Origin of the sequence: Micromonospora sp. A3M-1-15 (assembly GCF_024213425.1) — a bacterium.
GTDB classification, from domain to species: Bacteria; Actinomycetota; Actinomycetes; order Mycobacteriales; family Micromonosporaceae; genus Micromonospora; species Micromonospora chersina.
Map to the genome: position 1 here is coordinate 433,929 of NZ_JANAVK010000005.1, position 83,867 is coordinate 517,795.

Annotated in this window: 65 protein-coding genes; 29 read left to right on the forward strand and 36 right to left on the reverse strand. The window is 73.0% G+C overall.

The window, feature by feature from the left end:
• The first annotated feature begins 631 nt into the window (after positions 1-631).
• From NLX85_RS25950 to NLX85_RS25975, 6 genes are all read left to right on the forward strand, one after another.
• Positions 632-1,414, forward strand: a complete 783-nt coding sequence (locus tag NLX85_RS25950; RefSeq protein WP_254339345.1) for a fibronectin type III domain-containing protein — start codon at positions 632-634, stop codon at positions 1,412-1,414.
• 205 nt (positions 1,415-1,619) lie between these two features.
• Complete coding sequence (locus NLX85_RS25955; RefSeq protein ID WP_254339466.1) at positions 1,620-4,190, forward strand: fibronectin type III domain-containing protein; 2,571 nt, start codon at positions 1,620-1,622, stop codon at positions 4,188-4,190.
• 28 nt (positions 4,191-4,218) lie between these two features.
• Positions 4,219-5,214, forward strand: coding sequence for a MoxR family ATPase (locus tag NLX85_RS25960; RefSeq protein WP_254339346.1), 996 nt, complete (start codon positions 4,219-4,221; stop codon positions 5,212-5,214).
• Positions 5,215-5,217: 3 nt separating this feature from the next.
• Positions 5,218-6,477, forward strand: coding sequence for a DUF58 domain-containing protein (locus tag NLX85_RS25965; protein ID WP_254339347.1), 1,260 nt, complete (start codon positions 5,218-5,220; stop codon positions 6,475-6,477).
• The gene (locus tag NLX85_RS25970) at positions 6,471-8,831 is read left to right on the forward strand and encodes a transglutaminaseTgpA domain-containing protein (protein ID WP_374628426.1); all 2,361 of its coding nucleotides are present in this window, start codon (positions 6,471-6,473) and stop codon (positions 8,829-8,831) included. The genes NLX85_RS25965 and NLX85_RS25970 overlap by 7 nt, the downstream gene beginning before the upstream one ends.
• Positions 8,832-8,898: 67 nt before the next feature.
• Positions 8,899-9,189 (forward strand): hypothetical protein, encoded by a 291-nt coding sequence (locus tag NLX85_RS25975; protein ID WP_254339348.1) that lies wholly within the window; start codon positions 8,899-8,901, stop codon positions 9,187-9,189.
• On the opposite strand, the gene NLX85_RS25980 is transcribed toward NLX85_RS25975, so the two are convergent.
• Both NLX85_RS25980 and NLX85_RS25985 read right to left on the reverse strand, forming a co-directional pair.
• The gene (locus NLX85_RS25980) at positions 9,183-9,983 is read right to left on the reverse strand and encodes an SDR family oxidoreductase (RefSeq protein WP_254339349.1); all 801 of its coding nucleotides are present in this window, start codon (positions 9,981-9,983) and stop codon (positions 9,183-9,185) included. The two genes, NLX85_RS25975 and NLX85_RS25980, sit on opposite strands and share 7 nt — an antisense overlap.
• A gap of 1 nt (position 9,984) precedes the next feature.
• Entirely contained in the window at positions 9,985-10,965 is a 981-nt protein-coding gene (locus NLX85_RS25985; RefSeq protein ID WP_254339474.1) for an LLM class F420-dependent oxidoreductase, read from the reverse strand.
• Positions 10,966-11,112: 147 nt separating this feature from the next.
• Between NLX85_RS25985 and NLX85_RS25990 the strand changes: the two genes are divergently transcribed.
• The gene (locus NLX85_RS25990) at positions 11,113-12,348 is read left to right on the forward strand and encodes a low temperature requirement protein A (RefSeq protein WP_254339351.1); all 1,236 of its coding nucleotides are present in this window, start codon (positions 11,113-11,115) and stop codon (positions 12,346-12,348) included.
• 54 nt (positions 12,349-12,402) lie between these two features.
• Positions 12,403-13,254 (forward strand): DUF1028 domain-containing protein, encoded by an 852-nt coding sequence (locus NLX85_RS25995; protein ID WP_254339353.1) that lies wholly within the window; start codon positions 12,403-12,405, stop codon positions 13,252-13,254.
• A 10-nt stretch (positions 13,255-13,264) separates the two neighbouring features.
• Here the strand turns inward: NLX85_RS25995 and NLX85_RS26000 are convergent, their stop codons facing one another.
• Entirely contained in the window at positions 13,265-13,936 is a 672-nt protein-coding gene (locus NLX85_RS26000; protein ID WP_254339354.1) for a maleylpyruvate isomerase N-terminal domain-containing protein, read from the reverse strand.
• A gap of 104 nt (positions 13,937-14,040) precedes the next feature.
• Between NLX85_RS26000 and NLX85_RS26005 the strand changes: the two genes are divergently transcribed.
• Positions 14,041-14,493 (forward strand): YbhB/YbcL family Raf kinase inhibitor-like protein, encoded by a 453-nt coding sequence (locus NLX85_RS26005; protein ID WP_254339356.1) that lies wholly within the window; start codon positions 14,041-14,043, stop codon positions 14,491-14,493.
• 34 nt (positions 14,494-14,527) lie between these two features.
• On the opposite strand, the gene NLX85_RS26010 is transcribed toward NLX85_RS26005, so the two are convergent.
• Positions 14,528-15,409 (reverse strand): phosphatase PAP2 family protein, encoded by an 882-nt coding sequence (locus tag NLX85_RS26010; protein WP_254339358.1) that lies wholly within the window; start codon positions 15,407-15,409, stop codon positions 14,528-14,530.
• A 99-nt stretch (positions 15,410-15,508) separates the two neighbouring features.
• On the opposite strand from NLX85_RS26010, the gene NLX85_RS26015 reads away from it, so the two are divergent.
• The gene (locus NLX85_RS26015; protein ID WP_256567577.1) at positions 15,509-16,183 is read left to right on the forward strand and encodes a DUF3159 domain-containing protein; all 675 of its coding nucleotides are present in this window, start codon (positions 15,509-15,511) and stop codon (positions 16,181-16,183) included.
• A 304-nt stretch (positions 16,184-16,487) separates the two neighbouring features.
• Here NLX85_RS26015 and NLX85_RS26020 read toward each other — a convergent pair whose 3' ends face one another.
• On the reverse strand, positions 16,488-19,385 hold the full coding sequence (locus NLX85_RS26020; RefSeq protein WP_254339362.1) for a glycoside hydrolase family 48 protein: 2,898 nt from the start codon (positions 19,383-19,385) through the stop codon (positions 16,488-16,490).
• Positions 19,386-20,238: 853 nt separating this feature from the next.
• On the opposite strand from NLX85_RS26020, the gene NLX85_RS26025 reads away from it, so the two are divergent.
• Positions 20,239-21,732, forward strand: a complete 1,494-nt coding sequence (locus tag NLX85_RS26025; protein ID WP_254339363.1) for a GH1 family beta-glucosidase — start codon at positions 20,239-20,241, stop codon at positions 21,730-21,732.
• 84 nt (positions 21,733-21,816) lie between these two features.
• Here NLX85_RS26025 and NLX85_RS26030 read toward each other — a convergent pair whose 3' ends face one another.
• The 3 genes from NLX85_RS26030 to NLX85_RS26040 form a co-directional block, all read right to left on the reverse strand.
• Positions 21,817-22,230, reverse strand: a complete 414-nt coding sequence (locus NLX85_RS26030; RefSeq protein ID WP_196806755.1) for a roadblock/LC7 domain-containing protein — start codon at positions 22,228-22,230, stop codon at positions 21,817-21,819.
• Between the two features lie 5 nt (positions 22,231-22,235).
• Positions 22,236-24,863, reverse strand: a complete 2,628-nt coding sequence (locus tag NLX85_RS26035; RefSeq protein WP_254339365.1) for a nitrate- and nitrite sensing domain-containing protein — start codon at positions 24,861-24,863, stop codon at positions 22,236-22,238.
• Positions 24,864-24,970: 107 nt separating this feature from the next.
• Positions 24,971-26,377 carry an FGGY family carbohydrate kinase gene (locus tag NLX85_RS26040; RefSeq protein WP_254339366.1) on the reverse strand — a complete coding sequence of 469 codons (1,407 nt, stop codon included), beginning with the start codon at positions 26,375-26,377 and terminating at the stop codon, positions 24,971-24,973.
• Positions 26,378-26,637: 260 nt separating this feature from the next.
• Between NLX85_RS26040 and NLX85_RS33315 the strand changes: the two genes are divergently transcribed.
• On the forward strand, positions 26,638-28,557 hold the full coding sequence (locus tag NLX85_RS33315) for a chorismate-binding protein (RefSeq protein WP_305885068.1): 1,920 nt from the start codon (positions 26,638-26,640) through the stop codon (positions 28,555-28,557).
• A gap of 70 nt (positions 28,558-28,627) precedes the next feature.
• Here the strand turns inward: NLX85_RS33315 and wrbA are convergent, their stop codons facing one another.
• Together wrbA and NLX85_RS26060 are read right to left on the reverse strand one after the other, a co-directional pair.
• A complete protein-coding gene (gene wrbA / locus NLX85_RS26055) occupies positions 28,628-29,245 on the reverse strand; it encodes an NAD(P)H:quinone oxidoreductase (protein ID WP_254339367.1) in 618 nt (205 codons plus the stop codon).
• Positions 29,246-29,545: 300 nt separating this feature from the next.
• Positions 29,546-29,905 carry a DUF4190 domain-containing protein gene (locus NLX85_RS26060; protein WP_254339368.1) on the reverse strand — a complete coding sequence of 120 codons (360 nt, stop codon included), beginning with the start codon at positions 29,903-29,905 and terminating at the stop codon, positions 29,546-29,548.
• Between the two features lie 210 nt (positions 29,906-30,115).
• On the opposite strand from NLX85_RS26060, the gene NLX85_RS26065 reads away from it, so the two are divergent.
• Together NLX85_RS26065 and NLX85_RS26070 are read left to right on the forward strand one after the other, a co-directional pair.
• A complete protein-coding gene (locus NLX85_RS26065) occupies positions 30,116-30,844 on the forward strand; it encodes a YsnF/AvaK domain-containing protein (RefSeq protein WP_254339369.1) in 729 nt (242 codons plus the stop codon).
• A 118-nt stretch (positions 30,845-30,962) separates the two neighbouring features.
• A complete protein-coding gene (locus NLX85_RS26070; RefSeq protein WP_254339370.1) occupies positions 30,963-32,066 on the forward strand; it encodes a winged helix DNA-binding domain-containing protein in 1,104 nt (367 codons plus the stop codon).
• 50 nt (positions 32,067-32,116) lie between these two features.
• Here NLX85_RS26070 and NLX85_RS26075 read toward each other — a convergent pair whose 3' ends face one another.
• Genes NLX85_RS26075 through NLX85_RS26090 form a run of 4 tightly spaced genes read right to left on the reverse strand, consistent with a single transcriptional unit; the run spans position 32,117 to position 36,453 of the window.
• Positions 32,117-33,325 (reverse strand): ABC transporter ATP-binding protein, encoded by a 1,209-nt coding sequence (locus tag NLX85_RS26075; protein WP_254339371.1) that lies wholly within the window; start codon positions 33,323-33,325, stop codon positions 32,117-32,119.
• 11 nt (positions 33,326-33,336) lie between these two features.
• Positions 33,337-34,173: a carbohydrate ABC transporter permease gene (locus NLX85_RS26080; RefSeq protein WP_254339372.1), complete on the reverse strand. Its 837-nt coding sequence runs from the start codon at positions 34,171-34,173 to the stop codon at positions 33,337-33,339.
• 1 nt (position 34,174) lies between these two features.
• Positions 34,175-35,170: a sugar ABC transporter permease gene (locus NLX85_RS26085; protein ID WP_308210826.1), complete on the reverse strand. Its 996-nt coding sequence runs from the start codon at positions 35,168-35,170 to the stop codon at positions 34,175-34,177.
• Positions 35,167-36,453: an ABC transporter substrate-binding protein gene (locus NLX85_RS26090; RefSeq protein ID WP_254339374.1), complete on the reverse strand. Its 1,287-nt coding sequence runs from the start codon at positions 36,451-36,453 to the stop codon at positions 35,167-35,169. The genes NLX85_RS26085 and NLX85_RS26090 overlap by 4 nt, the downstream gene beginning before the upstream one ends.
• Before the next feature lie 517 nt (positions 36,454-36,970).
• On the opposite strand from NLX85_RS26090, the gene NLX85_RS26095 reads away from it, so the two are divergent.
• The gene (locus tag NLX85_RS26095; RefSeq protein WP_091321016.1) at positions 36,971-37,402 is read left to right on the forward strand and encodes a hypothetical protein; all 432 of its coding nucleotides are present in this window, start codon (positions 36,971-36,973) and stop codon (positions 37,400-37,402) included.
• Positions 37,403-37,449: 47 nt separating this feature from the next.
• Entirely contained in the window at positions 37,450-37,725 is a 276-nt protein-coding gene (locus tag NLX85_RS26100) for a hypothetical protein (protein ID WP_254339376.1), read from the forward strand.
• 60 nt (positions 37,726-37,785) lie between these two features.
• Here the strand turns inward: NLX85_RS26100 and NLX85_RS26105 are convergent, their stop codons facing one another.
• From NLX85_RS26105 to NLX85_RS26155, 11 genes are all read right to left on the reverse strand, one after another.
• Positions 37,786-38,478, reverse strand: a complete 693-nt coding sequence (locus NLX85_RS26105; protein ID WP_254339378.1) for a hypothetical protein — start codon at positions 38,476-38,478, stop codon at positions 37,786-37,788.
• A gap of 113 nt (positions 38,479-38,591) precedes the next feature.
• Positions 38,592-40,454, reverse strand: coding sequence for an AfsR/SARP family transcriptional regulator (locus NLX85_RS26110; protein ID WP_254339380.1), 1,863 nt, complete (start codon positions 40,452-40,454; stop codon positions 38,592-38,594).
• 444 nt (positions 40,455-40,898) lie between these two features.
• Positions 40,899-41,192, reverse strand: a complete 294-nt coding sequence (locus NLX85_RS26115; protein WP_254339382.1) for a barstar family protein — start codon at positions 41,190-41,192, stop codon at positions 40,899-40,901.
• 137 nt (positions 41,193-41,329) lie between these two features.
• Positions 41,330-41,506 (reverse strand): hypothetical protein, encoded by a 177-nt coding sequence (locus NLX85_RS26120; RefSeq protein ID WP_254339384.1) that lies wholly within the window; start codon positions 41,504-41,506, stop codon positions 41,330-41,332.
• A 169-nt stretch (positions 41,507-41,675) separates the two neighbouring features.
• Positions 41,676-42,278 carry an SUKH-4 family immunity protein gene (locus NLX85_RS26125; RefSeq protein WP_254339386.1) on the reverse strand — a complete coding sequence of 201 codons (603 nt, stop codon included), beginning with the start codon at positions 42,276-42,278 and terminating at the stop codon, positions 41,676-41,678.
• Entirely contained in the window at positions 42,256-50,877 is an 8,622-nt protein-coding gene (locus NLX85_RS26130; protein WP_254339387.1) for a DNRLRE domain-containing protein, read from the reverse strand. Before NLX85_RS26130 ends, NLX85_RS26125 begins: the two co-directional genes overlap by 23 nt.
• Before the next feature lie 162 nt (positions 50,878-51,039).
• Positions 51,040-51,822: a trypsin-like serine protease gene (locus NLX85_RS26135; RefSeq protein ID WP_254339388.1), complete on the reverse strand. Its 783-nt coding sequence runs from the start codon at positions 51,820-51,822 to the stop codon at positions 51,040-51,042.
• 94 nt (positions 51,823-51,916) lie between these two features.
• Entirely contained in the window at positions 51,917-52,849 is a 933-nt protein-coding gene (locus tag NLX85_RS26140) for a rhomboid family intramembrane serine protease (RefSeq protein ID WP_254339389.1), read from the reverse strand.
• Positions 52,850-52,886: 37 nt separating this feature from the next.
• Positions 52,887-53,525: a L,D-transpeptidase gene (locus tag NLX85_RS26145; RefSeq protein WP_254339390.1), complete on the reverse strand. Its 639-nt coding sequence runs from the start codon at positions 53,523-53,525 to the stop codon at positions 52,887-52,889.
• A gap of 358 nt (positions 53,526-53,883) precedes the next feature.
• On the reverse strand, positions 53,884-54,675 hold the full coding sequence (locus NLX85_RS26150; RefSeq protein WP_254339391.1) for a DUF4184 family protein: 792 nt from the start codon (positions 54,673-54,675) through the stop codon (positions 53,884-53,886).
• Positions 54,676-54,697: 22 nt separating this feature from the next.
• Complete coding sequence (locus NLX85_RS26155) at positions 54,698-55,396, reverse strand: HAD family hydrolase (RefSeq protein WP_254339392.1); 699 nt, start codon at positions 55,394-55,396, stop codon at positions 54,698-54,700.
• A gap of 203 nt (positions 55,397-55,599) precedes the next feature.
• On the opposite strand from NLX85_RS26155, the gene NLX85_RS26160 reads away from it, so the two are divergent.
• A complete protein-coding gene (locus NLX85_RS26160; RefSeq protein WP_254339393.1) occupies positions 55,600-56,937 on the forward strand; it encodes a hypothetical protein in 1,338 nt (445 codons plus the stop codon).
• A 39-nt stretch (positions 56,938-56,976) separates the two neighbouring features.
• On the opposite strand, the gene NLX85_RS26165 is transcribed toward NLX85_RS26160, so the two are convergent.
• A complete protein-coding gene (locus NLX85_RS26165) occupies positions 56,977-59,679 on the reverse strand; it encodes a glucosidase (protein WP_254339394.1) in 2,703 nt (900 codons plus the stop codon).
• Positions 59,680-59,721: 42 nt separating this feature from the next.
• On the opposite strand from NLX85_RS26165, the gene NLX85_RS26170 reads away from it, so the two are divergent.
• The 6 genes from NLX85_RS26170 to NLX85_RS26195 all read left to right on the forward strand — a co-directional run bounded on the left by NLX85_RS26170 (position 59,722) and on the right by NLX85_RS26195 (position 67,965).
• Positions 59,722-61,665: an amylo-alpha-1,6-glucosidase gene (locus tag NLX85_RS26170; protein ID WP_254339396.1), complete on the forward strand. Its 1,944-nt coding sequence runs from the start codon at positions 59,722-59,724 to the stop codon at positions 61,663-61,665.
• Positions 61,666-61,795: 130 nt separating this feature from the next.
• Positions 61,796-63,121, forward strand: a complete 1,326-nt coding sequence (locus NLX85_RS26175) for a glycosyltransferase family 4 protein (RefSeq protein ID WP_254339398.1) — start codon at positions 61,796-61,798, stop codon at positions 63,119-63,121.
• A 78-nt stretch (positions 63,122-63,199) separates the two neighbouring features.
• Positions 63,200-64,996, forward strand: coding sequence for a serine/threonine-protein kinase (locus NLX85_RS26180; protein ID WP_254339400.1), 1,797 nt, complete (start codon positions 63,200-63,202; stop codon positions 64,994-64,996).
• 199 nt (positions 64,997-65,195) lie between these two features.
• The gene (locus NLX85_RS26185; RefSeq protein WP_254339401.1) at positions 65,196-66,005 is read left to right on the forward strand and encodes a metal-dependent hydrolase; all 810 of its coding nucleotides are present in this window, start codon (positions 65,196-65,198) and stop codon (positions 66,003-66,005) included.
• Positions 66,002-66,934, forward strand: coding sequence for an amidohydrolase family protein (locus NLX85_RS26190; RefSeq protein ID WP_254339402.1), 933 nt, complete (start codon positions 66,002-66,004; stop codon positions 66,932-66,934). The genes NLX85_RS26185 and NLX85_RS26190 overlap by 4 nt, the downstream gene beginning before the upstream one ends.
• Positions 66,935-67,263: 329 nt before the next feature.
• Positions 67,264-67,965: a DUF11 domain-containing protein gene (locus tag NLX85_RS26195; protein WP_254339403.1), complete on the forward strand. Its 702-nt coding sequence runs from the start codon at positions 67,264-67,266 to the stop codon at positions 67,963-67,965.
• Between the two features lie 27 nt (positions 67,966-67,992).
• Here NLX85_RS26195 and NLX85_RS26200 read toward each other — a convergent pair whose 3' ends face one another.
• Positions 67,993-69,222, reverse strand: a complete 1,230-nt coding sequence (locus tag NLX85_RS26200; protein ID WP_374628443.1) for an MFS transporter — start codon at positions 69,220-69,222, stop codon at positions 67,993-67,995.
• A gap of 78 nt (positions 69,223-69,300) precedes the next feature.
• Here NLX85_RS26200 and NLX85_RS26205 point away from each other — a divergent pair, with 78 nt between their 5' ends.
• Complete coding sequence (locus NLX85_RS26205) at positions 69,301-70,179, forward strand: LysR family transcriptional regulator (protein ID WP_254339405.1); 879 nt, start codon at positions 69,301-69,303, stop codon at positions 70,177-70,179.
• A gap of 229 nt (positions 70,180-70,408) precedes the next feature.
• Entirely contained in the window at positions 70,409-70,942 is a 534-nt protein-coding gene (locus NLX85_RS26210; protein WP_254339406.1) for a DUF1062 domain-containing protein, read from the forward strand.
• A gap of 59 nt (positions 70,943-71,001) precedes the next feature.
• Here the strand turns inward: NLX85_RS26210 and NLX85_RS26215 are convergent, their stop codons facing one another.
• Both NLX85_RS26215 and NLX85_RS26220 read right to left on the reverse strand, forming a co-directional pair.
• The gene (locus tag NLX85_RS26215; protein WP_254339408.1) at positions 71,002-71,334 is read right to left on the reverse strand and encodes a TfoX/Sxy family protein; all 333 of its coding nucleotides are present in this window, start codon (positions 71,332-71,334) and stop codon (positions 71,002-71,004) included.
• A gap of 62 nt (positions 71,335-71,396) precedes the next feature.
• Positions 71,397-72,173 carry a hypothetical protein gene (locus NLX85_RS26220; protein WP_254339410.1) on the reverse strand — a complete coding sequence of 259 codons (777 nt, stop codon included), beginning with the start codon at positions 72,171-72,173 and terminating at the stop codon, positions 71,397-71,399.
• A gap of 108 nt (positions 72,174-72,281) precedes the next feature.
• Between NLX85_RS26220 and NLX85_RS26225 the strand changes: the two genes are divergently transcribed.
• Genes NLX85_RS26225 through NLX85_RS26235 form a run of 3 tightly spaced genes read left to right on the forward strand, consistent with a single transcriptional unit; the run spans position 72,282 to position 74,865 of the window.
• Positions 72,282-73,529, forward strand: coding sequence for an FtsX-like permease family protein (locus tag NLX85_RS26225; protein ID WP_254339412.1), 1,248 nt, complete (start codon positions 72,282-72,284; stop codon positions 73,527-73,529).
• Positions 73,526-74,236 (forward strand): ABC transporter ATP-binding protein, encoded by a 711-nt coding sequence (locus NLX85_RS26230; RefSeq protein WP_254339413.1) that lies wholly within the window; start codon positions 73,526-73,528, stop codon positions 74,234-74,236. Before NLX85_RS26225 ends, NLX85_RS26230 begins: the two co-directional genes overlap by 4 nt.
• A 20-nt stretch (positions 74,237-74,256) precedes the next feature.
• Positions 74,257-74,865, forward strand: a complete 609-nt coding sequence (locus NLX85_RS26235) for a TetR/AcrR family transcriptional regulator (RefSeq protein WP_254339415.1) — start codon at positions 74,257-74,259, stop codon at positions 74,863-74,865.
• 27 nt (positions 74,866-74,892) lie between these two features.
• Here NLX85_RS26235 and NLX85_RS26240 read toward each other — a convergent pair whose 3' ends face one another.
• The 7 genes from NLX85_RS26240 to NLX85_RS26270 form a co-directional block, all read right to left on the reverse strand.
• Positions 74,893-75,486, reverse strand: coding sequence for an NTP transferase domain-containing protein (locus tag NLX85_RS26240; protein WP_254339417.1), 594 nt, complete (start codon positions 75,484-75,486; stop codon positions 74,893-74,895).
• A 143-nt stretch (positions 75,487-75,629) separates the two neighbouring features.
• Positions 75,630-77,303, reverse strand: coding sequence for a bifunctional 3'-5' exonuclease/DNA polymerase (locus NLX85_RS26245; protein ID WP_374628434.1), 1,674 nt, complete (start codon positions 77,301-77,303; stop codon positions 75,630-75,632).
• Positions 77,304-77,366: 63 nt separating this feature from the next.
• Positions 77,367-78,320: a carbohydrate ABC transporter permease gene (locus NLX85_RS26250; RefSeq protein WP_254339419.1), complete on the reverse strand. Its 954-nt coding sequence runs from the start codon at positions 78,318-78,320 to the stop codon at positions 77,367-77,369.
• Between the two features lie 13 nt (positions 78,321-78,333).
• Positions 78,334-79,275, reverse strand: a complete 942-nt coding sequence (locus NLX85_RS26255) for a carbohydrate ABC transporter permease (RefSeq protein WP_254339421.1) — start codon at positions 79,273-79,275, stop codon at positions 78,334-78,336.
• A 22-nt stretch (positions 79,276-79,297) separates the two neighbouring features.
• Positions 79,298-80,710: an N-acetylglucosamine/diacetylchitobiose ABC transporter substrate-binding protein gene (gene ngcE / locus NLX85_RS26260; protein ID WP_254339423.1), complete on the reverse strand. Its 1,413-nt coding sequence runs from the start codon at positions 80,708-80,710 to the stop codon at positions 79,298-79,300.
• A 24-nt stretch (positions 80,711-80,734) separates the two neighbouring features.
• The gene (locus tag NLX85_RS26265; RefSeq protein WP_254339424.1) at positions 80,735-81,484 is read right to left on the reverse strand and encodes an SIS domain-containing protein; all 750 of its coding nucleotides are present in this window, start codon (positions 81,482-81,484) and stop codon (positions 80,735-80,737) included.
• Positions 81,481-82,443 carry a MurR/RpiR family transcriptional regulator gene (locus NLX85_RS26270; protein ID WP_254339426.1) on the reverse strand — a complete coding sequence of 321 codons (963 nt, stop codon included), beginning with the start codon at positions 82,441-82,443 and terminating at the stop codon, positions 81,481-81,483. The genes NLX85_RS26265 and NLX85_RS26270 overlap by 4 nt, the downstream gene beginning before the upstream one ends.
• Positions 82,444-82,596: 153 nt before the next feature.
• On the opposite strand from NLX85_RS26270, the gene NLX85_RS26275 reads away from it, so the two are divergent.
• Positions 82,597-83,583 carry an N-acetylglucosamine kinase gene (locus NLX85_RS26275; protein WP_254339428.1) on the forward strand — a complete coding sequence of 329 codons (987 nt, stop codon included), beginning with the start codon at positions 82,597-82,599 and terminating at the stop codon, positions 83,581-83,583.
• Positions 83,584-83,867 lie beyond the last annotated feature (284 nt).

Genomic DNA, 83,867 nt, shown 5'->3' on the forward strand with positions numbered 1-83,867 from the left:
CGTCAGCGGACCGCCCGTCAGCGGGCCGCCGGTCAGCGGGCCGCCCACCGCCGCAAACGCCCACGCACCCGTCGACGCGCGAACGGCGAATCCACCAAGCGGGTTGCCAGCCGACGGTGCCGGGCGGGACAGTCAGCCGCCCATGGACGGGTTCGCTGCCGGCACGCGGCCGGTGCAGGCCACGTCGGGCGGCGGAGCGTTCCTGCCGCCCTCGACGGTCAACAGCCTGCCCGCCTCGCCGTTGCCCGGCAGCGGCGCGCCCGATGGCGGCGGACGCTCCCCCGCCTCACCGGTGAGCGGTCCTCCGACCAGCGGACCCCCCTTCCCTCCGCGGCCCGTCGACGGTCCAACGGCCGGCGGCGCACCCTTCGCACCCCAGCCCGTCAGCGACCCACCGGTCAGCGGGGCACCCGTTCCACCGCCGGCGAGCGGTCCGCCCGCCAGTGGCCCGGTTCTCCCCACGCCGCATGGCCACGGAGTGCTCCTGCCACCCCAGCCCGTCGCCGGCCCGCCCGCTCACCCCGTCAGCGGGCCGCCCGGGTACCCGGTCAGCAGCCCGCCCGCTCACCCCGTCAGCGGGCCGCCCGGGTACCCGGTGAGCGCGCCGCCGACGACCGGCTACCCGCCGCCGGTGAGCGGGCCGCCCGCGGCGGCGCCGGTCAGCGCCTCGCCGGTGCCCCCCTGGGGGATGACCGCACCGCCGTGGAGCAGCGCTGCCCCGCCGCAGCCGCTCGACCGGCCCGCCGACCCGGGTCCCGGGCCGGTGGTGGACGCACCCGTGGCAGCGGAACCGGAGCCGGTCCCGGAGGTCGAGGACGAGGCGGGCCGGCCGCTGCCGGTCTACGACGCGTTGCTGGAGTTCCCCGAGTCGAAGCAGCCGGACCCGGAGCCGTACCCGGCCCAGGGGGCCTGGCCGGCGGTGCCGCCGGCGTTCCACCAGCCGGCCGCGTACCCGGTGGCGGAGGAGCCGGAGCCGCGCGGCCGCAACCGGACGGTGGTTGCCGTGGTGGCCGGTGCCGTGGTGGTCGCGGTGGCGGCCGCCGTCGGCGTGGGCGCCGTGCTGCTCAACCGGGACCCGGCGCCGCCGCCCGCGCCGGCGCCGACCGCCGCGAAGCCGAAGGTGAGCGGGCCGCCCCCGGGTGACCTGCGGTTGCAGGACGACACCACGACGATCACCGTCACCTGGACCGATCCGACGGGCGGCGGGGTGCCGTTCGTGGTGGCCGGCGGGCGGGCCGGGCAGAAGCTGGGCGTGATGGCCACGGTGGACGCGGGGCAGACCCGCTACACGGTGAACGGGCTGAGTCCGAAGTTGGACTACTGCTTCACGGTGCTGGCCGTCTATTCGACGGACACGTACGCCACCTCGGGTCAGGTCTGCACCGACCGGGAGGGCGGGACGACGCCCAACTGACCGGCCACCGGCGACACGCTCGGTGTCCACAGGGGGACGGTGCGGGTTTCACCGGCACCGGCCGGCCCCTATGATGGCTCCCGGCTCTGGGGAGGGTCGACCGCGCGCGCCGCCCTCCCCCACCGACGCGGGGAGGCAGCCGCCAGTGACCACCATCGAGGACGTCACGAGCACCGGGCCGGAGACGGCCCGCCCCCGGTCCCGGATGCGGGGCGGGCTGGTGACCATCGGCACCGTGGCCGCGCTGCTGGCCGCCATGGGGCTGACCGTGCTCGGGCTGGGCGCCGCCGACAACGCGGTGGCCAACTACGACGCCTCCTCGTGGTTGTGGAGCACCAGCCGCAGCGAGTTGGCCCGGGTCAACGGGGTCACCGCCCGGGTGGACACCCGGATGGAGGTGCCCGGCGGGCGGCGGCACCAGATGCAGGTCGCCCAGACCGACCGGCTGCTGATCCTGCGCGACCTGAACACCGGTCAGGTCAGCTCGCTGGACCTGGCCACCCTCCAGATCACCGCGACCACGCCGACCGCGCCGGGTCTCGGGGTGAGCGTGGCGCTGCACGAGGACGCGGCGTTCGTCGTGGACGCGGTGCAGGGCATCGTCCGGCAGCTCGACCCGCGGTCGCTGACGCCGGTGGGCGAGCCGGTGCGCTACCCGCCGGGCATCACCGGCGGGGCGTTCGACGGCGCCGGAAAGCTGTGGGTCGCCGTGCCGAGCGAGGGCACCGTCTCGGCGGTCACGGCGGCCGAGCTGCCCGCCACGCCGGGCGCCGCGCCGCCGGCCGGGCTCAGCCCGAAGCGGGTCGAGACGTACGAGGTCGCGGAGCCCGCGCACGAGCTGGTGGTGTCCACGCTGGACGAGGGGGTGGCGGTGCTCGACCGCACCTCCACGTCGCTTGTCACCGTGCGGGCCGGCCGGACGCTGCGGGCCGACCTCACGACGACCGCCCCGGGCAGCCTGCCGGCGCGCACCAGCGGTCCGCAGGTGCCGGTCACGGTGGCCGGGGAGCGGAAGGTGCACGTGGTCCGCGACACCGACGAGGTGCAGCGGTTCACGGTGCCGGGTGCGGGTGAGCGGCTGAGCCCGGCGGTGGCCTGGGCGGGCCGGTTCTACTGCGCCGACGAGAACACCGGCACGGTCTACTCGTTCGACGCGAACGGGCAGCTCGTCGACACCATCAAGGGCTCCGGCCGGCCCGGGCCCATGGAGCTGGAGGTCCGCGAGAACCACCTCTTCATCAACCCGCCGAACTCGTCCACGGCGCAGGTCGTGGACGACCGGAACCAGGTCCGCGAGGTCAACAAGTACGCCAACGACGTGCTCGGCGGCGACCCGCCGCCGGTTGCCCCGCCGCCGCCCCCGCCGAAGAAGCCGAAGGTGGGCAAGCCGGGCGCGCCGCGCGCGGTGACCGCCGCCGCGGGGAACGCGTCGGCGCGGGTGAGCTGGCAGGCGGCCGCGTCCAACGGCGCCGAGATCACCCGGTACGTGGTGGAGGGCGCCGGCCAGCGCCACGAGGTGGGCGCGAACCAGCGTGCCCTGGAGATCACCGGGCTGACCAACGGCGAGACGTACACGTTCGAGGTGCACGCGGTGAACGCCAAGGGCGACGGGCCGGCGCGGAAGAGCAACCCGGTCACGCCGACCGCCGCCGTGCCGGACCCGCCGGCCAGTGTGACCGCGGAGGCCCGGCCGGACGGCACGGTGCTGGTGAAGTGGCCGGCGGCCAACGGCCAGGGCAACACCGTCACGAAGTACGCGGTGACGGCCAGCTCGGCGGGCGCGACCGCCCCGGCCGGCGAGTCGCCCAAGACCGAGCTGGTCATCCCGGCCGGCCAGCTGGAGTACGGCACGCAGTACGCCTTCACGGTGATCGCGGTGAGCGACAAGGGCGCCGGGTCGAAGGCGTCGCCGGTGAGCAACACGGTGGTGCCGTTCACCGTTCCGAAGGAGCCCACCGAGCTGCGGGCCTCCACGGTGGCCGACCAGCCGGGCACCATCGCGGTGCAGTGGGCGCCGGCCGTGGACAACGGCCGCCCGGTGACGAAGTACCTGGTCGAGGCGGCCGGGAAGACCACCGAGGTGACCGACGTGCGGGCCACGATCGGCGGGCTCGGGGACGGGCAGAACGTCACGGTCAAGGTGAAGGCGGTCAACGAGGCCGGTCCGGGCGCGGAGGCCAGCACCACGGCGCGCACGGTGGCCGCGCCCCGGGTCACGGTGACCGGCTCGTCGGCCGACGCCACCTCGGTGACGGTGACGTTCACCGTGGACGCGGGCGGTGGCCGGGCCACCTGCTCGGCCGCCACGGGCGGCAAGACCGCCAGCGGGAGCTGCTCCAGCCTTCGGGTGACCGGCCTGACGCCGGGCACGGCGTACACGGTGACGGTGACGGCGACCAACGCGGCGGGCGCGGGCACCGCGACCCGGGCGCAGAGCACGGACGCGCTCTACGGCATCGCGACCTGCCGCAACGGCTCCTCCGGCCCCGAGGCGTCCTACTGCACCCGGGACGTTCCCGGGGAACGCAACGGCAACGAGATCTTCTCGGTGACCCGGCAGGACAACGCCCAGCAGGCGGGCTGGGAGCCCAACGGCGCCCGGCTCAAGGCGTACTGCAAGAAGCAGGGCGAAGAGGTCTACGCGTACATCTACAACAACGACAAGCGCAGCACCTGGTGGGTCCGGGTGGACCACAGCCGGGGCCGCGACTACATCCCGTGGGCCTGGCTGAACCTGGAGGGTGGCGACAACATCAACCTCCTGCCCACCTGCTGACCGCGCCGCACCGAGGAGCACCGCGCCCGTGAACACCCACGAACCGCTCACCCAGCCGGAGGTGCAGGGCTTCGCCGCCCTGGCCGCCCGGCTGGCCGAGAACGTCAACGCGGTCGTGCTGGGCAAGCCGCAGGTGGTCCGGCTGGCGCTGACCGCCCTGTTCGCCCAGGGGCACGTCCTGCTGGAGGACGTGCCGGGGGTGGGCAAGACGACCCTGGCGCGGGCGGTCGCGGCGACGGTCAAGGGGCAGTGGCGGCGCATCCAGTTCACCCCGGACCTGCTCCCCTCGGACGTGTCCGGGGTGACCATCTTCAACCAGGCCACCCGGGGCTTCGAGTTCCACCCGGGGCCGGTCTTCGCGAACATCGTGATCGCCGACGAGATCAACCGGGCCTCGCCGAAGACCCAGTCGGCGCTGCTGGAGGTGATGGAGGAGCGCACGGTCACCGTGGACGGCGTACGCCACCCGGTGCCGCAGCCCTTCCTTGTGGTGGCCACCCAGAACCCGGTGGAGATGGACGGCACCTACCGGCTGCCAGAGGCCCAGCTCGACCGGTTCCTGGTGAAGCTGTCCGTCGGCTACCCGGACGAGGCGGTCGAGGTGGAGGTGCTGCGGGGCGCCACCCTGCGCTCCCCCGACTCGCTCACCGCGGTCACCGACACGGCCACCGTCGGGGAGATGGTGAAGATGGCCCGGCGGGTGCACATCGCCGAGCCGCTCTACGCGTACGCGGTGCGGCTGGCCGCGGCGACCCGCACCCACCCGCAGGTGCGGGTCGGGGTCAGCCCCCGGGGCGTGATCGCGCTGACCCGGGCGGCGTGCGCGTACGCGCTGATCGACGGGCGGGGCTGGATCATGCCTGAGGACCTGAAGACGCTTGTCGAGCCGGTCTTCGCGCACCGGCTGCTGCTCACCCCGGACGCGCAGGTGCGCGGGGTGACCCCGGCCGACGTGCTGCGTCAGGCGGTCGCCTCGGTGCCGGTGCCGCTGCCGTCGGGCCAGCCCGCCCCGGTCCACGGTTGAGCGGTGGGGATCACCGCCCGCGGCGTCGGGCTGCTCGTGGCCGCCGTCGTGCTGCTCGGCGTCGGCTTCCGGTACGCGTACCCGGAGCTGACCGTGCTGGGCGCGGCGGCCGGCGTCGCGGTCGGGTACGCCCTGGTCACCGCGGCCTGGCGCCCCCGGTTGACGGTGGAGCGGGTGGCCGACCCGGACCGGGTGGCCCGGGGTGAGCCGGCCGCCATGGTGCTGACGGTGCGCAACACGGGCCGGCTGCGGGCGGCGAACCTGCTGGCCGAGGACCGCTGCGGCGGGCGGCTGGTGCCGGTGCCGGTGCTGCGGCTGCGTCCCGGCCGGGACACCGAGGTGCGCTACCCGGTGCCGACCCGGCGCCGGGGCGTGGTGCCGGTCGGTCCGCTGCGGGTGACGCGGCGCGATCCGTTGGGCCTGGTGGCGCTGGCGCGCTCGTACGGGGACATGGTGCCGGTGTGGGTGCACCCGCGCATCCATCCACTGTCGGCGGTGCCGACCGGCGCCGGCCGGAGCCTGGACGGGCGGACCGACAGCGTGCCGCACGGCTCGATCACCTTCGACTCGCTGCGCGAGTACGTGGTGGGTGACGAGCTGCGCCGGGTGCACTGGCGGACCAGCGCCCGGGTGGGCGAGCTGATGGTGCGGGAGAACGTGGACACCAGCCTGCCCCGGCTCGTGGTGGTGCTGGACAACCGGGCGGCCGCCCACCCGGACCGGGACGCCGGGGTGGCCGAGTCGTTCGAGTCGGGCTGCGAGGCGGCCGCGTCGGTGGTCGCCGCCGCCATCCGGGAGGACCTGCCGGTGAGCCTGCTGCTCGTCGCGCCCGCCGAAGAGCCGGCGGACGCCGCCGACGACTCCAGGTCCCGGCGCGGCGTGAGACGCGCCGAGCCGGAGGTGTCGCACGACGGCTTCAGGTCGTCGCGCGGCGTCAGACGCGCCGATCTGGAGTTGTCGCGCGGGCCGCTGGACCGGCTCGCCGCGGCGGACCTGGCCGACGGTGGGGAGGACGTGCTGCGGGCCGCGCTGACCCGGCTGCGCCAGGAGCGGCTCGGCGACACCCTGGTCTTCCTCACCGGGCCGGGCGCCCGCGGCGACCTGGGGCACATCGGCGCGCTGCGCGGCGCGTACCCCTCGGTGGTGGTGGGGATGTTCGGGGCGCCGGAGCCGACGGCGGCCGGCGTGGCGGGCCTGGTCGTGGTGGACGCGGCCGACGGCGCCGAGTTCGCCGCCGAGTGGGACGGGATCCGCCGGTGGTGACCGCGGCCCCGCCGCGCCCGGCGGTCGACGCGCCGGACGGGCCGGACGGCGGGTCCGGTGGCGTCCCGGCGCGGGTGCTGCGCGCCGTGCCGGTGCCGCTGGCCTTGATCGTCATGATCGCCCTGGCCGGTGTGGTGCTCGGCCGGGTGTACGCGGACCCGCTGCTGACCCGCCTCACGGCCGGCGCGGCGGTCGGCTCGGTGCTGGTCAGCGTGGCGGCCCGGCGGCTGCCGTCGTGGTTGGTGGCGCCGTTGTCGGTGGCCGCGCTGGCCGGCTGGACGCTGCTGTCGCTGCGGCTGGCGGCCAGCCACGCGGCGCTGCCGGGCGGCCTCGGCGAGGTGGCGGTGGACGCGGCCCGCAACGCGATCCCCCGGCTGCTCACCGCGATGATCCCGGTGGAGCCGGCACCGGACACCGTGCTGGTCCCGGTGGTGGCGGCCTGGCTGACCGGGCTTGCCGCCGCCGAGGTGGCGCTGCGGGCCGGCCGGGTGCTGCTCGGCTACCTGCCGCCGGTGCTGCTCTACGGCGGCGCGCTCTACGTGGTCGGGCCGAACGCGGGCCCGGCGCTCGCGCCGACGGTGGTGTTCGCGGCGGTCGCCGCCGTCGGGTTGGCGGTGCCCGCCCGGCGGGCCGGCCCGGCCGCCGCCGACCCGGTCGCCGGCCTGGCCCCGGCGGTCCGTGCGGCGGTGCGGCTGCGGCTGCTCGCGGCGAGCGCGGCCGGGGTGGCGGTGGTGGTGGCGCTCGCGGCGCTGCTCGCCCCGGTGGTGGCCGGCCAGGTCGACGCCCGCCCGGTCGACCCGCGCCGCTACGTCGAGCCGCCGCAGGTGGAGTCGCTGGACGAGAACCCGCTGATCCGGATCTCCGGCTGGGCGCTGAACCCGGACCAGAAGCTGCTCGACGTGCGGACCGAGGCGGGCGCGGCGGACGGGGGCCCGCCGCGGATCCGGCTGGCGGTGCTCAGCGACTACGACGGGGTGACCTGGCGGGTGGGCGCGACGTACCGCAACGCGGGGCGCATCCTCCCGGCCGGCGAGCCGGCGCCGGGCGCCGCCACCGACCCGGTGCGCCAGGAGATCACCGTGGCCGACCTGACCGGAAAGCTGCTGCCCGCCGTGCCGACCCCGCGCGAGGTGACCGGCGCGCGGGTCGCGTACGACCCGGCGAGCGGGACGCTGATCCGGCCGGAGGGGCTGGCGCCGGGGCTGCGGTACACGGTCGCCTCGGTCCGGGAGCGCCCGGACGCGAACCTGATCGGCACCGCGAACGTGCCCGCCGGTGACGCGGTGGCCCGGGTGCTGCGGGTCGCCGACGGCGCGCCGGAGCAGCTGCGCCGGCTGGCCACCCAGCTCGCCGAGGAGAACGGCGCCCCGTACGCCCGGGCCACCGCGATCGCCGACTTCCTGGCCGAGCACTACCGGGTGACCGCGGACGCGCCGAGCGGGCACGCGTACCCGAACCTGGCGTTCTTCCTCTTCGGACCGCGCAACGGCGGCGGGCAGCGGGGCACCTCCGAGCAGTTCGCCGCGTCGTTCGCGGTGCTGGGCCGGCTGGCCGGCCTGCCCACCCGGGTGGTGGTCGGCTTCGAACCGAAGGCGGACGGCCCGGTCCGGGCCGCGGACGCGTACGCCTGGCCGGAGGTGCTCTTCGAGGGCGTCGGCTGGGTGCCGTTCGACCCGATGCCGCGCCCGGACGAGCAGCCGCGCCCGGTGGAGGAGGACTTCCGGCCGAAGCCGGAGGACCCGCCCCCGTCCGAGGTGCCCGCGCCGACCGTGGAACCCACCGCCACCCCGCCGGCCGCGGCCGGCCCCGACCGGCGCGGCGGGCCGGGCGGGCCGGGCACGCCGGTGCTGGTCGGCGGGGGCGTCGGCGGCCTGGTGCTGCTGGTCGGGGCGCTGCTGCTGGTCCTGGCCGCGTTGCGCCGGAACCTGACCCGGGCCCGGCTGGCGCAGGGTGACCCGGGGCGCCGGATCGCCGGAGCCTGGCGGGAACTCACCGACGCGCTGCGGCTGGCCGGTCACCCGGTGGGGGCGGACCTGTCCGCCGCCGAGGTCGCCGAGCGGGCCCGCCGCGCCCTCGCCGAGGCGCAGGCCGCCCCGGCGCCTGCCCCACCGCCGCACGTACCGGGCCTGGTGCGCGGTGCGGAGCCGGTCGCCGACCTGCCCGGCGGCCCGGTGGATGAGCTGGCCGGCCTGCTGAACCAGGTCGCCTTCGCCCCCGGCACGGCCACCACGGGCCAGGCGGAGCGGGCGGCGGCGCTCGCCACCGGCTACGTGGCGGCGTTGCGCGCCGCCCGCCCCGGCTGGCGGCGCCTCCTGTGGACCGTTCACCCCGGCCCGCTGCGCTGGCGCCGCTGACCCCACCCGGCACCGTCACGGCGGCGGCGTGGGCGGCGTGCTGGCGCGGGACGCCTAGCGTGAGGACATGACCGTCGTGATGTGGGTGGTGCCGGCGGTGGTGGGCGTCGGGGTGGCGGTCGTCGCCGGGTGGCGGTGGCGCGTCCGGACCCGTCGGGAGCCCACCCGGGCGGAACAGTTGGCGGCGGCCCGGAAGGCGACGCGCGACCTGCGCCGGGCGGGTCCGCGGGCGCACCGGGACACCTTCGAGCGAGGCGGCGCCCCCGTGGACCGCCATTCCGCGGCGATCCTGGAGAACAGTGTCTACGGCGACGCCGCCGGCCACGGTGGCGGCGGGGACGGCGGCGGCTCCTACTGATCCGCCGCGCGCAGCTTGCGGACGAGCTTGCGCAGGCCGGCCTGCCAGCCGTCGGGGTCCTCGGCGCGGCGGCGGGCGTAGCCGGCGACCTCCGGGTGCGGCAGGATGAGGAACCGCTCCTCGGCCAGCCCGGCGATGGTGGCGTCGGCGACATGGTCGGGGGTGAGCACCGCGCCGGAGGCGGCGATCACCCGGGCGCCCAGGTGCCCCTCGGCCAGGCCACCGGCGAGCATCGGGGTGTCCACGCCCTGCGGGCAGAGCGCGCTGACCCGGACGCCGTCGTCCCGGTAGGTGATGGCGAGCCACTCGGCGAGGCCGACCGCCGCGTGCTTCGTCGCGGTGTACGGGGCGTCGCCCACCGCGGTCAGCACGCCCGCCGCCGAGCAGGTGAACAGCAGGTATCCCTGGCCGCGGCGGAGCATCGCCGGCAGCACCGCCCGGGCGCTGTGCACGTGCCCCAGCACGTTGACCCGCCAGGCGCGTTCCCAGTCGGCGTCGGGCGCCTCCACTCCCCCGCCGGTGGCAACCCCGGCGTTGGCGCAGAACAGGTCGATCCGGCCGTACCGGCGCTCGGTCTCGTCGACGAGCGCCCGCACCTGCGCCTCGTCGGTGACGTCGAGCCCGACGCCGTGCGCCACCGGGCCGATGCCCTCGGCCACCGCGCGCGCGGCGTCGGCGTCCAGGTCGGCCAGGACGACGGCGGCGGCGCCCTCGGCGGCGAACCGGCGGCCGAGCGCGGCTCCGATGCCGCCCGCCCCGCCGGTGATCACGGCAACCCGGTCGGTCAGATTCATCTCAGCCCGCCTTTCCGCCGGTGACACCGAGCCGTGGGATCAGCCCGGCCAGGGCCGCCGCGCCGCCGGCGGTCAGCTCGGGGGTGGGCAGCAACGCCAGCACGGGCACGTCCACGCCGCGGTCGGCGTACCGGCGGACCCCGGCGACGCACTCCTCGGGCGAGCCGTGCAGGACCAGCGCGTCGACCACCTCGTCCGGCACCGCCGCCGAGGCGCCCCGCCGGTCGCCGGCCGCCCACGCCTCCCACATGGGACCGAGGCTGTCGTGGCGCCCCAGCCAGCGGTGGAACGCCGCGTACGCCGGCACGGTGAGGTAGCCGGTGATCAGCCGGCGGCCCAGCGCCCGGGCGTACGCGGTGTCCTCGGTGGGGCAGACGAAGATCCGGGCGGCGACCTCGAAGCCGGGGCGGCGCTCGCCCAGCTCGGCCAGGGCGGTCGGCACGTCCTCGGCGGCCAGCCAGTTGAGGATCACCCCGTCGGCCTCGGCGGCGGCGAGCCGCAGCATGCCGGGGCGCAGCGCGGCCAGCAGCACCGGCGGCGGCACGGCCGGCGGCCGTTCCAGGGTGAACCGCCGGACCGTGAAGGTGTCGTACGCCCCGTCGACGGTCTCGCCGCGCAGCGCGGCCCGCAGGAAGCGCAGCACGTCGCGGGTCCGCTTGACCGGCTCGTCGAAGGGGACCGCGTTCCAGTCCCGGACGAGCACCGGCGAGGAGGCGCCGATGCCCAGCGCGAAGCGGCCCGGCGCGGCCTCGGCGAGGGCGGCGGCGCTCATGGCGAGCAGACCGGGGCCCCGGGTGAACACCGGGGCGATGGCGGTGCCCAGCCGCAGCCGTGGCTGCCAGGCGGCGGCGAGCGCCAGCGGCGTGAACGCGTCGGTGCCGGCGACCTCCGACGACCAGACGTCGGTGAAGCCGGCCCGGTCGAGCGCCGCGTAGACCGCGGCGTGGTCGGCGAGGGTGACGCCGGCCAGCGGCACCGTCATGCCCCATCGATTCGTCACCTGTCGATCGTGCCCGGTCGCCGCCGCCCGGAGCAAGATCCCGCGCCTCCAGTGCGATACGCGCGATACGCCGCCCTACGCCCGGAAAGAGTGCTACGACTGCCAGGTGGAGCGGACCGGGAGGCGGCGGTGAGGACTCCGGAGCCGGCCGCCCTGGCCGGACCGGAGGGCGGCCCGAACCGCGCCACGTTCCTGGAGCTCTTCTTCGACCTCGTGTTCGTCTTCGCGCTGACCCGGATCTCCGCCCGTGCCTTCGAGGACCTGGCGCTGGAAGGGGGGCAGACCGCGTGGACGGTGGTGACCGGGGGCGGCAAGACGCTGCTGCTGTTCCTCGCGCTCTGGGCGGTCTGGCAGGGCACCGCCTGGACCACCAGCCGCTACGACCCGTACCACATCTCGCTGCAGACGATCGTGATCATCGCGCTGGTGGGCAGCATGGTGATGGGGGTCGCCATTCCCCGGGCGTTCAGCTCCACCGGGCTGGCGTTCGCCGCCGCGTACGTGGTGGCGCAGGTGAGCCGGCCGGCGATCCTGCTGCTGACGCTGCGCCGGCTCCAGCACCGCCGGCTGAAGCTGCGCATGCTGATCACCTTCAGCCTGACCGGGGTGCTCTGGCTTGCGGGCGCGCTGCTGCCCACCGATTCGCGGGTGACGCTGTGGGCGCTGGCGCTCCTGCTGGAGTACCTCGCGTCGCGGTTCGGCTGGCCGGTGCCCGGGCTGGGCCGGTCGACCGTCTCCCGGTGGGACATCCACGGCGAGCACCTGGCCGAGCGCTACCAGCAGTTCTTCCTGGTCGCGCTCGGCGAGACGATCCTGGTCGCCGGGCTGGCGTACAGCCGGACCCCGGACGACGCCAGCCGCACCGCCGCTTTCGCCGCCGCGCTGCTCACCTCGGTGCTGTACTGGCGGATCTACGTGCAGCGGGCCGGGCGGATCCTGGGCGAGGCGGTCACCCGGGCCGCGCACCCGGCCACCATCGGCCGCTCCGCCGCCGACACCCACCTGGTGATGGTGATCGGCGTGGTATCCAGCGCGATCGGCTACGAGCTGGTCAGCGAACACCCGACCGGCCACAACCAGGTCGGCTGGCTCGCCATGATCCTCGGTGGTCCGGCGTTGTTCCTGCTCGGGCGGGCCCGCTTCGAGTACGAGGTGTTCGGCCGGGTGTCCCCGTCGCGCTGGGTCGCCGTCCTCGTGCTGGTGCTGCTCATGCCGCTGCTCAAGCCGGTGCTGCCGCTGACCGCGGCGGTCGCCACCCCGCTGGTGGCGGCGATCGCCGCCCCACTGGTGCTGGTGGGGGTGGCGGTGGCGGACGCCCGCCGCGCCCGGGGCCGCCCACCGGAGGCGGCTGCCCCGCCGTTCTGACCGCACCCCGTCGCGGGCCACCGCCGCCGCCCGCCCCGGCGCTACCATCCGCGGGTGACCTTCTCGATCGTCGCCCGTTCCGCCGACGGCCTCCTGCACGGCGTCGCCGTGGCCAGCAAGTTCCTCGCCGCCGGGGCCCTCGTTCCGGCCGCCGAGGCCGAGGTCGGCGCGCTCGCCAGCCAGGCCCACGCCAACCTGGCGTACCGGTCGCAGGGGCTGGCGCTGCTGCGCACCGGGGTTCCCGCGGCGGACGTGGTGGCCGGCCTCATCGCGGCCGACCCGGGCCGCGACGACCGGCAGCTCGGCGTGGTCGGCGCGCGCGGGGACGGCGCCACCTGGACCGGGCCGCGCTGCCACCCGTGGGCGGGCGGCCAGTCCGGCGAGGGCTGGGCCGCACAGGGCAACATCCTGGCCGGCCCCGAGGTCATCGACGCGCTCCGGGACGCCTGGCTCGGCGGGGCGGACCTGCCGTTCCCGCAGCGGCTGCTGGCCGCCCTCGCCGCCGGCGACCGGGCCGGCGGCGACCGGCGGGGCCGGCAGAGCGCCGCCCTGTTCGTCGTGCAGCGCCACGGCGGCTACGCCGGCACCGGCGACGAACTGGTCGACCTGCGGGTCGACGACCACCGCGACCCGGTCGGCGAACTGGGCCGGCTGCTCGACATCCACACCCTGCTCTTCGGCAAGCCCGACCCGGCCACCCTGCTCGACCTCACCGGCCCGGTCGCCGACGAGGTGGCGGCGCTGCTGGCCGCCGCCGGGCACCCGGTCGGCGCCGCCGGGCTGGAGGAGGCGCTCGACGCCTGGGCCGGCGTCGAGAACCTGGAGGAGCGCATCGTCCCCGGCCGGATCGACCCGGTCGTCCTGGACCACCTGCGCCGCACCACGGCGGCGGTCGCCGGCGGCTGACCGCCGCCGCTCAGCCGCCGAAGGACAGCCAGCGGAAGCCGGTCCGGTCCAGCACCGCCCGCTCCGCGTCGGTCAACGGCACCCGCCCGGTGGCCTTGCGCACCAGGGTCAGCGCGTCCCAGCCGAGCCCGTCGGGCACCGCCCGGCCGTCGGCGAGCAGGTCGGCCACGACGGTCGCCGCGGTCGGGGTCAGCCAGGGTCGCCGGTCCAGCGCGTCGGCGAGGTCCAGGCCGTGCACCGCGACCTCCACCACGCGGGTACGCAGGAACTCGGTGAGCGCCATCGCGTCGCCGTGCCGGGTGCGGACCACCCGCCCCGGCGGCTCGGCGGCCACCGCCGCGTCGGCGGCCCGCCAGGCCCGCGCGAAGCCCTCCGCCACCTCGGGTACGCCGGCCAGCTCCCGCGCCTCCCGCCGGGCGCCGTCGATCCGGTCCCGGTCGACGTCGGGCGCGAACTTGGCCGCGCCGAAGTAGCCGGCGGCGTCCACCTCGGCGCGCTCGGGGGCCGGCGCGGCGAGCATGCCGACCAGTCGTCCGGCGCCGGTGCGCACGTGCGCCAGCAGGTCCCGCACCGCCCACGGCGGGCAGGGCGTGGGCCGATCCAGGTCCGCCGCGTCGAGGCCGCGCAGCACCCCTTCCAACCGTGCGCACTCGTCGCGGAACGCCGCGCGTACCGTGCCCATCCGTCCTCCCCCGTCCGGTCCGTACCCGTCCGGCCAGCCTGCCACCGCCGTTTCGTCGCCCGGCCGCCGGGTACGCGCCGGTGGACGAGGAGAGGGGGCGCCGAATGGCCGGCATCATGCTGCGCAGCACCGCGTTCACCGACCACGACCTGCTGCCCGGGCGGTTCGCCATGGACGGCGACAACATGTCACCGCCGTTGCAGTGGTCGGACGTGCCGGACTCCACCGAGGAGCTGGTGCTGCTCGTCGAGGACCCGGACGCGGGCAAGGAGCCGTTCCTGCACTGGCTGGTCACCGGGATCTCCCCGGAGGCCGGTGAGGTGCCCGAGGGCGGGGTGCCGCCCGGCGGCCGGGAATGGCCGAACAGCTTCGGCGAGACCGGGTGGAGCGGGCCGCATCCACCGCGGGGTGAGGAGGCGCACCGCTACTTCTTCCGCCTCTACGCGCTGAACCGCCCGCTGGACCTGTCCGGCGCGCCGCAGGCCGCCGACGTGCACCGCGCGCTCAAGGGCCGGGAGATCGCCAGCGGCACCACGGTCGGCACCTACTTCCGCTGACCCGCTCCGGGGACCGGCCGGGGATCCCGGCCGGTCAGCCCTTCCAGCGGGGCACCAGGCGGTGCACCACAGCGAGGACCAGCGCGGCCACCATGGCGATCGTGCCGGCGATGCCGGCGGCGCTGCCCGCGTACCCGACGAAGAGCGGACGGCGGGTGAGTTCCTCGACCGGGATGGTGGATCGGTCGACCAGCCAGGACAGGGCGAGCGCGGAGACGACCAGGGCGACGGCGCCGGCGAGGCCGAGCACCACGGCGGCCACGCGGTGCCCGTCGGCCGGCGAGACCACGGCCTGTTCCCGCTGGAAGAACAGGAGCACGAGGCCGGCGGCCGCGGCCCAGGCGCCGACCACGAGGAACGCGGCGACGGCGTCGCTGGGCCGGTGCCAGCCGGCGGAGAGGGTGGCCACCCCGGCGGCGGCCGCGTAGCCGGCGCCGAGGAACGCGCCGGCCACCCGCAGCTTCGGCGGCAGCACCAGGATCAGCGCGATCGCCACCGACGCCGCCACGGCGGTGTGCCCGCTGGGCAGGCTGTTGCCGGCCGCGGCCCGTTCCGGGTCGATGCCGAAGTCGGGGCGGTCCAGGTAGCGCTTGAGCAGTTGGGTGCTGACGTTGGCGCCGGCGATGAGCAGGGTGGCGGTGACGGCGAGCGCCTTGCGTCCGCGGATCAGCGCGATGAAGCCGATCATGGCGGTGACCGCCAGCAGCGACACCACCGACATGGCGTTGAGGATGCGGTTCACCGGCCCGTCGATGCGCTCCTGGCCGATCCGGTTGCCGGTCAGCGCGACGGTGTCGAGCCACTGGCCGAGTTCGGTGTGCACGGCGAAGCGCCACACCACCACGAACGCGGCCGTCTGGGCCAGGGCCAGTACGACCAACCAGACCGCCGTCCAACCCCTCGCCGTCTCGCGCACCCGGACAACTTAACGGTAGGCCGGGTCGGGCGCTCGTCGGAGCACCGCGACCGTGCGGTTAGGTTGGGGACGCGATGGAGGAGGTGGCGCGTGACCAGCATGCCGGAGCCGGAGCGGCCGTCCGGGGACCGGCCGGAGTCGCTGGCCGACCTGCTCGGTGGCCGGCGGGGCGCGATCGACGCCACGGTGCCGCCGGTGGCGTTCGCCGTCGGCTGGCTGGCCGCCGGGCTGTGGGGCGGGGTGGTCGCCGCGGTGCTGGCCGGCACGGCGGTGGCGGGCTGGCGGTGGCGGCGCGGGGACCGGCCGCGCTCGGTGCTGATCGGGCTGCTCGCCGTCTGCGTGGCCGCGCTCATCGCGCTGCGGACCGGGCGGGCGACGGACTTCTTCCTGGTGCAGCTGGTCTCGAACGCGGCGAGCGGGCTGGCCTGGATGGTGAGCATCGTGGTGCGCTGGCCGCTGCTGGGCGTGCTGGTGGGCGCGGTGCTCGGCCAGCGGGGCCGGTGGCGGCGCGACCCGGCGCTGCTGCGGGCGTACGGGCGGGGCAGCTGGGTCTGGGTGGCGACCTACGTGCTGCGGCTGGCGGTGTTCGTCCCGCTGTGGCTCGGCGGGCAGGTGGTCGCGCTGGTGGTGGCCCGGGTGGCGCTGACCTGGCCGCTGGTGGCGGCGGCACTGGCGGTGAGCTGGTTGGTGATCCGGCGGTCGCTGCCGGCGGATCACCCGGGGTTGCGGCACCCGGTCGTGCTGTCCGACCGGGACGACGTGCCGGCACAGTAGACGTGCGGGCAAATTAAAGAGAGGCCGCCACGGGGGGAGCGGCCTCTCCGGTGAAATACGTTACTCCGTCGCCGGCGCTCGCGTGATCCCGTGGAGCGCCGATTTTCGCGGGCTTTTTTGCGGCAAGTTCGACTCCGGGCGGTTGGGTGGGCCGGTCCGTCCGCTGCGTCGGCCGGACGGCCGGCCCACCCGGCCTGACCGTGGGAGTCAGGCCGCCCGCCGACCGGGCCGCTCCGTTCCCCCTTCGGCCCGGGTCGGCCTCCGTCGCGGGCGGGCCTGGCCCGCCCGCGACGGAGTGGTCATCTCAGCCCGCCGGGAAGTAGGTCCCGTAGTCGGCGTACGCCATGGCGACGTCGGCCTGGGCCCAGAACCGGTGGTAGTTGAAGACCGGCTCGGCGCCGCCGTTGAGGTACGCCTGCACCTTCGGCCAGTCCGGGTCGTTCTTGTAGAACGAGCGGATGTCCAGGAAGCTCTTGCCGGAGGCGATCGCGTCGCCGTTGGGCATCTTCCCGGTCCAGCCGGAGGGGATGTAGAGGCCCTGGCCGTCGGCCGCGTTGTAGACGTCGTCGAAGCGCTTGTAGTCGCCGCGCTTCTCCGGCATCGAGACGCCCTTGGTGTCGGCGGCGGCCGACAGCGCGTCCAGCAGGCCCTTGGCCGTGGTCTTGGCCGCGGCGTCGCCGGACTTGGCCGCGTACGCGATGAGGGTCCGGGCGTAGGCGGCGGCGACGCCGACGTCCTGGCCCTTCACCGTCACCTCGACGTGCAGGTTGGTGTTGGGCTGCGGGCTCGTCGGGTTCCAGTTGGCGGGCTGGCCGGTCCACTTCATGTCCGAGGGGATCGACCAGTTGGCGCCCAGCGTGGTGTTGGCGATGGCCCACGGCACCCACTTGTCCAGCAGCGCCTTGGCCTTGGCGTTGCCGGTCTGCAGGTACAGCTCGGCGATCCGCTGCATCGACCAGGCCTGCATGCCGAACCACTGGTTCGACGGCGGGTCGTTGTAGACCGGGTCGACGTCGTAGAACATGCCGTAGAAGGTGGCGGTGCCGGCCGGCGGCTGGGCGTAGCTGCCGTCCCAGCTGTTGGTGGCGCCGCCGGCGATGCCGCCCTCGGCGGACTGGAGCCAGGTGTAGAACTCCAGCTGCCGGTCGAAGCTCTTCTGCCAGTCCGCGGTCGCGGTCGCCGACTTGGGCTTGAGCTCCGGCACGTTGGTCAGCGCCCAGGCCGCGAGCGGGTTCTGGTAGCCGAAGTGGTTGTGGCTGGAGCCGATCCGCCACGACCAGTTCTGCGACGTGTCGTACGCGCCGCCCCAGGCGTAGTACCAGGAGAGAAGGTAGTGCGCCGAGTCGCGGCCGCTGCCGGCCGGGCAGGTGGACGCGCCGACGCAGTTGCCGATCTTCTTGAAGTACTTGTCGAACAGCCCGTAGCGCAGGTAGTCGCCCATCTTGGCGGCCTTCGCCACGGTGGCCGCGACGTCAGCCTCCTTGCCCTGCGCCTTGGCCCAGGTCAGGGCCCAGTACGCGGCCTGCACGGCGCGCGCGTCGGCGTCCGGGGCGTTGGTGTACTTCCACTGCTTGGCCGGGGCGGCCGACTCCTTGACGAACAGGTCGAGGTAGCCGTACTGGCCGCCGTGTTTGAAGGTGTCGCAGGACGGCTGCGGCACGGTCTCCCAGACCGACTCCTGGGTGCCGCGCTGGAAGGTGTTGATGTAGGCGGGGCGGGTGGTGCCGTCGCCGCAGCGGCCGTAGCCGTAGGTGTTGTCGACGTCGAGCAGCCAGTGCATGCCGTAGATGTCGCCGGTGCCGTACGTGGACTGGAGTTCGGAGCGGAGCGGGTCCTGGCCGACCGGCACGTTCGGCTCCAGGGCCGACGGGTACTGGCTGGGCAGGTTGTGCTCGGCGGCGTACTGGGGGGTGCCCGGGGCGCCGGCGGTGGGCTGGTCGGCGTGCGACGGGATGATGTACTTCTCCATCACCGTCCACGCGTTGTTGAACGGGGCCCAGTTCTGGGTGACCCGGCCGTACTGCGCCTCCAGCCAGAGCCAGAAGCTGAACGCCTCCGAGGTGGTCTCGTGGCCGTGGTCGGGCGCCTCGACGATGAGCGTCTCGACGGAGTGGTACGGCACGCCCTCGGGGCTGAAGTAGCCCGAGTTCTTGATCTTGCCGTACTGGTCGAGGAACTTCTTGATGTACGCGTTGTCCCCGCCCGGGGTGTCGTTGTCGATCTCCGTGGCGGTGACCGCGACGGGGGCGAAGCCGGTGGCCGAGGCGGTGATCGTGGCGGTGCCGCCGGTGGTGTCGGCGTCCTCCGCGGCCGCGACGGTGGCGCTGACCCCGGTGTTCCAGTTGCTCGGGGTCAGGGTCAGCGTCGTGGGCGACACGGTCACGTCGCTGTCCCCGGCGACGGCGAGGGTCACCGGGACGTTGGCGGTCGGGGCGGCGCTCAGGGTGAACTTCACCGACGAGGTGCCGCCCTCGTTGACGCTCACGGCCGACGGGGTGGCCACCAGGACCGGGCCGGAGGCCGGGTTGACGGTGAACGACTTCTCGGCCACCCCGATGCCGTTGGCGTTGTCGTACGCCTTGGCCTGCACGGTGTAGCTGCCGGCCGGCAGGTCCTCGAGGGTGTAGCCGTAGGGGGCGCTGGTGTCGGTGTTGACGAGCAGGCCGTTGCGGTAGAACTCGACCTTGCTGATCGTGCCGTCCGGGTCGCTGGCGGTGGCGGTCAGCGGCACGTCGGCCGGCGCCTCGAAGGGCCCGGACGGCACGCCGAGCGAGACCGTCGGCGGCTGGTTGGCCGGGGCGCCGTTGCAGGTGACGCCGTTGAGGGTGAACGCGGTCGGCTTCGGGTTGCTGCCCGAGTAGGCGCCGTTGAAGCCGATGGTGGTGGAGGCGCCCGTGCCGAGGCTGCCGTTCCACGACTCGTTGGTGGCGGTCACCTCGCTGCCGGACTGGCTCCACTTGGCCGACCAGCCCTGGGTCAGCTTCTGGGTGCTGTTCGGGAAGGCGAACTTGAGGGTCCAGCTGTTGAGCGCGTCACCCAGGTTCTTGATGGTCACGTTGGCGGTGAAGCCCGTGCCCCAGTCGTTCGTCGCGTAGGTCACGTCGCAGGCGGGGGCGGCCTGCGCGGCGCCCGCCGGCAGGGCCACTCCGCCGATGGCGAGGGCGGTGGCGGCGAGCATCGCCGTCCGGCGACGTCTGGCCATGAGTCTCATGTGCGCGGTGTCTCCTCGGACCGGGCCGGGACGCGGAGCCCCGGCGGGGCGCCTCCACGCGTCGACGAGGACGTAACGCGGGGGGACGGAGGCGCCCGGAAAAGTGGTCGACCCGGCCGTGCCGGGGGGATCGGGGCGCCGCACCGGTGTCACCGGGTGCCCTCGGCGGCCCGCACTCACGCGAGCTGGCTCCGCTTCGCGGTTGAGAGTTTGCCATGGAAGCGCTCCCACCACAACGGCCAGTGCAGACACGCACGCCAATGTTTCGATCTCGTTCAGGGGGTTTCACAAACCCGTGACGGGCGTTACAGTCGCAAGCATCGCCGATGGGAGCGCTTCCATCGACGGAGATCCAAGTACAAGATCGCCGGGGACCCTGTGTGCCCGGCGCGCCAGCCCAGCGGCTGACGGCGGGCCAGCCCGGACGCCGCCGTCAGCCATCACCCACCGACATGGAGGGAGGTGGAACCAGAGCCACTCGCGTGGCCCGGCTCCCGCGCGACACGCACGACCGGACGCCAATTCCACTCGTGCGTGTGTGCATCACAGGTGGGGACGGGGGTTGCCCTCCCCCGTCCCCACACTAAACCCCCGTTGTCGACGGGAAAAGAGGCCGACGGGACAGGCGCGAGGCGCCGCCCGGACGGCCTTCTTCGCTATCTGCCCCACCCTCGCCGCTCGCCCCGCCCCCGAGCGACACCCCGCCCACCCACATCTCCGGCCGCCCGGCGGCCGGGCCGCGCCCCTGCCGCGGTCCGCCCTCGGGACGCGGCCGGCCGCCCCTGGCCTATGCTGGGAGCGCTCCCGGCCCCCAGGGCGGCCAGTCACTCCGAGGAGAACGCCCATGTCGCTACTCACCAGACGGCGCCTGCTCCGCCGTGCCGCCCTCTCCGCGACTGCCGCCGGCGCGGCCCGGAACGGGCTGGCCGGCGCCGCCGCGGCCGGGACCGTCGCGTCCGCCACCGCCGTCGCCGGCTGCGACGGCACGCCCGATCCCGACGACGACGCCGACCCCGACGGCGCGCTGCGCTTCCCGCCCGGCTTCGGCTGGGGCGCGGCCACCTCGGCCTACCAGATCGAGGGGGCGGCCAAGGAGGACGGGCGGGGCGAATCCGTCTGGGACACCTTCAGCCACACCCCGGGCCGCACCCGCAACGGTGACACCGGCGACGTCGCGGCCGACCACTACCACCGGTACGCCCAGGACCTCGACCTGATGCGCGACCTCGGGCTGCGCAGCTACCGGTTCTCCATCTCCTGGCCGCGCATCCAGGCCGACGGGTCCGGCCGGCCCAACCAGCGCGGCCTGGACTTCTACCGCCGGCTCGTGGACGGGCTGCACGAGCGGGGCATCGCGCCGATGGCCACCCTCTTCCACTGGGACCTCCCCCAGGCCCTGCAGGACGCCGGCGGCTGGGAGAACCGGGACACCGCCGAGCGCTTCGCCGACTACGCCGACGCGGTGTTCCGCGCCCTCGGCGACCGGGTGCCGGTCTGGCTGACCGTCAACGAGCCGAAGACCGTGGTGCAGAACGGCTACCTGTGGGGGCACCACGCGCCCGGCCGGCAGGACCCGGCGGCGGCGTACCTGGTCGCCCACCACCTCCAGCTCGCCCACGGCCTCGCCGTTCGCGCGCTGCGCGCCGCCCACGCCGGGGGACGGATCGGCCCGGCGCTGAACCTGCACCCCTGCTACCCGGCCGACGACACCGCCGAGGCGGCCACCGCGACGCGGCTGTACGACGGCTACGAGAACCGGCTCTACCTGGACTCGATCTTCAAGGGCGCGTACCCGGAGGACGTGCTGGCCGACCTGGGCGCCGACAGCCGGATGGTCCGCGGCGTGCGGGACGGCGACCTGAAGATCATCTCCAGCCCGGTCGACCTGCTCGCCGTGCAGTACTACACGCCGATCTACGTCACCGGCCAGGGCGACACGGTCCGCCGGTGGCCGACCTCCGAGGCGGAGTGGCAGCAGATCTACCCCCAGGGGATGTACGACATCCTGACCCGGGTCACCCGCGACTACGGCCAGGTGCCGATCACCATCACCGAGAACGGCCTGCCCTGCCCGGACACCCTCGCCGCGGACGGCACCGTCGACGACAGCGCGCGGATCGACTTCCTCCGCGACCACTTCGCCGCCGCCCACCGGGCGATCCGCGACGGGGTGCCGCTGGAGAGCTACCACGTATGGTCGCTGCTGGACAACTTCGAGTGGGCCGAGGGGTACGAGCAGCGCTGGGGCCTGGTCTACGTGGACTACCCCACCCAGCGCCGGGTGCTCAAGCGCAGCGCCCACTGGTACCGCGACGTGATCCGCCGCAACGGGCTCTAGGCGGGCCGGCCCGGCCGGCGCGACGCCGGCCGGGCCTGAGCCCGCCGCGCGACGCCGGCCGGCCGGCCGGCTCGCTTGCCGCTCTCAGCGGGGCAGGGCCTGCTGAAGTTCCGCCCGCAGCGCCGGGGTCAGCATCTCACCGGCCTGCTTGGCCAGCCGAGCCATCTCGTAGCCGACCACGCCGATGTCGGCGTCGGCCCCGGCCAGGGTGGCCAGGATCGAGCCGTCCCGGATCTGCATGACCAGGAAGTAGCCCCGGCCCATCTCGACGACGGTCTGCTTCACGACGTCGCCGTCGAACATCTGCGCCGCGCCGGCCGTGATGCTCATCAGCCCCGAGGTCACCGCGGCGAGCTTGTCCGCGTGGTCGCGGGGCAGGTGCGCGGAGATCGCCACGAGCAGCCCGTCGGAGGAGACCACCACGGCGTGGGCCACCCCCGGCACCCGCTCCGCGAACGCGTTCACCAGCCAGCTCAGGTCCCGTGCCTCCTGGCTCAACGTCGTCACTGTCGTCGTCCTCCTTCATCGCGCGGCAGGTAGATCTCGGTGGTCTCCTCGGCCTCCGCCCGCCGCACCCCGTTGTAGTAGCGGGAGAGCATGCCGCCGACCGCCTCCGGGTCCGGCTCGTGACGCGCGGACCGGTTCGGACCGGCGGGCCGGGTGACCGCGGTGAGCTGGGCCATCGGTACGCGTACCGGCAGGCCCCGCTCGTTGGTGCCTCCGGTGACCGGCGTCGCGGCGGGCGCTGGTGTCACACCGAGCACCGCGGACGACGGGCCCTGGCGGCTGAACCAGCCACCACCGGCCGGCGACCCGGCCGCCGGGGCGAGCACATCCTCGGCCCGACCCGGCACCGGGCGCGGCCTCGGCACGGCCGCACCGCCCGGGTCCGGCGCCGCGGCGGGCCGGCCCGGCAGCGGAGGCTCCGCGGCGGACGGCGCCACGCCGAGCGGCAGCCCCGTCAGCGGCGACACGGGCAGCTCCCCCGCCGCGGCCAGCGGGCGGCGGCCGGCCACCGGCAGCTCGGCGGTCGCCGCGCGGAGCGGGCCGGCGTCGGGCGCCAGCCGGGACGCGGCAGCCACCTGGCTGGTCAGCATCCGCGGCGCGGCGGGCTGGTCCAGCGCGGCCGGGGGCGCGGCGGCCAGCAGCTCGGCCGGGATCCGGACCCGGGCCACCAGGCCCTCGTGGCCGCCCCGCAGCCGCACCCGCACGCCGTGCCGGGCGCCCAGGTGGCTCACCACGAACAGGCCCATCCGCTCGGAGGCGGCCACGTCGGCCGCCGGAGGCTCGGCCAGCACCGCGTTCGCCTCGGCCAGCGCGGCCGGGCTCATCCCCAGCCCCTGGTCGATGATCTCGACGTACGCGCCCGGGCCCTCGGCGCCGGCGACCACCCGCACCACCGTGTCGGGCCGGGAGAAGGCGGTGGCGTTCTCCAGCAGCTCGGCGAAGAGGTGCACCAGGTCACCCACCGCGTGCCCGACGACGTGCAGGTCGGACCGGGAGTCGTGGCGCACCCGCTGGTACTGCTCGATCTCCGCGCTGGCCGCGAGCAGCACCGCGCCGAGGCCGACCGGCCGGTTCCACCGCCGGCTGGACTCGGTGCCGGCGAGCACCAGCAGGCTCTCGTCGTTGCGGCGCATGCGGGCGGCGAGGTGGTCGAGCTTGAACAGGTTCTCCAGCTGGTCCGGGTCGCTCTCCTCGCGTTCCAGCTCGTCGAGGAGTTCGAGCTGCCGCTCGACCAGCACCTGGCTGCGCCGGGCCAGGTTGACGAACATGGCGTTGACGTTGCGCCGCATCATCGCCTGCTCGACCGCCACGTCGACGGCGCTGCGGTGCACCGCCACGAACGCCTCGGCCAGCTCGCCGATCTCGTCCTGCGAGTCGACCACCGCCGGCGGCACGTCGATCGCGCCCACCGGGCGGTCGACCGCGCGCAGCCGGTCCAGGGTGTGCGGCAGCTCCACCTGCGCGATCCGCAGCGCCTGGCCGCGCAGCAGCCGCATCGAGCGGGCCACCGACCGGCCGACCAGCAACGAGATCAGCACGGCCACCAGGAGCACGCCGACGATGCCGCCGGCCACCAGCAGGGTGTCCCGCAGCTGCCGGGCGCTGGCGTCGTCGGCCTGGCGTACGGCGTCGTCGAGGACCTCGCTCTCGAGCTGGCGGAGCAGCTCCTGCCGCTGCTCGCTGGCCGCCCACCACTGCGTCGCGGGCAGCAGCGCCGGCTCGGCGGTGCCGCTGGGCAGGGTCTGCTCCTCCAGCCGGGCGGCCGAGACGAACGCCGGATCCACCGAGGTCTGGTCGTAGCGGCGGACCTGGTCGGCGGTCGCCGCCACCCGGAACGCGCCCAGCGCGGTGAGCTGCTGGGCCCGCAGGTCGGTCAGGGAGACCTGGTCGTCCACCTCGTACCGGCCGGCCCGCGCGGCGGCGTACAGCTCGGCGCGGATCCGCGAGGACAGCTCCTTGACCCTGGACAGCTGCACGTAGCGCAGCACCGCGTTGGTCAGCGCCCGCTGGTCGTCGCCGGGCGACGGCTCGGCCAGCAGCTTGAGCAGGGCCGCGATGGCCCGGTGGTAGTTGCTCAGCACGGTGTCGCTGGAGAGCACCGCCGGCGCCACGGCGGCGCGGATGTAGACCACCTGGTCGTACGACTCCAGCACCTCCGAGTAGGCCACCCGCCAGGCCGCGTCGGCGTCGGCGAGGGGCTCGGCCGCGGCGCGCAGCTCGGTCATCGCCCGGTCGGAGGCGTCCTGGAGCGGCTTGAGCGCGGCGACCGCGGCGTCCCGGTCCGCGCCGCCGCCGGCCTTGCGCAGCGCGGCCAGCTCACCGGCGGAGCGGTCCCGCTCCTGCTGGAGCCGGTCCACCGCGGTGCTGATCTGCCGTCCGATGCCGACCTGCTGGGCGAAGTCGCTCAGCGCGGTGGTCTGCCCCACCAGCCCGCGGGTCTGCACCCCGGCGAGCACCAGGAACGCCACCGAGGGCAGCACCAGCACGGTGGCGAGCTTGGTACGCATCCGCCAGTCCCGCAACCGGAAGCGCGAGCGCCGCCGGTGCGGCGCCACCCGGTCCTCGGACGGGCTCCGGCGCGGCTGCGGCACCGTCCCGCGAGCCGGGTCGGGACCTGCGCCCACACGTCCTCCTCGATCCCCCTCGGCTCCACCGGTACGGGGAGCGGAAGTCCATCCAACCAGGCCGGCGGGCGGTGTCAAACGCTCGGCCGGCCGCACGACCAGGAAGGTCAGCGCGGTGGGCGGGAGCCTACGGTGTTCGGCGCGTTCCGGTCGTCCGTCCGGCCGATGCCGGCCACGTGCGCCGCCTCGGCGACCCGGCCGAGGGCCACCAGCGCGGCCCCGGTGGCCCCGATCTCCGGGTTGCGCTGGTAGCGCACCGCGCGCGGGGCCAGCGCGTCGACGAACGCGGCCCGCCACCAGGCGGAGGCGGCCATCGCGCCGCCGCCCAGCACCACCTCGGCCGGACCGCCGCCCGCGCCGGCCTCGACGAGGGCCAGGTCGTCGGCCACCAGCCGGCACAGCTCGGTCATCAGCACGGCCAGGATGTCGACCGCGGTGGTGCCGAAGCTCAGGCCGCGCAGGTCCCCGGAGCCGGCCGGGGCGACCCCGGGTGGCCGGTCCCCGCCGAGCCGCGGGTTGGCGCGCAGGGTCGGCTTCGCGCCGGCGCGGGTCAGCGCGCTCTCCAGGTCGGCGGCGGGCGGCAGCCGCAGCTCGCGGGACGCCCAGGCGAACAGGTTGCCACCGCTGGAGTACGCCGCCCCGGTGACCACGTGCTCGTGGTCGACCCGGTAGCGCCAGAGCTGCTCGGGCAGGGGCGGCAGCGGCGCACCGGCCGGCACCGCCTGAATGAGGCGTACCGCGGCGGAGGTGCCGACGGTGACCGCGGCGCGGGACCGGTCGACGCAGCCGGAGCCCACGTTGGACGCCGCGCCGTCGCCGACCGGGGCGGCCCAGCGGGCGTCGGCGAGCTGCGGCCAGCGCTGGGCGTGCGCGACGCGGAGCCGGCCGCGCCACCGCTGCGGCGCCAGCGCCGGAAGGTCCTCGGGGCGTACGCCGGCCAGCTCGCACGCCTCGGCGTCCCATTCGAGCCGGCGCAGGTCGAGCAGCCCGGTGCCGGAGGCCATCGACACGGACATCGGCGCCTCGTCGAGCAGCACGCCGAGGACGTACTCGACCAGCCCGCCGAAGCGGGCGACCGGGCTGCCGCAGTGCGCCCGCAGCCACGGCAGCCGCATGGTCCAGTAGCAGCGGTGCCACCAGCCGCCGGTGCGCTCGTGGAAGGCGTCCGGATCGGCCGGGCCGGCGGCGCCGCCGAGGGCCTCCGGCCGGGTGTCCATCCAGGTGAGCACCGGGCCGAGCGGCGCGCCGTCGGCGCCCAGCGGCAGCACCGAGTGCCACTGGGCGGAGGTGGCCACCAGCCCCACGTCGCTCAGGTGCCCGGCGGCGGCCAGCTCGTCCAGGCACTCCGCGAGGCAGGCCAGGTAGCGGGGGCCGTCCAGCGTGCCGCTGCCGTCGTCGCCGGTCACCAGGTGCACCTTGCGGCGGGCCAGCGCGCCGGGGCGCGGGACGGCGTTCGCGTCCAGCACGAGCCCGCGCACCGAGGAGGTGCCCAGGTCCAGAGCGAGAATGTCCATCGCGGGTCAACCTACCCGCCGGGAGCGGCGCCGAAGCCAAGATCCGTCGCCCCGGCCCGGCGATCGGGTTCCCCGGCGCGGCCCGCTCGCGTACAGTGATCGCCATGCCCGCGCACCTGTCCTGCTGGTGGCCCGCCGACCCGGCGGCCCACTCCCGCGCGTAGCTTCCCCACGCGGCCGCCCCACGAGGCGGCCGCCGGTCTCTCCCCGGCACCCCGGGGCCGCCCCACCGGCGGCCTCCGGCCCACCGAGGAGATCCCATGACCCGCCCGCACGACCCGCTCGCCGCCGTCGCGGCCGGCCTCGACCCCGGCCCGTTCGCGCTCGTCCGCCGCGAGGGCGCCGACCACGTCGACCTGCTCGCCGGCACGGTACGCACCGTCGACCGGCTCGCCGGGATCCCGCTGCCCGACGACGCCGCCGGGCCGCGCACGCTGGCCCTGGTCCCCTACCGGCAGATCGCCGAGCGCGGCTTCGCCTGCGTGGACGACGGCCTGCCGCTGGAGTGCCTGGTTATCTCGGAACACCGGCGGCTCCCGCTCGACGAGGTGCTGGCCGCGCTGCCCGACGCGCCGGTGGTGACCCGCGACGCCGCCTTCGACATCTCCGACGCCGAGTACGCGGACACCGTGGGCCGGGTGCTGACCGACGAGATCGGCCGGGGCGAGGGCGCCAACTTCGTCATCCACCGCACCCTGCGGGCCGCCGTGCAGGGCCCTCCGCTGGCGGCCGCCCTGGCCGCGCTGCGCCGGCTGCTGCTGCGCGAGCGGGGCGCGTACTGGACGTTCGTGGTGCACACCGGCACCCGGATCCTGGTCGGGGCGAGCCCGGAACGGCACGTCAGCGTGGACGACGGCCTGGTCATGATGAACCCGATCAGCGGCACCTTCCGGCACACCGGCGCGGCGGCCGACCGGGAGGAGCTGCTGCGCTTCCTCGACGACCCGAAGGAGGTCGAGGAGCTGTACATGGTGCTCGACGAGGAGCTGAAGATGATGGCCACCGTCGCCGAGCACGGCGGCCAGGTGGTCGGGCCGTACCTGAAGGAGATGGCGCACCTCGCGCACACCGAGTACCTGCTGGCCGGGCGGGGTTCGCTGGACGTCCGGGAGGTGCTGCGGGAGACGATGTTCGCGCCGACGGTCACCGGCAGCCCGATGGAGAACGCCTGCCGGGTGATCGCTCGCCACGAGCGGACCGGCCGGCGCTACTACGCCGGGGTGCTCGCCCTGCTCGGCCGCGACGACCAGGGCCGGCAGACCCTCGACGCGCCGATCCTCATCCGCACCGCCGAGATCTCCCCCGCCGGTGAGCTGCGGGTGCCGGTCGGCGCCACCCTGGTCCGGCACTCCACCGCCGCCGGCGAGGTGGCCGAGACGCACGCCAAGGCGGCCGGAGTGCTGGCCGCGCTCGGCCTCGGCCCGGACGCCCCGGACCGCGACGCCGGGCCCGCGCTCCGGTACGCCGACGACCCCGAGGTGCGCGCCGCGCTGGCCGCCCGTAACACCCCGCTGGCCCGGTTCTGGCTGGACCAGCGCGTCCCCGGGGCGACCGCGCTGCCCGGGCTGGCCGGCCGGCGCGCGCTGATCGTCGACGGCGAGGACACCTTCACGGGGATGCTCGCCCACCAGCTCGGCGCGCTCGGCCTGGCGGTGACCCGGCGGGACTGGCACCGGGCCGGCCCGGTCGACGGGTACGACCTCGTGGTGGTGGGTCCGGGCCCGGGCGACCCGAACGACCTCGCCGAGCCCAAGATGGCGGGCATGCGGGCCCTGCTGGCCGGGCTGCTCGCGGCCGGCCGGCCGACCCTGGCGGTCTGCCTCGGCCACCAGCTCCTGGCCGGGCTGCTCGGGCTGCCGCTGCACCGCCGCGACGCGCCCTACCAGGGGCTGCCCCGGGACGTGCCGGTGTTCGGGGCGACCCGCCGGGTCGGCTTCTACTCCAGCTTCACGGCCCGTGCCGACACCGACCGGGTCGCCACCGGGTACGGCCCGGTGGAGCTGTCCCGGGACCCGGTGGACGGGGCGGTGCACGCGCTGCGCGGGCCGGGCTTCGCCGGGGTGCAGTTCCACCCGGAGTCGGTGCTCAGCCGGGACGGCATGGCGGTCCTGGCGGACCTGCTCGGGCATCTGCTGGCCCATCCCGCGCTGACCGGGCATGGACCGGCCGAACGGGGGTAGGGCGAGAGGCGACCGGTGGTGGGACGAGTCGAGAGCCCTCATCCCACCACCGGTCGCCACGGGTCCGGGGTCAGCCGGCCAGGCCCTTCTTGAGCGCGGCGCCCATCTGCACGGCCCGCTTCGCGGTGAGGGCCGTGGCGCCCAGGGCCACGTGGTCCGGGGCGATCTCGCCGTTGTTGCTGGTGTGCGACGCGCCGTACGGGTTGCCTGCGACGAACTGGCTGGGGTCGGTGTAGCCGGGGGTCACCACGATGCCGCCCCAGTGGTAGAAGACCGTGTAGAGCGAGAGCAGCGTGGCCTCCTGGCCGCCGTGCGAGGTGGCCGTCGAGGTGAAGCCGGTGTAGACCTTGTTCGCCAGCGCCCCCTGGGCCCAGAGCGGGCCGGTGGTGTCGATGAACTGCTTGAGCTGGGCGGCGATCATGCCGTACCGGGTGGGCGCGCCCATGATGATCACGTCGGCCCAGGAGAGGTCGTCCGGCTGCGCCTCCATCACGTCCTGGGTCTCCAGCCGGTGCGCCTGCCAGCCCGAGTTCGAGCGGATCGCCTCGTCCGGCGCCAGCTCACGCACCTTGCGCAGGCGCACCTCGGCGCCCGCCTCGCCGGCGGCCTCGTACGCCGCCTGCGCCATCTGGTACGTGATGCCGGTCGCGCTGTAGTAGATCACCGCGGCCTTGACCTGGCCATCCATCAGACGATTCCTCCTCGGTGTCGGGTCAGCTCCGGCGACTACCCGTTGCTTGCGACGTCAAACGGCGGGCGCGGACCGCCCCTGGCACTGCTGCGCCGACCGAGCTGCGTCGATACCTTGCCGCCGCTCAAGATTTGCGCAAGTTCCGATGGAAACCGCTTCCCCGGGTGCCGGCGCGCGGGGATCCTGATGCCACCGGTGCCGGCGTACCGCCGCCGCCCCGCACCGGGAACCTGAACGGGGGATCGCGCTCCGCCGGCAACGTGGCTGGCGTAGCGCGATCAGGGGCACCGGCACGGCTCAGTCGTTGAGCTTGTCCCGCAGGTCGGTCACCCGCTTCTCCAGCCGGTCCACCGCCGCCTCGTTGTTGATGAAGGTGCTGATGCCGGCGGCGAGCGCCAGCCCGATCAGCACCGCCAGGGCGCTGAGCACCAGACCGCCGATGGCCACCCCGCGCCCGGTGGCGCCGGGGCGCCGGGCCATCCGCAGCCCGAAGATGCCCAGGATGACCCCGATGATCCCCAGCAGCAGCCCGACCGAGGCCAGGATCGCGGTGAGCACGCTGAGCAGGGCCGCCACGCCGAACACCAGCGAGAAGGTGGCCGCAGCGCTGGTCTTCGCCCCGCCCGCCGGTCTCGCGGGCCGAGCAGCGCCTCGCATGGGTTCACTGGACGCTGTCATTCCCCCACACCTCCCATTCCTCGCATCGGTTCCCGGCGGCGCATCCCCGTTCCCGGACCGCTCATGCCTCGCAACCCGGGTCGTTACCGGCATCGCTGCTACTCCTCCTCCTGTTCGTCCCGATTCCGGGGAATGCCGGGCCCACCGCCGGGGACTCGGGTGGTGACCCACGAGAAGGAAGGACGAACCATGCGACTGACGGAGCAGCAGGTCCGCTCGCTGTACGGGCAGGACGTCCAGGACCGCTCGGGCGCGAAGATCGGCAGCGTGGGCCAGGTGTGGGCCGATCCCAGCGGCGAGGCGACCTGGGTCAGCGTGAAGACCGGCGTGATGGGCCACCACGAGTCGATGGCTCCGCTCCAGGCGGCCCGGATGGAGCCGGGCGGCCGACTCCAGGTGCCGTACGACAAGGCGACGGTGCGCAGCGCTCCCAGCGTGGAGACCGGCACCGACCAGCCGCTCGGCACCGATCAGCTCAGCCAGCTCTACCGGCACTACCAGCTCGGGGAGCAGGCCGGGCCGGCGCCGCAGCGGATGCCGGGCGCCCCTGAGGTGGTCCGCTCCGAGGAGCGGCTGCGGGTCGGCACCCAGAGCGAGCCGGCCGGCGCGGCACGGCTGAACAAGCGCGTGGTCACCGAGAACGTGCAGACCTCCGTGCCGGTCGAGCACGACGAGGTGACCGTCGTCCACGAGCCGATCAGCGAGGCCGACCGGGACGCCGTCCGGGCCGGCATCGGCGAGGAGCAGCGCGAGATGGAGCTGCGCGCCGAGCACCCGGTGGTCGCCAAGGACCAGGTCCCGGTCGAGCGGGTCCGGCTGGCCAAGGACGAGGTCGTCGAGGAGCAGCCGGTCAACGCGCAGGTCCGCCGGGAGCTGGTGGACGCCGACGTGCCCGAGCGGGCACGCCGCAACCGCTGACGCGACGCGCATCCCGGGCGGGTGGGCCACGGCCCGCCCGTCCGGTCGTCCGTCCGTCCGCCGGGAGCGTCACACAGCCGACCTATGCTGACCGTCCACGTCGACGGGAGGCCAGATCGTGACCGTACGTCTCACCGGCGCCGAGGCGCTGGCGTTGCGGATGACCAGCCTGCTGCTGCGCCCGCACCCGACCGCGCGCCCGGAGAGCGTGGCCGCGGTGGTCGAGTGGTTCGGCGCCATGCAGGCCCAGGACGCGGCGAGCGGCCTCTGGTCGCTCGGCGTACGCCTGCCGGGCCGCACCCAGGACGACGTGCGCGCGGCGCTGGAGCGGCGCGAGGCGCTGCGCACCTGGCCGATGCGGGGCACCGTGCACCTGGTGCCGCCCCGGGACGCGCGGTGGATGCTGGCGGTGACCGGGGTACGGGCGCTGTCCGGAGTGGCTGGCCGGTGGGCGCAGCTCGGCCTGACCGAGACCGACGCGAACCGGGCCGCCGACGTGCTGGGCGACGCCCTCGCGGGCGGGGGCCGGCTCACCCGCGCCGAGTGCCTGGCCGCGCTGGGCGCCGCCGGCCTGGACATCTCCGGCCAGCGCGGCTACCACCTGCTCTGGTACGCCAGTCAATGCGGCGTCACCTGCATCGCCCCGCACGTGGGCACCGAGCAGACCTTCGCGCTGCTGGACGAGTGGGCGCCGGACCCGCGCCGCCCCGAGCGCGACGAGGCGCTGGGCGTGCTGGCCCACCGCTACGTCCGCGGCCACGGCCCGGTGACCCGGCACGAGCTGGCCCGGTGGACCGGCCTCACGGTCACCGACGCCACCCGGGGCATCGCGGCGGCCGGCGACGCACTCGCCCCGGTCGAGGTGGACGGCGCGCCGGCGGTGGTCGACGCCGCGCTGCTCGACGCGCCCCGGGCGCCCGTCGACGACGTGCACACCCTGCCGGGCTTCGACGAGTACCTGCTGGGCTACAAGGACCGCACCCTGATGCTCGATCCCGCGCACGCGAACGCCGTCGTCCCCGGCAACAACGGGATCTTCCAGGCCACTGTGGTGCGCGGCGGCCGCACGGTCGGCGTCTGGAAGCGGACCGTGGGCAAGCGGGCGGTCACTGTGACCGTGCAGCAGTTGACGCCGTTCGACGCCGCGCTGCGGGCCCGCGTCGAGTCGGCTCTCGCGCGCTACGCCGACTTCATCGGGCTGCCGCTGCGGCTGACCTGGTGACACGCGGCCGGGCCGGTGGGCGGCGCCCACCGGCCCGGACCCGGTGCCGTTCAGTCGGCCAGCGCGCCCGACGACCGCCCCTCGTGCAGGGTGAGGTTCCGTCCGGTGGACGGGTCGAACAGGTGGATCTTCTCCAGGTTGAACCAGACCCGCCGCGGCTCGCCCTCGCGCACCGGCGACTCCGCGGACAGCCGGGTGACCAGGCTCGACCCGGTCCCGGTGAAGTCGGCCGCGCCCGCGTCGGCGGCCAGTTCCTCCAGCTCGGCGGCGGTGGCCCGCTCCCCCTCGACGGTGAAGTAGACGTACTTGTCGGAGCCCATCGACTCGACGATGTCGACCGGCGCGTCGAACTCCAGGCCCCGGCGGCGGGTCTCGTCGTCGATCAGCGCGGCGTCCTCGAAGTGCTCCGGGCGGATGCCGAGGATCAGCTCGCGCGGGGCGTCGGCGCCGTCGAGCTGCCGGCGCACCCGGTCCCCGATCGGCACGTCACCCAGCGCCGTACGCAGGTGACCGTCCTCGACGGCGGCATGCAGGAAGTTCATCGACGGGGAGCCGATGAAGCCGGCCACGAAGAGGTTGCGCGGGTGGTCGTAGAGCTCCTGCGGCGGGCCGACCTGCTGCACCGCACCGCCCCGCATGATCACCACGCGGTCGCCGAGGGTCATGGCCTCGGTCTGGTCGTGGGTCACGTAGACCGTGGTGGTGCCGAGCTGCTTCTGCAGCCGGGACACCACGGTGCGCATCTGCACCCGCAGCTTCGCGTCCAGGTTGGACAGCGGCTCGTCCATGAGGAACGCCTTGGGCTGGCGGACGATCGCCCGGCCCATGGCCACCCGCTGCCGCTGCCCGCCGGACAGGTTGGCCGGCTTGCGGTCCAGCAGCGGGGTCAGCTCCAGGACCTTCGCCGCCTCCTCCACCTTCTGGTGGATGGTCTCCTTGTCCAGCTTCGCCAGCCGCAGCGGGAAGGCCATGTTCTCCCGCACGGTCATGTTCGGGTAGAGCGCGTAGGACTGGAAGACCATGGCGATGTCGCGGTCCCGGGGCGCCTTGTCGTTGACCCGCTCCCCCGCGATGCGCAGCTCCCCGGAGCTGATGTCCTCCAGCCCGGCGATCATGTTCAGGGTGGTGGACTTACCGCACCCGGAGGGGCCGACCAGGATGACGAACTCGCCGTCGGCGATCTCCAGGTCGACGTCCCGCACCGCGGTCGTCCCGTCCGGGAACCGCTTGCTCACCTTGTCCAGCACGATGTCAGCCATGACAACACCACCTATCCCTTGACTGCGCCGGAGGTCAGGCCGGAGACGATGCGGCGCTGGAAGAAGAGCACGAACAGGATGATCGGAATGGTGATCACCACGGCGGCGGCGCAGATCGCCCCGGTGGGGTCCTCGAACTGCGATTCGCCGGTGAAGAACTGCAGGGCCACCGGGACCGTGCGGGACCGCTCGGTCGAGGTGAGCGTGATGGCGAACAGGAAGTCGTTCCAGCAGAAGATGAAGACCAGGATGGCCGTGGTGAACAGCCCCGGCGCGGCCAGCGGGGCGATCACCCGCCGGAATGCCTGGCCCTGGGTGGCGCCGTCCATCTTCGCCGCCTTCTCCAGGTCCCACGGGATCTGCTTGAAGAACGCCGAGAGCGTGTAGATCGCCAGCGGCAGGGCGAAGGTGATGTACGGCAGGATCAGCCCCGGCCAGGTGTCGAAGAGGCCGAGCTGCCGCTCGATCTCGAACAGCGGCGACACCAGTGACACCTGCGGGAACATGGCGATCAGCAGGGACACCCCGACCAGCAGCTTCTTGCCGGGGAAGTCCAGCCGGGAGATGGCGTACGCGGCCATCGCCCCCAGCACCACCGCGACGAGGGTGGCGATCAAGGCGATGCCGATGGAGTTGACCAGGGCCCGGACGAACTGGTCGGTGTCGAAGATCGTCCGGTAGTTGTCAAGCGTCCACTCCCGGGGCCAGAACTTCCCGTCGGTGAGGGTGGCCGTTGTCTTGAACGACAGCGAGGCGATCCAGAGCACCGGGACCAGCGCGAAGACGACGACGATGACGTCCAGCAGGCCCCAGCGCACCTTCGCCCGCGTGGTGGTTTCGACTGCCATGTCAGCGCCTCTCCCCGTCGTCGCTGCCGGGAGCAGCGGTGCCGAACAGCTTCACGAACACGAACGCGATGATCGCCACGGTGAGGAAGATCAGCACCGACATCGTGGAGCCGATGCCGAGGTTCAACCCCCGGATCAGGTTGTTGTAGGCGAGCATCGACACCGACGAGGTCTCGTTGCCGCCGGCGGTGAGCACGAAGATGTTGTCGAACACCCGGAACGCGTCCAGGGTGCGGAACAGCAGGGCGACCAGGATGGCCGGCTTCATCACCGGCAGCATCACCTTGGTGAACCGCTGCCAGGCCGTCGCGCCGTCGGTGGAGGCGGCCTTGAGCAGGTCCTCCGGCACCAGCGCCAGCCCGGCCATCAGCAGCAGCGCCATGAACGGGGTGGTCTTCCAGATCTCGGCCAGCATGATGATCGCCAGCGAGCTGGCCCGCTCGGTCAGCGGGGCGCTGCCGTCGAACAGGTTGGCCAGGTAGCCGGTGCCGGGCGTCCAGGCGTACCGCCAGGAGAAGGCGGCGACCACCGTGACGATGCCGTACGGGATGAGCGCCGCGGTGCGGACGATGCCCCGGCCGACAAGCGTCCGGTGCATGATCAGCGCCAGGCCCATGCCGAGCACCAGCTCGACCGCGACGGTGACCACCGTGATCAGCGCGGTCACCCCGAACGCCGTCCACCAGAACTGGTTGGTCAGCACGGTCACGTAGTTCTCCAGCCCGATGAACTCGCGCTGGTCGGGGAAGCGCAGGTCGAAGCGCTGGAGCGACAACCAGACCGAGTAGAGGATCGGGTACGCCGTGACCAGCACCATGACCAGCGCGGCGGGCGCGCAGAGCAGCCAGCCGAGGCGCCGCTCGGCGCGCTTGTTCTCGCTCAGCGGCGGCTTCTGCCGGCGGCGGCCCCGCTGGGTGGGCACGGCGGCGTGCCGGCCGGCGGGGCGCTCGGCCTCCGCGGCGACCTCCGCGCCGGCGGGAGTGGCGTTCACGCTCACGGCAGAACCCCCTTCGACTCCAGTGCGTCCGCGATGGCGCCGCGGAGCTCGTCAGCGGTCTGCTCCGGCCGGATGGCCGACGGCGGCGACAGGATCGCCGACATGACCGTGGAGATGCTCTGGTACGCCGGGGTCAGCGGCCGGACCGCCGGCTCCTTCAGCTCCTCCAGGATGGTGTCCTTCATCGGGTACGCCTTGTCCATCTCCGGGTCGGCGTAGACCGACTCGATGGTGGGCGGCACACCGTCGTTGACCGCGGAGAACTTCTGGTGCTCGGCGTTGCGGATGCACTTCGCCGCCTCGAAGGACTCCGTCGGGTGCTTCGAGTAGGTGCTGACCGCCATGTTGACCCCGCCGATGGTGACCTTGCTCGGGGTGTTCGCGTCGATGCCGGGCATCCGCGCCCACTTGACCTTCTTGGCCAGGTCGGGCGCCGCCTCCTGCATGGCCGGGTAGACGAAGGGCCAGTTGACCTCGAAGGCGCCGCCGCCGGACTGGAACTCCAGCCGGACCGGGTCCTCGGTGGCGTTGCTGAACGACGGGGACGTCACGCCCGAGGTGGCGAACTTCTTCAGCTGGTCGAGGGCCCGCACGGTGCCCGCGTCCATCACCGCCTTCTTGCCGTCGTCGCTGAGGATCTTCCCGCCCGCGCTCTCGGCCAGGGTGTTGTAGAGGACGACGAGGCCCTCGTACTGGGCGCCCATGGTGAGCACCTGGTACGGCTTGCCCTGCTGCTTGAGCTGCTGGGCGGCGGAGATCATCTCGTCCCAGGTCTTCGGCGGCTCCTGGACCAGGTCGCTGCGGTACCAGAGGAGCTGCACGTTGGTGTTCTTCGGCGCCGCGTAGAGCTTGTCCTCGTAGCGGGCGGTGTCCAGCGGGCCGGCGAGCGTGCCCTGCTCGACCTCGGCCTTGTCCTGGCCGGTCCACTCCCGGATCCAGTCGGCGCTGGCGAACTCCTGGGTCCAGGTGACGTCGAGGCCCAGCACGTCCATCCCGCTGTCCTGCGCCGCGAGCCGCCGCACCATCTGCACCCGCTGCTCGTCGGCCTGCCGCGGCAGCACCCGGTAGGCGATCCGGTAGCGCCCCTGGGCCTGCGCGTTGCAGTCGTCGACCACCTTCTGCAGGTTCTGCTCGGGCGGGTAGTACAGGTTGATCGTGGGCGGGCCGCCCTCACCGCCCGATCCGCAGGCGGCCAGCGGGGCCACCAACGCGAGTGCGGCGGCTGCCGCCGCCGCACGCCGGGCCGGCCGCCGCCGTGCGGCCGCGCCGGGGTCCGTCGTCATCGCCCTCCCCCTTTCCTCGGCGAAGAACCGGGGAGTCACCCGTGCCCCGGCGCACGGCGAGACGGTCGGGGCACCGGCCGGTCGCCCCGCGCCCCGGGACGTTTCGTGTGGCAGACAGTGCCCTGCCTGCGACGCTGCGAAACGTGACGGTCACGAGACGGCTACGACAGCGACCGCCGTGGCGCGGATCACCACGACCGGCCGTACCGGCGCGCGGGTGGCCGTCCGACCCGGCCGGCATGAGGGCGAGCCGGACGCGGAGCTCAGCTGGTGGGTGCTGGCCGACCCGGAGGGCGACGACTTCTGCGCCTTCCGGCCGCGTCCCACCCAGTGAACGGCGAGGCTACCCAGCGTCCGCCCGGTCGACTAGCGTTTCCGTAGCTCCGCAGCCAGCGCGTCGCCGTCGAAGTCGATACGCCTCCGGCCGACCCCCAGCCCGTCCGATCGGTTGGTTCTCGCGCGAACTTCCTTCTGCGGTCCCACCGGTTGGGCAGGATTCCCACGAGGAGGTGCCGTCGTGCAGGACACCCGCGCTCTCGCCCTGACGTTCGAGGTGAGCGGCCTGCCCCCGGTCAAGACCGAGGCCCTGTCCATCTTCGCCGCCGGCCACCGGCAGGCGACGAGGGTCCGCACGTTGCTCCAGGCCGCCTGCACGGCGGCCCAGCGCACCGGGTGGACCCCGCTCGACGGTCCGATCGAGGTGGACGTGACCCTGCGCTGCCCGCCCGGACACCGCACCTCCGACGCCAGCACGCTGGTGGGCGGGGTCTGCGCGGTGCTCCAGGACAAGAAGCGGGTGGCGAACATCGGCCTGGCCCACCTCGGGGTGCTGGTCGACGTCGCCCTCTGGTCGGACGACCGGCAGATCCGCCGGCTGTCCTACGTCGAGGAGCCCGCCGAGGACTTCTCGTACCAGGTCCGGGTGGCGGCCGTACCGCGGATGGTTTGACCGACGACGGCGGTGGGGTACCGCGGTCGCCGACGAAGGGAGCGCCGATGTCGGAGCCACATGTCACGCTCGATCCGAGCGGGCTCGATCCCGTGCAGGAGAAGCTGCGCGGCCCGCTGGAGGATCAGCTGACCTCGGCCCTGCAGGCGGCCGCCGACCGGGTCCGCGCCAGCTACGCGGGCGAGCCGGTCGAGGAGGTCTGCCGTCGGCTGCTCGACGAGACCCGCGCCGGGCTGCACCCGGACATCGCCGCCGGCTTCAACCCGGACATGGACGAGTTCTGCCGGGTCGCGGTGGCCATCGTCCGCGGCGAGGTCGGCTGACGCACGCGCACCCCGACCGCGCCGGCCACCGGGCCGGCGCGGTCGGTCCGCGCGGGCCGGTCAGCCGCGCCGCACGTCGACCGCGACGACGTGGGTGCCGTCGGGGCGGGTGGACTCGCCCAGCCGCACCGGCAGCGTCCCGCCGGCCGGCGGCCACAGCCCCAGCCCGAAGCTGAGGTGTCCCTCGAAGTCGCCGGCCGCGGCCCAGCCGCGCAGGGTCGGGTAGTCGATCCGCGACGGCGGCACGTCGGCCGTGCCGGCGCCGCGCGCGTCGTGTGCCTGCGCCGGGTCGAACCGCACCGACAGCCAGGCCGTGCCCGGCAGTTCGACGGGCGCGCCGCGCCCCTCGGTCAACACCTGCGGGACGTAGCCGACCTGGTAGGAGGGCGTCGGGCCGCGGAAGGCGAAGGTGATCCGGCTGAACCCCTCGGCCGGGTGGTCGCCGACGCGCACCTCGACCAGGACGGGCAGCGGCTCCCCCGGCGCCGGGGTGACCGGCACCCGCACCTCGTGGGTCACCCGGGCGGGCGTGGCGGGGACCGCCCAGCCGTAGGTCGCCCGCCAGGAGCCCTCGACCGGCGCGCCGGAGGTGGGCGCGGCCGGGGAGGTGGCGGGTGTGGTCGCGGCGGTGGCGCCGGGCGTCGGCGCCGTCGCGGTCGTCGCGGCCGCGCCGTCGTGGTCGGTCGCCGTCGTGCAGCCCGCCGCGAGCAGCACGACCAGGCTGGCGAGCAGTGGTACGCGCTGAGGTGTCATGGCTCAGTGTCGCGCCCCGCCGCGCCCGTCCACCAGAGCCGTTCGCCCTTGGGCATGATCCCGGCACAGCCACCGCCGAGGAACCACGGGCGCCGGCCGGCAAGGCGGCAGACTCAGCGCGGCGGCGCGGGCTGGACCGCCGGGGCCATCAGATCGGTTCCCGGTTCCACCCGCCACGCCGGCAGGGAGTGCAGCGCCGGCATCGTCGGTAGTTCGGCGGCGTATTCCCGGACCAGCTGGGGCAGCCGGTACCCGCCGGCGGCGTCCAGATACACCAGGTGGGAGTCCAGCAACTTCTCCAGCGCCCGCCACACCCGCTCGGCCGGCACGCCCAGCCGCACCGCGGCGTCCTCGGGCGGCAGTACCGCCTCCGGTTCGCCGCCCAGTAGCGCGAACACCTGCCCGACCAGCTCATCGTCGGCACGGACGGCCGTGAAAGCGAGGTCGAGGCGCTGCCGCATCGACAGGTCGTCGTCGGCCAGCAGGTCCAGCCGGCGGCGGGGATCGCGCAGTTCCGCTACCAGGGCTGCAGCCGTGGCCGACGGCCGCGCGGCGAGCCGGGACCCGACGATACGCAGGGCCAGCGGCGACCCGCCGCAGAGCCGGAGCAGTTCGTCTGCGGCGACGGGTGCAGCGGCCAGCCGCTCTCCGCATCCGAGGGCAACCAGCAACGCCCGCCCGTCCTCGGCTGGCAGGGGATCCAGATCCACCCGGCGAACGCCGTCCAGGCTGCGTAGGTGGCGCTGGGTCACCACGATGAGCGCCGAGCCGGGCCCGGCCGGGACGAGCGCGCGCACCTGGGCGGCGTGAGTGACGCCGTCCACCACGATCAGGATCCGGCGCTCCGCCAGGAGTGACCGCACCCGGCCGGCCCGCTCGCAGGCCCGTTCGGAAATCGCCGCACCATCGACGCCGAGTGCCCGGAGCACCCGGGCCAGCACCTCGTCCCCGGAGAAGGACGGCTGGTATTGGAGGTCGAGGTAAACCTGGCCGTCGGGGAAGCGACCGGCGACGGCGTGAGCAGCCCGTACCGCGAGCGTGGTCTTACCGCTGCCGGCCGCTCCGCTCACGACCGCAGCGGCCGAGGTGGGATCGGACAGGGCGGCGAGCAGCTCCGCATGCTCCCGGGTACGTCCGACGAACGCTCCCAGCGACGCCGGCAGCTCCCGGGGCACGGGACGGTCAGCACGTCGCTTCACGTCCTCCGGGACCGCCACCGTGGCGGACGGCGCCTCCTGCGACAGCTCGGGCGAACGGTCGAGGACCGCCCGGTGCAGGCTCTGCAACTCCTCCCCCGGCTCGATGCCCAGTTGGTCCCGCAGGGCCGCTCGCGCCTCCCGGTAGGCGACGAGTGCCGCGGGCACATCGCCTCGGCGGTAGAGCGCCACGATCAACTGCCCCCAGCTCCGTTCCCGCAACGGGTGCGCGGAGAGCAGGCGGCGGAGCTGGGGCAGTACGTCACCGTGCGCGCCGACCGCGAGCTGGGCGTCAATGAGATCCTCCGAGGCCTGGAGCCGCTGTTCCTCCAAGCTCGCCCAGTGGTTGTCCAGCAGCGTGCCGCGGGACAGCCCGTCACCAGCCGTGCCGCGCCACTGGTTCATCGCCGCGGTCAGCGCGTCGATGGCGCCAGCCGGGTCGCGCTCGCTCAATCTGGACCGGCCCTCCTCGGCGAGCCGCTGAAAGTGGGTCACGTCGAGCTCGCCCGACCCGAGTCGCAGCTCGTACGCCTGCGGTCGCGCGAGCAGCCGGTCCCCCACGGCCTGGCGGAGTGCGGCGGCGTGCGAGCGGAGGTTGGCCACCGCGGACGAGGGCGGGTCGGACCAGACCATGCCGGCGAGGCTGTGTAGGGACACGGGCCGGTTGGCCTCCAGTGCCAGAGCGGCCAGGACGGTACGGCGCTTCGTCGCCCCCGGCGTCAACTGCCGGCCGTCGACCCACAGCTCCATCGTGCCCAGTAAACGGACGTGAATCTCCATGCGCTCCTCCCCCGTCGCCATGAGCGCTGCTCACGCTAGGCGATTGGCCGCGCACGCAACAAGAAGGATTGTTGTACGCAACGAGTGACAAAGATCAATTTGCTGAGCGGCGTGTCTCTGTAACGAAAGAAGGGCAGTGAGCGCTGCGAGTCTGGCTGGAAATCGGCCGGAGCGTGCACCGATCACGTCGGATCATCTTCGTCGCGAATCCTGAAACGATCGACCCAATGTGATTCAGTCTACGAGCCGGGAGGACGGGCAACCGGCCAATCGGGCCAGCACTGGGATCTTTCGTAGTTGACGGCGGGAGAGCTGTGACCGAGAAGGAACATCTCCAAGCTCAAAGTGCGACCTGGCGTCGCATGAAGGACCAAGAGTGGGACCCACTCCTTGCGAAGGCCACTGCCGCCGAGCCCATGCGGTGGGCTCGGTGGCAGTAGGCGTTCAGTCCGTGATCACCAGCTCGAAGCGTTCATCGTCCTCTCGTCGTCGATCCAGCTCCTCAGCTCTTCGCAGGATCGGCACGATCCTCTCGAAGTCACCCTTCCCCATGGCTTTCCTGCTGACACCTGCATGGGTCCAGACCAGCCGCACCGGTCGCTCGACATCGAAGCTCACGCGGTCCCAAAGAGCGTCCAGGTTTTTGCCGTAATAGGGCCCGAAATCAAGCAGTCGAGCTATCTCGACATGAAACTCGGCTTCTGACCTGACGCGCCGACCATCCAACTCAATCTGCATGTCACTTCCAGTTGAGGGCTGATAGAAAAGACCCGCAATGATCAGCCGCGACAAATACCAAGCCGTCGTTGGAATATACCAAACGGTTACCGGGCTGCTTTGCCCGGCTCATCGTGTGCTTGAGGCCCACCTCTGCCTCACAATAGACGCGCTCGAGGCGCCGACGGCAGCAGCTTGGTCGAACCTCCACAAATGTCGCCGCCGATCTGGACGCCGGGCACGTAGTTATTCGAAGCCTTGTCGGGCTTGTATCCGGCGGCCTCCGCCGCAGTCTTGGTGACGTAGTTGCCCGAAAGTCTGGCGGTCGTCTTCACTGACTCGAGCCCCGCTGGCGACTTCCCGCGTCAGTGTCGGGCCCGCCGCGAACGCGGCGAGCCCGACACTGAATTGGTGACACAGGAAGCCAACCCTGGCTGACCGGTTTCCTCTACGTAGTGGTCGCCGAGGTCGGGTCCAAGAAAGGGTTGAGGCTAGTTCTGCTGACTATTCTGCAGATAGCAACATATCTTCAAGCAGCACTTGCCACCAAGCCCCTTCCAGCATTGCCTTGTCGTCCACAGCTTTTAGACGAGCAAGGAAAGCTGATTGGTCGAGCCTCGGTCCGCTCCCTTCGTAGTATCGGTGCACCATTAGAGTGGCTCGCTGAACCTGACACAAGAAAGCGACGAACTGCTCCAACGAGCCGTTGACGTACACTTTGCTGATGACGGACCCTTTTTCGAACACGAGGTCAACGATGTTGGCCGTTGCGTCCTCCAAACAGAGTACTGACTGTCCGTCATAGGACCCAATGCGGTAGTAACTGTCGCCGGAACTGGTGAAATGGCGAACATCGGTTGAGGCGAAGCTGCCAACTTCACGGGGCAACCCCACTTCGGCAAGGAACCGAAAAGAGTTTTGGATGGCGCCTGATTCGACCCTCGGTAGTTCGGATGCGTCGACTCTCCGAACATTCTGACGCCCGAACAACGAATCCATCTCGTCAGCAGTTACCACCATACCTCCTGCAATTGCCGGGAACTCAACAGCCAGCACCATCGTAGCCAACGCCGTCAGGTAGGCCCTAGAGCCCGTGGTACCAGGCATTCAGGTCGGCCTCTTTTGCAGCCTTGCCCGCATCACGCGACGCCTTCTCGGCCCCGTATTCCCAACTGTAGGAAACCTCAGCGTTCTTGAAGTTGTCCTTGATCCAGCCATCGCAGCCGCGGTGGGCCGGCGTGGGCATCCCGGAGCACGGCTGGAACTCGGTATAGATTCGACGCACGTTGTTGGGATCGGCAGTAAGTCCCATACTGGCCAGCTTCTGCTGAATGTTTGCCCAAGCGAGCTTTTCGGCGTGCCCGTTGCTCCCCATACTGAATTCACTGAACTGAACGTCGGAAGTGATGTAGGTGCCAGGGCCGGTTTCATACTCCATGACCGCACCGTTCCGGCCGCTCAGCGGGTTGGCCAGCTTGCCTCTCTCCGCTCTTACCATCGCACCCAGATCGGCCCTAGCAACTGCAGACGTGGCCGCACGCGCTTCGGCCTTGATTCCCGCCCTGGCGAAGAACCCGAAGATACCAGCCGGACCGATACCTAGGGTCATCGAGATATCAGCGCCAACAGCGTTTTCCAGTGCATCCGCCGTGGCGTCATCGCCTTCACTTCGATAAACCCGAGAGTCGATCGACATAAAGGCGGTGCCAGCGACCGGGAGGAAGGATCCGGCGCAAAGCAGTCCGTGAACCCACCCGGTTCCACAGGGAGCTCTATTGTCCATTGGACCAGGTGCGATCACGTCGTGGCCGTCAAGCTCCACCATGGAAATTGGGTTTCCAGCACCGAACGCGTAGCGGTTGCCGGTGAACGGGTTGAGGCCGAGGTTCATGTCGGCCAGGGCGCCGTTGTAGCTGTCCCGGGAGAGGAACCGGTTCAGGCCGGGGCTGTAGTCCCGGAACCCCATGTCGTACGACTGGGAGCTCTGGTCCCACCGCTTGGCGTTGAACCGGTACGCGTTGTACGGCTCCTTCGTCGGATCCTGTGCGTCCGGCTTGTCGATGCCCGTGAACTGGGCGTCGTCGTTCTTGCCGTAGGCGGTGTATCCATAGGTGGCCTTCGTGTCGCCGGTGTCGTCGGTCAGCTGCTCGACATCGGTGTGCGGGTCGTAGCCGTAGTAGGCGTTCTCCTGGGTCCCGTCGTCCTTGTGCGTGATCTGGGACAGGCGCTGGCCCCACGGCGAGTACTGGTACGACTTCGTCAGCTTGCCGGCAACCTCCTCGTCCAGCACCTCGCCCGACAGGCCGAGGTAGTTGAACGTGGTGGTCTTCTCCTTCGCACCACCGACGTCGGTCGTCTTGGTGGCGGTCCGGTCCAGCGGGTCGTACGTGTACTTCGTCGTCGACGTGCTCGTGCCGTTGTTCTTGCGGTTCTCGATGACGTGGTCGAACCCGTCGTAGACGTTGCGCTCGAGAATCGTGCCCGCCGCGGTGACCGTGTCGAGGCGCCCGAACGGGTCGTAGTTGTACGACGAGGTCGCGCCCCCCACGCTGGCGGTGAGGAGCCGGTTCCGGTCGTAGTTGAACGTCGTCGTGGTGCCCTTAAGGGTCTGCTCGATGACGTTGCTGTTGGCGTCGTGGACGTAGGTTTCCGTGCCCGCGCCGTCCCCGGTCTTGGTCAGGGTGGCCAGGCGGTCCCGCGGGTCGTAGCTGTAGTCGCTGGTGGTGTTGAGGTACGCCGAGTGGTTGTCGGCGTTCATCTTCCTGGCGGCGTCGCGGCTGCGGTTGCCGTTCAGGTCGTAGGTGTAGGTGTGCTCCGACACCACCGTGCCGTTGGACTTCTTCTCCACCTGGGTGTTCAGCAGCCCGTCGAGGTAGTACGTGTGGTCGACGGTGTTGCCGTTGCCCTTGGTCTCCCGCAGCTTCTCGCCGCGGTCGGTGTAGGTGAAGGTGGTGGTCTTCTTACCCGGGTCCGTGGCGGACTTGCCGTTCACGACCTCCGACACCAGGTCGCGCGGGTCGTAGGTGTAGCCGGCGTACTGCTTGTCGTGGGTGGTGGTCAGCGGTGCGCTGTTCTCGTTGTAGGTGAACGAGGTGGTGTTGGTGACCGCGCCGCTCTTGCTCTCGGTGACGGTCTTCACCTGGTTCAGGCCCGTGTAGACGACCGAGTAGTCGTCGACCCGGGCGCTGGAAGAGGCGTCCGTGATCGTCTTCAGGTTGCCGTTCGGGTCGTAGCGGTATCCGTAGTCGTGCTTCTCGTTGTCCGCCTCACCCGTGTTGGCGCGAACGAGCTTCACTGCGTCCGCGACGACCGTGCCGGTCGCCTGGTCGGACAGCGACACCTTGTGGCTGTTGCCCTCGGTGAAGCTGTACGAGCCGAGGCTCACCCAGGTCCCGGCGTTGGTGCTCTGGTTGACCGACTTCGGGCTGTTGCCGCCGCTGTGGCTGATGGTGTACTTCGCGTCGGTGGCCGCGCCGGTGACCTGCGGGTAGCGGGCGAACACCTCGTACGTGCCCGACTGCGGCACGTTCAACTGCCAGGTGAACGTGTTCGCGCCGGTCCCCGCGGGGCGGGTCGCGTAGTTGGTGCCGTACTTGCCGGTCGCCGAGTTCGCGACGGTCCAGGTCCCGGTCGCCGACGCGTTGTTGAAGTCGGAGTTGTCGACCAGGACGACCTGCTTGCCGACCGGCACGCCCTCGTCCGCGCGGGACTTCAGCTTGCCGTCCGGGAAGTACGACCAGGTCATCGTCCGGTTCGACGACCCGCCGGCCGAGGTGACCGTGCGCTCGGTCTGGGCGCCGAGATCGTTGTACTGGTACGAGGTGACGATGTCCCACGGATCCGACGAGGACTTCGTCCAGCCGTTGTCGTAGTAGGTGTACGTGGTGTCGTTGCGGTCCGTCTGCCCGGCCGACGGGGGCGCCGACAGGGTCGTGAGGCGACCCACCGCGTCGTACTGGTAGGTGGTGACATCCGGCGTGGTGTAACGGGTGTCGTCCTTGTCGTACGCGCTCCGGGTCTCCTTGACCCGGTTGAGCTTGTCGTAGACGGTGACCGTGGCGAAGTCGTTCGGATCCTCGGCGACCGGTGTCGCCACACCCCGGGGGCTGACCACCTTGGTCCGGTTGCCGACCTCGTCGTACTCGTACTGTGTCGTGCGGTAGGTGACGGTGCCGTTGACGTTCTTGTGCGGCACCTTGACCTCGGTCGGCTTACCGAGCGGGTTGAGGGTGATCTCGGTGGTGTTGCCGAGCTGGTCGGTCGTGGCCGTGACCAGCCCGTCGCGGTCGTAGGTGCTGCTGGTGAACTTGCCGAGCGCATCCGTGCTCTTGGTGACCCGGTGCGCCTGGTCATACGCCAGCTTGGTGGTGTAGTCGGCGGTGTCGGCCGTCGCGTTCTTGCGCGGGTCGACGACCGTGATGACGTTGCCGACGTTGTCGTACTCGTACGTGATCTTGTCGCCCTCGGCGTTGGTGACGCTGGTGAGCTGGTAGATCTCGTCGTAGCCGTTGGTGGTGACGTAGTCACCGTCCTCCGGTGAAAGGTTGCCCTTGGGCTCGGTGGTGGTCAGCAGGTTGCCAACCTTGTCGTAGGTGTACGACGTCCTCCGCTCCGGGTCGCCCGCGACATCCACCGGCGCCTTGGTCCATTTGAGCTGGTCGGCTTCGTCGTAGAACGCCGTCGTGACGGCGCTGTTGGGCGCGGTCGACTCCGTGACGTTGTCGTTCGCGTCGTACGCCGGTGCCGGGGTGGTGATCCAGTCATCGCCGTCCTGGTTCCTGGCGACCCTGTTCTCCAGCGGGCGGCCGAACGTGTCGTACGTCTGCGTGGTGTCGTGGCTGAGCGCGTCGGTCACCTTGAGGACCTGGCCGCGCACGTCGTAGACGAACGTCGTCTGCTTCTGGTCCGCGTCGGCGATGGTCTGCGGGTAGCCGTTCGGATCGAAGCGGTCGTAGCTGGTGCCGTTGCCGTTGGCATCGGTGGCCGTCAGCATCTGGCCCCAGGCGTCGTACGTGTACGTCGTCTTGTAGTCGTCCGGGTCGCTCGTGGTGTTGCCGATCGGGTCGACGACCCAGGACAGGTCACCGTCCGACTCGTAGCCGAAGGTCCACTTGCGACCCTCCGAGCTGGTCTTGCTGACCACGTCGGCCACGTAGCCGCCCAGCTGGTACTGGTAGGTCAGCGTCGTGCCCGGCCAGCCGTTCTTGGCCGCCTCCGCATCCTTGATCTCCGTCGGATAGCCGGTCTTCGGGTCGTACTTCCACGTCGACACCGCGCCGCTGTCCTCGGTGAGCGTGGTGACGTTGTGGTCGTCGTCCCAGCCCAGCGTCGTGACCTGGTTCTTGGCGTTGGTGGTCTGGTACGGGCGGCCAAATTGGTCCATCCGGTACGCCGTCGCGTGGTTCTCCGCGTCGGTCACCGTGGCATCGATCTTGGTGCCCTGCGGGCCGTCCGGGTCGACGTAGGCGAACTGGGTCAGCTTGTCGAGCCGGTCGGTGTAGGACTTGGTGGTCCAGTGGAACTTCGGGTCGTCGCCGGTCTTCGGGTAGTTGTACTCCAGCTTGGTGGCGTAGGAGGCATTGGCAGCGTTGGCCCGCGGGTCCGTGATCTTGACGAGCTTGACGTTCTTGTTCCCCTGCGTCATGTCGTAGGCGAACGTGAACACCTTGGGCGCGCCGTTGGTCGACCCGGCACCGTCGATCATTTCACCCAGCAGACCCTTGTCGGTGTACGTGAAGGTCAGCTTCCGCCCGGAGATGTCGGAGATCTGCGAGACGTGGTCGATGATCTTGGGGTTGGTCAGACCGCCGGTGGCCCGGACCTTGGCCCACGTGGTGTCGTTGATGTAGTCGTACGTCTGCCCCTTGGCGTAGTAGTCCAGGGTCAGCGTCGTCCGGCCGGCCGGGTCGGTGATGTACCTCAGGAACTTGGTCGGCTTGTTGTTCGACCGCCGCTCCTCGTAGGTGAAGGTCATCTCGTTGCCGTTGTTGTCGACCGTGCTGGTGAGGAAGCCCTCGCAGTCGTAGTAGAACTGCGTCCGGTCCGGCTTGGTCAGGCGCCAGGCCCGCGGCTCCTCGGTGTTCGGCTTGCAGTCGAGGCTGGTGACCTTCTGCAGGTAGAGGTGCACGCCCTTCGGGCTGATCCACTCCCCCGTCTGGTCGTTCAGGGTGAAGCGGTGGGCCGTGCCGTCACCGTCGGTGAGGGTGACCGTCCTCGGGTTCGGGTTCGGGTGGAAGTCCAGCGGGGTACCCAGGCGCATCATCGACGACGCCTGCAGCGACCAGCCGAAGCCGGCCGCGGAGTCCGAGGTGTCCAGCGAGTTGTAGGACATCCGCACGAACGTGGACAGGCCCCGGGACGGGTTGCTGAGCGCGTTGTACGACCAGACCGTGTTGCCGGCGTACAGGTTGTTCATCAGGGTGCCGCCGGCACCGGTGTTCTTGCCCGCGTACGAGTAAAACTTCTCCAAACCGAGCTGGTCGGAGGTGGGCTCCTCCACCGCGATGTCCTGCGCCAGCGCTCCGACGCCGGTCAGCTTCGTGCCGTCGGCCTTGCTCAGCTCCCAGTTCAGCGTGTAGTTGTTGCGCCGGTTGTGGTCGGCGCCCGGCGCCGGGGCCTTCACCTGCGCGACGACGTCCACGCTGCTGGTGCCGGGCTGACCGATCGGCGCCAGGTCCACGGGCAACGCCGTGCGCAGCGGAGTGCCGGCTGTCGGTACGGCCGACCCGTCCGGCAGCGTCCAGCTGTACGACAGCGCCCACTCGCTCTTCAGCCAGGTGGCCGACGTGGTGTTGGCAAGGGTGACCGGCACGCTGTAGGTGCCGTCGGTGGTCATGGTCGACGGGGTCGTCGGCGCGTAGTAGGTCTGCGCGGCGTCCGGCTGGGTGTAGATGACCTGCAGCTGCGGGCGCAGCGGCTGGGTGCCCTCGCTGGACAGGAAGAGGCTGTCCTCCTTCAGCCGGCCGGCCTCGTCGGCGTACTTGACCAGGATGCCCTTATTCGCGTTCGGGTTGGTGACCCAGTTCTGCACCGCGTCCTTGACCGTCCAGCGACGCCACTGCGGCGCGTCGTCGACGCCAAAGGGGCCGACCGTGGCGAGTGGTGTCGTGGCGTAGTCACCGCCGGCGGTGCCCCAGTTGGTGGTGGCGGTCGCCTTCTTCCAGGTCGCGGTGGCCGGGTCCCACGTGGTGGTCAGCGGGTACGCGTTGTAGGTCGACACCTGCGAGGTGCCCAGGACGGTGCTGAAGCCCCACACGTTCAGCGAACTGGACAGCACTTTGGCGTTCGTCGGAATGGACGAGGTGTCGAACCGCAGCAGCGACCGGGTGAAACTGTAGGTGGCGGAGTTGTTGCCCACCATCAGCTGCGGCTTGCCGTCCAGGGTGTTGAAGTTGGCGTCCTGCTTGGCGGAAGAGAGCACCACGTCCGCGGTGACGGGGATGGTCTGCACCACCTGGCCGGACTTGGGCAGCTTGGCGACCTGGGCCGCCGACGGCACCAGCGTGCCCCCGGTGGTCTTGACCGCCACCTGGTAGTAGTACGTCTGCCCGTACGGCTCGGTGGAGGTGGCCGGGGTCGGCGTCGCGGTGGTGTCGGTGTACGACGTGACGCCCTTGTTCACCGGCGCGACCAGGGTGGCCGCGGTCGGGGTGAAGTTCGGCGTGGTCGACCGGTGCACCTGGTACTCGGCGATGTCCGCGCCCTGGTACGCCGACCAGCGCAGCGCGGCGCCCGTCGGGTAGAGGGTGCCCGGCGGGTCGAGGACGACGCCGGGATTGCCGTAGGTGACCACCAGCTTCGGCATGTTCTGGGTTTCGCCGTTGAAGAGGTCCTCACCCGACTCGTAGCGGGGGCCGCCGTGGCCGAGCCGGGCCTCGTCCACTGCCTTGATCATGAAGCCGTGGTTGCTGGTCGAGTCGTTGAGCCACTTCTGGACGAGGTTGGTCGCGGCGAAGGTGTGCCAGGCGTTGGTCTCCTTGGCCTTCTTGAGCCCACCGGACTTGGTCAGCCGCACTGCGTCGGCGATCACGGCGGCGTCGCTACCGGAGTTGGCGTCGGTCACCACGACCCGGCCGACGGTGCCGGCCTTGAAGGGGTAGGTCCCCAGGCTGGCCCAGTCGGCGTTGGTCGGCAACTCCTGGTTGATCTCCTTGGAGGCGACGGCGCCGTCGCCGTAGGTGACGTTGTAGACCGTCTTCGGGTTGCGGTCGCCGGCTGGGACGTAGTGCGTCTCCACCGTGTAGTCGCCGTCCTCGGGGACGGTGGGCATCCAGGTGTAGGTGTCGCCCAGCACCGCGTCGTTGTTGACGAGGTAGGTCCCCTTGACGGCGTTCTTGGTCAGGCTGCTGGTGGAGGCCGGCCAGGCGCCCTTGGCCGCGACCTGGCCGGTGTCGGTGTCGTCGACCGTCACCACCGTGGCGGCGCCGGCGCCCATCTCGGTGTTGATGGCGTTCCAGGTGACCGTCTCGTCCCAGTCCCTGGTGACCTCGCGGACCTCCATCGGCACGTCGTACGCGTCGGTCGTGTGACTGGTGTCGTAGTACATCTGCAGCGACGCCGAGTCGACCGTGGTGTTGGCCGGGATCGCGTCCAGCCCGAACCGGACCAGGGCGCGGGAGGCGCCAGCCGTGGTGGTGCCCACCGACAGCCGCCAGAGGTTGCCGAACGGCTGCGCCGGCGTGTCCTGGGCGACCATCGCGTCGACGGCGTTGTTCCCGCTCGGCTGGATCTTGATGGTGGGGTCGACGGTGACCGGCCAGACCCGCTTCGGGTCGGCGAGCCAGTCCTTGTCGGCGGCCACGTCGATCGCCCACCGGCCACCCTCGGCCCGCAGCTTCTGGGTCACCTTGAGGCTGTAGGCGAAGCCGTACGGCGACGATTTGTCAGCCTTGGCGTCGTACATGAACGGGGCAGGCATGACCAGCAACACCTGGTTGTCCAGCGGGGACCGGAACTCGATCGCGCCATCCTCGCGCTGGGAGACCTTGAGCCGTCCCGCGTCGAGGGTGAAGGTCATTGCGGCGGTGGCGGACGCGTCGCGCAGCACCAGGCGTTCCTTGAGCGCGGTGGCGGTCACGTCGTACGCGAGGTCGACGCCGTCGGCGATGCCGGGGTAGGTGGCGGTGTGGCCGGCCAGCACAGGCTTCACCGAGCGCGGCGCGCCGGCCAGGCCGAGGGTGACCTGCTCGCCGTCGAGCTCGAAGCGGGTCAGCTTCGCCGTCGAGGCACCGAACCGGCTGCTGAAGGTGTTGGTGGTGTTGGCCGCGGCGAACCCGGCCGCCGTCGAGGGCGAGACGGTGGTGTCGATCGGCTGCCAGTTGCCCTTGGCGTCGCGGTAGTGGCGCGGCGCGGCGGAGATCTCCGCCTGGAGCCGGCCGTCGGACATCGCGAAGACCCGGGTGGTGGGGGTCCGCCGCCCGGTCAGCTCCTTCACCCGCTTGGCGGGCTTCTTGCGTACGCCGGTGGGAAGCTTCTGCGCCATGTACAGGCCGGCGCGGACCCCCTCGGCCGGCGCCTTGGCCCGGCCGCCGTTGACCAACTGCCGCGCGCCTCGGCCGAGCCGGTCCAGGAAGCTCTCCTCCTTGCCGGCCGAGGCGGTCGACGACCGCTCCGGCGCGGATCGGCGGAGCACCTCCATTCCGCCGAGCGTGGCCACCAGGGCCAGCACCAGGGCCACCACCAGTGGCCCTCGCAATCTCTGTCTCACCCGTCGTCCTCCCCGTCCTCGTGAAAGATGTGGGTAGGAAACTAGGGACGAGTCATACACGCGCAGCTATGTTTCTGATATGTCACGGTGGGTCGGAGCGCCAGCTTGGGCGCACGAAAGCGGCGCCGGTGGCAGTGCCACCGGCGCCGCTTCGGGTCGGGATCAGACCGCGGTCTGCTGGATCCAGTCGGCAAGCCGGTCGACTCGCTCGGTGGTCTCCTCCTGGGAGTGCGGGCACGCCGGCCCGTCGGACTCCACCGAGACCAGCGCCTCGGTGCCGTCGGCGTTCTCCACGAAGTACGGCGCTCCGGAGTCCCACAGGCAGGCACTGGTGTTCGCGGCCGGCGCGTAACCCACAACCATCACCGCGGAGCCGGCGACTCGGTTGATCTTGAACTGGCCGGTCTGCAGGTGTGTGGCCGGCGTGGCGTCGACGGAACTGGTGGCGCCCCAGCCGGTCATCCGCAGGATCGTGCCGGTCCTGGGCGCGGTGGTGCTCACCGGGAGCGGCGCGATGTCGGTGACCGGGGTGGCCAGCTTGACCAGCGCGACGTCCTGCCGGGACGCCTGGCGGACCTCCACCACGTCGACGACGTGCCCGGTGGTGGCGGCCAGGTCGGCGCGGCCCAGGGTGGCCGTCGTTGCGTACGGCACCGCACCGCTGACCCGGGCGCCCGAGGTGTTGTGGAAGCAGTGGCCCGCGGTGATGACCCACTGCGGAGCGACGAGCGCCCCGGAGCACGCGCTGTCGTACGTGGTGCCGTCGGCGCGCGGGATGTTGGTCATGGTGAGCTTGGTGGCGAACTGGTACTGCCCCTCGGCGACATCGGTCCCGTTGGCGATGGCGTGGGCGACGCCGGGGACGGTCAGCACGGCGGACAGGCCGAGAAGCGCGGTGGCGGCGCCGGCCCGGAGGACCCGCGCGAGGACGGACGATCGATTCATACGGGGAACGGTAGGAAGAGCCGATACGGTGCCAGCTATCGTCGGGCTACTTCCATGCCTGATCAGCCGCCACCGCGGGGATGGACCCGGCCCGTCAGCCGGCGAGGGCGAGCGACTTCACCACGACCAGCGCGACGAGGAGCACGGCGACGGCCACGGTGACCGCCACCTGCGCGGCGGTCCGCCGCCGGGCCGGGGCGTACGCGAACCCCACGCCGACCAGGCCGCCGACCAGCAGGCCGCCCAGGTGGCCCTCCCAGGACGTCCAGCCGGCGGAGAGCACCATCCAGATCACGAACGGGATGAGCACCCGCTGCGGGTCGATCGGGTGGTGGTGCAGCCGCCGGGTGAGCACCACGTAGCAGCCGGCCAGGCCGTACACCGCGCCGGAGGCGCCGACCGCCGCCTCGTGCGGTGCGACCAGGAAGCCCAGGACCCCGCCGCCCAGCGCGGAGAGCAGGTAGACGGCGAGGTACCGGGCGTGCCCCAGCCGCTCCTCGATGACCCGGCCGAGTTCCCACAGCCACCACAGGTTGAAGGCGATGTGCAGGAAGCCGAGGGCCCCCTGGGTGGGCAGCAGGTGCAGGAACGACGAGGTGACGAGGCGGTACCACTCGCCGTGCGCGATCCCGATCGGCTCGTACCCGGGGCGGGCGACGCCGTCGTCGACGTAGCGCTGGCCGGCGTCGTCGACCAGCCCGGTGCCCAGGCTGTCGAACTGGTCGAGGACGGCCGGGTGGACCAGCTCGACCAGGTACGCCACCACGATGAGGGCGACCAGCGCGTACGTCACGAGCGGGCGGGCCACGAGCCGGCCGCCGAAGACCGTGCGGGCCTGCCGGACGGTCCGGTTGTCCGCCCGGACGCACTCCGGGCAGCGGTGGCCGACCGGCGCCTCGCGCATGCAGTCGGGGCAGATGTGGCGGTCGCAGCGGGTGCAGCGCAGCAGCGTCTCCCGCTTGGGGTGCCGGTAGCAGGTGCTGGCGGCGTTCTCGGCGGGCGGCTGGCCGGTGCTCACGGTGTCCATGGGTATGCGGTCCTGGCGGCTCGTGGGGGCGGGCGGATCAGTAGCGGTCGAGGTGTTCGGCGGGACCGAGCACGATGTGCGGCGCGGCCGCGCGGTCGAGCCAGGTGAGCACCGCGACCAGGTGCTCGTGGGACAGGCTCACGCAGCCGGCCGTGGGGTTGCCCCCGGCGCGGCTGAACTGGTGCAGGAAGATGCCGCTGCCGGCGTGCGGCACCGGGACCGGGACGGTCGGCGGCATGTTGTAGGTGATCACCGCGAAGTGGGTGTACGCCGGGTCCTCCCGCCACAGCGCCTCGCTGTGGCCGCCCAACGGCGCGGCGGAGCGCTGGAAGCTGTTGTAGTGCGGGGACTCCGGCTCGGCGTTCCACCAGTCGTCGACAACCACCCGGTGGTACGGGTGGCGCACGCCCGGATCCGCGGCGATGCCGTAGACGGTGGGGCCGATGGCGTAGACGCCGGTCGGGGTGGTGGGCACGCCCTCGACGTGCCGGTCGCTGAAGCCGTCGGCGCCGATCCGGGCCGGCAGCGGGGGCAGGGCCGGCCGCCAGTCGCCGCCGGCGCGGTCGTACGTCTCCAGGGTGGCGTGGGTGGTGGACCAACCCTCGCCGGTGACGACGACGACCTGCGCCGTGTCCGCTGGCAGGGAGGTCAGCCGGGCGGCCTTCGTCGGCTTCACGCGGAGGATCCTCGCACGGGGCGGGCGCCTGACGGGAGGTGGCCGGACGGGTCAGGACCGGGTCCGCAACTCCCCGGTCCTGACCCCCAGCCGTCCGGCGTGGTAGCGGTAATTCGCCGTTGCGAGCGCGGCAGGCGTGGCACGCCGCCAACGCCGGGCTCAACACGGCGAGCCGGCCCGCCTGCACTCAGCTCCACGGTGCCCAACTACCGGACTTCGGCGCGCCCCCGTCTCACCCCGAAGAGGCGTGGGCGCGGGCTCAGGTTAGGCAGGTTCCCGCAGGTGGGACAAGGTTCGACGGGCTCGGGAGAATGTGATTGATACCAACGTTGAAATACGGCATGTCGGCGTAACAGGGTCAGCCGGACGGGCGCTGTTTGTGTTCGAGGCGATGACTGCGCGCGGCCTCCGGCGGGGGCGCGGCCAGGGCTCCGGCCGCGGCCGCCCCGGCGATCAGCGCGACCGCCGCGAGGTGCAGCAGGCGCACACCGGCCGGCGCCGCGACGGTGGCCGCCGGCAGGCCCGGCAGCAGCAGCGTCCCGAGCCCGGTGACCGCCAGGGCCACTCCCCAGAACACGCCCGGCCGGGCCGGCGGCCCCGGCGGCCGGACACCCTCGAAGATCTCATGCCGGCGGGCGGCGCGCACCGCCAGGGCGGCGACCAGCAACCCGCCGCCGAGGGTGCCCGTCACGTCGGACAGCTGCCACCAGTACAGCCCGGTGAGGGCGTGGAAGTCGGCGATGCCGAGCAGGCGCGGCCACCGGTCGCTGTGGGTGACCCGGTCCCAGGCGACGTGGCTGAACGCGCCGATCAGCGCCGAGCAGACGGTGACCTGCCAGGGATGCCGGACGCCGGCCAGCGCGGCGTGGTCGGGCCAGCCGAACATTCGCTGGCCGGGCAGGTGCACGGCGACCCCGGCGATCACCCGGCGGACGATCCAGGCGTAGGCGAGGGCGACCGGCAGGCACCACCAGAGCAGCCCGCCGAGGGTGTGCGTCCGCAGCCCGGGGGCGAGCGCGGTGCCGGTGAACAGGTAGCCCACGTCCGGCGCGACCGCGCCGGTGGACAGCGCCACCCCGTCGAACCAGTGCGGCCGCCAGAGCTTCAGCGGCAGCACCGGCGCCAGGTGCGACGGGAAGGTCAGCGGCACGTCAGGGACGTTACCGGCCGGATCAGAAGTGCCGGACCAGGTCGGGGAACGCGGCCAGCCGGATCACCCCGGGGTCGGACGGGTCCAGCTCGTCGTGCTCCAGCACCCAGGTGTTCTCGTTGGGGATGAACACCGCGTTCAGGCCGGCGGCCCGGGCGGGCAGGATGTCCGAGCGCGGGGAGTTGCCGACCATCCAGGCGGCGGCCGGGTCGAAGGCGTGCTCACGGGCCAGCCAGCGGTAGGTGGCGACGTCCTTCTCCGGCACGATGTGCGCGGCGCGGAAGTGGTGCAGCAGCCCGCAGGCGTCGAGCTTGCGCTGCTGCTCCTCGCGCTCCCCCTTGGTGAGCAGCAGCAGCTCGTGCCGGGTGGCCAGGTCGTCCAGGGTCTCCGCCACGCCGGGCATCAGCTCGACCTGGTGGCCGACCAGGGCCGCCGCCAGGTCGTCGATCTCGGCGCGCTCCCGGTCGGTAGCCGGGCGCGCCCGCAGCTTCTCCAGGCACTCCCCCAGGCTGCGCAGGAAGACCTTGCTGCCGTAGCCGTGCGCGACCGCGTTGGCCCGCTCGATGTCGTCGAGCACCGCCCGGATCTCGACCCGGTCGAGCGTCGGATGGTCCAGCCAGGTGAGGAAGTCGTCGATCACCCGCTCGAAGAGGACGTTGTTCTCCCAGAGCGTGTCGTCGGCGTCGAAGACCAGCACCGCGGCCTCCCGGCGCTGTGGCATCGCGTACTCCTCCCGTGTGCCGGACCGGGACACGGTACTGCCCGCGGCCGCTCCCGGCAGCCCGGTTTCCGGCACGTCGGCCAGGACCGGCCGACAAGATCATCGGAGGCGGACGGACGGACCGTCCGGACTGGCCGAACGCCGTGCGACGGGCGGCGGGAACCCGACTGCGCGTACCCGGGTCGGGGCGGGATGCTTCGGCGATGACGACCTCACGCGATCATCCACGCGCGACCCCGGCCCGGCGCCGGCGTCGCCGGAGGGCGGCCACCGCAGTGGTGGCCGCGCTCGCCGCCGCCGGCGGCGCGCTTCCCCCATCGCCGGCCCTCGCGGTCAACGCCACGCACACCACGGTGGTCGGCACCAACCCGGTGGACTGGACGCCGCACGCGCTCGACGGCACCGTGTACCGGATCCTCCAGATCGGCAACCGGGTGTACCTGGCCGGCTCGTTCACCACGGTCCGCAACGCCGGGCAGACCGCCCAGCTCGCGATGCCGCGGCTGGTGGCCGTCGACGCCACCACCGGGCGGATCGACACGACGTTCCGGCCCGTGGTCAACGGCACGGTGAAGGCGCTCGCCGCCGCGCCGGACGGCCGCTCGCTCTACATCGGCGGCGCGTTCACCACCGTCAACGGCGTGGCCGCCCCGCGGGTGGCCCGGGTCGACGCGGCCACCGGAGCCCGGGTCGCCGGGTTCGCGCCGGCCGCGCTCAACAACCAGGTCAACGACATGCGGCTGGTCGGCAACCGGCTGATCCTCGGCGGGGCGTTCCAGACCGTCGGCGGGGTGACCCGTCGCGCCCTGGCCGCGTTGAACGCCACCACGGGCGCCGCCGACGCCTCGGTGAACCTGCGGATCGAGGGTGCGCGGAAGACCACGAGCGGGGCCACCTCCCCGGTCAAGATCGAGGCGCTGGACGTCTCGGCAGACGGCCGGCGGCTGGTCTTCGTGGGCAACTTCAGCTCCGTCGCCGGCGTGGCGCGCCACCAGCTCGCGGTGGCGAACCTGAGCGACACGGGGGCGACGCTCTCCGGCTGGTCGACGCTCCGCTACCAGCCGCAGTGCGCCGCGTCCATGCCCACCTACCTGCGCGGGGTGGACATCTCGCCGGACGGCACCTGGTTCGTGGCGGTCACCACCGGCGCCGCGTTCCCGGGCACGCTGTGCGACGCGGCGTCGCGCTTCGAGTTCGGCGCGGAGGCCGGCGGCAAGCAGCCGACCTGGGTGAACTATACCGGCGGGGACACCCTGCTGTCGGTGGCGATCACCGGCGCGGCGGTCTACGTCGGCGGCCACCAGCGCTGGCTGGACAACCCGTACGGGCGTGACTCGGCCGGCGCGGGCGCGGTGTCCCGGCCGGGGATCGGCGCGATCCACCCGACCACCGGCAAGGCGCTGGCCTGGAACCCGACCAAGGACCGGGGCGTCGGCACCGCCGAGCTGTACGCCACCGACCGGGGCCTCTGGGTCGGCAGCGACACCGTCACGGTGGCCGGGGAGTACCACGCCCGGGTGGCGTTCCTCCCGCTGTCCTGAGGTGGTGGGGCGCGGCGGTTCCTCCGCCGCGCCCCGCCGTCAGCGGCGCAGGGTGAGGATCAGGTCGGCGACCAGGGCCGTCCACCCGGTCTGGTGCCAGGCGCCGAGGCCGGCGCCGTTGTCGCCGTGGAAGTACTCCGGGAAGCAGATCAGGTCCCGCCAGTCCGGGTGGGTCTGGAAGAGCTGGGCCGCCCCGTAGATCGGCCGCCGGCCCCAGCCGTCCCGTGTGAACAGCGAGATCAGCCGGGCCGACAGGTCGTCGGCGATCTCGTCGAGGGTGCGCTTCACCCCGGACCGTGTCGGATATTCCACCTGGAGGTCGTCGCCGAAGAAGGCGGCGTAGTCGCGCAGCGCGCTGATCAGCAGGAAGTTCGTCGGCATCCAGATCGGGCCGCGCCAGTTGGAGTTGCCGCCGAACAGGCCGCTCGTCGACTCGGCCGGCTCGTAGCCCACGCCGAACTCCTGGCCGCCGAGGGTGACCGTGAACGGCTTGTCCAGGTGGGCGCGGGAGAGCGTGCGCAGCCCGTACTCGGAGAGGAACTCGTCGGTGTCCAGCATCCGGGCGAGCAGGCGCACCACCTGGTCGGGGCCGACCATGGAGAGCAGCCGCTGCTGCCGGCCGTCCGGGCCGAGCCGGCGGGCGCCGATGACCTCGGCGTACTCGGGGCGGTTGGTGAGGAACCAGCGCAGCCGGGCGCCCAGCTCGGGCAGCCGGCGCAGCGTACGCGCGGTGAGCCGGGTGACCGCGGCGAGCGGCAGCAGCCCGACGACCGAGCGGACCTTCAGCGGCACCTTCGTGCCGTCGGCCTGCCGCAGCACGTCGTAGAAGAACGCGTCCTCGTCGTCCCAGAGCCCCTGGTCGTACGCGGCCGCCGCGATGTACGCGAAGTGTTCGAAGAACTTCGTCGCCGTGTCCACGTACGCCCGGTCGTGCTCGGCCAGCACGATGGCCATGTCGAGCAGGTTGAGCGCGTACATGGCCATCCAGCCGGTGCCGTCGGACTGCTCCAGCACCCCGGCCACCGGCAGCGCGGCCGACCGGTCGAACGGGCCGACGTTGTCCAGCCCGAGGAAGCCGCCCTCGAACACGTTGTTGCCGCCGGTGTCCTTCCGGTTGACCCACCAGGTGAAGTTGAGCAGCAGCTTGTGCATCACCCGGGCGAGGAACTCGTGGTCCCGGGAGCCGTCGATCTCGAACACCTTCAGCGCCGCCCAGGCGTGCACGGGCGGGTTCACGTCGCCGAACGCCCACTCGTACGCCGGGATCTGCCCGTTCGGGTGCAGGTACCACTCGCGGAGCAGGAGCAGCAGCTGCTCCTTGGCGAAGCCCGGGTCGACCCGGGCGATGGTGACGCAGTGGAAGGCCAGGTCCCAGGCGGCGTACCAGGGGTATTCCCACGGGTCCGGCATGGAGATCACGTCGAAGCTGTTCATGTGCCACCAGGCGCTGTTGCGTCCGTGCCGGCGGCCGGCCGGCGGCGGCGTGGAGCCCGGGTCGCCCTCCAGCCAGCGCTTGACGTCGAAGTGGTAGAACTGCTTTCCCCACATCAGCCCGGCGATGGCCTGCCGGGCCACCAGGGCCTCGTCGGCGCTGGCGGCGGCCGGGATGACGCTGTCGAAGAAGCGGTTGGCCTCGGCGCGCCGGGCCCAGAGCACCGTGTCGAACCCGTCGCCGAGGTCGGCCGGGGGCGGCGGGGTGCTCGCCGGGGGCGGGGCGGTGCGGGTCAGCCGCAGCCGGATCTGCCGCTGCCCGCCGGCCGGCACGTCCAGCACGTAGTGCAGCGCGCCCTTGGTGCCCTCCCGGTCGGGGTTGACGGTGTCGGCGCCGGCCACCACGTGGTCGTTGATCCCGTCCTTCGGGTACGGCGACCGGCCTGGCAGCCCCCACAGCCGCTCGGCGTTGGTGTCGTTGTCGCAGAGCAGCGGCGTGGGCGCGCCGTCGCCCTCCAGCAGGAGTTGGCCGAGCACCCGGTGCTCACCGACCAGCCGGGCGCCGTCGCCCACCAGCCGGGGCACCCGGTCGCCGCCGGGCAGCCCCCACGCCCAGGTGTTGCGGAACCAGAGGGTGGGCAGCACGTGCAGGGTCTCGTCGGTGTCGCCCCGGTTGGCCACCGTGATCAGCACGCACAGGTCGGTCGGGGACGCCTTGGCGTAGTCGACGGTCACCGCCCAGTACCGGTCGTCGTCGAAGATCCCCGTGTCGACCAGCTCGTACTCGGTGTCGTCCCGGCCGCGCAGCGCGTTCACCGCAACCAGCTCGTCGTAGGGGAAGGCGGCCTGCGGGTAGTGGTAGCGCCAGCGCATGAAGGAGTGGGTGGGCGTGGAGTCCTCGTACCACCAGTAGTCCTTCACGTCCTCCCCGTGGTTGCCGCCGTCGCCGCCGAGGCCGAACATCCGCTCCTTGAGGATCGGGTCCCGCCCGTTCCACAGGGCGAGGGCGAAGCAGAACGTCTGCCGGTCGTCGCAGACGCCCGCCATGCCGTCCTCGTTCCACCGGTAGGCTCGGGACCGCGCGTGATCGTGGGGGAAGTAGTCCCAGGCCGTGCCGTGTTCGCTGTAGTCCTCCCGTACCGTCCCCCACGCCCGCTCGGACAGATAGGGACCCCATGCGCGCCAGTCCTGCTCCCCGGCGTCGGCCTGGGCGAGCCGGTGCCGCTCGGGGTCGGGGGTCGCGGAGGTCGGGCGGTCAGTGATCACCTGCACATCTTCGACGCCCCCGGGGTACTTCTCCACAGGAGCCATTGTCGTCGTGGCGGGTGACACCCCGCCGGTGGTGGAGGAAAGTTGATCGACATTCGGTTCGGTCCGCAGGTCTGCGGGGAGCTGTCCGCCTCGTCGACCCGCGAGTGGCTGGTCACCGACGGGCGGGGCGGCTACGCCATGGGCACGGTCGCCGGGCTGCGCACCCGGCGCTACCACGGCCTGCTCGTGGTGGCCGGGGAGACGCCCGCGGCCCGCAAGGTGGGACTGGTCAGCCTCGACCCGGCGGTGACCCTGCCGTCGGGGCGGCAGGCCCGGCTCGGCGCGCACGAGTGGTCCTCCGGCGTGGTCGACCCGCGCGGCTTCGAGCTGCTGGAGCGCTTCGACCTCACCGAGGGGGTGCCGCGCTGGCGCTGGCGGATCGGCGACGTGGTGATCGAGCGGGAGATCGCCATGGCGTACGGCCGGTCCTGCGTGGCGGTGGTGCACCGGCTGATCTCCGGCGGCCCGGTCCGGCTGGACCTGGCCGCGGCCTGCACGTGGCGGGACGCGCACGGCGAGCGGCGGGCGGACGGCCCGGCACCGCGGCTGGAGCAGGTGGCCGGCGGCGCGGTGGTGGACGGCGCGTTCCGGCTGGCCGGGCCCGACTGGACCCCCGAGGGGCAGTGGTGGCTCGGGGTGCGGCACCGGGAGGAGGCGGCGCGCGGGCTGCACCCCGACGAGGACCTCTGGTACGCGGGCCGGTTCTCCGCCGCCCTCGACGAGCCGGGCGCCGAGGTGTCCGTGCTGGCCTGGGCGGACGACCTGGCCGAGGAGCCGCCGCCGGCGACCGCGCTGGTCGAGGCGGCCCGGCGGCGGCACCGGGCGGTGGTGGCCGCCGCGAAGCCGGACGACGACGTCGACGCGACCCTCGCCCTGGCCGCCGACGCGTTCGTGGTGCGCACCGCCACCGGCCCCGACGTGGTGGCCGGCTACCCGTGGTTCGGGGCGTGGTCGCGGGACACCATGACCTCCTACGAGGGGCTCTTCCTCCGTACCAACCGCGGCGAGGAGGGGCGGGACCTGCTGCGGGCGTACGCGGCCACGCTGTCCGAGGGGATGCTCGCCAACACCGCCGACACCGGGCGGGTGGAGCACAACACCGTCGACGCCACGCTGTGGTTCCTGCACGCGGTGAGCCGGCACGTCGCCGTCACCGGGGACACCGACCTCGGCGCGGAGCTGCTGCCGGCGCTGCACGGCGTGGTGGCGGCGCACGTCGCGGGCACCCGGTACGGCATCCGGGTCGACCCGGCCGACGGCCTGCTCACCCAGGGCGGCCCGCCGGACGTGGCGCTCACCTGGATGGACGCCCGGGTCTACGGGGTTCCGGTCACCCCGCGCACCGGCAAGCCGGTCGAGGTCAACGCGCTCTGGGTCAACGGGCTGGCCGGGCTCGCCGAGCTGACCGAGCTGACCGGCCGGGATGCCACCGAGCTGCGGGACCGGCACGCGCGGGCCGCCGCCGCGTTCCGGGAGCGCTTCCCCACGCCGGCCGGCTGGCTGCACGACGTGGTGGACGCGCCGGCGCCCGCGTACCCGCTCGGCGGGACGCCCCACCACGACGACGATCTGCTCCGCCCCAACCAGCTGCTCGCCTGGTCGCTGCCGTACGCGCCCCTCGAACCCGACGAGGTCACCCTGCGTCAGGTCACCGAGGCGCTGTTCACCCCGCTCGGGCCGCGCAGCCTCGCTCCCGACTCCCCCGGCTTCGTGGGCCGGCACGGGGGCGGCCCGGCCGAGCGGGACTCCGGCTACCACCAGGGCACGGTCTGGCCCTGGCTGATCGGGCCGTTCGTCGACGCGTACCGCCGGGCCGGCCTGCCCACCGCCGACCTGCTGGTGGGCCTCGAAGGGCACCTGACCGAGTACGGCCTGGGCTCGGTGAGCGAGACCGCCGACGGGCTGGCCCCGCACGCCGCCACCGGCTGCCCCTTCCAGGCGTGGTCGGTGGCCGAGCTGCTGCGCGTCCGGCGGTTGCGCCGGTAACGCGTTACAGACCGGCAACCGGGGCGTCTCCGCTGGTTATCGACCGCTGGGCAGGATGGGCTGCGACCCCACGACGCACCCCTCGCGGTGCCGTCGGGCGGTGCGGGAACCACAACTCAGAGGGGGCCGCATGTCCACTGACGCCGAAGTGATCGACATCCAGCCCGCCCGGCACCAGCGGGTGCTGATCCTCTCCTGGGAGTACCCACCCGTGCTCGTCGGTGGCCTCGGCCGCCACGTGCACGCGCTCTCCGTGGCGCTGGCCGCCGCCGGCCACGAGGTCACCGTCGTCACCCGGCACGCCGAGGGCGCGCCGCTGGAGGAGTACGCCGAGGGCGTGCGGATCCTGCGGGCCGCCGAGGACCCGGTCCGGTTCCCGCTCGCCACCGACTCGCTGCTGGCCTGGACCATGGCGTTCAACCACACCCTCACCCGGACCGCGCTGCGGGCCGCCGAGTCCGGCGCGTACGACGTCGTCCACGCCCACGACTGGCTGGTCGCGCACACCGCGGTCACCCTGACCGAGCACCTGGACCTGCCCCTGGTCACCACCATCCACGCCACCGAGGCCGGCCGGCACCAGGGCTGGCTGCCGGCGGAGCTGAACCGCACCATCCACGGCGTCGAGCACTGGCTGAGCAACGCCTCGGCCCGGGTGATCGCCTGCTCCGGCTACATGCGCGACCAGGTGGCGCGGTTGTTCGACGTGCCGGCCGGGCGGATCGACGTGGTGCCCAACGGGGTGGACGACCGGGCCTGGCACGCCCGCCCCCGCGCGGTCTCCGCCGCCCGGGCCCGGTTCGCCGGGGACGGCCCGCTGGTCGGGTACGCGGGCCGGCTGGTGTACGAGAAGGGCGTGCAGCACCTGGTGCACGCCGTGCCGTACCTGCGGGACCGGCACCCCGGGCTGCGGGTGGTGATCGCCGGCGACGGCCCGTACCGCGACGAGCTGGTCGACCAGGCGCGCCGGCTGCGCCTCGCCGACACCGTACGGTTCGCCGGGTTCCTGGACGCCACCCAGCTCCCGGCCGTCCTGGCCGCCACCGACGCGACGGTGGTCCCCAGCCTCTACGAGCCGTTCGGCATGATCGCCCTGGAGGCGGCCGCCGCCGGCGCGCCCCTCGCCGTGGCGGACACGGGCGGCCTGGCCGAGATCGTCGAGCCGGGGGTGACCGGGGTGACCTTCCCGCACGGCGACCCGGACGCCCTGGCCGGCGCGGTCGACCGGCTGCTCGGCGACGAGGTATTCGCCCGCCGGGTGGCCCGCCGCGCCCGCACCATGGTGGCCGAGCGCTACGCCTGGTCCGCCATCGCCGCCCGGACCGCCGGCAGCTACGCCACCGCCCGCCGCGAGCACGGCGCGTTCCAGGCCCGCCGCGCGACGGCGCTGCTGGCCGGTGACCGTTCCGCCATCGCCATCCCGGACGGGAATCTGCTGGCCGGGGCCGCGAGCTGAGCCGCGCCGCCCGCACGGTCGATAGGTGCCGCCCGATCCGTTGGCTATTGTGGACCTCCACCAGCGGTGAGGAGTGCGGTGCAGCAGGTAGTGATCGCCGGCCGGTACCGCCTGCTCGACCTGGTCGGACGCGGCGGGATGGGCCGGGTCTGGCGGGCCTGGGACGAGATGCTGCACCGCGAGGTGGCGGTGAAGCAGGTGGTGCCGCCGGCCTGGCTCGCCCCGCACGAACGCGACGAGCTGCGCGGCCGCACGCTCCGCGAGGCGCGGACCTCCGCCCGGCTCAGCCACCCCAACGTGGTGCGGGTCTACGACGTGGTCCGGGTCGACGGCGACCCGTGGCTGGTCATGGAGTACGTCCCGTCCCGGTCGCTCCAGGAGATCATCGAGACGGATGGTCCGGTGGATCCGCGCCGGGCCGCCGAGATCGGGCTGGCGGTGCTGGCCGCGCTGCGCGCCGCGCACGAGGCCGGTGTGCTGCACCGCGACGTGAAACCCGGCAACGTGCTGCTGGCCCGGGACGGGCGGGTGCTGCTCACCGACTTCGGGCTGGCCGTCTTCGACGGCGGCGACGGGATGATGACCCGCCCCGGCCTGGTCCTCGGCTCCCCGCAGTACGTGGCCCCGGAGCGGGCCGCCGAGGGCGTGTCCAGCGTCGAGGCGGACCTGTGGTCGCTGGGCGCCACCCTGCACGCGGCCGTGGAGGGCCGGTCCCCGTACGCCCGCAGCACCGCGATGGCCACGCTGACCGCGCTGGCCAGCCAGCCGCCGGACCCGGCGCCGCACGCCGGCCCGCTGGCGCCCGTGCTGGCCGGGCTGCTCCGCCGCGACCCGCGGCACCGGCTCGGCCACGACGACGCGGCCCGGCTGCTGGCCGCCGCCACCGCGCCGGCCGTCGACCTGCCGACCCGACCGTCCCCCGCCGCCATCGCGCCGGCCGTCGACGTGCCGGCCCGGCCCGTGGCGTGGCCCGGCCGGCAACAGCACCCGGACCAGCAGCAGGGTGGTGTGGAAGCCGCCGGTGCGCCGTCCCCCGCCGCCGTGCCGGCCGGCGCGGACGGACCAGCCGTCGCGGCCGGCCCGGACGGACCGGCCGGCGCGGACGGACCGGCGCCCGGCACCGCGGGCGGCGGCGGGGGCCCGAGCCGCCGGCGCCGGGCGGCGGCGCGCCGCTGGGGACTCGCGGCGGCCGCCACGGTGCTCGCCGTGGCGGCGGGTGTCGGCACCGCGCTGGCGGTCACCGACGACCACGACGGGCCGCCCGGCGGCGACCCGCGCGCCGACGTGCCGGACGAGCCCTGGGACCACCGTCCCGGCCTGCCCGGTGGCCCGCCGCCCGGTGTACCGCCGCCCCCGTTCCCCTGCGTCCGGCCCGACGCCACGGGCACGCCGGTGCGGGCCGGCTCGGCGCCCGCCGGCGCGGCGCCCGCCCTCCCGGCCGGCTGGCTCTGGTACGCCGACTCCGCCGGCTTCCGGGTCGCGGTGCCGGCCGGTTGGCTGCGGCTGCGTTCCGGCAGCACCACCTGCTTCCAGGACCCGGCCACCCGGCGGATTCTCGGTGTCGAGCCCTACCCGGGCGGCGGGGACCCGGTGGGTCAGCTGCGGGCGGCCGAGCAGGACCTCACCACCGGCGGCCGGCTGCCCGGGTACGAGCGGGTACGGCTGGCCGCCGCCGGGGGCGGCGCGGAGTGGGAGTGCCGCTGGACCGCCCCGTACGGGGAGCGGCTGCACGCGCTGCGGGTGCTGCCCGGCGACGCCGGCGGCTGGACGCTGGGCTGGACCACCTCCGACGCCGACTGGTCCGCCGGAGCGGCGCAGCTGGCGCTGATCCGGGACAGTTTCCGGCCGGGTCACGCCACCCGCGCGGCCGGCTGACACGCCACGTCCCATCCCCGACAGATGCCCCGGCCCGGCGAGGTCGGGACGACATACTTCCTGGTGATCCGGCTGCGCCCGCCGGGCCGGTCCGGCAACCCCTCCCCAGTGGACCGTCCGGGTGATGCCCCGGGGCCCGACGCCTAACTACAGTGACGTAGTTTTTGTCGATCAAGACTTCTGGGGAGGGCGAGCCGAGATGATGGGACCGTCCCACGCGCTGTCCGGCGCGGCGGTGTGGCTGACCGGCTCCTGGGCGCTGGACCAGTTCGCCGACTACCACCAGACGCCGATCGCGCTGGCGGTCGGCACCGCGGTCTGCGCGGGCGGGGCGCTCTTCCCCGACCTCGACCTCTCCGGCAAGGTGACCCGCAACCAGGGCGGCGCCACCGTGGCCCGGACCTTCGGGGTGTTCAGCCTCTTCATCGCCGAGGTGATGGAGAAGATCTCGCTGGGCGTCTACTACGCCACCAAGCTCAGCAAGGATCCGCGCCGCAACAACGGGCACCGGACGCTGACCCACACCATCCCGTTCACCCTGCTGGTCGGCTGGGGCACCACCGCGCTCTGCGCCGCGTACGGCAAGTGGGCGGTGGTCAGCATCCTCTTCTTCATGATCGGCCTGGCGCTGCGCGGGCTCTTCGACGAGTGGGCCGAGCGGGCCGGCTGGGTGGTCGTCACCCTGTTGTCAGCGGCGGCGGCCTGGTTCACCTTCGCCAACCTGCCTGGCGACCGCGGCTATCCGCTCATCGGCACCGCGGTGGGGGTGGGCTGCTTCGTGCACATCCTCGGCGACATGATCACCAAGGCGGGGGTGCCGATCCTCTGGCCCATCCCGATCAAGCGGCGGATGTGGACGATGATCGGGCTGCCCAACGGCATCGCGCTGCGCACCGGGAGCAAGGCCGAGACGATCGTGCTGCGCGCGGCGCTGACCGTGCTCTCCGTGCTCGCGGCGGTGGGGCTGGTCGCGCCCTCGGTGCTCCAGCGGTTCAACATCGAGGTATGACGGACCTGGTCGACGGCGACGAGGGACCGGCGGACCAGTTCCGGCCGCCGGCCGAGGACGCGGCGGTGCCCGGCTTCTGGCGTGAGCTGGGGCTGCCCGGGCTCGCCGACGTGCACACCCATTTCCTGCCGCCCCGCATGCTGCGCAAGGTGTGGGCGTACTTCGACGCGGCCGGGCCGCTTGTCGGCACCGAGTGGCCGATCCGCTACCGGTGGGACGACGAGGCGCGGGTGGCGCACCTGCGGCGGCTCGGCGTGCGGATGTTCACGGCGCTGGCGTACCCGCACCGGCCCGGCATGGCGGAGTCGCTGAACGCGTGGACGCTGGACTTCGCGGCGCGTACCCCGGGATGTCTGCCCTCGGCGACCTTCTTCCCGGAGCCGGCGGCCGCGCGCTACGTGGCGGACGCGCTCACGGCCGGCGCCCGGGTGTTCAAGGTGCACGTCCAGGTGGGCGGCTTCGCGCCCACCGACCCGGCGCTGGACGACGTGTGGGGGCTGCTGGCCGAGGCCGGCGTGCCGGTGGTGGTGCACGCCGGGCACGCGCCGGTCGGCACCGCGCACACCGGACCGGCGTCGTTCGCCGCGCTGCTGGCCCGGCACCCCGAGCTGACCGCCGTCGTCGCGCACCTGGGCGCCCCGGACTACGCGGCCTTCCTCGACCTGGCCGAGCGCTACCGGCACGTGCGGCTGGACACGACGATGGCGTTCACCTCGTTCTTCGACCGGTTCATGCCGTTCCCGGCGGCGGAGCTGCCCCGGCTGCGCGAGCTGGGGCTGGCCGGGAAGGTGCTGCTCGGCAGCGACTTCCCGAACATCCCCTACCCGTACGCCGAGCAGCTCGACGGGCTGGCCCGGCTCGACCTGGGCGACGACTGGCTGCGGGCGGTCTGCTGGGGCGCCGCCGCCGCGCTGTTCGACCTGGCCTGAGCCGGCCGGATGCCAGGTGCCACCGGTACCGACGCCTGGTCACCCACGAATCGTCTTCCGGACGCCTGACCGTTCGAAGCGGGATGGCGTGACGGGCCGGCGCTCCGATATGTTCGCAGCCCGATGGGCACGGGAGCGGTCCGCCCGCCGGTTCAATGGAGGGCAGCGGAATGTACGCAGCTGCGGGTGCCCCGGCCCGTGACGTCCGGAGTGGACGTAGTCGCCCTGCCGTCCTGAGCGGCGTTCTGGGCATCGGCGCGGCGCTGCTCGTCCCGTCCCCGCCGGCCTCGGCTCACCTGACCCGCATGGAAGCCTCCACCCATCTGTCGGTGTCGACCACGAACGCGAAAGGCCGGGTCGGCGACACGGTCAGCATCCGCGTGACCGTCGCCAACCACGGCCCGGCCGTGGAGCCGGAGTGGGCGTTGACGGGTGTGGAGACGCAGCCGGGCACCAGGTTCGTCAGCGGCACGGGGTGCAGTCCCGACCCCGACGGAGGGCAGTACTGTCCCGGTCCGGGACCGTTGGCCGTCGGCGCCTCCCAGACGATCGTGCTGCGCTACAAGATCATCCGCACCGTCCCGCACCCCGAGTGGCAGTCCGCCGGTTTCGGCCTCTACGAGGCGCTGGCCCGCAAGGGCGGCACCGATGACGTGGACCTGAACTTCCAGATCTACATCCTGGGAAGCACGGCCACGCCGGCCACCCGCGCGCCGGCACGCGCCAGCGCGACTCCGACGCGCTCCACCAAGGCCTCGGCACGACCCAGCCGGCCGTCGGCCACGCCACCGTCGTCCCCGCCGTCGGCGAGCGCGAGTCCCTCGGCGGCGTTCGCGGCTCCCGGCACCGAACCCGCCCCGCGGGTCAGCACCGCCACCATGGACACGGCTCGGTCCAGCGGCTTCACCGCCGGCTGGGCCGCGGGAACCTCCGGCATCGCCATCATCGGCGTCGGCGCCCTGATCGCCGCCGCACGGCGCCGCCGCAGGCGAGCCGAGCCGGTCGCGGCGGGCCCGGCTGACGACAACTGACCCTGGCGCCTGCCGCAGGTCCGGCGGTCACCGGGCCGCCGGCCTGGGGACCGGCCGCTCGACCGTCGGCACCGCGACCCGCGCCGGAAGCGGGAGCAGCCAGGGGCCGGCGAGGAGCGCGACGGCGACCTGGGCGGCGCCCGCCACGACAAGCGTCGGCCCCGCGCCGGCCAGGCCGATGACCGCACCGCCGGCGAGCAGGCCGATCGACACGGCGCCGTCGTGCACCAGGCTCTCCGCGGCGAAGGCGGCCCGCCGTTCCGGGCCCTCGGTGCGGGTGGTGATCAGCCGGTTGAGCGCGCCGATTCCGAGTGGCATCGCGAAGCCACCGACCGCGGCCAGGACCGCGATGAGCGGGAGCGACGAGGTGACGGCGGGCAGCGCGGCGAAGGTCGCGCCGAGGAGGATCCAGCCGGTCGCCATGGTGGCCAGCGGCGGCAGCCGGGGTACGAGCACCGGGGCGAGCAGCGCACCGCCGAGCGAGCCGGCGCCGTAGCCGGTCATGCCGGCCGACACGAGCAGCCCGGGCCGGCCCGTCTCGGCGCCGAGGATGGCCAGTCCGAGGGTGAAGGCGAACCAGGTGAGGCCGCCGACGCCGGTCATGGCCAGCGCCCGGCGTACCTCGGGGTGCCGGGCCAGCACGTGCCGGAGCGCGGGGGTGCCGGCGGAGCGTTCGCCGGCCCGGGGCGCGGCGGTGCCGCGTACGGTCAGCAACAGGGCGGCGCCGAGAGCGACGCCGGCCGCCTCCGCCCAGAGCAGCCGGAACGGTCCGCCGACGGTGACCGCCCAGCCGGCCAGCGGGGGCGCCAGGACCATGGTGCTGCGGTGCGCGAAGTCCTGCCAGGCCAGCATCCGGGTGGCGAGACCGGTGGCGACGCCGTCGCAGAGGTCGGCCAGCAGGGCCCGCTGTCCCGGTCCGCCGAGCGTGGTGGCGGCTCCCGTGACGAGCCCGGTGGCGGTGAGGTGGAGCGGGCCGACGGTGCCGACCGCCGCCCCGAGCGGGATGACGAGCAGGCCGAGCACCTGGATGGCGAGCACCCCGGCGAGGGCCCGCCCGGTGGTCAGCCGCTGCCGCAGGCCGCGCGCCCACCAGGCGGAGGTGAGCATGGGCAGCCCGACCGCGCCGCCGACCAGTCCGGTGGTCCAGGCGGACCCGGTCTCGGCGAGCGCGACCAGGGGCAGCGCGACGGCGGTCGTGCGCTGCCCGAGCCAGCTCACGAAGGTGGTGGTCAGCATGGCGGCGAGGTCCCGGCGGATGGTCACGGACCGATCATGTGCGCCGGCCGGGGCGCCGGGTAGCCGGCGGATCGCCACCCTGGCTCATAATCTGTGCCTATGAGCTCAGTGCCCTCGATCGAGGACCTGCGCCTCGTCGAGGCGCTGGTGCGCCACGGCTCCCTCGGCGCGGCCGGCAGGGAACTGCGGATCAGCCAGCCCGCCGCCAGCAACCGGCTGGCGGCGCTGGAGCGGCGGATCGGCGAGCGGCTGTTCGACCGGGACACCACCGGCGCCCGCCCCACCCCCGCCGGCCGGGCGCTGGCCGCCGAGGCGGCCCACGTGCTGGATCACCTGGAGGGCATCTTCGACCGGACCCGCACGGCCGCGCGCGGCCCGGTCCTCAGCGTGGGCACCTTCCCGAGCCTGGCCGCGTGGCTGTTCCCCGCGCTGGCGGAGCTGCTCCGGGACGCCACCCTGCACCAGGTCCTCGACCACGGCGACCGCCTGGTCGAGTGGGTGGGCGAGGGCTCGTTGGACGCCGCGTTCGTCACGATCGCCAACCAGATGCGGCTGCCGGCCACGGTCACCGCGACGCCGGTCGCCGGCGACCAGCTGGCCGTGCTCACCCCGCCGGGGGTACGACTCGGTGGCGGACGCCGACCCTTCGCCGGCCTCGACGTCGTCACGCACACCTACGACGTGTCCGCCGAGGCCCTCCACCGGCGGCTCGCCGAACTCGGCGCCCGCCCGAAGCGGGTGGCCACCGCCGAGACCGCGGTACGCACGGGCCGGCTGCTGCGCTGCCCGGTCGTCCTGCCGCGCGGGCTCGCGCGCGTCTACGCCGGCCCGGACGAGGAGGTCTCGACGGCGCCGGTGCCGGGCCGCTTCACCCTCTTCCTGGTCACCCGGCGGCCGACTCCCCCGGCGCTCGCCGCGATGGTGGGCGAGCTGGCCGACCGGCTCGGTCTCGAGCGGCCGTCCGGCGGCCGACCCTAGGTCCTTTCGGGACTCGACCTCGCGCAAGGCGCCGGAAAACCGGTGGAACGGCGCCGTTGTGCGCCGTTACCGTGCTGCCGGGCCAGATCGTCGAGGCGAAGGACGTGCCGTTGTACACCCTGTGAGACCTCCCGAGCGCTGATTCGTCGCGCGTCGCGCAGTTGCGCCGCGCTTCCCTTTGCTGCGGACTTCTCACTGAAATCGGTGTATTTCTGTGCTCATCAATTGGGTGGTCGCACCCACCTGCCTGCCCCTCGTCATCCGCCGTTGCCACGTGTGCGCGTCCGAGCGCTTCCGGGCGAGCGGCAAGTTCCGCGTCAACGCCAACCACAAGCTCCTCGACGCCTGGCTCCTCGTGCTCTGTACCCGATGCGGGGACACGGCGAAGCTCACGCTCCTGGAGCGCACGAATGTCCGCTCCATACGGCCCGAACTGCTGGACCGGCTGCACCACAACGACCCGGCCCTGACGGCGGAACTGCTCCAGGATCCGGTCGTGCAGCACCGCAATCGCATCGCCCTCGACTGGGACGGCGCCTGGCGCCTGGACACCGGCGGAGGGGATCACCGGGACGCCGAGGTGATCGACGTCGCGGTCCGCTTCGCGGCGCGGATTCCCGTCCGGCCGGTGCGACTGATCGCCGAAGGCTGCGGGCTGTCGCGGGCGGAGGTCGAGAGGCTGGTCGCGGAGGGGAAGGTCGTTTCGGCGGTCCGGCTGACCGGCCGGCTCTCCGGCGACTTCACCTTCACGCTCAAGCGCTGACCCCTCGTCGGGAACGGGGCCTGTCCGGCGGGATCGCCGGGCAGGCCCCGGGCGGCGCCCTACTTCGCCGGCAGGGTCCCGGCGTAGCGGACGCCGCGGTCGACCCACCGGGCCAGATCGGCATCGTTCGCGCAGGCCGCGGGATCCACCGTGATCCAGCCCCGCATGGGCCGCCCCCGCATCACCGTCGCCTGCGCGCCCGGCTCCGCCTCCAGCCGCTCGGACTCCGCCGGGTCGACGCGGACCATGAGGCCGCCGGCGCCGCGGACGACCACCGCCATGTTGCCCTTCACCATCATCGCGAGGCCGCCGAACATGCGCTTCTCGTCGAACCCGGGCTCGCGCCCGACCAGTTCCCGGACCCGGTCCGCGAGGTCCTCGTCATACGCCATACCCGCATCCTGGCACCCCGCTACGACACCGAAGCAGCGGCGACGAGCGGCGGCGCCGACGGTCACGGCCTGGGCAGGTCGGCGCACAGCTTCCTGGGGAACGCCGGTTCCACGGCGTGGACCCGTCCGCAGCCGGCCTCCGTCGAACCGGCGATCGTGGCCCAGCCGCGCTGGCCGGCCCAGCGCAGGAAATAGCGGCGTACGTTGACCGTCGGCTCGCAGCCCGGCCTCGCCTCGGCGCCGCACGGCACCGGATCGAACGGCACCGTCATGACCAGCCAGGTGCCGTCGCAGCCCTCGGGTGAGCCGACGGAGTGCCGGGACACGTCCATGCCCCGCACGGTGACGCTGATCCAGGCCGGGTCACAGTGGTCCGTGGGCATCGGGTCACAGCCGAACGTCGGATCGCAGCGGTGGTACTCCGCGCCGTCGCGCTTCCACGGCTCCTGGTTGAGCACGACGAGGCGGCCGGCGATCGGCCCCGGCGCGGTCAGCCGCACCTCGCCCGGTGTGTGGGTCGGGCAGGCGCCGACCACCCCCGACAGGCGCGAGTCCTGCACCACGTTGGCGTAGATGCGGTTGTTCTCCTCGACGAAGTAGGTGACCCGCGGATTCCGGGAGCAGCCGTCGGCGTCGGCGAGCAGCGCCACGGTCAGCACGAGCGAGCGCGGGTCGTCGCTGAGGCGTACCGCCGTCACGTCGGCCTGGAAGGTGCCCCAGGTGGTGCCCTCGGTGGAGTCGCCCGACGGGGGTCCGTCGCCCGGCGTGGGCACGTGGCCGGGTGCGGCGCAGCTCAGGAGCGCGGCCAGGCACAGCAGGGCGAGGGCGAGTCGACGCATGGCTGCGAGTCTGGCCGCGCCGCCGGCCCGCCGCATCCGTACGGGTACTCAGCCCGCCTCCGAGAGGGTTCGGGTGCCGGCGGGCTCGGTTGTCGTAGCGCCTCGGCGGTGGGCCATGGGCTCCTGCCGCTCAGGGTTTCGAGGGGACCCCGCCCATCCCATGCCGACACCGTGTCGGTATCGTTCCGGACGCAATGTCGGCAAGACTTGTTGCTGGTGGGAGGACCCGTGTTTCTGGCGTTACGCGAGTTGTGGTTCGCACGCTCCCGGTTCGGGATGATGGGCGGGGTGGTTGCCCTCATCGCGGTCCTGATGGTGCTGCTGTCGGGCCTCTCCTCGGGCCTGGTCAACGACGGGGTGTCCGGGTTGAAGAAGCTGCCCGTCGCGGCCTTCGCGTTCGCCGACGGCACGAAGCTGGACGGGGCGTTCTCCCGCAGCGTCGTCGGCGCCGACCAGGTCGATGCCTGGCGCGGGCGTCCCGACGTCGCGGCGGCCGAGCCGTTCGGCAACCTCCTGGTCAACGCGCACAGTGGTTCCGGCGTGCCGATCGACCTGGCGCTGTTCGGGGTGAACCCAGGGTCGTTCCTGGCGCCTCCGGCACGCGTGGGCGCCGCTCTGGGGCCCGCGGACGGCCTGGTCGTGTCGAGCACCGCACTCGATGCCGGGCTGCGGGTCGGGGACACGGTGACGATCGACCGGCTCGGCACCAGGCTCACCGTGATCGGCGCGACAGCCGAGCAGCGGACGTTCGGTCACGTCGACGTCGCGTACATCCCACTGCCGACCTGGCGGCTCATCCACGCCGGCGCACGAGCCGACAACGAGGTCCGACCGGAGGCGCTCAACGAGGCGACCGCGGTCGCGATCAAGGCCAGGAACGGCGCCTCGCTGGACCTCGCGGCCGGCGACGCGGCCGCCGGCACCACGAGCGTCACCCTCGCCGAGTCGTTCGGGGCCTCGCCCGGGTACACCGCGGAGACCTCGACGCTGACGCTCATCCAGGTCTTCCTCTATGCCATCTCGGCGCTGGTCGTCGGTGCGTTCTTCACCGTCTGGACCATCCACCGCAAGCACGAACTCGCGGTTCTGCGGGCGATGGGGGCCTCCCGGTCCTACCTGCTGCGCGACGGTCTGACCCAAGCGTTGATCATCCTCGTCACGGCCAGCGCCGTCGGGGTGCTGGCCGGCCTCGGCGTCGGTGCCCTCGTTGGCGGCGGGGCACCGTTCGCGCTCGAAGCGCCCTCGGTGTTCCTGGCCGGAGTGCTGCTCATCGCCCTCGGCCTGGTCGGCGCGGCAAGCGCCATCATCCGCATCGCCGCCGTCGACCCGCTGGCCGCACTGGGAGGACAACGATGAAGCGCACCGCACCCGCGCAGAACAACACCGCCGAACCGACCACGCGGACGGGGCTCCGCCTGAGTGGGGTCACGCTGCGGCTCGGCGACGGCGACAGCGTCATCACGGCCATGGACGCGGTGGACCTGACCGTCACCCCCGGCGAACTGGTCGCCGTGGTGGGGCCCTCCGGCGCGGGCAAGTCCAGCCTGCTCGCCGTTGCCGGCGGACTCACCACCCCTGACGAGGGCAGCGTGACGGTCGACGGCCACACCATCTCCACGATGAAGCCGGCCGTCCGTGCGGCCTACCGCCGCGACCACATCGGTTTCGTCTTCCAGAGCGGGAACCTCATCCCCGCACTGACCGCGATCGACCAGCTACGTCTCGTGAGTCACATCGGTCGCCGGGCTGGCGCGCGCGACCCTCAGGAGCTGCTTGCCGCGGTCGGCATGGCGGACAAGGCCCACCGCCGGCCGCACCAACTCTCCGGCGGCGAACGCCAACGGGTCGGCATCGCCCGGGCCCTCATGAGCCGCCCGTCGCTGCTGCTGGTGGACGAACCGACAGCGGCACTGGACCGCGCCCGTAGCCATGAGGTGGTCCAGCTCCTCGCCCGCGAGTCCAGACGGGCGGCGGTCGCCACCGTAATGGTCACGCACGACACCGACGTGTTGGAGTACTGCGACAGGGTGCTAGAAATGGTCGACGGAAGGCTGTCCGACTGAGGGGTCGAGAGGAGGCACGGTTGCCGCGCATCTCGGCGCCGACAGTGGCCGAGCACCGCGCCGCCCAACGCCGGGCGTTGCTCGACGCGGCCCGCGCGATCCTGGCCGAGGACTCCGGGCAGGCCCCGTCCCTGGCCGCCGTCGCGAGCAGGGCCGGGCTTGCCCGATCGTCGATCTACGAGTATTTCCGATCACGCCAGGATCTCCTCGATGCCGTCGTCGCGGACGTGTTTCCCCGGTGGTCGGCGCGCGTTTCCGACGCGATGACGGCGGCGGGCACACCCGGGGACCGGGTGCTGGCCTACGTCGACGCCAACCTGCGACTCGTCGCGGACGGCGAACACGCAGTCGCCAGGGCGCTCGCCGCCGTCGCGCAGGGTCAGCACCTGGAGGCCAGCAGCCGGACGATGCACGAGCAGCTCGCGATCCCGCTCATCGAGGCATTGACCGCGTTGGGACTGCCCGATCCCGCGACGACCGCGGAACTGATCAACTCGATCGTCTACGCGGCGTCCCGCCTGATCGAGTCCGGTGGGGAACCGGAGGCGATCCGTGACCGGGCCGGCGAACTGCTGGCGCCCTTTCTGCTCGGTGCGCGGCACCGTCCGGGTCGACGCAACCGAGCCTGAGAGGGCGTTGGTGTCACAAACGCTCTCTCAGACCCCGACGCGCTGCTCCGGGATGTTCAGGCCGTAGAGGGCCATGAGTTCCGGGCTGTCGATCCGGCTGCCGTCGGCCACCGAGTCGCAGGCGATGTCGACGATCTGGTCCTTGTGCGCCAGCAGGTAGGGCCGGGCGCCCACGTCGGCGCTGGCCAGGGTGGCGATGCCGGACCAGTGCCGGCGGCCGAAGAGCATCGGGTAGCCGCGCAGCCCGTCGTAGGTGGCGCAGACCAGCACGTCCGGGTACGGCAGGGCGGCGACCCGGCGGACCGCCACGGCGGTGAGCCCGGGCATGTCCACCGGCACCACGACCACGGCCTCGATGGTCTCGTCGGTCAGCGCGGCCAGCCCGGCCCGGATCGAGGAGCCGACCCCGGTCCCCCAGGCCCGGTTGACCACGACGGTCGCCGCGCTCAGGTCGGTCGTCTGCCGCACCTGGTCCGCGGCCGCGCCCAGCACGACCACGACCTCGACACAGCCCGCCTCGGCCATCGTGTCGATCATCTGGCTCACCAGGGGCTTCTCGCCCTGGCGCAGCAGCGCCTCGGGTCCACCGATCCGGCGGCCCCCACCAGCAGCGATGATCATTCCTGCGATCCGGTTCAGCGGTGCCCCCTCGACCTGGGGGACAGACCGGAGGCAGCAGCGCCCGGTCCGTCCCGTCGTACGCACACCGGGCCCAACGAGCACGCCGGGGGGCGGGTAGCGGGGCAAAACGGAAAATTGCCCGGCTATGCCGCGTCGGCGTAGCAGTCCACCACCGACAGGTCGAGCGGGAAGCGGACCGGCGTCTCGCCGAACAGCAGCCGGGTGGCACGCGCCCCGGCCTCGGTGACCGCCGCGGCCACCGACTCGGCCGCCTCGGCCGGGCAGTGCACGATCACCTCGTCGTGCTGGAAGAAGACCAGCTCGGCCCCGCTGCCGGCCAGCTCGGTGCGGAGCGTGGCCAGCAGCGTGGAGGCCCACTCGGCGGCGGTGGCCTGGATGACGAAGTTGCGGGTGAACCGCCCCCGCGACCGGGCCGCCCGGGCGCGCGGGCTCTGCGGATCCGCCCCGGCGTCCACCACCGCCTCGTCGCCGTCGCCGAAACCGACCGACCCTGGCGGGCAGGTACGCCCCAGCCACGACCGCACCAGCCCGCCCGCCTCGCCGGTGCGGGCGGCCGCCTCGACGTGGCCGAACGCGGTCGGGTAGTTCTTCCTGAGCACCGCCAGGGCGGGCACCGCGGCGCCACCGGTCTGCCCGTACATGGCGCCCAGCAGGGCCACCTTGGCCCGGGCCCGGTCACCGGCGAAGGCGTCCCGGGCCAGCGCCGCGTAGAGGTCACCGGCGCCACCGGCGGCGGCCAGCCGGTCGTCGCCGGAGACCGCGGCGAGCACCCGTGGTTCGAGCTGGCCCGCGTCGGCCACCACGAAGGTCCAGCCCGGGTCGGCCACCACGGCCCGCCGGATCACCTTCGGGATCTGCAACGCCCCGCCGCCCCGGGTGGCCCACCGGCCGGAGACCACGCCGCCCGGCACGTACTCGGGGTGGAAGCGGCCGCCGGAGACCCAGGCGTCCCGCCAGGCCCAGCCGTGCGCGGTCCAGATCCGGTAGAGCTCCTTGTATTCCAGGACCAGCGGCACCGCCGGATGTTCCACCCCGCGCAGCACCCAGGCCCGGGTGTTCGGCAGCTCCACGCCCGCGCGGGCGAACGCCTTGAGCAGCTCGGCCGGGGAGTCGGCGTGCAGCTGGCGGACGCCGAACGCCTCGGCGATCCGGGCCGCCAGCTCGGCCAGCCGCCGGGGCGGCCCGCCGACCGGGGACGCCTCGCCGAGCAGGTCGGCCAGGACGGCGTCGTGCACGTCGGCGCGCCAGGGCAGCCCGGCCGCGCCCATCTCGGCGGCGATCAGCGCGCCCGCCGACTCGGCGGCCACCAGCAGCCGGAACCGGCCGGGGTGTTCCGTCCGCGCGATCCGGGCGAGCTGGTCCGCGTACACCCGGGTCAACGCCGCGATGCCCGGACCGGGCGGGCCGGACGGCGCGTCGAAGAGCGCGTCCTGGCCGTGGCCGGGCGGCTCCGGCGGGCGCGGCGCCGGGTCCGGCGGGACCGGCGCCCCGGTGAGCCGGGCCCAGGCCGCGGCGAGCGAGCGCGGCTCGCCCCAGCGGCCGGCGTGGCCGAGCAGCAGCGCCTCGGTCAGCTCGACGTCGTGGCACCGGTCGAGCCGGACGCCGGCGCGCAGCAGCGCCGGGTAGAGGGTCGCGCCGGTGGCCCAGACCCAGCGGGGCCGGTCGGCGGCCTCCCGGGCGGCCACCGCGGCGGCCAGGTCGACCACCGGCTCGGCCCGACCGGCCGGGCGGCCGGCCGGGTCGAGGGGTTGCAGCACTCCCCCGCCCCGCTCGTCGGACTCCACGGCCACCAGCACGGACGCGATTCTGCCCGGCCCCTCCGACAGATGCCGGAGGGACCGGGCAGCGGGTAGCGCGGGTTACTTGCCGACGCCGGCCGTGAGGCCGGACTGCACCTGGCGCTGGAAGACGACGTACACGATCAGCACCGGCAGCATCGCCATGGTGACCCCGGCGAAGAGGCCGGACCAGTCGGACTTGTAGCCCTGGTTGACCGACAGCTCGATCAGACCCTGGGCGATCACCTGGTTCTTCGGCTCACCGGCGACCGGCTGCATGAGCAGGGTCGGCAGGTACCACTGGTTCCACTGGCCGAGCACGTTGAAGATGCCGATGCTGATCAGGCCGGGCTTGGCCATCGGCAACATGACGCTGAAGAAGGCCCGGGTGTGCGAGGCGCCGTCGACCATCGCCGCCTCGGCGATCGAGTTCGGCAGCGTCCGGAAGAACGAGTGCATGAAGAAGACGGTGAACGACAGCGACCACGCCACGTAGACCAGGATCAGCGTGAGGTGCTTGTTCGGGCCGAGCAGCGGGAACACCACGTTCATGTTGTAGACGCCCTTGAACAGCGGCACCGCGGCGAGATAGACCGGCAGGGTCAGCCCGGACAGGAACATCCAGTAGATCAGCCGGTTGCCCCGGAACTCGTAGCGCGCCAGCGCGTACGCCGCCATCGAACCCAGCAGCATCGTCAGGGTCACGCTGAAGACGAGCACGAGCAGCGTGTCCAGGAAGAAGCTGTCGATCCCGGCCGTCCAGGCCCGGGCGAAGTTGTCCCACTGCAGCGACTTGGGGATCAGCGACAGCGGCTCGCGGATGACCTCCGAGTCGGTCTTGAGCGCGGACATCACCACCCAGAGCAGCGGGTAGATCACCATGATCGCCCAGACCGCGAGGAACAGGTGCGAGAAGCCGTTGAAGATCCGGCCGCCGATGCCGCCGCCGGCGGCTTCCGCCCGTCGGCCGGTCGGCCGGCCCGGCGGCGCCACGTCGGGTCGCTTCTGGCCGGAGGTGTGGGTCACCGTGCTCATCGTCCAGGCCTCCTCAGAACTCGATCCGGTCACGGCGGGTGATCCTCAGCTGGACGGCGGCCAGCAGGATGGTGAAGATGGCCAGCGCCACGGCGATCGCGCAGGCATAGCCGAACTGGCCCTTCTGGAACGCGTTGAACTGGATCACCGAGGCGAAGATCTCGCTGGCGTGGTTCGGGCCGCCCTGGCTGGGCGTCATGACGAAGACCAGGGCGTACATGTCCAGGGCGATGAAGCCCAGGTAGACCCAGGCCACCGAGATGGTGTCCCGGAGCAGCGGCAGGGTGACCCGGAAGAACGTGTCGAACCGGCCCGCCCCGTCGAGGATCGCCGCCTCGTAGATGTCCTTCGGGATCGACTGCATGGCCGCGGAGAACAGCACCATGTAGAAGCCGGCGCCGCTCCACACCGCGATGAGCAGCAGCCACCAGAGCACCGCGGGGATCCCGAGGAACGGCTCCGGGTCGGCGGTGAAGGCGATCGGGTTGTCCGCGTCGACCAGCCCGATCTTGATGAGCAGGCCGTTGATCAGGCCCTGCTGGTCGGTCCGGTAGATCTGCTGCCACATCACGGCGATGACGACAAGCGACAGCACCTGCGGGAAGAAGAAGATGACCTTGTAGAGGGCGGAGCCGAAGACTCCGCGGATGCCGGCCCTGTCCTCGCGTCCGCCCACGTTGAGCAGGAACGCGAGGAACAGGGCCAGCGCGATGGTGAACAGCGGCACGGTGACCAGGAAGAAGACGTTGTGCCAGAACGCCTTCCGGATCAGCTCGTCGGAGAGCAGCCGGACGTAGTTGTCCAGCCCGACGAAGCGCTGGGAATCCGAGTACCCGCCCCAGTCGGTCAGCGAGTATCCCGCTGCCTGCGCGAACGGCCACACCACGTAGAACAGGTACAGCGCGACGGGCAGGGCCAGGAAGCCCGTGACGAAACGCGCGACTCCGTGCCGCATTGGACTCACTCTCTCCGTCGGATCAGGCGGTGCGGGTCTGCTTCTTGATCGACGAGTCCTTGGCGACCTTGTCGGCGGCCGCCCGCATCTTGTCGACGAACTGCTGCGCGGTGAGCCGGCCGGCCATGAGCTCCTCGGAGAGGTTCTGGCTCTCCTTGTCCAGGTCGGCGTAGAAGTCCTGGAACTTGACCGAGATGAGCTCGCTGCCGCCGTTCTTCATCAGGGTGTTGGCGCTGGCGAGCGCGGTGTCCTGCACGTTGTCGCCGGAGCCCTTGGTGGAGGCCAGCGACTTGGTCAGCTCGGCGAACTTGGCCGAACCCGCCTTCGACAGCATCGCCCGCAGGAACTCCTTCGCGGCCTCCTTGTTGGGGGCCTTGCTCGGCACGACGAAGCCCTCGCCGGACGCGGCGAACACGTCCTTCGGCGCCTTGTCGTCGGCGTTGTGCCAGTAGTCGGACAGGGTCAGCTCGAAGCCCGGCGGGATGGTGGCCGACATCTCGTTCTTCAGCCACGTGCCGACCTGGATGAACGCCGCCTTGCCGTCGAGCCAGGCCTGCTGCGACTGGGTGTGGTCGAGCTTGCCCGGCAGGAGCAGCTTGTCCTTGACCAGCTTCTCCCACGGCGCCAGCGCCTTGAGCACGCCGTCGGCCTTCCAGGCGTTCTCCTTCAGGTTGTCGATGTCGACGACGACCTGCTTGCCGGCGGTCTTCCAGATGCTCGCCATGAGCGCCCAGCGCGGGTAGTAGCCGTGCACGGCGTCGTGCACGTACGGCGCCATGCCCTTGGCCTTGATCTTCGGGGCCAGCGCGAAGAACTCGTCCCAGGTGGTCGGCGCCTGCCAACCCTCCTTCTTGAACAGCGCCGCGTTGTACCAGTTGCCCCACACCGTGTACGCGACGTTCACGACGTAGAACTTGCCGTTCTGGGTGCCGTCGCCGACCGTGCCCGGCAGCAGGGAGTCGGCGACGGTGCCCTCGCTGTCCCACGCGGGCGCGGTGAGCAGGTCGTCGAGCGGCTCGATGGCGCCCTCGTTGATCAGCGTGCTGCGGTCCATCATGTCGGCGCCCGAGTTCATCACCAGGTCACTCGGCTGCGTCGCCATCTTCGGCTGCTCTTCGGTCTTGATCTTCTGCGTCGACGACATGTTGACCGTGACGTTCGGGTGCTTGGCGCTGAAGACGACCTTGTCTTCCTTGGCCCACTGGTCGCCCAGGCCGCCGTTGAAGATGACCACCTTGACGGCGCTGCCGTCCTTCACACCGAACGGGTTGTCCTTGCTCTTGGCCCCGCCGCCGTTGTCGGACTTCTCCGGCTCACTGCCGGCGCAGGCGCTGAGCAGGCCCATCGCCGGGGTGGCGAGGAGGCCCGCCGCGGCGGCCCGGCGGAGCAGGGTCCGGCGGCTGAGGTCGCCGAGGTTCTCGGGGGTAACCGACATCTTTGTCTCTCCTTGTGGGTCGGGTCAGGCGGTCCGCCGGAGGCGCCCGGCGTACCGCGACTCGAGGGCGAGGTTGTGCGCGTCCCCACCGGGGACGTTGGCGGAGAGGTAGATAGGGGGTACCTCCCCGGCCTGGTGGAACCGTCGTACGACCTCGGCGGTCAGCAGCTGCGCCAGGAGCGCCGCGGTGACCGACGAGACCGCACAGACCGCGCCGCCGCCCTCGAGCGGCAGCAGTGCGTCGCCGTACGGCGCGCCGTTGTCCAGCACGACGTCGGCGAGGTCGGCGAGCCGGTGGCCGGACGGGTGCCGCGGGGCGACCCGTGCGGTGTGCTCGACCGAGGTGACCGCGATCAAGGGGTGGCCCTGCTCCCGGACCAGCGTCGCCAGCTCGACCACCGAGCCGTTGATGCCGGACTGGGAGGCGACCACGAACACGTCCTCCGGCTGCGGCGCCGCCAGGGCGTAGAGCTGGTGCGCCACAGCCGGGTCGCGTTCCAGCTTGGGGTCGGCGAGCACGTCGCGGGGCGCGTCGCCGTGCAGCACGAGGTCGTGCAGGGAGAGTCGGTTCGTCGGGACCAGGCCGCCGGCCCGGGCCACCAGCTCGGCGGCGAACGCCTCGGAGTGGCCGGCGCCGAACGCCTGGAGCACGCCGCCGGCGCGCAGCCCGCCGGCGATCACGTCGGCCGCCCGGTCGACCGCCTCCGCCTGGGTGTCGACCAGCCGGTCGAGCACCGGGCGGACGGCGTCCGCGTACCGCTGGGCACTGATCATGGGGTGGCCCCCTTCTCGGCCTTGTGCCCGTCGACGGCCTGGGCGGTACGCCGGAAGGCCGCGTGGGCGCGGTCGTGGGTGCGCTGCGCCACCGCGATGTAGAGCAGGTCGAGCACGACGAGCTGGGGGTGCCGCGCGGAGAGCGCGTCGGGCCGGAACGTGGTGGCCTGGCTGGCCGTGACCAGCACGATGTCGGCCAGCTCGGCCAGCGGCGAGCGGGGGAACCCGGTCAGCGCGACAGTGGTGGCGCCGCGGCTGCCCGCCTCGGCCAGCATCTCGATGGTCTCCCGGGTCTGCCCGGTGTGCGAGATGCCGAGCGCGACGTCGCCGACGCCGAGCAGCGCGGCGCTGGCCAGCCCCTCGTGCACGTCGCTCCAGGCCCAGGCGGCCACCCCGATGCGGTGCAGGCTGAACTGCATCTCCTCGCCGACCAGGGCGCTGCCGCTGGCGCCGAAGATGTTCACCCGGCTGGCCCCGGCGATGGCCACCGCGGCCCGCTCCACCTCGCCGAGGTCGAGCAGCGCGGCGGTGTCGTGCATGGCCCGGGTGTCGGCGGCCATGATCTGGTCGAGCACCCGGGACAGCGGGTCGCTGGGCTGGATCTCCCGGCCGATGTCGACCGTCCAGCCGGCCGAGCGCGCCCGGCCGGTCTCCGCGGCGATGCCGAGGCGCAGGTCGGCGTAGCCCTCGAAGCCCATGGCCCGGCAGAACCGGGTGATGGTCGCCGGTGAGGTGCCGCTACGCTCGGCCAGCTCGACGATGGTGGCCCGGGCCGCCGCCTCCGGGTCGCTGAGCACGTGCTCGGCGACCCGGCGCAACGCCCCCGTCAGCTCCCCCGCCCCGGCCCGGACCCTGGCCAGCACCCCGTCGGAGGAGACGGTCACCGCACCCCGCCGGTCGACCGCGTCGGCGTCGACCACCGCGGTCCCCGCGGGGGTGTCCACCTCGTGATCAACCATGGGACGCCTTTCGGAAAAGAGTGTTAACTGTTAGTGGTAAAAGTTCTTACTGAAGGGCCCTCCGTGTCAAGGCCGTGGGCGAAGTTTTCAAACTGTTACCTGGCGCACAGCCCGGATCTTGCGCCCGGAAGCGCGGCCGACCAGCATGAAGGGATGTCGGACACCGTCGTGGTCGGCCTCGACGTCGGGGGTACGTCCACCCGCGCCGCCGCCCTCAGCCTCGACGGGGCACGCCTCGGCGCCGGCCGTGCCGGCGGGGGCAACCCGACCAGCCACGGCGCCGAGCGGGCCGCCGCCGAACTCCTCGCCGCGCTGCGCGCCGCCCTCGCCGACATCGACCCGACCCGGGTCCGCGCCGGGGTCATCGGGCTGGCCGGGGCCGGCCGACTCCTGGCCGACCCGCAGGGCCGCGCCGCCTTCGACCACGCCTGGGCCGACGCGGGCCTGCGCTGCCCGTACGCGGTGCACGGCGACGCCCTGGTCGCCTACGCCTCGGGCACGTCCGCCCCGGACGGCACCGTGCTCATCGCCGGCACCGGCGCGATCGCCGCCCAGGTCCGCGACCTGCGCCTCGACCGCACCGCCGACGGTCACGGCTGGCTGCTCGGCGACGCCGGCTCCGGGTTCTGGCTCGGCCGCGAGGCGGTCCGCCGGCTGCTCACCGACCTGGACCGGGCCGACCCGCCCGGCGACCTGGCCCGCCGGGTGCTCGCCGACCTCACCGGCGCCACCGAGGTGGCCGCCCGCCCCCGCGCGACCGCCGAGGCCGTCGTGCAGGCGGTGACCCGCCGACCGCCGGTGGAACTGGCCCGGCTCGCGCCGCTGGTGGTGGCGGCGGCCCACGACGGCGAGCCGACCGGCGTGGCCCTGGTCGCGGAGGCGGCCGCGCTGCTGGCCGACAGCGTCTCCCGGATCCGGCCGCACGACGCGACCGACCCGGTGGTGCTCGGCGGCGGCCTGCTCACCGGGGACACCCCCCTCGCGACCGCCGTCCGCGCCGAACTGGCCCGCCGGTGGCCGGACGCCCCGCTGCGCAGCGCCGGCGACGGGGCCGCCGCGGCCGCCTGGCTCGCCGCCCGCGACCTGCCCGAGGTCACCGACCCGACGGCACTGCACGCCCTGCTGGTCCCCGCGACCTGACGGGCCGGCGGTGGGCGCCGCGCCCGGCCACCCAGCCCCGTTGATCAAGAAGTTTGCGTCATCCTCGCGCCCGATCCCGACCAAAACTTCTTGATCAACGCGAGGGGACTAGTCCTCGGCCGGCGCGGGGGCTGGCCTCTGATCAGAAACGGTCAGCGCGACGGCCTGCCGCACGTCGGGGCGGCGGCATCCGAAACCCCAGAGCGGGCCGGTCGCCGCGGCAGCCCTGGGCGTGGGCGTCGGCGTGGCCATCGGCATCGCCTGGTACGGCCGGCACCGCCGCA

Excerpts from the sequence above, each read along its gene's own strand:
- NLX85_RS26265 (WP_254339424.1), bottom strand. The coding sequence starts at position 81,484 with ATGATCAGTGCCCAGCGGTACGCGGACGCCGTCCGCCCGGTGCTCGAC.
- NLX85_RS26015 (WP_256567577.1), top strand. The coding sequence starts at position 15,509 with ATGCCGGAGCCGGAGCGGCCGTCCGGGGACCGGCCGGAGTCGCTGGCC.
- NLX85_RS26060 (WP_254339368.1), bottom strand. The coding sequence starts at position 29,905 with ATGCGAGGCGCTGCTCGGCCCGCGAGACCGGCGGGCGGGGCGAAGACC.
- NLX85_RS26000 (WP_254339354.1), bottom strand. The coding sequence starts at position 13,936 with ATGGGCACGGTACGCGCGGCGTTCCGCGACGAGTGCGCACGGTTGGAA.
- NLX85_RS26165 (WP_254339394.1), bottom strand. The coding sequence starts at position 59,679 with ATGGCTCCTGTGGAGAAGTACCCCGGGGGCGTCGAAGATGTGCAGGTG.
- NLX85_RS26220 (WP_254339410.1), bottom strand. The coding sequence starts at position 72,173 with ATGCGTCGACTCGCCCTCGCCCTGCTGTGCCTGGCCGCGCTCCTGAGC.
- NLX85_RS26075 (WP_254339371.1), bottom strand. The coding sequence starts at position 33,325 with ATGGCTGACATCGTGCTGGACAAGGTGAGCAAGCGGTTCCCGGACGGG.
- NLX85_RS26065 (WP_254339369.1), top strand. The coding sequence starts at position 30,116 with ATGCGACTGACGGAGCAGCAGGTCCGCTCGCTGTACGGGCAGGACGTC.
- NLX85_RS26090 (WP_254339374.1), bottom strand. The coding sequence starts at position 36,453 with ATGACGACGGACCCCGGCGCGGCCGCACGGCGGCGGCCGGCCCGGCGT.
- NLX85_RS26160 (WP_254339393.1), top strand. The coding sequence starts at position 55,600 with ATGACGACCTCACGCGATCATCCACGCGCGACCCCGGCCCGGCGCCGG.
- NLX85_RS26155 (WP_254339392.1), bottom strand. The coding sequence starts at position 55,396 with ATGCCACAGCGCCGGGAGGCCGCGGTGCTGGTCTTCGACGCCGACGAC.
- NLX85_RS26270 (WP_254339426.1), bottom strand. The coding sequence starts at position 82,443 with ATGGTTGATCACGAGGTGGACACCCCCGCGGGGACCGCGGTGGTCGAC.
- NLX85_RS26135 (WP_254339388.1), bottom strand. The coding sequence starts at position 51,822 with ATGAATCGATCGTCCGTCCTCGCGCGGGTCCTCCGGGCCGGCGCCGCC.
- NLX85_RS26110 (WP_254339380.1), bottom strand. The coding sequence starts at position 40,454 with ATGGAGATTCACGTCCGTTTACTGGGCACGATGGAGCTGTGGGTCGAC.
- NLX85_RS26175 (WP_254339398.1), top strand. The coding sequence starts at position 61,796 with ATGTCCACTGACGCCGAAGTGATCGACATCCAGCCCGCCCGGCACCAG.
- NLX85_RS26275 (WP_254339428.1), top strand. The coding sequence starts at position 82,597 with ATGTCGGACACCGTCGTGGTCGGCCTCGACGTCGGGGGTACGTCCACC.
- wrbA (WP_254339367.1), bottom strand. The coding sequence starts at position 29,245 with ATGGATGGCCAGGTCAAGGCCGCGGTGATCTACTACAGCGCGACCGGC.
- NLX85_RS25985 (WP_254339474.1), bottom strand. The coding sequence starts at position 10,965 with ATGACGGTGCCGCTGGCCGGCGTCACCCTCGCCGACCACGCCGCGGTC.
- NLX85_RS26240 (WP_254339417.1), bottom strand. The coding sequence starts at position 75,486 with ATGATCATCGCTGCTGGTGGGGGCCGCCGGATCGGTGGACCCGAGGCG.
- NLX85_RS25955 (WP_254339466.1), top strand. The coding sequence starts at position 1,620 with ATGCGGGGCGGGCTGGTGACCATCGGCACCGTGGCCGCGCTGCTGGCC.
- NLX85_RS26115 (WP_254339382.1), bottom strand. The coding sequence starts at position 41,192 with ATGCAGATTGAGTTGGATGGTCGGCGCGTCAGGTCAGAAGCCGAGTTT.
- ngcE (WP_254339423.1), bottom strand. The coding sequence starts at position 80,710 with ATGTCGGTTACCCCCGAGAACCTCGGCGACCTCAGCCGCCGGACCCTG.
- NLX85_RS26185 (WP_254339401.1), top strand. The coding sequence starts at position 65,196 with ATGATGGGACCGTCCCACGCGCTGTCCGGCGCGGCGGTGTGGCTGACC.
- NLX85_RS26215 (WP_254339408.1), bottom strand. The coding sequence starts at position 71,334 with ATGGCGTATGACGAGGACCTCGCGGACCGGGTCCGGGAACTGGTCGGG.
- NLX85_RS26255 (WP_254339421.1), bottom strand. The coding sequence starts at position 79,275 with ATGCGGCACGGAGTCGCGCGTTTCGTCACGGGCTTCCTGGCCCTGCCC.
- NLX85_RS26125 (WP_254339386.1), bottom strand. The coding sequence starts at position 42,278 with ATGCCTGGTACCACGGGCTCTAGGGCCTACCTGACGGCGTTGGCTACG.
- NLX85_RS33315 (WP_305885068.1), top strand. The coding sequence starts at position 26,638 with ATGACCCGCCCGCACGACCCGCTCGCCGCCGTCGCGGCCGGCCTCGAC.
- NLX85_RS26205 (WP_254339405.1), top strand. The coding sequence starts at position 69,301 with ATGAGCTCAGTGCCCTCGATCGAGGACCTGCGCCTCGTCGAGGCGCTG.
- NLX85_RS26080 (WP_254339372.1), bottom strand. The coding sequence starts at position 34,173 with ATGGCAGTCGAAACCACCACGCGGGCGAAGGTGCGCTGGGGCCTGCTG.
- NLX85_RS26105 (WP_254339378.1), bottom strand. The coding sequence starts at position 38,478 with ATGACACCTCAGCGCGTACCACTGCTCGCCAGCCTGGTCGTGCTGCTC.
- NLX85_RS26020 (WP_254339362.1), bottom strand. The coding sequence starts at position 19,385 with ATGGCCAGACGTCGCCGGACGGCGATGCTCGCCGCCACCGCCCTCGCC.
- NLX85_RS26250 (WP_254339419.1), bottom strand. The coding sequence starts at position 78,320 with ATGAGCACGGTGACCCACACCTCCGGCCAGAAGCGACCCGACGTGGCG.
- NLX85_RS26100 (WP_254339376.1), top strand. The coding sequence starts at position 37,450 with ATGTCGGAGCCACATGTCACGCTCGATCCGAGCGGGCTCGATCCCGTG.
- NLX85_RS26025 (WP_254339363.1), top strand. The coding sequence starts at position 20,239 with ATGTCGCTACTCACCAGACGGCGCCTGCTCCGCCGTGCCGCCCTCTCC.
- NLX85_RS25975 (WP_254339348.1), top strand. The coding sequence starts at position 8,899 with ATGACCGTCGTGATGTGGGTGGTGCCGGCGGTGGTGGGCGTCGGGGTG.
- NLX85_RS26230 (WP_254339413.1), top strand. The coding sequence starts at position 73,526 with ATGAAGCGCACCGCACCCGCGCAGAACAACACCGCCGAACCGACCACG.
- NLX85_RS25980 (WP_254339349.1), bottom strand. The coding sequence starts at position 9,983 with ATGAATCTGACCGACCGGGTTGCCGTGATCACCGGCGGGGCGGGCGGC.
- NLX85_RS26005 (WP_254339356.1), top strand. The coding sequence starts at position 14,041 with ATGGCCGGCATCATGCTGCGCAGCACCGCGTTCACCGACCACGACCTG.
- NLX85_RS26040 (WP_254339366.1), bottom strand. The coding sequence starts at position 26,377 with ATGGACATTCTCGCTCTGGACCTGGGCACCTCCTCGGTGCGCGGGCTC.
- NLX85_RS26190 (WP_254339402.1), top strand. The coding sequence starts at position 66,002 with ATGACGGACCTGGTCGACGGCGACGAGGGACCGGCGGACCAGTTCCGG.
- NLX85_RS26140 (WP_254339389.1), bottom strand. The coding sequence starts at position 52,849 with ATGGACACCGTGAGCACCGGCCAGCCGCCCGCCGAGAACGCCGCCAGC.